General features: G+C 62.8%; 108 protein-coding genes and 1 other RNA gene (2 of these 109 only partly in view). 63 read left to right on the forward strand and 46 right to left on the reverse strand.

Going from position 1 to position 112,463, the window contains the following annotated elements; all coding sequences use genetic code 11:
* From G533_RS21885 to serA, 4 genes are all read right to left on the reverse strand, one after another.
* Positions 1–99: the start of a TonB-dependent receptor gene (locus G533_RS21885; RefSeq protein WP_051230283.1), read on the reverse strand. It extends 2,874 nt beyond the left edge of the window; the window shows 99 of its 2,973 coding nt (coding positions 1–99); it begins with the start codon at positions 97–99; its stop codon lies off the left edge, out of view.
* 96 nt (positions 100–195) lie between these two features.
* A complete protein-coding gene (locus G533_RS23565; RefSeq protein ID WP_027950218.1) occupies positions 196–1,185 on the reverse strand; it encodes a FecR family protein in 990 nt (329 codons plus the stop codon).
* Positions 1,186–1,312: 127 nt separating this feature from the next.
* Complete coding sequence (locus G533_RS0112375; RefSeq protein WP_240472432.1) at positions 1,313–1,825, reverse strand: RNA polymerase sigma factor; 513 nt, start codon at positions 1,823–1,825, stop codon at positions 1,313–1,315.
* A gap of 84 nt (positions 1,826–1,909) precedes the next feature.
* Positions 1,910–3,139 (reverse strand): phosphoglycerate dehydrogenase, encoded by a 1,230-nt coding sequence (gene serA, locus G533_RS0112380; RefSeq protein ID WP_027950220.1) that lies wholly within the window; start codon positions 3,137–3,139, stop codon positions 1,910–1,912.
* A 111-nt stretch (positions 3,140–3,250) separates the two neighbouring features.
* Here serA and G533_RS0112385 point away from each other — a divergent pair, with 111 nt between their 5' ends.
* Positions 3,251–4,651, forward strand: a complete 1,401-nt coding sequence (locus G533_RS0112385) for an FAD-binding oxidoreductase (RefSeq protein WP_027950221.1) — start codon at positions 3,251–3,253, stop codon at positions 4,649–4,651.
* Between the two features lie 8 nt (positions 4,652–4,659).
* Here the strand turns inward: G533_RS0112385 and rpiA are convergent, their stop codons facing one another.
* Positions 4,660–5,334, reverse strand: a complete 675-nt coding sequence (gene rpiA / locus G533_RS0112390) for a ribose-5-phosphate isomerase RpiA (protein ID WP_027950222.1) — start codon at positions 5,332–5,334, stop codon at positions 4,660–4,662.
* Positions 5,335–5,490: 156 nt separating this feature from the next.
* Between rpiA and ilvA the strand changes: the two genes are divergently transcribed.
* A complete protein-coding gene (gene ilvA / locus G533_RS0112395; protein WP_027950223.1) occupies positions 5,491–7,023 on the forward strand; it encodes a threonine ammonia-lyase, biosynthetic in 1,533 nt (510 codons plus the stop codon).
* A 293-nt stretch (positions 7,024–7,316) separates the two neighbouring features.
* A complete protein-coding gene (locus G533_RS24825; protein ID WP_158413418.1) occupies positions 7,317–7,463 on the forward strand; it encodes a hypothetical protein in 147 nt (48 codons plus the stop codon).
* Here the strand turns inward: G533_RS24825 and G533_RS0112405 are convergent.
* The 4 genes from G533_RS0112405 to G533_RS0112415 form a co-directional block, all read right to left on the reverse strand.
* The gene (locus G533_RS0112405; RefSeq protein WP_027950224.1) at positions 7,450–8,055 is read right to left on the reverse strand and encodes a 5-formyltetrahydrofolate cyclo-ligase; all 606 of its coding nucleotides are present in this window, start codon (positions 8,053–8,055) and stop codon (positions 7,450–7,452) included. The genes G533_RS24825 and G533_RS0112405 overlap by 14 nt on opposite strands.
* An 8-nt stretch (positions 8,056–8,063) precedes the next feature.
* Positions 8,064–8,243: non-coding RNA, 6S RNA (gene ssrS / locus G533_RS24000), on the reverse strand.
* Positions 8,244–8,284: 41 nt separating this feature from the next.
* Complete coding sequence (locus G533_RS0112410) at positions 8,285–8,608, reverse strand: cell division protein ZapA (protein ID WP_027950225.1); 324 nt, start codon at positions 8,606–8,608, stop codon at positions 8,285–8,287.
* Positions 8,605–8,814, reverse strand: coding sequence for a TIGR02449 family protein (locus G533_RS0112415; RefSeq protein WP_027950226.1), 210 nt, complete (start codon positions 8,812–8,814; stop codon positions 8,605–8,607). Before G533_RS0112415 ends, G533_RS0112410 begins: the two co-directional genes overlap by 4 nt.
* Before the next feature lie 172 nt (positions 8,815–8,986).
* Here G533_RS0112415 and G533_RS21895 point away from each other — a divergent pair, with 172 nt between their 5' ends.
* The 6 genes from G533_RS21895 to G533_RS0112445 all read left to right on the forward strand — a co-directional run bounded on the left by G533_RS21895 (position 8,987) and on the right by G533_RS0112445 (position 15,121).
* Positions 8,987–9,598 (forward strand): UPF0149 family protein, encoded by a 612-nt coding sequence (locus tag G533_RS21895; RefSeq protein ID WP_084638971.1) that lies wholly within the window; start codon positions 8,987–8,989, stop codon positions 9,596–9,598.
* 36 nt (positions 9,599–9,634) lie between these two features.
* On the forward strand, positions 9,635–10,957 hold the full coding sequence (gene pepP / locus G533_RS0112425; RefSeq protein ID WP_027950227.1) for a Xaa-Pro aminopeptidase: 1,323 nt from the start codon (positions 9,635–9,637) through the stop codon (positions 10,955–10,957).
* Positions 10,954–12,195, forward strand: a complete 1,242-nt coding sequence (ubiH, locus tag G533_RS0112430; protein ID WP_027950228.1) for a 2-octaprenyl-6-methoxyphenyl hydroxylase — start codon at positions 10,954–10,956, stop codon at positions 12,193–12,195. Before pepP ends, ubiH begins: the two co-directional genes overlap by 4 nt.
* On the forward strand, positions 12,188–13,423 hold the full coding sequence (locus G533_RS0112435; RefSeq protein ID WP_027950229.1) for a UbiH/UbiF/VisC/COQ6 family ubiquinone biosynthesis hydroxylase: 1,236 nt from the start codon (positions 12,188–12,190) through the stop codon (positions 13,421–13,423). Before ubiH ends, G533_RS0112435 begins: the two co-directional genes overlap by 8 nt.
* 112 nt (positions 13,424–13,535) lie before the next feature.
* Positions 13,536–13,925 (forward strand): glycine cleavage system protein GcvH, encoded by a 390-nt coding sequence (gene gcvH, locus G533_RS0112440; RefSeq protein WP_027950230.1) that lies wholly within the window; start codon positions 13,536–13,538, stop codon positions 13,923–13,925.
* Entirely contained in the window at positions 13,922–15,121 is a 1,200-nt protein-coding gene (locus tag G533_RS0112445; RefSeq protein WP_027950231.1) for a class I SAM-dependent rRNA methyltransferase, read from the forward strand. Before gcvH ends, G533_RS0112445 begins: the two co-directional genes overlap by 4 nt.
* On the opposite strand, the gene G533_RS0112450 is transcribed toward G533_RS0112445, so the two are convergent.
* Positions 15,102–15,758 carry a histidinol-phosphatase gene (locus G533_RS0112450; RefSeq protein WP_027950232.1) on the reverse strand — a complete coding sequence of 219 codons (657 nt, stop codon included), beginning with the start codon at positions 15,756–15,758 and terminating at the stop codon, positions 15,102–15,104. The genes G533_RS0112445 and G533_RS0112450 overlap by 20 nt on opposite strands.
* Before the next feature lie 109 nt (positions 15,759–15,867).
* Between G533_RS0112450 and G533_RS0112455 the strand changes: the two genes are divergently transcribed.
* Together G533_RS0112455 and ptsP are read left to right on the forward strand one after the other, a co-directional pair.
* Positions 15,868–16,362 carry an RNA pyrophosphohydrolase gene (locus G533_RS0112455; protein ID WP_027950233.1) on the forward strand — a complete coding sequence of 165 codons (495 nt, stop codon included), beginning with the start codon at positions 15,868–15,870 and terminating at the stop codon, positions 16,360–16,362.
* Positions 16,363–16,373: 11 nt separating this feature from the next.
* A complete protein-coding gene (gene ptsP / locus G533_RS0112460) occupies positions 16,374–18,644 on the forward strand; it encodes a phosphoenolpyruvate--protein phosphotransferase (RefSeq protein WP_027950234.1) in 2,271 nt (756 codons plus the stop codon).
* On the opposite strand, the gene G533_RS0112465 is transcribed toward ptsP, so the two are convergent.
* A complete protein-coding gene (locus tag G533_RS0112465) occupies positions 18,622–19,428 on the reverse strand; it encodes an NRDE family protein (protein WP_027950235.1) in 807 nt (268 codons plus the stop codon). The genes ptsP and G533_RS0112465 overlap by 23 nt on opposite strands.
* Positions 19,429–19,578: 150 nt before the next feature.
* Between G533_RS0112465 and lgt the strand changes: the two genes are divergently transcribed.
* The 10 genes from lgt (at position 19,579) to G533_RS0112515 (ending at position 27,519) form a co-directional block, all read left to right on the forward strand.
* A complete protein-coding gene (lgt, locus tag G533_RS0112470) occupies positions 19,579–20,391 on the forward strand; it encodes a prolipoprotein diacylglyceryl transferase (protein WP_027950236.1) in 813 nt (270 codons plus the stop codon).
* The gene (locus G533_RS0112475; protein WP_027950237.1) at positions 20,388–21,221 is read left to right on the forward strand and encodes a thymidylate synthase; all 834 of its coding nucleotides are present in this window, start codon (positions 20,388–20,390) and stop codon (positions 21,219–21,221) included. The genes lgt and G533_RS0112475 overlap by 4 nt, the downstream gene beginning before the upstream one ends.
* A gap of 2 nt (positions 21,222–21,223) precedes the next feature.
* Positions 21,224–21,751, forward strand: coding sequence for a dihydrofolate reductase (locus G533_RS0112480; protein ID WP_027950238.1), 528 nt, complete (start codon positions 21,224–21,226; stop codon positions 21,749–21,751).
* 249 nt (positions 21,752–22,000) lie between these two features.
* Positions 22,001–22,789 carry a DUF3450 domain-containing protein gene (locus tag G533_RS0112485; RefSeq protein WP_027950239.1) on the forward strand — a complete coding sequence of 263 codons (789 nt, stop codon included), beginning with the start codon at positions 22,001–22,003 and terminating at the stop codon, positions 22,787–22,789.
* Positions 22,786–24,177, forward strand: coding sequence for a MotA/TolQ/ExbB proton channel family protein (locus tag G533_RS0112490; protein WP_027950240.1), 1,392 nt, complete (start codon positions 22,786–22,788; stop codon positions 24,175–24,177). Before G533_RS0112485 ends, G533_RS0112490 begins: the two co-directional genes overlap by 4 nt.
* Positions 24,178–24,191: 14 nt before the next feature.
* Positions 24,192–24,713, forward strand: coding sequence for a MotA/TolQ/ExbB proton channel family protein (locus tag G533_RS0112495; protein WP_027950241.1), 522 nt, complete (start codon positions 24,192–24,194; stop codon positions 24,711–24,713).
* 25 nt (positions 24,714–24,738) lie between these two features.
* Positions 24,739–25,143 carry an ExbD/TolR family protein gene (locus G533_RS0112500; protein WP_027950242.1) on the forward strand — a complete coding sequence of 135 codons (405 nt, stop codon included), beginning with the start codon at positions 24,739–24,741 and terminating at the stop codon, positions 25,141–25,143.
* A 5-nt stretch (positions 25,144–25,148) separates the two neighbouring features.
* The gene (locus G533_RS0112505; RefSeq protein WP_027950243.1) at positions 25,149–25,565 is read left to right on the forward strand and encodes an ExbD/TolR family protein; all 417 of its coding nucleotides are present in this window, start codon (positions 25,149–25,151) and stop codon (positions 25,563–25,565) included.
* A 5-nt stretch (positions 25,566–25,570) separates the two neighbouring features.
* Positions 25,571–26,176, forward strand: a complete 606-nt coding sequence (locus G533_RS0112510; RefSeq protein WP_027950244.1) for an energy transducer TonB — start codon at positions 25,571–25,573, stop codon at positions 26,174–26,176.
* 5 nt (positions 26,177–26,181) lie between these two features.
* Positions 26,182–27,519 carry a tetratricopeptide repeat protein gene (locus G533_RS0112515; RefSeq protein WP_027950245.1) on the forward strand — a complete coding sequence of 446 codons (1,338 nt, stop codon included), beginning with the start codon at positions 26,182–26,184 and terminating at the stop codon, positions 27,517–27,519.
* 74 nt (positions 27,520–27,593) lie between these two features.
* Here the strand turns inward: G533_RS0112515 and G533_RS0112520 are convergent, their stop codons facing one another.
* The 5 genes from G533_RS0112520 to G533_RS0112540 all read right to left on the reverse strand — a co-directional run bounded on the left by G533_RS0112520 (position 27,594) and on the right by G533_RS0112540 (position 32,947).
* Positions 27,594–27,800: a cold-shock protein gene (locus tag G533_RS0112520; RefSeq protein WP_027950246.1), complete on the reverse strand. Its 207-nt coding sequence runs from the start codon at positions 27,798–27,800 to the stop codon at positions 27,594–27,596.
* Positions 27,801–28,010: 210 nt separating this feature from the next.
* Positions 28,011–28,985: a glucokinase gene (locus G533_RS0112525; RefSeq protein ID WP_027950247.1), complete on the reverse strand. Its 975-nt coding sequence runs from the start codon at positions 28,983–28,985 to the stop codon at positions 28,011–28,013.
* Positions 28,982–30,430: a pyruvate kinase gene (gene pyk, locus G533_RS0112530; protein WP_027950248.1), complete on the reverse strand. Its 1,449-nt coding sequence runs from the start codon at positions 30,428–30,430 to the stop codon at positions 28,982–28,984. The genes G533_RS0112525 and pyk overlap by 4 nt, the downstream gene beginning before the upstream one ends.
* Positions 30,427–31,473 carry a glycerophosphodiester phosphodiesterase gene (gene glpQ, locus G533_RS0112535; RefSeq protein WP_240472433.1) on the reverse strand — a complete coding sequence of 349 codons (1,047 nt, stop codon included), beginning with the start codon at positions 31,471–31,473 and terminating at the stop codon, positions 30,427–30,429. Before glpQ ends, pyk begins: the two co-directional genes overlap by 4 nt.
* Before the next feature lie 13 nt (positions 31,474–31,486).
* Entirely contained in the window at positions 31,487–32,947 is a 1,461-nt protein-coding gene (locus G533_RS0112540; RefSeq protein WP_027950250.1) for a coniferyl aldehyde dehydrogenase, read from the reverse strand.
* A gap of 223 nt (positions 32,948–33,170) precedes the next feature.
* On the opposite strand from G533_RS0112540, the gene G533_RS0112545 reads away from it, so the two are divergent.
* Positions 33,171–33,560 (forward strand): hypothetical protein, encoded by a 390-nt coding sequence (locus G533_RS0112545; protein WP_027950251.1) that lies wholly within the window; start codon positions 33,171–33,173, stop codon positions 33,558–33,560.
* Between the two features lie 6 nt (positions 33,561–33,566).
* Here the strand turns inward: G533_RS0112545 and G533_RS0112550 are convergent, their stop codons facing one another.
* Together G533_RS0112550 and G533_RS0112555 are read right to left on the reverse strand one after the other, a co-directional pair.
* Entirely contained in the window at positions 33,567–34,628 is a 1,062-nt protein-coding gene (locus G533_RS0112550; RefSeq protein ID WP_027950252.1) for a mechanosensitive ion channel family protein, read from the reverse strand.
* Positions 34,629–34,679: 51 nt separating this feature from the next.
* Positions 34,680–35,342: a TetR/AcrR family transcriptional regulator gene (locus G533_RS0112555; RefSeq protein WP_035527983.1), complete on the reverse strand. Its 663-nt coding sequence runs from the start codon at positions 35,340–35,342 to the stop codon at positions 34,680–34,682.
* A 126-nt stretch (positions 35,343–35,468) separates the two neighbouring features.
* Here G533_RS0112555 and G533_RS21900 point away from each other — a divergent pair, with 126 nt between their 5' ends.
* The 8 genes from G533_RS21900 (at position 35,469) to G533_RS0112595 (ending at position 45,190) form a co-directional block, all read left to right on the forward strand.
* On the forward strand, positions 35,469–36,917 hold the full coding sequence (locus G533_RS21900; protein ID WP_035527986.1) for a sodium:solute symporter family protein: 1,449 nt from the start codon (positions 35,469–35,471) through the stop codon (positions 36,915–36,917).
* Between the two features lie 123 nt (positions 36,918–37,040).
* A complete protein-coding gene (locus tag G533_RS0112565; RefSeq protein ID WP_027950254.1) occupies positions 37,041–39,290 on the forward strand; it encodes a TonB-dependent receptor in 2,250 nt (749 codons plus the stop codon).
* Positions 39,291–39,351: 61 nt separating this feature from the next.
* A complete protein-coding gene (locus G533_RS0112570; protein WP_027950255.1) occupies positions 39,352–40,905 on the forward strand; it encodes a class I adenylate-forming enzyme family protein in 1,554 nt (517 codons plus the stop codon).
* Between the two features lie 4 nt (positions 40,906–40,909).
* On the forward strand, positions 40,910–41,776 hold the full coding sequence (locus tag G533_RS0112575; protein ID WP_027950256.1) for an alpha/beta fold hydrolase: 867 nt from the start codon (positions 40,910–40,912) through the stop codon (positions 41,774–41,776).
* Between the two features lie 69 nt (positions 41,777–41,845).
* On the forward strand, positions 41,846–42,229 hold the full coding sequence (locus G533_RS0112580) for a nuclear transport factor 2 family protein (RefSeq protein ID WP_035527991.1): 384 nt from the start codon (positions 41,846–41,848) through the stop codon (positions 42,227–42,229).
* Entirely contained in the window at positions 42,226–42,675 is a 450-nt protein-coding gene (locus G533_RS21905) for a YbaY family lipoprotein (protein ID WP_084638973.1), read from the forward strand. The genes G533_RS0112580 and G533_RS21905 overlap by 4 nt, the downstream gene beginning before the upstream one ends.
* 83 nt (positions 42,676–42,758) lie before the next feature.
* Positions 42,759–43,058: a hypothetical protein gene (locus G533_RS0112590; protein ID WP_144079872.1), complete on the forward strand. Its 300-nt coding sequence runs from the start codon at positions 42,759–42,761 to the stop codon at positions 43,056–43,058.
* Between the two features lie 35 nt (positions 43,059–43,093).
* Complete coding sequence (locus G533_RS0112595; RefSeq protein WP_027950259.1) at positions 43,094–45,190, forward strand: TonB-dependent receptor; 2,097 nt, start codon at positions 43,094–43,096, stop codon at positions 45,188–45,190.
* Here the strand turns inward: G533_RS0112595 and G533_RS0112600 are convergent.
* The gene (locus tag G533_RS0112600) at positions 45,187–45,693 is read right to left on the reverse strand and encodes a GNAT family N-acetyltransferase (protein WP_035527995.1); all 507 of its coding nucleotides are present in this window, start codon (positions 45,691–45,693) and stop codon (positions 45,187–45,189) included. The genes G533_RS0112595 and G533_RS0112600 overlap by 4 nt on opposite strands.
* Positions 45,694–45,821: 128 nt before the next feature.
* On the opposite strand from G533_RS0112600, the gene G533_RS0112605 reads away from it, so the two are divergent.
* The 3 genes from G533_RS0112605 to G533_RS0112615 are packed head-to-tail and all read left to right on the forward strand — an operon-like array spanning position 45,822 to position 48,388.
* On the forward strand, positions 45,822–46,385 hold the full coding sequence (locus G533_RS0112605) for a UbiX family flavin prenyltransferase (RefSeq protein WP_027950261.1): 564 nt from the start codon (positions 45,822–45,824) through the stop codon (positions 46,383–46,385).
* A gap of 43 nt (positions 46,386–46,428) precedes the next feature.
* Entirely contained in the window at positions 46,429–47,643 is a 1,215-nt protein-coding gene (locus G533_RS21910; protein ID WP_084638974.1) for an MFS transporter, read from the forward strand.
* Complete coding sequence (locus G533_RS0112615) at positions 47,624–48,388, forward strand: SDR family oxidoreductase (RefSeq protein WP_027950262.1); 765 nt, start codon at positions 47,624–47,626, stop codon at positions 48,386–48,388. The genes G533_RS21910 and G533_RS0112615 overlap by 20 nt, the downstream gene beginning before the upstream one ends.
* Positions 48,389–48,394: 6 nt before the next feature.
* On the opposite strand, the gene G533_RS0112620 is transcribed toward G533_RS0112615, so the two are convergent.
* Positions 48,395–49,141, reverse strand: a complete 747-nt coding sequence (locus G533_RS0112620; protein ID WP_240472434.1) for a cupin domain-containing protein — start codon at positions 49,139–49,141, stop codon at positions 48,395–48,397.
* 120 nt (positions 49,142–49,261) lie between these two features.
* On the opposite strand from G533_RS0112620, the gene G533_RS0112625 reads away from it, so the two are divergent.
* On the forward strand, positions 49,262–50,236 hold the full coding sequence (locus G533_RS0112625; RefSeq protein WP_027950264.1) for a 2-hydroxyacid dehydrogenase: 975 nt from the start codon (positions 49,262–49,264) through the stop codon (positions 50,234–50,236).
* An 11-nt stretch (positions 50,237–50,247) separates the two neighbouring features.
* On the opposite strand, the gene G533_RS0112630 is transcribed toward G533_RS0112625, so the two are convergent.
* Genes G533_RS0112630 through gor form a run of 5 tightly spaced genes read right to left on the reverse strand, consistent with a single transcriptional unit; the run spans position 50,248 to position 57,154 of the window.
* A complete protein-coding gene (locus G533_RS0112630; protein ID WP_027950265.1) occupies positions 50,248–51,129 on the reverse strand; it encodes an AraC family transcriptional regulator in 882 nt (293 codons plus the stop codon).
* The gene (locus G533_RS0112635; protein ID WP_027950266.1) at positions 51,126–52,010 is read right to left on the reverse strand and encodes a DUF4340 domain-containing protein; all 885 of its coding nucleotides are present in this window, start codon (positions 52,008–52,010) and stop codon (positions 51,126–51,128) included. The genes G533_RS0112630 and G533_RS0112635 overlap by 4 nt, the downstream gene beginning before the upstream one ends.
* Positions 52,007–54,841 carry a Gldg family protein gene (locus G533_RS0112640; RefSeq protein ID WP_027950267.1) on the reverse strand — a complete coding sequence of 945 codons (2,835 nt, stop codon included), beginning with the start codon at positions 54,839–54,841 and terminating at the stop codon, positions 52,007–52,009. Before G533_RS0112640 ends, G533_RS0112635 begins: the two co-directional genes overlap by 4 nt.
* Entirely contained in the window at positions 54,838–55,776 is a 939-nt protein-coding gene (locus tag G533_RS0112645) for an ABC transporter ATP-binding protein (protein WP_027950268.1), read from the reverse strand. The genes G533_RS0112640 and G533_RS0112645 overlap by 4 nt, the downstream gene beginning before the upstream one ends.
* A gap of 19 nt (positions 55,777–55,795) precedes the next feature.
* Positions 55,796–57,154: a glutathione-disulfide reductase gene (gor, locus tag G533_RS0112650; protein WP_027950269.1), complete on the reverse strand. Its 1,359-nt coding sequence runs from the start codon at positions 57,152–57,154 to the stop codon at positions 55,796–55,798.
* A 112-nt stretch (positions 57,155–57,266) separates the two neighbouring features.
* Here gor and G533_RS0112655 point away from each other — a divergent pair, with 112 nt between their 5' ends.
* A complete protein-coding gene (locus tag G533_RS0112655; protein WP_027950270.1) occupies positions 57,267–58,298 on the forward strand; it encodes a DUF481 domain-containing protein in 1,032 nt (343 codons plus the stop codon).
* A 1-nt stretch (position 58,299) separates the two neighbouring features.
* On the opposite strand, the gene G533_RS0112660 is transcribed toward G533_RS0112655, so the two are convergent.
* From G533_RS0112660 to G533_RS0112670, 3 genes are all read right to left on the reverse strand, one after another.
* The gene (locus G533_RS0112660; protein ID WP_027950271.1) at positions 58,300–59,376 is read right to left on the reverse strand and encodes a 3-deoxy-7-phosphoheptulonate synthase; all 1,077 of its coding nucleotides are present in this window, start codon (positions 59,374–59,376) and stop codon (positions 58,300–58,302) included.
* Positions 59,377–59,455: 79 nt separating this feature from the next.
* On the reverse strand, positions 59,456–60,889 hold the full coding sequence (locus G533_RS0112665) for an MFS transporter (protein WP_027950272.1): 1,434 nt from the start codon (positions 60,887–60,889) through the stop codon (positions 59,456–59,458).
* Between the two features lie 35 nt (positions 60,890–60,924).
* Entirely contained in the window at positions 60,925–61,320 is a 396-nt protein-coding gene (locus tag G533_RS0112670; protein WP_027950273.1) for a TFIIB-type zinc ribbon-containing protein, read from the reverse strand.
* Between the two features lie 197 nt (positions 61,321–61,517).
* On the opposite strand from G533_RS0112670, the gene G533_RS0112675 reads away from it, so the two are divergent.
* A complete protein-coding gene (locus G533_RS0112675; RefSeq protein ID WP_027950274.1) occupies positions 61,518–62,147 on the forward strand; it encodes a c-type cytochrome in 630 nt (209 codons plus the stop codon).
* A gap of 146 nt (positions 62,148–62,293) precedes the next feature.
* Complete coding sequence (locus G533_RS24830; RefSeq protein ID WP_027950275.1) at positions 62,294–62,905, forward strand: hypothetical protein; 612 nt, start codon at positions 62,294–62,296, stop codon at positions 62,903–62,905.
* Positions 62,906–62,956: 51 nt separating this feature from the next.
* On the opposite strand, the gene G533_RS0112685 is transcribed toward G533_RS24830, so the two are convergent.
* On the reverse strand, positions 62,957–64,057 hold the full coding sequence (locus tag G533_RS0112685) for a PQQ-dependent sugar dehydrogenase (RefSeq protein ID WP_027950276.1): 1,101 nt from the start codon (positions 64,055–64,057) through the stop codon (positions 62,957–62,959).
* A 63-nt stretch (positions 64,058–64,120) separates the two neighbouring features.
* Between G533_RS0112685 and G533_RS0112690 the strand changes: the two genes are divergently transcribed.
* Positions 64,121–64,564 (forward strand): hypothetical protein, encoded by a 444-nt coding sequence (locus G533_RS0112690; protein ID WP_051230286.1) that lies wholly within the window; start codon positions 64,121–64,123, stop codon positions 64,562–64,564.
* Between the two features lie 19 nt (positions 64,565–64,583).
* Here G533_RS0112690 and hemN read toward each other — a convergent pair whose 3' ends face one another.
* Both hemN and G533_RS0112700 read right to left on the reverse strand, forming a co-directional pair.
* The gene (gene hemN, locus G533_RS0112695; protein WP_051230287.1) at positions 64,584–66,002 is read right to left on the reverse strand and encodes an oxygen-independent coproporphyrinogen III oxidase; all 1,419 of its coding nucleotides are present in this window, start codon (positions 66,000–66,002) and stop codon (positions 64,584–64,586) included.
* Between the two features lie 85 nt (positions 66,003–66,087).
* Complete coding sequence (locus G533_RS0112700) at positions 66,088–68,949, reverse strand: S8 family serine peptidase (RefSeq protein WP_051230288.1); 2,862 nt, start codon at positions 68,947–68,949, stop codon at positions 66,088–66,090.
* Positions 68,950–69,182: 233 nt separating this feature from the next.
* Here G533_RS0112700 and G533_RS0112705 point away from each other — a divergent pair, with 233 nt between their 5' ends.
* Genes G533_RS0112705 through G533_RS25280 form a run of 5 tightly spaced genes read left to right on the forward strand, consistent with a single transcriptional unit; the run spans position 69,183 to position 73,084 of the window.
* Entirely contained in the window at positions 69,183–70,415 is a 1,233-nt protein-coding gene (locus G533_RS0112705) for an amidohydrolase family protein (RefSeq protein ID WP_027950280.1), read from the forward strand.
* Positions 70,412–71,377, forward strand: a complete 966-nt coding sequence (locus G533_RS0112710) for a Rieske 2Fe-2S domain-containing protein (RefSeq protein ID WP_027950281.1) — start codon at positions 70,412–70,414, stop codon at positions 71,375–71,377. Before G533_RS0112705 ends, G533_RS0112710 begins: the two co-directional genes overlap by 4 nt.
* A gap of 1 nt (position 71,378) precedes the next feature.
* On the forward strand, positions 71,379–72,260 hold the full coding sequence (locus G533_RS0112715) for an SDR family NAD(P)-dependent oxidoreductase (RefSeq protein ID WP_027950282.1): 882 nt from the start codon (positions 71,379–71,381) through the stop codon (positions 72,258–72,260).
* 43 nt (positions 72,261–72,303) lie between these two features.
* The gene (locus G533_RS25275) at positions 72,304–72,738 is read left to right on the forward strand and encodes an acetoacetate decarboxylase family protein (protein ID WP_338035402.1); all 435 of its coding nucleotides are present in this window, start codon (positions 72,304–72,306) and stop codon (positions 72,736–72,738) included.
* Positions 72,647–73,084 carry an acetoacetate decarboxylase family protein gene (locus G533_RS25280; protein WP_338035405.1) on the forward strand — a complete coding sequence of 146 codons (438 nt, stop codon included), beginning with the start codon at positions 72,647–72,649 and terminating at the stop codon, positions 73,082–73,084. Before G533_RS25275 ends, G533_RS25280 begins: the two co-directional genes overlap by 92 nt.
* Positions 73,085–73,151: 67 nt before the next feature.
* On the opposite strand, the gene katG is transcribed toward G533_RS25280, so the two are convergent.
* Positions 73,152–75,368 carry a catalase/peroxidase HPI gene (gene katG, locus G533_RS0112725; RefSeq protein WP_027950283.1) on the reverse strand — a complete coding sequence of 739 codons (2,217 nt, stop codon included), beginning with the start codon at positions 75,366–75,368 and terminating at the stop codon, positions 73,152–73,154.
* A gap of 272 nt (positions 75,369–75,640) precedes the next feature.
* Between katG and G533_RS23570 the strand changes: the two genes are divergently transcribed.
* Positions 75,641–76,828, forward strand: coding sequence for a GGDEF domain-containing protein (locus tag G533_RS23570; protein WP_144079874.1), 1,188 nt, complete (start codon positions 75,641–75,643; stop codon positions 76,826–76,828).
* A 66-nt stretch (positions 76,829–76,894) separates the two neighbouring features.
* Positions 76,895–78,094 carry an iron-containing alcohol dehydrogenase gene (locus tag G533_RS0112735; protein WP_035528000.1) on the forward strand — a complete coding sequence of 400 codons (1,200 nt, stop codon included), beginning with the start codon at positions 76,895–76,897 and terminating at the stop codon, positions 78,092–78,094.
* A gap of 63 nt (positions 78,095–78,157) precedes the next feature.
* Here G533_RS0112735 and G533_RS21925 read toward each other — a convergent pair whose 3' ends face one another.
* A complete protein-coding gene (locus tag G533_RS21925) occupies positions 78,158–79,051 on the reverse strand; it encodes an alpha/beta hydrolase (RefSeq protein ID WP_035528003.1) in 894 nt (297 codons plus the stop codon).
* A gap of 24 nt (positions 79,052–79,075) precedes the next feature.
* Positions 79,076–80,275: an MBL fold metallo-hydrolase gene (locus G533_RS0112745; RefSeq protein ID WP_338035403.1), complete on the reverse strand. Its 1,200-nt coding sequence runs from the start codon at positions 80,273–80,275 to the stop codon at positions 79,076–79,078.
* A gap of 46 nt (positions 80,276–80,321) precedes the next feature.
* On the opposite strand from G533_RS0112745, the gene G533_RS0112750 reads away from it, so the two are divergent.
* Positions 80,322–81,206 carry a DMT family transporter gene (locus tag G533_RS0112750; RefSeq protein WP_027950286.1) on the forward strand — a complete coding sequence of 295 codons (885 nt, stop codon included), beginning with the start codon at positions 80,322–80,324 and terminating at the stop codon, positions 81,204–81,206.
* 15 nt (positions 81,207–81,221) lie between these two features.
* Here G533_RS0112750 and G533_RS0112755 read toward each other — a convergent pair whose 3' ends face one another.
* From G533_RS0112755 to G533_RS0112765, 3 genes are all read right to left on the reverse strand, one after another.
* Positions 81,222–82,802 (reverse strand): AMP-binding protein, encoded by a 1,581-nt coding sequence (locus G533_RS0112755; RefSeq protein WP_027950287.1) that lies wholly within the window; start codon positions 82,800–82,802, stop codon positions 81,222–81,224.
* Positions 82,803–82,820: 18 nt separating this feature from the next.
* Positions 82,821–83,780: an alpha/beta hydrolase gene (locus G533_RS0112760; protein ID WP_027950288.1), complete on the reverse strand. Its 960-nt coding sequence runs from the start codon at positions 83,778–83,780 to the stop codon at positions 82,821–82,823.
* 151 nt (positions 83,781–83,931) lie between these two features.
* Entirely contained in the window at positions 83,932–84,966 is a 1,035-nt protein-coding gene (locus G533_RS0112765; protein ID WP_035528008.1) for a medium chain dehydrogenase/reductase family protein, read from the reverse strand.
* A 187-nt stretch (positions 84,967–85,153) separates the two neighbouring features.
* Between G533_RS0112765 and G533_RS0112770 the strand changes: the two genes are divergently transcribed.
* The 4 genes from G533_RS0112770 to G533_RS0112785 all read left to right on the forward strand — a co-directional run bounded on the left by G533_RS0112770 (position 85,154) and on the right by G533_RS0112785 (position 88,672).
* Entirely contained in the window at positions 85,154–86,767 is a 1,614-nt protein-coding gene (locus G533_RS0112770; protein ID WP_027950290.1) for a glycerol-3-phosphate dehydrogenase/oxidase, read from the forward strand.
* Positions 86,768–86,817: 50 nt separating this feature from the next.
* Positions 86,818–87,201 (forward strand): DUF805 domain-containing protein, encoded by a 384-nt coding sequence (locus G533_RS0112775; RefSeq protein WP_027950291.1) that lies wholly within the window; start codon positions 86,818–86,820, stop codon positions 87,199–87,201.
* 100 nt (positions 87,202–87,301) lie between these two features.
* On the forward strand, positions 87,302–88,141 hold the full coding sequence (locus G533_RS0112780) for a putative RNA methyltransferase (protein ID WP_027950292.1): 840 nt from the start codon (positions 87,302–87,304) through the stop codon (positions 88,139–88,141).
* A gap of 132 nt (positions 88,142–88,273) precedes the next feature.
* On the forward strand, positions 88,274–88,672 hold the full coding sequence (locus G533_RS0112785; protein ID WP_027950293.1) for a DUF6165 family protein: 399 nt from the start codon (positions 88,274–88,276) through the stop codon (positions 88,670–88,672).
* Positions 88,673–88,740: 68 nt separating this feature from the next.
* Here the strand turns inward: G533_RS0112785 and G533_RS0112790 are convergent, their stop codons facing one another.
* Positions 88,741–89,796 (reverse strand): glycosyltransferase family 9 protein, encoded by a 1,056-nt coding sequence (locus G533_RS0112790; protein ID WP_027950294.1) that lies wholly within the window; start codon positions 89,794–89,796, stop codon positions 88,741–88,743.
* Positions 89,797–89,927: 131 nt separating this feature from the next.
* Between G533_RS0112790 and G533_RS21930 the strand changes: the two genes are divergently transcribed.
* Positions 89,928–90,644, forward strand: coding sequence for a 3-deoxy-D-manno-octulosonic acid kinase (locus G533_RS21930; protein WP_035528011.1), 717 nt, complete (start codon positions 89,928–89,930; stop codon positions 90,642–90,644).
* A gap of 22 nt (positions 90,645–90,666) precedes the next feature.
* Positions 90,667–91,689, forward strand: coding sequence for an NAD-dependent epimerase (locus tag G533_RS0112800; RefSeq protein WP_027950295.1), 1,023 nt, complete (start codon positions 90,667–90,669; stop codon positions 91,687–91,689).
* Here the strand turns inward: G533_RS0112800 and G533_RS0112805 are convergent.
* The gene (locus tag G533_RS0112805) at positions 91,662–92,753 is read right to left on the reverse strand and encodes a glycosyltransferase family 4 protein (RefSeq protein ID WP_027950296.1); all 1,092 of its coding nucleotides are present in this window, start codon (positions 92,751–92,753) and stop codon (positions 91,662–91,664) included. The two genes, G533_RS0112800 and G533_RS0112805, sit on opposite strands and share 28 nt — an antisense overlap.
* Before the next feature lie 125 nt (positions 92,754–92,878).
* Between G533_RS0112805 and G533_RS21935 the strand changes: the two genes are divergently transcribed.
* The gene (locus G533_RS21935; RefSeq protein ID WP_051230291.1) at positions 92,879–94,894 is read left to right on the forward strand and encodes a glycosyltransferase; all 2,016 of its coding nucleotides are present in this window, start codon (positions 92,879–92,881) and stop codon (positions 94,892–94,894) included.
* Here G533_RS21935 and G533_RS0112815 read toward each other — a convergent pair.
* Genes G533_RS0112815 through lpxL form a run of 3 tightly spaced genes read right to left on the reverse strand, consistent with a single transcriptional unit; the run spans position 94,879 to position 97,911 of the window.
* Positions 94,879–95,955 (reverse strand): CDP-glycerol--glycerophosphate glycerophosphotransferase, encoded by a 1,077-nt coding sequence (locus G533_RS0112815; protein ID WP_027950298.1) that lies wholly within the window; start codon positions 95,953–95,955, stop codon positions 94,879–94,881. The genes G533_RS21935 and G533_RS0112815 overlap by 16 nt on opposite strands.
* Positions 95,956–96,003: 48 nt before the next feature.
* Positions 96,004–96,903: a lysophospholipid acyltransferase family protein gene (locus G533_RS0112820; protein ID WP_027950299.1), complete on the reverse strand. Its 900-nt coding sequence runs from the start codon at positions 96,901–96,903 to the stop codon at positions 96,004–96,006.
* 60 nt (positions 96,904–96,963) lie between these two features.
* The gene (lpxL, locus tag G533_RS0112825) at positions 96,964–97,911 is read right to left on the reverse strand and encodes an LpxL/LpxP family Kdo(2)-lipid IV(A) lauroyl/palmitoleoyl acyltransferase (protein ID WP_084638979.1); all 948 of its coding nucleotides are present in this window, start codon (positions 97,909–97,911) and stop codon (positions 96,964–96,966) included.
* A 129-nt stretch (positions 97,912–98,040) separates the two neighbouring features.
* Between lpxL and waaA the strand changes: the two genes are divergently transcribed.
* Complete coding sequence (waaA, locus tag G533_RS0112830; RefSeq protein ID WP_027950301.1) at positions 98,041–99,321, forward strand: lipid IV(A) 3-deoxy-D-manno-octulosonic acid transferase; 1,281 nt, start codon at positions 98,041–98,043, stop codon at positions 99,319–99,321.
* A 5-nt stretch (positions 99,322–99,326) separates the two neighbouring features.
* On the opposite strand, the gene G533_RS0112835 is transcribed toward waaA, so the two are convergent.
* From G533_RS0112835 to G533_RS21940, 3 genes are all read right to left on the reverse strand, one after another.
* On the reverse strand, positions 99,327–99,860 hold the full coding sequence (locus G533_RS0112835) for a chalcone isomerase family protein (protein WP_051230292.1): 534 nt from the start codon (positions 99,858–99,860) through the stop codon (positions 99,327–99,329).
* Between the two features lie 7 nt (positions 99,861–99,867).
* The gene (locus G533_RS0112840; RefSeq protein ID WP_051230293.1) at positions 99,868–100,419 is read right to left on the reverse strand and encodes a DUF2878 domain-containing protein; all 552 of its coding nucleotides are present in this window, start codon (positions 100,417–100,419) and stop codon (positions 99,868–99,870) included.
* A 64-nt stretch (positions 100,420–100,483) separates the two neighbouring features.
* Positions 100,484–101,068 carry a nuclear transport factor 2 family protein gene (locus tag G533_RS21940; protein ID WP_051230294.1) on the reverse strand — a complete coding sequence of 195 codons (585 nt, stop codon included), beginning with the start codon at positions 101,066–101,068 and terminating at the stop codon, positions 100,484–100,486.
* Positions 101,069–101,255: 187 nt separating this feature from the next.
* Between G533_RS21940 and G533_RS23575 the strand changes: the two genes are divergently transcribed.
* The 5 genes from G533_RS23575 (at position 101,256) to G533_RS0112870 (ending at position 106,514) form a co-directional block, all read left to right on the forward strand.
* Entirely contained in the window at positions 101,256–101,960 is a 705-nt protein-coding gene (locus G533_RS23575) for a TetR/AcrR family transcriptional regulator (protein WP_051230295.1), read from the forward strand.
* 142 nt (positions 101,961–102,102) lie between these two features.
* Entirely contained in the window at positions 102,103–103,128 is a 1,026-nt protein-coding gene (locus tag G533_RS0112855; RefSeq protein ID WP_051230296.1) for a zinc-dependent alcohol dehydrogenase, read from the forward strand.
* Between the two features lie 37 nt (positions 103,129–103,165).
* Entirely contained in the window at positions 103,166–104,464 is a 1,299-nt protein-coding gene (locus tag G533_RS21950; protein ID WP_084638981.1) for an alkyl sulfatase dimerization domain-containing protein, read from the forward strand.
* A gap of 33 nt (positions 104,465–104,497) precedes the next feature.
* Positions 104,498–105,757, forward strand: a complete 1,260-nt coding sequence (locus G533_RS0112865) for a sulfotransferase family protein (protein WP_035528089.1) — start codon at positions 104,498–104,500, stop codon at positions 105,755–105,757.
* A gap of 4 nt (positions 105,758–105,761) precedes the next feature.
* On the forward strand, positions 105,762–106,514 hold the full coding sequence (locus G533_RS0112870; RefSeq protein WP_027950306.1) for an SDR family NAD(P)-dependent oxidoreductase: 753 nt from the start codon (positions 105,762–105,764) through the stop codon (positions 106,512–106,514).
* A 75-nt stretch (positions 106,515–106,589) separates the two neighbouring features.
* On the opposite strand, the gene G533_RS0112875 is transcribed toward G533_RS0112870, so the two are convergent.
* Complete coding sequence (locus G533_RS0112875; RefSeq protein WP_027950307.1) at positions 106,590–107,951, reverse strand: aminotransferase; 1,362 nt, start codon at positions 107,949–107,951, stop codon at positions 106,590–106,592.
* A 207-nt stretch (positions 107,952–108,158) separates the two neighbouring features.
* Between G533_RS0112875 and G533_RS0112880 the strand changes: the two genes are divergently transcribed.
* The 4 genes from G533_RS0112880 to G533_RS0112895 all read left to right on the forward strand — a co-directional run.
* A complete protein-coding gene (locus G533_RS0112880) occupies positions 108,159–109,508 on the forward strand; it encodes a glutamine synthetase family protein (RefSeq protein WP_027950308.1) in 1,350 nt (449 codons plus the stop codon).
* Positions 109,509–109,615: 107 nt separating this feature from the next.
* Positions 109,616–110,326: a carbonic anhydrase family protein gene (locus tag G533_RS0112885; RefSeq protein ID WP_027950309.1), complete on the forward strand. Its 711-nt coding sequence runs from the start codon at positions 109,616–109,618 to the stop codon at positions 110,324–110,326.
* 100 nt (positions 110,327–110,426) lie between these two features.
* A complete protein-coding gene (locus G533_RS0112890) occupies positions 110,427–111,611 on the forward strand; it encodes an acyl-CoA dehydrogenase (RefSeq protein WP_027950310.1) in 1,185 nt (394 codons plus the stop codon).
* A gap of 12 nt (positions 111,612–111,623) precedes the next feature.
* Positions 111,624–112,463 carry the 5' portion of an alpha/beta hydrolase family protein gene (locus G533_RS0112895; RefSeq protein ID WP_240472435.1) on the forward strand. 384 nt of this gene lie beyond the right edge of the window, so only the first 840 of its 1,224 coding nucleotides appear in the window; the start codon lies at positions 111,624–111,626; its stop codon lies off the right edge, out of view.

Below are 112,463 nucleotides of genomic sequence, written 5' to 3' on the forward strand. Positions count from 1 at the left end.
CGCCGCGTGCTGCGTCCAGCCGAACGCAATGGAGATCGCCAGCCATGCCGAAACGATACCCTGCGCGATAAAACCTGTCGCCCGGGACGCGGCAAGCATTTTCCCACCCTGCCAGATTTCTGGTTGCAACGCACTGATAATTCGAGAGAAATTATGTTGACCGGAGACAACGGTCAGGCAAGGGTTCGTTATATCCTACTGCGGGGATTTCAGCAACTGCACTGAGCCGTTGCCGAGCGGTACGACGCGCAGCCCGAGACTGCGTTCCAGGGCCTGAACAACAGTATCCGGGTGGTCCAGGCTGAACACGCCGGACACGGTGAGCTCGGCCACCTCGCGTTCGCTGATGAGCAGACGTGTGTCCGAATAGCGCGCCATTTCATCCGCCAATTCGGCCAGCGTGAGGGCTTCGGCGATAATCTCTCCCCGCTGCCACGCCAGGTAGCGAGCTGTATCCACACTGCGGCCCGTTCCGAGGGCGCCATTGCGGCCGGTTTCCAGGTGTTCGTCGGCTTCCAGCAGCACGCTTCGCGGCGCGGTACCACCCGCGGCGAGGTTGCTTATGCGCACCACCCCTTCGCTGACAGTGATGGCGGTTGATTCGGGGCGACGGTAGACGTTGAAGGCGGTGCCCACAGCGGTGACCGTGGTGTCACCTGCGCTGACCGCGAAGGGGCGCTCGGGGTCGTGCGCGACATTGAAGAACGCTTCACCCTTTACCAGAGTCAGCGCGCGGGTATCCCCGGTGAAGGCCACGTCGAGTCGGCTGTCAGTGTTCAGGGTGACCTGTGAGGCATCGCTGAGCGTGAAGGTGGCTCGCTCGCCGTGGGCCGTGCGCAGGGACTCGGTGCCGCCCGGTTCGCGGTTCAGGGGTAGCAGCACAAAGGCCATGGCCAGGCCCGCTGCCAGGGCGACGGCCCCGGTCAGCCATTGGCGCCGGGTGGGTTGCGCGCGTGCGGGGGCTGTGGCCGGCTGATCTGCTTCCAGCGGGAGGTGGCGCACACTGCCGAGGTCGTCCCAGAGTTCCAGCATCAGGTCCATGGCCTGGCGATGGCCCGCGTCAGCGGCCAGCCAGAGGGCAAAATCGCGGTGATCCTGATCGTTGGCCTCGCCACGGAATCGCGCAATCCACGCCAGGGCGGCGTCGCAATGCTGCTCGAATTCCTCTGTAAACGTCTGGTTCATCGCTTCCCCAACGCCCGCCGGTTGTTGTATCCCGGGGTGCGCGCACCCACGCGGGGGTGCTGCCTTATGTTGTGACCTGTTAGTGTAACGAGGAACCCGAAAGTTCCCTCAAGTAAATATGTCCCATTCATCCGTTTTCGCCCGGTGGATACAGCGCAGCCAGGCGTTTGCGGCAATGTTGCAGCGCCTGCAGGATGTATTTCTCCACGCTGGAGACGGAAACCTGCATGGCATTGGCGATCTCGCCGTAAGACAGGCCGTTGCGCCGATGCAGCAAAAACGCCTGGCGCACGTTCAGAGGCAACTCTTCCACGGCCGCCATGATCAGGCTGAGTTTTTCGCGCGCACCAAGAATATGTTCGGGTGAGGCCGCACTGCCGTTGATATCCGGCGCTTCCCCCTCATCGGCTTGCTGGCGTTCGCCGTGCATGAACTGCAGGTGCAATTTGCGCCGCCGCAACTGATCCACGGCCAGGTTGGTGGCGACTTGGAAAAGAAAGGCCCGGGCGTTGTCGAGAGTCTCCGGGGATTGCAGTCGGTGCAGGCGCAAAAAGGCTTCCTGAGCGACTTCCGCGGCGTCTTCCGGGCTGTCCAGTTTGCGCGCCAGATAGCGTTCCAGCGCGCTGCCGTGGTCATTCACCAGGCGCGCGAGAAAGGCATTCTTGCTGTTAGCGACGACCGTGATGGTGAAACCCTCGTAGTAGCGCGGCGTGCCGGGCGGTCGCTAGAATAGTACGCGACTGCGGATCGTACCGTCTATGCTGGCCAGTTTGGCCAGGGCCACGTCCGAATACTCGGCGTCCACGTCAATCACCACATAACCCACGGCTTCATTGGTCTGCAGAAACTGCGCCGAGACGTTGATATCGTATTCGGAGAAGACGCGGTTGATGGCGCTCATGACGCCGGGCACATTGTGGTGAATGTGCAGCAGGCGATGGCTGCCTTCGTGTTCGGGCAGTGACACCTCGGGGAAATTGACCGACGATGTGGTGGCGCCGGTATCGCTGTAGCGTGACAGCTTCTCTGCGACCTCGACACCGATATTGGCCTGTGCCTCTACCGTGCTGCCGCCAATATGCGGCGTAAGGATGGCGTTGTCGAAGGCCCGCAGTGGCGATACGAATTCTTCATCGTTGGAGCGCGGTTCCACCGGGAACACATCGATTGCCGTACCCCCGAGGTGGCCGGATTCCAGACTCGCCGCCAGCGCGTCGATATCCACGACGGTCCCCCGCGATGCATTGAGCAGGATGCTGCCCCTGGGCATCTGGTTCAGCTGCGTGGCCCCGATCATGTTCCGTGTGCTGCGGGTTTCCGGTACGTGCAGGCTGACGACATCCGACTGGGCCAGCAGCTGGTCCAGCGACGGCAGCTGGCGGGCGTTGCCCAGCGGCAGCTTGCTGACCACATCGCAGAACTGCACCTGCATGCCCAGGCCCTCGGCGATCACGCCCAGCTGCATGCCGATATTGCCGTAACCGACGATGCCGAGCCGCTTGCCCCGTATTTCATAGGCATTGGTTGCGCTTTTCTGCCATTCGCCGCGGTGCGCGGCTGCATTGCGGGCGGCGACACCGCGCAGCAGCAGAATGGCCTCTGCGATCACCAGCTCCGCCACGCTGCGCGTGTTGCTGAAGGGGGCGTTGAACACCGCGATACCGCGGCGTGTGGCGGCCGCGAGGTCCACCTGGTTGGTGCCGATGCAGAAGCAACCGATGGCGACCAGCTTGCGCGCCTCTTCCAGCACATCCTCAGTGAGCTGTGTGCGGGAACGAATGCCGACGAAATGGGCTTTGGCGATGGCCTTCTTCAGGTCATCAGGCGCCAGCGCCTTCTGGTGCAGTTCAATGTTGTCATAGCCGGCGTTGCGCAGGGTATCCACCGCTGATGGGTGAACGCCTTCCAGCAGCAGGAAGCGGATTTTGCTTTTTTCTAGCGACTTGGGCGCCATACGCGGTCGTGCTCCCTGGATGGTGTGGAGTGGGCGGGAATAAGCGGGCGCGTATGCTACCATACTGCGCCCTGTTTGCGCCCCCAACCCATTCGACTGCGGAGTACCCCTGTGTCCAATATCAGCCCGGAAATACTGCAGGCGTTACAGGCCTGTGTTGGCGAGTCGCGCGTGCTGACAGACCCTGACTCCCTGGCGCTGTACGGGCGGGATTGGACCCGGGCCCATGCCCCGGCACCCTCAGCGGTGGTACTGCCCGGCAGCATCGCCGAGGTGCAGGCAGTGGTGGAGCTGGCCAGGGCGCGGCAGCTGGCTCTGGTGCCCTCCGGCGGCCGCACCGGACTCAGCGGAGGCGCCATGGCCTGCCAGGGGGAGATTGTCGTCGCGCTGGACCGCTTGAACCGTATCGAGGATTTCAACCCGGTCGACCGCACCGTGCGCTGCGGGGCGGGCGTTGTCACGGCGCAACTGCAGGCCTTTGCGGAGGAGCAGGGCCTTTTTTACCCAGTCGATTTCGCTTCCAGTGGTTCCAGCCAGATCGGCGGCAATATCTCCACCAATGCCGGGGGCATCAAGGTCATCCGCCACGGCATGACCCGCGACTGGGTGGCGGGCCTGAAGCTGGTCACCGGCAGCGGCGAGCTGCTGGATCTCAATCGCGGGCTGGTGAAAAACAATGCCGGTTATGACCTGCGCCAGCTGGTCATCGGTGCTGAGGGCACGCTGGGTATTGTGGTCGAGGCCACCATGCAGTTGGCGCGGCCCCCGCAGAACCTCACGGTGATGGTGCTGGGCGTGCCGGATATGGCCGCCGTGATGCAGGTGCTGGAAACCTGGCAGGGGGCCATGGACCTGCAGGCCTTTGAATTCTTTTCCGAGCTGGCCCTGCAGAAGGTGGTGGCGCACCAGGGCCTGCAGCGCCCCTTCGAGACCCCTGCCGCCTTTTATGCCCTGCTCGAGTTCGAACAGCACACCGAGGCGGATCTCGATCAGGCCATGGCGCTGTTCGAGCACTGTGTGGAGCAGGGGTGGGTTGTGGACGGTGTGGTCAGCCAGAGCGTGGCTCAGGCGCAGGCACTGTGGCGCCTGCGCGAGGATATCTCCGAGACGATTTCCCGCTGGACGCCTTACAAGAACGATATCTCTACCACGATTGTGCGCGTGCCGGACTTTCTTGCCGAGGTGGAAGCGGTGGTGGCGCGGGCCTATCCCGACTTCGAGATCGTGTGGTTCGGGCACATCGGTGACGGCAATGTGCACCTCAATGTGCTCAAGCCCGACGAGCTGCCCATGGCTGAATTCCAGCAGCGTTGCGGGGAAGTGAGCCGCTGGGTCTTCGAAATTGTGCAGCGCCATGAGGGCAGTGTTTCAGCGGAGCACGGTGTGGGCCTGCTGAAGAAAGACTACCTGCACTACAGCCGCAGTGCGGCGGAAATCGCCATTATGAAGCAGATCAAGCAGGTCTTTGATCCGCAGGGCATCATGAACCCGGGCAAGATCTTCGACCTCTAACAGCAGCCTCAGGAAGCGCGCAGGGTTTCTACGCCTTCTGCTGTGCCCAGCAGCAGCACATCCGCAGGCCGCAGGGCGAACAGCCCATTGGTGACCACGCCGGTGATGTTGTTGATCTTTGCCTCCATGGCGAGCGGTTGCGGAATGGAAAAGTTGTGCACATCGAGGATGACGTTGCCGTTGTCGGTCACCACACCTTCGCGGTAGATCGGGTCGCCGCCCAGCTTGACCAGCTCCCGGGCCACGTGGCTGCGTGCCATCGGAATCACCTCGACCGGCAGGGGGAACTGCCCCAGCGTATGCACACGCTTGCTCTCGTCTGCAATGCAGATAAAGGTGCGCGCGACCGCGGCAACAATTTTCTCGCGCGTGAGGGCCGCACCACCGCCCTTGATCAGTTGCAGTGCGGCATTGGCTTCATCGGCGCCGTCGATATAGAAGTCGACCTGCGGCACGCTGTTCAAGTCGCTCACATGAATGCCGTGCTGGCGCAGCCGTTCGGCAGACGCCTCGGAGCTGGCGACGGTGGTGTTGATTTCGCCGCGCAGACTGGCGAGCAGGGCGATGAAGAGGTTTGCCGTGGAGCCGGTGCCGATGCCGAGCACCGTGTCGCGTTCCAGCTGTGGCCTGATGTGATCCAGTGCGGCCTGTGCAACCGCCTGCTTGAGCGCGTCCTGTGTCATTCTCGCCTGCCTGTCAGCCCGTGAAGCAGAGAGTATAGAGCATAAGCGGTGGCGTCTGGCCGATATCGAAAAAACGCTCGCTCCTCGGCGATCAATGCTGAAAATCCTCACCAGCTCCATTACCATGTCGGGCTGGCTTTTTACTGGATCACGCTTATGCCCACGTCGTATATCAAGCGCATTCTCGACGCTCGCGTGTACGATGTTGCGCGCGAAACACCTGTCGATGAAGCCATGCTCATGTCGCGGCGCCTGGGGAATCGGGTGTTGTTCAAGCGTGAGGATCTGCAGCCTGTGTTCTCTTTCAAGCTGCGCGGCGCCTACAACAAGATGCAGAAGCTCTCGGCCGAGCAGCGCGCCTGTGGCGTGGTCGCCGCCTCGGCCGGCAATCACGCCCAGGGGCTGGCCATGGCGGCGCAGCACATGGGCGTCAAGGCCACGATCGTGATGCCGCGCACCACGCCGCAAATCAAGGTCGATGCGGTGCGCAACCGGGGCGCCAAAGTGGTGCTGCATGGCGATACCTTCGACGAGGCATCGGTGTACGCGCAGAAGCTGGTCACGGAAAAGTCCATGGTGTACGTGCATCCGTTCGACGACCCGGACGTGATTGCCGGGCAGGGCACGGTGGGTATGGAAATCGTGCGCCAGCTGCAACGTCCGCTGGACGCCATCTTTGTGCCGGTGGGTGGCGGGGGGCTGCTCGCCGGTGTCGCCGCGTACATCAAGTACGTGTGGCCTGAGACGCGCCTGATTGGTGTCGAGCCGGAGGATGCTGCCTGCCTGCAGCTGGCACTGCGCAAGGGCCGGCGCGCCGTGTTGCCGGAAGTAGGCCTGTTTGCAGATGGCTGCGCCGTGGCGCAGATCGGCAAGGAGACCTTCCGCGTCATCCGCAGCACGGTGGATGAGGTGATCACCGCCAGCACGGATGAAATCTGCGCCGCGATCAAAGATATCTTTGAAGATACCCGCGGCATTGCCGAGCCCGCGGGAGCACTGGCGCTGGCGGGCTTGAAGAAATATGTGGAAACCACCGGTGTGCGCGATCAGGACCTGCTGGCCATTGTCAGCGGTGCCAACACGAATTTCGACCGCCTGCGCTATATCTCCGAGCGTACGGAAATTGGCGAACACCGTGAAGCGGTAATCAGTGTAACGATACCCGAACGCCCCGGCAGCTTCCGCACCTTCTGCAGCGCGCTTGGGCGACGCAATATCACGGAGTTCAACTATCGGTATTCCGATGCGGGAGCGGCGCTGGTATTCCTCGGCCTGTCGGTGATTCCGGGTGGCAACGACCTCAGCGATTTGCTGCAGGACCTTGCGGCACAGGGCTACGCAACGGAAGACATGACCAACAACGAAATGGCCAAGCTGCATATCAGGCATATGGTGGGTGGCAGGGCGCCCGCCGATCTGGCGGACGAGGTGGTGTTTCGCGTCGAGTTTCCCGAGCGCCCCGGGGCGTTGCTGAAATTTCTCTCCGGTCTCGGCCAGCGCTGGAATATCTCCCTGTTCCACTATCGCAACCACGGCGCTGCTTACGGACGCATTCTGCTCGGGGTGCAGGTGCCGCGAGCCGAGCGCAAGGCGTTTCGTGACGTGTTGCAGGGTGTTGGCTACCCCTGGTGGGACGAAACCGACAATAGGGCCTATCAGCTGTACCTCGGGCAGCCCCAAAAGGGGTAGTGGGTGGGTGCTGATCAGGAAAATCTCGATATTTCAAGGGTTTCGGGGTTCTCTTTCGAGAAATGCTGAGCTACACTCCTGAATGTTTGTGAAATAGTGCCAAAAAAGGTCTTGATAAAGGCCGAAAAGAGCCGAAAAGGCCGCAAGTTTTGGCGCACGTATTTGGCAAGCAGATAACAGTGATGGCCGCCTGGGTTGTTCGGGCGCATCATCGGGGGTGCGGTGCAGTTTGTCGCCTGGTGCGAAACAAGGCATTGCCGTGGGTTGCGAGAATTGTGTGAAAGAGTGTTGCTGTGAAGAATAAGCCGGATTTATTCCTCGTGATCGCCGCCGCCTTCGGGTTCGGCGTGTTGATCACCATGTTGTTGCCACTATCCGCCAGTGACTCCGTTGCGTCCCCCGCATCCGAGCTGCAGGCGGGCGTTATTATCGAGAAGTGAGTCGCTCACGGGGTTGTTGCGAGCACGGCACGAGGCCGTTCTCGGTCAGCACCCACTGCAGGGCCACATCCCAGTGTTGCATCGCCAGGCCTCTGATTTCCTGGCAGGCGTAAGCAAGCCCCACCCGTAGCGGCCCCCCGGCATCGGCGAGGGTGCGATCGTAGAAGCCGCCCCCCATGCCCAGGCGATAGCCATCGCGCTGCCAGCCCACCAGTGGCATTACCACAACGTCCAGTTCGGCAACGGCAATCGCGTCGGCTTGTGCCGTGGGTTCCGGGATGCCGTAGCGGTTGTTTTGCAGGGACGAGTTTTCTCGCCACTCGCGGAAGGTCAGCGTGCGGTGTTGCGTCAACACCGGCAGGTAAACCCGCTTGCCCTCGTTACGGCAGGCATCGGCCAGCGGTCGGGTGTCGAGTTCACCGTCGTTGGGCCAGTACAGGCCGATGTGATATGCAGCGCTCCAATGCGGCAGCCCGCTGATATGCTCTGCGGCGGCTAGCGCTGCGGCAGTGCGCCGCACGGGTTCGATGGTATTGCGTTGGCCGCGAAGCTGGCGCCGCAGCGCGCTGCGGGCGTCTGAATCAGTGGGCATGTGAAAGGTGGATTCCCGGCATGGCGTTGACAGAGTTGCCCTGAACCCGACGGTTCAAGGAGGAGGGTCCTGCACTGTATCAGGCTTTCCGGTCAGTGCCGGACATGCACACCAACAGCAACGAGGAACCTCCGGGTATAGACTTATCGGCTCGAGGACTGTCTGCCTGGCGCCTATGCCAGGGATCCAGCGAACAGTATACACGACTTGCAGGCCGGCCTGGGGGCAGTCAGCTGATTTCCAGCTGCCGCAACTGGTACAGCGCCTCGTCAACCTTGCGTTGCAGGCTGGCAACCGCGGTGTTGTCCACGTCCTCGCTGACCGCGGGCGCTGCACCCTGGCCGGAGGCCTTGAGCAGTTCATGGCTGATGTTGAGTGCCGCCATCACTGCAATACGCTCCAGGCCAATCACCTTGCCGGTGTCGCGGATGGCGCGCATCTGCTTGTCGAGGTAGCGCGCGGAGATAATCAGCTCGGCCTGCTGGTCCTCGGGGCAGGCCACCTGGTATTCCTTGTCCAGAATATGCACCGAAACGGTGTTGACCGTACTCACTGGCGTTGCTCCATAGACCGCAGGCGCGCGATCATCGCTTCGACTTTATTGCGCGCCAGATCGTTCTTGCTGATGAGGTCCTGACGCTCCAGGCGCCAGCCATCATTTTCGCGTTTCAGGCGCTGGTTTTCGCGGTTGAGATCCCGGCACAGGGCGATCAACTCGTCAATTCTGGTCTCCAGAGTCTGGAGTTGGGTATCTGCCATGACGTGCTACTTGGGCTGTCTGGATATAGGGCTTACTATAGAGCTGGCTGTGAGACAGGTCAACGCAGCAAAAGTTTTTAGATTTCAATGGCCTGCCGACCCTTTCGCAGTATCCGGTAGAGGTGCAGGGCTGGTTTTTGCCAAAAAGTGGCCGCAACAGGGAGTAACTTGGATGTTCGACAGGCTGCCCGGTGACACCGGGCTGTTTGACTTCGATGACGTTGCCGACCAGCTTCTGGAGCAGGGTGTCAGCCTGTCCCCGGCGGAAGTGCACGGTTGTCTGGTGGGCCTGCTGGCGGCCGGTCACGACCCCGAGCCGGGCGCTGGGCTCAACGCCCTCAACCAGGCGCTGGACCTGGACCTGCACGGCGCTCTGGCAGATGAAGTGATGCAGCTTTACGCGCACTGCAATGCCGCGCTGGTGGACGACGTATTTGATTTTTCCCCCCTGTTGCCTGACGAAAGCCACGAGCTGGCGGTGCGCACGTCATCGCTCGCCGACTGGTGTCGAGGTTTCCTCACCGGCTTTGCGCGCACGGTGGCTGCCAGTGGCACCGGAGGCGAAACCCTGCCGGGCGACAGTACGGAGATTCTGCGCGACTTCGCGGCCATGGCCCAGGCCAGTGCCGACGAGCATGATGAGGACGACGACGAGGCGGAAGAGGCCTATTTCGCGCTGGTGGAGTACCTGCGCGTGGCTGCGGTGAATGTTTTTCTCGACACGCGCGGGCGGCAGGACGACCGCGAGCGCTCGCTCAAGGGCAAGCCGGATGCGTTACATTAAACGCCCGAGTGTGGGTAAACGGCGAGGGCGGTTGACGTGAAGATCAGCCGACAGGAGTTCGCGCGCCGCCGCCAGCGCCTGATGGCGTTGATGGAGCCGAACAGCATTGCCATCATTCCCGCGGCCCGCGAGCAGTTGCGCAGCCGCGATACGGAATACCCCTTCCGCCAGGACAGCGATTTCCACTACCTCTGTGGTTTCCCGGAACCGGACGCCGTGCTGGTGTTGATTCCCGGTCGCGGGCACGGTGAATACGTGCTGTTCTGCCGTGAGCGGGACCCGGCGCTGGAGCTGTGGCACGGTTACCGCGCCGGCCCCGAGGGCGCCTGCAGTGACTACGGCGCGGACGACGCGTTCCCGATCGGTGATATCGACGACATCCTGCCCGGGCTGATCGAGGGGCGCGACCGCGTCTATTACTCCATGGGGCGCAGTGCAGACTTCGACCGCCGCATCATGGCCTGGGTCAATCTCATTCGCAGCAAGGAAGCCAGCGGTTCGGTGCCCCCCGGCGAATTTACCGACCTCGACCATATGCTGCACGACCTGCGCCTGAAAAAAAGCGCCGCGGAACTGCGCCTGCTCGCGCACGCCGGCGAAATCACCGCCCGGGCACACAGTCGCGCCATGCGCAGCGCCGCACCCGGTGTTTTCGAATACCAGCTGGAGGCGGAACTGCTGCATGAATTCGCCCAGGGTGGCGCGCGCTTTCCCGCCTACCCCTCCATTGTGGGTAGCGGCCCCAACAGCTGCATATTGCACTACACCCAGAATGCGCGCGCCATGCGCAAAGGGGAGCTGGTGCTGATTGACGCGGGCTGTGAATACCAGGGCTACGCGGCGGATGTCACCCGCACGTTCCCGGTGGATGGGCAGTTTTCACGTCAGCAACGGGCGATCTACAGTATCGTGCTGGAGGCCCAGCAGGCGGCCATCGCTGCGGTGCGCCCCGGCAATCACTGGAATGCCCCCCACGAGGCCACGGTGGAGGTGATTACCCGCGGCCTGCGTGACCTGGGCTTGCTCAGCGGTGAGGTGGCCGACCTGGTTGCCGAGGGGGCCTATCGTCCGTTCTATATGCACCGCGCCGGGCACTGGTTGGGCCTGGATGTGCACGATGTCGGCGATTATCGCGTGGCGGGCACCTGGCGCCAGCTGGAGCCGGGCATGGTGCTGACAGTGGAGCCGGGCATCTACATCGCGCCCGACAACACCGATGTTGCGCCGCGCTGGCGCGGAATTGGCATACGCATCGAAGACGATGTTGTGGTCACCGAGGAGGGTTGCGAGGTGCTGACCGCGCAGGTGCCGCGGGACCCGGATGAGATCGAGGCCCTGATGGCGGTGGCGCGCGGATGAGCGAGCGCGATGTGGTCATCGCCGGTGGCGGTATGGTCGGTATCAGCCTGGCACTTGCTCTGGCGCGTCGGCTACCCGAGCAGGTTCGGATTACTCTGGTAGAGGGGTTCACACTGCCCCCTGCCGCGGCAGCGGCCCCCGATTATCACCCCGCATTCGACGCGCGCTCCACAGCGCTGAGCTACAGTTCCGAGCAGATCTACCGGGCGCTCGGGCTGTGGCCACTGCTGCAGCGCTGGCTGTGCCCGATTGAAACCATCCACGTCTCCAGTCGCGGCCATTTTGGCAGCAGCGTCCTGCGTGCGGTGGATTACGACTGGGACGCTCTGGGCCATGTGGTGGAAAATGCCTGGCTGGGGCAGGCGCTGTTGCATGCCCTGCGGGCCGAGAATCGCGTAGAGCTGCTCAATCCCGCACGGGTGGTAGACGCCAAACCCGGCCGGGAGGGGGTAACCCTGTCTCTGGATGGCGACGGCCCCGCGGCGTTGACCACGGCGTTGCTGGTGGTTGCCGATGGCGCGGATTCGGGCCTGCGTCAGCGACTTGGCGTTGCCGCGACAGAAAAGCCCTATCGCCAGCACGCACTCATTTGCAATGTGGCCACCGCCGAGCCCCACGCCGGCTGTGCGTTCGAGCGCTTTACCGACGAAGGGCCACTGGCATTGCTGCCGCTGTTGCCGGCCGCCGGTGCCCGGCACCGCAGCGCGTTGGTATGGACCTTGCCGCCGCAGCGCGCTGCGCAGCTGCTGGAGTGCCCGCAGGAGGACTTTCTGGCTGCCCTGCAGCAGCGCTTCGGCTACCGGCTCGGGCGCCTGCAGCAGGTGGGAGCTCGCCACGCCTACCCGCTTGCCCTGCGCCACTGCGACGAGCAGGTGCGTGCGGGCATTGCGGTGATGGGCAATGCGGCGCACGCGCTGCACCCGGTGGCCGGGCAGGGCTTCAATCTGGCTTTGCGCGATATCTGGGCCCTGTGTGAGGTGCTTGCGGAAGGCCTGGCTCAGGGTCATGCCCCTGGGTCGCTCGCGGTTTTACAGCGCTACCGGGCGCGGCAGCAGGGCGACCAGCGCCGCACCATGGCATTCAGCGACCGGCTGCCCGCACTGTTCATGCACAGCGATCCGCTGCTGGCGCTGGCGCGTGATCTCGCCCTGTCAGGGCTCGACTGGGTGGCCCCATTGAAGCGTGCTTTCGTTGCGCAAGCCGCGGGCATGCAGGCACTGGAGGCCGTTCATGACTGAGTTGCCACCCTGTGATGTGGCGATCGTCGGCGCGGGGATCGCGGGCACTGCGCTGGCGCTGGCGCTGTCTGGCCACGGGCTGCGCATCGTGCTGATTGAGGCGCAGGGCACCGAGCGCACCGCGCTGCCGGCGGCACTCTCCCTGGAGAGCTTCGATCCGCGCGTGGTCGCGCTCAACCCGCGCTCGCGGGGTGTGCTGCAGGGGCTGGATGCCTGGCAGGCGGTTGCCGACTACCGGCTGTGTGCGTACCGGCACATGACGGTGTGGGATGCCGAAGGCACCGGCGCCATTGATTTCGACAGCGCGGACGTGAATGTGGAGGCGCTCGGTTATATTGTGGAAAACCGGGCGCTGGTCGCGGCACTGCTGCAGCGGCTGGCGGCCTGTGCCGATGTTCGGGTGCTGGCGCCGGAGTCCCTGGCGGGCTGTGAGCGCGGCGCGGAGGGCAGCATGGCGCTCACGCTCGCCTCCGGCGCGCGCCTGCGCTGTGGGCTGGTGGCAGCCGCGGATGGTGCGCTCTCCCGGGTGCGCGAGTTGCTCGCCTTCCGTACGCGGGAATGGGACTATGGGCATCACGCCATTGTTGCCACAGTGCAAGTGGAGCACCCTCACCAGGCAACGGCCTGGCAGCGCTTTCTGCCCAGCGGTCCGCTGGCGTTTCTGCCCTTGCCGTCGAGTGCGTCCGCGCACTATTGTTCGATTGTCTGGTCGTTGCAGTCCGCGCGTGTCGAGGGCGTGCAGGCGCTGGACGAGGCCGCATTCTGTGCCGCGCTGGAGCGGGCCTTTGAAGGTCGCCTGGGGCGGGTCCAGGCCTGTTCCCGGCGCTACGCTTTTCCGCTGCGTCAGCGCCATGCAGTCGATTACATACAGCCGGGCGCGGTGCTGGTTGCCGATGCCGCGCACACCATCCATCCGCTGGCGGGACAGGGCATCAACCTGGGTCTGCAGGACGTTGCGGTGCTGGCGGAAGAGCTGCTGCGCGCGGCGGAGCGGGGCGAGTCGCTGGGCAGCGTGGAGGTACTGCGCCGCTATCAGCGCCGGCGCAAGGGCGAAAACCTGGCCATGATGGCGGCCATGGATGGCTTCAAGCGACTGTTCGAGCAACCCGCACTGCCGCTGCGCTGGCTGCGCAATGCCGGCCTGCGCGGCGTTGATCGCGCCGGCCCGCTGAAGCACCAGCTGATGCGCCAGGCGATGGGTCTCGGCACCGCCAAAGCGGTGCAATAGCCCCGCGCCGCGCATCCCGTGCGCAGCGCAACACATTGTTTTTCGGAAGCCTCCCGGTAGAATGCGCGTTTCCCCGTCGGCCGTCGCCGATCACTGTACGAGAGGATGCACCATGAGCATGACCCCGAGTGAACTGAAGTACGCGAGCAGCCATGAGTGGGCGCGCCTGGAAGAAGATGGCACCGTCACCATCGGTATCAGTGACCACGCACAGGAAGCGCTGGGCGATGTAGTGTTTGTCGAGGTGCCAGGCGTTGGCGATCGCCTTGCCGCTGGCGATGAAGCCGGTGTGGTGGAGTCAGTCAAGGCCGCGTCCGACATTTATGCGCCGATCAGTGGCGAAGTCATCGCCGTCAATGAAGCCCTGGAAGATGAGCCGGAAACGGTGAATGCCGACCCCTACAACGACGGCTGGTTTTTCCGCCTGCAACCGGACGACACCAGCGAGTTGGAGAAGTTGCTGAGCGCCGAGGACTACGCCAACCACTGTGCCGACGAGTGAGCGCTGACCTGTTCCTGCGGGCGGGCGCTGACCGGCGCCTGGCTGCGGGACACCTCTGGGTATTCTCCAACGAAGTCGACGTACAGCGCAGCCCGCTGCAATCCTTTGCTGCCGGCGATGTGGTTCAGGTGCGCCGGGCAGATGGTGCCCTGCTCGGTTCCGCCTACATGGAGCCGCAGTCGCTGATTTGTGCTCGCGTGTATGCGCACGGCCTGGAGCAGAGCCTTTCGGCCGACTGGCTTGCGCCGCTGGTGGCGAGAGCCCTGGCCAGCCGCGAGGCGCTGTTGCCGGGGCAATGCTATCGACTGGTTTACGGTGATAGCGATGGCATTCCCGGCCTTGTGGTTGACCGTTTTGGCGCATACCTGGTCATGCAGTTCCACAATGCGGGCATTGAGCAACACGAGTCTGCCGTGATCGAGGCTTTGCGGCGTGTGCTGAACCCCGCCGGTATTCTGTTGCGGGCGGACAGCCGCAGCCGCCGCGAGCAGGGGCTGGTCGAACGGGTGGAGGTGGTGTTCGGCGAGGTGCCGGAGGTGGTGAGCCTGCAGGAGAATGGCGTGGCGTTCGCGGCGCCGGTATTGCAGGGGCAGAAAACGGGCTGGTTCTATGACCATCGTATGGCCCGTGCGCGGCTGCGTGACTACGCACCGGGCCAGCGTGTGCTGGATGTGTACAGCTATATCGGCGGCTGGGGTATTCAGGCGGCTGCCAGTGGCGCCAGCGCGGTGCTCTGTGTGGACAGTTCGGCAACGGCGCTGGCAGGGGTTGCCGCCAATGCGCGCCTGAACGGGCTGGAGGAACAGGTTGCGGTACGTCAGGGGCAGGCGGCGGAGGTGTTGCAGGCCTTGCGCAGCGAAGGGCAGCAGTTTGACCTGGTGATTGTCGACCCACCGGCCTTCATCCAGCGTCGCAAGGACATCAAGAAAGGCATCAAGGCCTACCAACGCATCAACGAACTCGGCCTGGCGCTGCTCAGCCCCGGTGGGGTGCTGGTTTCCGCGTCCTGTTCCATGCATCTTTCACGCGCGGATCTGGTGCTTGCCGTGCAGGGCGCGGCTCGTCGCAGCGGCTGTGAATTGCGCGTGCTGGAACAGGGCGGGCAGGGGCCGGATCACCCGGTTCACCCACTCATCCCCGAAACCGATTACTTGAAATCGGTATTTTCCCGGCGGCTTACGCCCGCAGGGAAATAACCGGCCAACCCTCCGCCACCGCTCGCGCCCGCAGCGTGGCGTCGGGGTCCACGGCCACCGCGAAATCGACACATTCCAGCAGCGGCAGGTCGTTGTGGGAGTCGCTGTAGAACCAGCTCCCGGCCAGGTCCAGTTGTTTGCTTTGCAGCCAGCTCTGCAGTCGCAGCACTTTGCCATGATGGTATGACGGAATGCCGACGGGTTCGCCGGTATAGTGGCCATCCACCAGCTCCGCGTCGCAGGCGAGCAGGTCGTCGATACCCAGGGCATCGACGATAGGTCGCGTGATGAAATGGTTGGTTGCCGTGATCACCAGCAGGTGGTGGCCCTGCTGCCGGTGGTTGGCGATGAGGTCGCGGGCCCGGGGCAGCATGATCGGTTCGATCTTTTCGCGCATGAATTGCCGGTGCAGCGGTGCCAGTTCTTCCGGTGAGCGTCCGGCGAGCGGGCCGAGTGCGAAGCGCAGGTAAGCGTCGATATCCAGCGTGCCTGCCTGGTAGTCCCGGTAAAAACGCTCGTTTTCTCGGGCAAAACTGTCGCTGTCCACCAGCCCCTGTTCGCACACGAATTGGCCCCACAAGTGGTCGCTGTCGCCGCTGATCAGGGTGTTGTCGAGGTCAAATATGGCAAGTGTCATGCTGTGCTCCAGGCTGGCGCGAGGATAGCGTGGCCGGCCCGCAGAGTAAATTTCTCAGACACCGGAAAGTGTGGAACAATAGTCGGTCGCATAATAAGGATGGTATCCGGTGATCGATTCAGAGGGATTCAGGCCCAACGTTGGGATCATACTGGCCAACGATGCAGGCCAGCTCCTGTGGGCGCGCCGCATTGGTGGCCGTGACGCCTGGCAGTTTCCGCAGGGCGGCATCAACCGGGGTGAAACCCCGGAGGAAGCCCTGTACCGGGAGCTGCACGAAGAGGTTGGTCTTGCCCCCGAGGCGGTGAACGTGGTGGCCGCCACCCGTGGTTGGCTGCGCTACCGCCTGCCGCGGCGTTTCGTGCGCAAAGACCAGAACCCGCTGTGTATCGGCCAGAAGCAGAAATGGTTTCTGCTGCATCTGCGCGCGGCAGACGATGCCGTGTGCCTGAACGCCAACCAGAAGCCCGAGTTCGATCACTGGCAGTGGGTGAGTTACTGGTACCCGTTGAATCAGGTGGTGGCCTTCAAACGCGAGGTCTACCGGCGTGCCCTCAAGGAGTTGGCGCCGCCGCTGGCGCGACTCACGGATGTGCCTGGCTGATGGCGGCCATGATGCTGGAAACCCTGCGCAATATCGTGCAGGAGGTGAATGCAGCCGAAGGATTCAATGATGCGCTGCAGATCATCGTCAAGCGCGTCCGCGATGCCATGGGCACCGAGGTCTGCAGCGTGTACATGCGCGACGAAGCCAGCGGGCGTTTCGTGTTTCGCGCTACCGAGGGCCTGAACGCGCTGCAGGTGGGTGCGGCGAGCCTGGCGCCGGGTGAAGGCCTGGTCGGCCTGGTGGCCCAGCGCGAGGAGCCGGTCAACCTCGAGGACGCCGAGAGCCACCCCAGCTTCCAGTTGCTGGAAGGCCTGGGCGAGGAACCCTTCCACGCCTTCCTCGGCGTACCCATCATTCACCAGCGCGATGTGCTCGGCGTGTTGGTGATTCAGCAAACCAAGCGGCGCCGCTTCGACGAAAGCGAGGAAGCCTTTCTGGTCACGATGTCCGCGCAGCTGGCGGCCGTGATCGCACACGCCCGGGTCACGGGCGCGGTGCAGGAAGAGCTGCTGGGCGGGGCTGCAGCCCCGGCGCGGATCAACGGTATTCCCGGCGCGCCGGGGGTGGCGATTGGCACGGCGGTGGTGGTTTCGCCGGTGGCCGACCTCTACGCCGTACCGCGCAAGGGCGCCAGCAACCGGCGCCAGGAGCTGCGTGCGTTCAAGGCGGCACTGGCCAGTGTGCGCGCGGATATTCAGGGCGTATCCGACAACCTGCGCGGGGAAATGAGTGCCGAGGATCACGCGCTGTTCGACGTGTACCTGGGTATTCTCGACGACTCCGCCATCGGTGGTGAGGTGGCGGGCCTGATCAAGGCCGGGCAGTGGGCCCAGGGGGCCTTGAGCGAGGTGATGATTCGTCATATTCGTCATTTTGAACGCATGGAGCACAGCTACCTGCGCGAGCGTGCGGTGGACGTCAAGGATCTCGGTACGCGAGTACTCGCTTACCTGCAGGACGCAGCCCGCAATGAGCAGACCGCCTACCCCGCGCACACCATCCTGGTGGGAGAAGAGCTGACAGCGTCCTCTCTCGGCGAGGTACCCCGGGAGCAGTTGGCCGGGCTGATTTCCGTGCGCGGTTCGGGCAATTCGCACGTGGCGATTCTGGCCCGCGCGATGGGTGTGCCCACCGTCATGGGCGCGGTCGATCTGCCCTATACCCGCCTGCAGGACCGGGAACTGGTGGTCGACGGTTACAACGGCATTGTGCACCTGAACCCGCTGCCGGACGTTCGGGCGCGTTTTCAGGACGTGGTCGACCAGGATCAGGCCATGTCACGCGACCTCGAGTCCCTGCGCGAGTTGCCCTGCGAAACCGTGGATGGTCACCGCCTGCCGCTCTGGGTCAACACCGGCCTGATGGCCGATGTCACGCGCTCGCTCGAGCAGGGGGCGGAGGGCGTCGGCCTGTACCGGACGGAAGTGCCGTTTCTTCTGCGTGACCGTTTCCCCAGTGAGGAAGAGCAGCGGCTGATCTACCGCGAGCAGCTCGCGGCCTTCGCGCCGCGCCCGGTGACCATGCGCACACTGGATATCGGCGGCGACAAGGCCCTGCCGTACTTTCCGATAGCCGAAGACAACCCCTTCCTGGGCTGGCGCGGCATTCGTGTGACGCTGGATCACCCGGAGATTTTCCTGGCCCAGGTGCGCGCCATGCTCAAGGCCAACGCAGGTTATGGGAACCTGCGCATCATGTTGCCCATGATCAGTAACATCTCGGAATTCGAAGAGGCGCTGGAGCTGATTCATCGCGGGCACCGGGAAATCGTGCAGGAAGGCACGGAGGTCGCGCTGCCCCCCATCGGTGTCATGGTCGAGGTGCCCTCGGCGGTTTACCAGGCGCGTGCCCTGGCGCGACGCGCCGACTTCCTCTCGGTCGGCAGCAATGACCTCACGCAATACCTGCTGGCGGTGGATCGCAACAATGCGCGGGTTGCCGGCCTCTATCACGCCTATCATCCGGCGGTGTTACAGGCGCTCTGCATGGTGGCGGAAGCCGGCGCGGCGGAGGGCAAGCCCGTGAGCATCTGCGGTGAACTTGCCGGTGACCCCCTGGCCGCCGTACTGTTGATGGCCATGGGTTACGGCGTTTTGTCGATGAATGCCACTGCGCTGCCGCGGGTGAAGAAGTCCCTGCGCAGCCTGACGCACGCGGAGGCCCGTGAGTTGTTGGCCGAAGTGATGCTGCTGGAACACGCCGAAGCGGTGCAGTCGCGGCTACAGACCTTCATGGCGGCACACGGCCTGCAGCAGTTTATTCACGCCCCGCTCGGCTGAGCGTGACCGGGAACCGGTAGGCGTTGCACGCCGCCTGTTTTCCGGCAGGGTCGAACTGGCATTCACGCCAATCAAGTATGGCGCCATCCTCATGATCCGGCCGTTGTAGCCACAAGGTGGTACATGCCCGCGTGCCGTATTCCGGGGTCACGATGAACTGTGCGGACAGACGGCGATCCATGCGCGCCGCCTGCTCCGAGGGATGCAGCGCGTGCTCCTGCGCCAGTTCCCGGTCAGACACCGTGGCCTGAAGTGTGTCGTGGTCGAGGTTGCCGCGATCGACCACCGCCGCCAATCGGGAGCGTGCCCGCAGCAGCTTGGGCCAGGGCGTATCCAGGCGCTCGTTGCTCAGGCCGTAAATGCCGGGCGACAGCGGCTTCGCGGGCTCCCCCGCGAGTCGGTTGCTGTAGTACCAGAGCTCCTCACTGTCGCCGACCAGCAGGTTAAATCCCGCGTAGTCTTCCGCGGCCAGCGCCACCTGGTGCAGGTAGCCTTCGGCGGACAGGTCCGCCGTGAGAAACTTAACCGCCAATTCTCCCCGGGAGCGCGCTGCGGGCGCTGTTTGCGCGGGGTCGCGGAAGTTGGTGACGGCGGCAAAGCGCCCGGCCTCTGTCACACCCATCCAGGTGCCGCCGGCTTCCAGGTCGCGTCCCGCCAACAGTGTGGGGTGGTCGCTCCAGAATCCGGCAGCTGCCGTGGGGCGGCGATGGAATTCATCGCGGTTGGCCGCGAGCAGCAGCGGCGTGGCGGTGAGCACTTTCCAGCCGAAGACAATGAGGCACATGGTCACGTTTCCTTTGACAGCAGCGCTCATCCTGCCACTGGCAGTGAGAATTGTGAATCGCGCGCTGGTGCCGGATAATGCCCGCTCGCTGTGCGGACGGTGGCCAGAGCCGGCGCCGCACGATGCGCCCTCGAGCAAGGATCGAATGCCATGTTGCCCTATCCCGATATCGACCCCGTCGCCGTTTCTCTGGGCCCGATCCAGGTGCACTGGTATGGCCTGGCCTATCTGGCCGGCCTCGCCTTTGCCTGGTGGTTGGGCGTGCGGCGTAGCCGGCGCCCGGATGTACCGCTGTCGCGCGAGCAGGTGGATGACCTCATTTTTTTCAGCGCTCTCGGCGTTGTTCTCGGTGGACGCATCGGCTACGCCCTGTTTTATGGCGGTGAGCGCCTGCTGCAGGACCCACTGTGGTTGTTGCAGGTCTGGCAGGGCGGTATGTCGTTCCACGGCGGCATGCTCGGTGTCATCATCGCGGTTGCCTGGTTTGCGCGCAGCCGCAATGTCGCGTTCGGCGCGGTGCTGGACCTGGCGGCGCTGCTGACTCCCATGGGGCTGGCCCTGGGTCGCCTGGGCAACTTTATCGGCCAGGAACTGTGGGGCCGACCCACGGATGTGCCCTGGGCCATGGTGTTCCCGGCGGACCCGCTGCAACTGGCGCGGCACCCGTCGCAGCTCTACCAGTTCGCGCTCGAGGGGGTGCTGCTGTTTGTAGTACTGCTCCTGTTCAGCGCTCGTCCGCGTCCCATGTGGGCGACTTCCGGTTTGTTCGCCCTGGGTTACGGATGCCTGCGGTTTATAGCGGAGTTCTTTCGCCAGCCGGACGCGCACATCGGTTTTCAGGCCTTTGGCTGGCTGACGCGCGGGCAACTGTTGTGCCTGCCGATGATTGCGCTGGGGCTGTTCTTGTTGTGGTGGGCCTACCACCGGCAGGCGCCGGTGGGCGGCGGGAGGAAAATGGCATGAAGCAGTATCAGCAACTGCTGCAGGATATTCTTGAGAACGGCGTCGCCAAGGGTGATCGGACGGGCACCGGCACACTGTCGGTGTTCGGGCGTCAGCTCCGGCACGATCTGGCGGCGGGCTTTCCGCTGCTGACGACCAAGAAGCTGCACCTGAAGAGCATCGTCAATGAGCTGTTGTGGTTTTTGCGCGGCGATACCAACACCGGCTGGCTGAAAGCCAATGGTGTCAGCATCTGGGATGAGTGGGCCACGGAGAGTGGCGACCTCGGACCCATCTACGGTGCCCAGTGGACGGCCTGGCCCACCCGCGATGGCGGCACGATCAACCAGATCGACTACGTACTGCATTGCCTGCGGCACAACCCGGACAGCCGGCGCATCCTGTTTCACGGCTGGAACGTGGAGTTCCTGCCGGATGAAACCATGAGCCCCCAGGACAACGCGCGTGCCGGGCGCATGGCGCTGCCGCCCTGCCACCTGCTGTACCAGTTCTACGTGGCCGAGGGGCGCCTGTCCGCCCAGCTGTACATCCGCTCCAGCGATTCATTTCTCGGCTTGCCCTACAACATGGCCAGTCTCGCCCTGCTGACTATGATGCTGGCACAGCAATCCGACCTGGTGCCGGGGGAAATCATCATCGCCACCGGCGACTCCCACCTTTACAGCAATCACCTGCAGCAGGTGGCGGAGCAACTGGCGCGTGAGCCGCGTGCGCTGCCGCGGCTGGAGATCCTGCGCCGCCCGCCCACCATCTACGACTATTGTTTCGAGGATTTTCGTCTCGACGGCTATGACCCCCATCCGCACATCGCCGCGCCGGTGGCGGTGTAGCCATGTCTGTGCGCATTGCCTTGATGGTCGCTGTGGCCGCGAACGGTGTCATTGGCCGCGACAACGCTCTGCCCTGGCACCTGCCGGACGACCTGCAGTATTTCCGCCGTACCACGATGGGCAAGCCGGTGGTGATGGGCCGGAAAACCTATGAGTCGATCGGGCGCCCGCTGCCCCGCAGGCCGAATATCGTCGTGACAGCGACCCCGGGCTGGCACGCCGCGGGTGTGGCGGTGACAGATACGGTGCCCGCTGCGCTCGCGCTCGGGCGCGAGCTGGCCCTGGCCGAGGGTGTGGAGGAGCTGGTGGTGATCGGCGGCGCCATGATCTATGCCGCGGCCCTGCCACTTGCCCAGCGCCTTTATATTACGGAAGTGCACGCGGATATCGACGGAGACACCTGGTTTGCGCCGGTTGACGCCGGGGAGTGGCGGGAAATCGGCCGCGAGGAGCGTCCAGCTACGGAAGACAATCCATACCCTTACGCGTTTGTCTGTTTTGAGCGCCGCGGGTCCGATTGTGACACTTAGTTGACGCGAACAAACGTTACTTTGAGCTTTTTCTGCTGTTAAGTTTGTCACCTATCTACACGTTTAAGAGAAATGGCCGCAGGACCGCAGTGGATTGATTGAAAATACCGGGGTATTGGGTTTAAATTCTTCACCTCGGTTTACCGTTACTTATTTTTTCACTATAAACGTAGCAGCAACGTGGATAGCACAGCAGTACGCTATCTCGGCACTGAATCACTCTAGTTGGAAATAGGAAGCACAATTCCCATGACTATGCATCGATTGAAGAACGTATTGATCGCTGCGCTTGTCGCAACGGGCACCCTCGCGGGTAGCGCAGCGGCAGTGCAAGCCAATACCCTCGACTCCGTTCTGGAGGTGGGGGAAGCCCGCAACGAGGCGGCGCGCAAGTCGCAGCAGAAAATCGACCGCCTGGCCGATGAGACGCGTGACCTCCTGTCCGACTACAAGTCGGTCATGAAGCAGGTCGATGGCCTCAAGGTCTACAACGCGCGCCTGCAGCGCCAGATCGACAACCAGATGGCCCGCATCGCGGACATCGAGGAGTCGATCAACGAAGTCACCGTGATTCAGCGCCAGATGACCCCGCTGGTCATTCGCATGATCGACGGCCTGGAGCAGTTCATCGAACTGGATGTGCCGTTCAACCTCGAAGAGCGCCGCGAGCGCATTGCCTTCCTGCGCAGCAACGTGGATCGCTCCGACCTGACGGTTGCCGAGAAATTCCGCCAGGTGCTGGAAGCCTACAATATCGAGTTGCAGTACGGCCGTGGCTTTGACAGCTACAGTGCTGCTATCGACATCAACGGCACGACGCGCGATGTCGATTTCCTGCGCATTGGTCGCCTGGCGCTGGTTTACCAGACCACTGACGGCACCGAGAGCGGCGTCTGGAACAAGGAAACCAACAGCTGGGAGCCGCTGGATTCCGGTGACTACGCCAACGCCATTCGCAAGGGTGTGCGCATTGCCAAGCGTCAGGCCACTATCGAACTTCTCAACATGCCCGTTGCTGCACCGGAGGCTGAACAATGAAAGCGCTTAACACGATTTTTTCCGCCCTGGTACTGGGCGGAGCGCTGGCCGTATCCGGCGTAAGCATGGCCCAGGAAGAGCCTGCGCGCGACGCCGCCAGTCTGAGTGAGCTGCTCGGCCTCGTGAAGCAGGGCCAGGCGCAGGAAGCGCGTGAAAACGCCGAGCGTGAGCGCCGTTTCAGTGCTGACAAGGCCAACCAGGCCAAGGCGCTGGAGCAGGCCAGGGCCGAGCGCGCGCGCCAGGAGCAGTTGTCCACCACGCTGGAAGCCAAGTTCGAAGAGAACGAGCTGCTGGTCGCTGCCAAGCAGGAGCAGCTGAAGGAGCGCCTGGGTTCACTGACCGAGCTGTTCGGTCATTTGACCGCTGCAGCGGGTGACCTGTCTTCCAACATTGAAGTGTCTCTGGTGTCGGCGCAGTACCCCGATCGGGAGCTGTTCCTGAAAGAGCTGATTGCCAAGATGAGCGGCTCCGACAAACTGCCGCGTATCGAGGAAATTGAGCGCGTCTGGTACGAAATGCTGCGTGAAATCACCGAGACCGGCAATGTTGTGCGCTTCAATACCGAGGTTGCCACCGCGACCGGCGAGCGTACCGACCGCGAAGTGGTCCGTGTGGGTGCCTTCAACGTCATCGATACCGATGGCAACTACCTGGCCTTCAACAACGGTAACCTCAGCGTCTTGCCGCGCCAGCCTTCTGGTCGCTACAACGCCTGGGCGGAAGAATTGGCCAATGCCGACAGCGGCATTCACCAGTTTGGTATCGACCCCACCGGTCCTACCGGCGGTTCCTTCCTCGCGGCGATCATCGACAGCCCGACGCTGGAAGAGCGCTGGCACCAGGGCGGCTATGTGGGTTATGCAATTACCGCAGTGGGTGTGTTTGCCTTCATCCTCGCGCTGTTCCGCCTGATCGTTTTGTCAGCCGTGGGCGCCAAGGTCAGCAGCCAGCTGAAAAGCAAGACGGCCAACACCAACAACCCGCTGGGCCGCGTGCTGAAAATCCACGAGGACAACCCGTCTATGGACGCGGAAACGCTGGAACTCAAGATGTCCGAGGGTGTCATGCGTGAAACGCCCAAGCTGGAGTCCGGCCTCACCCTGCTGAAGATCATCGCCGCGGTAGCGCCGCTGATGGGTCTGCTGGGTACGGTGACTGGTATGATCATCACCTTCCAGGCCATCACCATCTTCGGCGCTGGCGATCCCAAGGCCATGGCTGGCGGTATCTCCTCCGCACTGGTTACCACCGTACTGGGTCTGCTGGTTGCTATCCCCACGGTTCTGCTGCACACCATCGTGAATGGCCGCGCTCAGCGCATCATCCACGTGCTGAACGAGCAGGCGACCGGGATTGTAGCCGAGCACTCTGAATCCAGCGGCAAATAAGCAGAGGTTCGACCATGTCGGGAGGAATTTTTGACAGCACCCTCGCCTTTATGGACAAAGGCGGGGATGTGCTCTGGCTCATCGCCATCCTGGTGTTCGTGATGTGGACGTTGATCTTTGAGCGGCTTTGGTACTTTACCTTTGCCTGGCGCAAGGAGGCTTTTGCCATCATCAACACCTGGGAGGCGCGCAGCGAACGCAAGTCGTGGAATGCGAAGCAGATTCGCGCCCGGCTGCTGTCCCGGAGTCGCGAGGCCATCAACGCCAACCTCCCGGTCATCACCACCATGGTCGCCCTGTGCCCGCTTCTTGGCCTACTGGGTACGGTGACAGGCATGATCGAGGTGTTTAACGTGATGGCCGTGACCGGTGGCGGTGACGCCAAGTCCATGGCGGGTGGTGTAGAGCGATCTACCATTCCCACCATGGCGGGCATGGTGGCCGCCCTGTCCGGGCTCTTCGCGAACACCTACCTGAACCGTGTCGCGACGCGGGAACAGGAATTCCTACAGGATAATTTAACGTCCGATCACTGATCGGACGCTGACAGGTAGCAATCAGATGCGCAGACTTGCAAAACAGCAGGAAGACGAAGGAGCAGAAATCGACCTGACGCCGATGCTGGACGTCGTGTTCATCATGCTGATCTTCTTCATCGTTGTCGCCTCGTTCATCAAGGAGGCCGGTATAGAGGTCAGCCGGCCAGACAGCGCCAAGTCGGACCCCAGTGATGCCACCAGCATTCTGGTGAACATCCGTAGTGACAACCAGATCTGGATGGAAAACCGGCGTGTCGACGCCAGGGCTGTCCGGGCGAACATTCAGCGTCTGCTCGCCAATGATCCGGAACAAGCGGTGACGATCAAGGTCGAAAAAGGTGCCAAGGCCGGTGCGGTCGTGGACGTGGCGGACGCGGCGCGTGAGGCCGGGGCTGGCGCGGTCAACTGGGCCAGCGAAGGGAAATAGGATCCATGAGCATTCGAGATAACGCAGCCAGAAAGGCCGCGGCGGACGAGGGCAATATCGACCTGACGCCCATGTTGGACGTCGTGTTCATTATGCTCATTTTCTTTATCGTCACGTCCTCCTTCGTCAAGGAGCCTGGCGTAGAGCTGCTCAAGCCACAGGCAACGACCACCGAAGCCTGCGAGCGGGGCACCATTATTTTCGCCGTGGATGACCGCGGGGAAATCTTTTACGACAAGAATCGCGTGTCTCTGGATCGCGCGGCCCGCCTGGCAGAGGGTGCCAAGAAAGAAGCGCCACAGGCGAATATTGTAGTACAGGTAGATCGCGATACGCCCGCGTTTGCAGTCGAGCAGCTGGTTGACGAAATCCGTCCGCTGCTCACGGCTCCGCCCTGTATTTCAACGGATGACGAGGTGTAAACGGAATGGGCAGCAGCTTTGTTAGGGTACTGGTGGGTGCACTGGTAGCGATCCCTGTAGCGATCGGCCTGTTTTTCGTAATGCAGAGCCTGATCAGTCGCGAGTACCAGCAGGAAGATGTCGAGAGCCGTAAAATTGCGGACATCGTTGTCCCCGAGACCGAGATCGAGGTCAACGTGGCGCAGAAGAAGCCAGAGAAGGTCGAGGATCCCGAGGAGCCGCCACCGGAACTGGATACGCCGGATATGGACATGGATATGGACATGAATGTGGTCAACACTGCACCGCGTGCGAGCGTGGATGTGTCGATCAGCTCATCCGGCATGTCCAGTGGCGACGGCGAGTATCTGCCCATCGTCAAGGTGGCACCAGTCTACCCCCGGCGGGCTCAGACGCGTGGCATCAGCGGTTATTGCATTGTCGAGTACACGGTGACCCGCAACGGATCGATACGTGACCCACGCGCAGTGGATTGCCAGCCGTCGGGCGTGTTCGAGTCCGCTTCGGTGAAGGCCGCAGAGAAGTTCAAGTACAAGCCGCGGGTGGTCGATGGCGAGCCGATTGAGGTTGCCGGCGTCCAAAACAAATTCACCTACGAGCTGGAACAGTGAGCGTTATGAAATTGTACGATCCCACACGCTGGTTACGTTCGGCGCTGCTGGCACTGCCTCTCGCCGCCACGCCCGTGGTGCTCGACCAGGCCGGCGCGGAGTTTGGCTTCGCACCTTTGGCGGCGGCGGTTGCCCAGGAAGGCGGTGGAGACCAGCGCGAGACACGTCGCACGCCGGCGCTGCGCAACGCGGTCTATGAAAAACTGTCCGAAGCACAGGCCGCCGCAGAAGCACAGGATCTGGCCGGCGCATCGCGCGTGCTGGACGAAATGCTCGGTGCGGGTGGCAAGAACGAGCTGAACAGCTACGAATTGGCCAACGTCTACAACCTCTACGCGTTCATTCACTACTCGCGCGAGGATTACAACAAGGCCCTTCAAGCCTACGAAAACGTGGTGCGTCAGCCCGATATCCCGCTGGCGATGGAAATCAATACCCGCTATACCATTGCGCAGCTGTATTTTGTGCAGGAGCAGTGGCAGCAGGGTGTCAACGCGCTGTTGTCCTGGTTCGCCATGACCGACAACCCGCCAGAGGACGCCTACGTGCTGCTGGCCCAGGGTTACTATCAGCTCAACGACTACCCCAAGGCCCTGAACAATGTTGAGAAAGCAATCAGCATGTACAAGGAAAAGGCCAAGGTGCCGAAGGAGCAGTGGTACAACCTGGCGCGTTTCCTGTACTTCGACAAGAACGACGTCACCAATGCGGTGCGTGTGCTTGAAGAGCTGCTGACCCACTATCCTGACAAGCAGTACTGGGTGCAGCTGTCGCACATGTACGGCGAGCAGAAGCGCGACAGCGAACAACTCGCCGCCATGGAAGCGGCCTACGTGCAGGACATGCTGGACAAGGGCTCAGAGCAGGTCACCATGGCCTATCTGTACCTGAATGCCGAAGTGCCCTATAAGGCGGCCAAGGTGATGGACAAGGGCCTGGGTAACAAGTCGGTCGAGGCCACCTCGCGCAATTACGAGATCCTCGGCAACGCCTACCGTCAGGCGCAGGAAATCGACAAGGCTATTCCGGCGATGGAAGAAGCCGCGGCGCGCTCCGAAGACGGTGAGCTGTACACGCGGCTGGGTAACATCTATCTGGACGGCGATGAGTTCAAGAAGGCGATTGATGCCATCACCAAGGGCCTCGCACGCGGCGGTGTGAAGCGTCCGGATACGGCGCGCCTGGTGCTGGGCATGGCCTACTTCAACGACAAGCAGTACGAGAAGGCCCGTGAGGCATTCAAGGCTGCCGGCCGTGACGAGCGTTCAGCCAAGTTCTCCAGACAGTGGATTCAATACATGGATTCCGAGCTCGACCGTCAGCGCCAGCTGCAGGAAGGCTGAACCGGGTCAGGTGGCCTCGAAAAAAAAGGAGCACTGAGGTGCTCCTTTTTTTTGGGGTCGAAAAACGCTCAGGCTTAGACCGGTGTGACGTTCTCTGCCTGTGGGCCTTTCTGACCGTTGGTGACGGTGAACTGCACTTTCTGGCCATCAGTGAGGGTCTTGAAGCCATCGCCCTTGATTGCGCTGAAGTGTACGAACACGTCGGGGCCATTTTCGCGCTCGATGAAGCCGAATCCCTTGGTCTCGTTAAACCACTTAACGGTGCCGGTTTCTGTAGACATATGTGTTACCTGTATAACTTGGGAAAGCCCGGTTCGGGGCTCCAGGGGTTAGTCACTATTTATGTTCAACGTACCGAGGAACTTAAGGGAACTTCGACCACGCGCATAAATACCACTGATTACTCAGCTGCAAAGAGTTTAGCACCGGGTTTTGCAGCGGGTATCTGCTGTTCGGCAAATATTTTGGGCAATATTACGCGTTTGCGAACGCTAACAGACCGCGCCTGCCAGTGGCGCGCGGCCTGCCCCCACGAGCCCGGGGTAGGGGTGGGTGATGACCGCGACCGACGTGCGTTGCAGGGCGGATTGCAGTGGGCCGCGATCGTGAAAGCAGGCCAGAAAAGCGCTGTGCTGCAGGAAGGGCACCATTCTCGGCACGATACCCCCCGCCAGATACAGTGCGTCATACGTCCCGTTCGCCAGCACGAAGTTGGCGCTGGCTGCGCCAAGGAAGGCGCAGAACTGCTCTAGCGTTGCGACACACAGTGGGTCGCTGCCGGCGACGCCGCGGGCGCTGATGGCTGCGGGGTCAAGATCCTCGGTCACTTTGCCCTCAGCCTCGCCCAGCGCGAGGTACAGTCGTCGCAAGCCGGCGCCGGAGAGCAGGAGCTCCGCGTAAATCCGCGGGTGGTGCCGTTGCAGCACGGGCCACAGCGCCATCTGCGCCGCTCCCAACGGTGCGAGGTCCATCTGTCCGGGCTCACAGGCGACAGCAACGGCGCCGTCGGTCCGCATGTCGAGTACGGCGCCACCAAGGCCTGTACCGGGGCCCAGCACAGCCAGCCGGGCGGGCTTTTTTGCCCGCCCGGCCTGCAGCGTCGCATAGTCCTGCGGACGCAGCCAGGGCAGGGCACACGCGTTGGCCTCGAAGTCGTTCATCAGGCCCAGTTGGCGTATGCCGAAACGCTGCGCCAGCTCCGCGCCTCGCAGCTCCCAATCGATGTTGATCATGCGGGCGTTATTGCCGCTGGGCGGTGCCGCTACCGCAATGCAGGCTTCCCGGGGTGCGTCTGCGTCCACCTCCCGGAACCAGCTCTCCAGTACAGCGCCGAAATCGGCATGGCTGGCGTTCTGGTAAACACGCAGGGCCTGCAGGCTGCCGTCGCGGGGGTCGAAAAGCGCCACCCGGCTGTTGGTGCCGCCGACGTCGGCAACCAGTCGCAGCTCAGTGCTCGCGCCTGTCATGGCACCGAAAGAATTTTCAGGATGTTGGTGGAGCCGGGCCGGCCCATCACGGAGCCCTTGGTCAGCAGCACGGCGTCATCTTTGTGCAGTTGACCCTCATCACAGAGGAACTCGATCGCGCTGGATTCGATGGTTTCCGGGTCAAACACGCTGGCGTCGAAAAACAGGGGCACCACGCCGCGGCACAGGCACAGGCGCTGGAGGGTTTCGCTGCGGTGACTGAGGGCGAAGATCGGCAAACCGGATGACAACCGCGACATCTGCAGCGGCGTGCTGCCAGACTCGGTCAAACAGGCGATACCGCGTACGGCGTCGTAGTGATTGGCCGCATAAATGGCCGACATGGCGATGGCTTCCTGCGCGCTGGAAAACTGCTTGTCCAGACGGTAGCGCGAGGTGCGGGCGACGGGATGTCGTTCTGCACCGAGGGCGGCATCGGCCATCGCACTGACCACTTCCACCGGGTAGCTGCCAACCGCGGTTTCGGCTGAGAGCATGACGGCGTCGGTGCCATCGAGTACCGCATTGGCAACATCAAACACCTCCGCGCGGGTGGGCATGGCGCTATTGATCATTGACTCCATCATCTGTGTCGCCGTGATCACCACCCGGTCCATTTTGCGCGCCCGGGAAATGAGGGTTTTCTGCAGGCCGATGAGTTCGGCATCCCCGACCTCCACACCGAGGTCACCGCGTGCGACCATGATGCCGAAGGACGCATCGATGATGCCATTGAGGGTCTCGTCGTCATAGACCACTTCGGCGCGCTCGATCTTGGCGATAATCGCGGGGGTCAATTGATGTGCGGCCAGTAGCTCCCGGGTCTGGAAGATATCCAGGGCGCTGGAGACGAAGGACACGGCGACGAAATCAGGTCGCACCTCCGCCAGGCTGTCGATGTCCGCAATGTCCTTGGCGGTGAGGGCCGGCGCCGCCAGTCCGCCTCCCAGGCGGTTGATGCCCTTGCGCGAGCCCAGTGTGCCGCCCACCAGCACGGTGCACTCAACCGCGCCGTCCACAACCTCGTCCACGCGCAACCGCAGCCGTCCGTCATCGAGCAGCAGGGTGTCACCGTGAAATACGCTGCTGGTCAGCTCCCGGTAGTCGAGCCCGACGCCGGAGGCATCACCCTCGCCCTCACCCAGGGCGAGATCGAGGCGAAAGCGGTCTCCATTCTCCAGCTTGACGGAACCGTTGCGGAAGGTGCTGATGCGAATTTTGGGGCCCTGCAGGTCGGCGAGAATGCCCACATAGCGCCCTGCAACCGCGGCCTGTTTGCGAATGCGTTCAGCAACCAGAGCATGCTGCGCCGCCGAGCCGTGACTGAAATTCAAGCGGAATACGTTCACGCCTGCGTTGATCAGGCGCCCGATCATGTCTTCCGACTCACTGCCCGGGCCGATGGTGGCAACGATCTTGGTGCGGCGATTCACTTTGGGTGTCACTGTGGGGTCCTGTGCTGGCGGTGGTCTTGCAGGAAAGTGCGGGCGAGGTCGGGAAAGTCGGTGAACACCCCGTCCACACCCAGTTCGAGGAAAAAGAGCTGTAACAGCGCGTCGAAGCTGTCGATGCCCGCTGGCAGCGCATCGGCGCGGAATGTGTACGGGTGCACCTGCAGGCCGCGCGCATGTGCCAGTGCGACCAGATTGCTGAGCACCGGTTTTCCCTGTGCGTCTTGCCCCAGGTAGATCTGCTCCAGCCAGGGGCCAATACCATCGGCGTAGCCCGCTACGGCGTCGAGCCCGCCGGCTGTTTGCAGGAATGCGTAGTCAACGGCGCTGTCCTCGCCCCAGCCGGGGTCGGCAATCAACTGAATCAGTGGCAGCGGCGTTTTCAGTTCGTGGCGCAGGTAGCGCAGGGTTTCATCGTCGAAACACTGCAGGAATACCTGCTCACTGCGCTGGTCGTACCCTTTCTCGCGCAGCACATCCAGCACCCTTTGGGCGATGTCGTGGCCTTCGCGGCGGTGAAAGCGGGGCGACTTGAACTCGATGTAGAGCCCGGTGCGGCGCTGCCGGCTGCGATCGAGGCCGCTGATCAAGTCGATCTCCTCGGCCAGTGTGGGTACGCGGAAATCACCGGTATGCGCGGGAAAACGCCCCGGGTATACCGCTTGCCCGTCGCTGTCCAACCGCTCCTGCGCGCGCAGGCTGCGGATTTCAGCCAGCGTGAAGTCAATGGCGTAGTAGCGTCCGTCTGGCCGGGCGCGGTCGGGGAAGCGCAGCGCGACATCTGTGGTCGACTCCAGGTGAATGTCGTGCAGCACGATTGGCACACCGTCGCGGGTCAGAACAACGTCCTGTTCGATGAAGTCGGCGCCCATGGCATGCGCCATGGCCTTCGCGGCCAGGGTGTGTTCGGGCAGGTAGCCGCTGGCCCCGCGGTGGGCGATCACGATAGGAGAAGAGGCAGCGGCTGTCATAGCCGCCCATGGTAGCAGGATAGCGCCGATCAGCGCGAGATGACGCAGCCACTGCAGGCGCGTCACCTCGCCGGTCCGCCTACTTCTTGACCTGCATACGGATGGTTTTCTCAGTCGCCTTGCCATAGGGTGGCAGCATTCCCCCGAGCTTGCCGACATTGACCCCGGCCTGGCGATAAATGGATTTCGCATGGCTGAAGGTACGGAACCCTTTTTCACCGTGGTAAGCGCCCATGCCGCTGGGACCGACGCCGCCAAAGGGCAGCTCTTCCTGCATGATGTGCATGATGACATCGTTAATACAGGCGCCGCCTGAGGTGGTCCGTGTCAATACGGCGCGTTCTTCATCCTTGTCCTGCCCGAAGTAGTAGGCTGCCAGAGGTCGCGGATTCGCGTTGACGTAGTCAATGGTTTCGTTGAAATCCTTGTAGGTGCGAATGGGCAGAAGAGGCCCGAACAGTTCCTCCTGCATGACCTTGAGATCCTCCGCCGGCTGTGCGATCAGCGTTGGGGGAATCTTGCGGCTGCCTTCGCGAGCCTGAAAATCCTCGCCGGCGGGGTTGATGGGAATGGTCCGGGCACCGCGTTCCTCGGCTTCCTTGAGGTAGCCGGTCAGCCGCTCATAGTGGCGCTGGTTGACGACGGCGGTGTACTCCGGATTGTCGAGGATGCTGGGATACATTGCAGTCACGGCTTTCTGGGCAGCAGCGATCACGGCATCCAGTTTTTCCTCAGGAACCATCAGGTAGTCGGGCGCCAGGCAGATCTGGCCCGCATTCAGGGTTTTACCCAACATGATGCGCTCGAGGCTCTTCTCGATATCGGCGCTGCGGGACACAATAACCGGGGACTTGCCGCCGAGTTCCAGCGTCACGGGCACCAGGTTGCGTGCCGCGGCTGCCATGATGTGCCGTGCGACCGAGGTGGCGCCGGTGAACAGGAGGTGATCAAAGGCCAGCCCCGAGAACGCCTGGCCGACTTCCGGCCCGCCAGTAAACAGGGCAACTTCTTTTTCGTCCCAGGCTTCGGCCACCATTTCAGCCATCACTTCGCTGGTTGCAGGGGTAAACTCCGAGGGCTTGATCAGGGCGCGGTTCCCCGCGGCGAGGATGCCGGCCAGGGGGCCGAAGGTCAGGTTGACCGGAAAATTCCAGGGTGAGATGACCCCCACCACGCCAAGTGGCTGGTACTCGATGCGCGAGCGTCCGCCGAGCAGGTTGAGCGGGAACATCGTGGGCCGCCGCTCTGGTTTCATCCATTTGCGCAGATGCTTGCGTGCGTGCTTGAGGGGGGTGACCGAAGCGGCGACGTCCGTCAGCAGGCTGACTTCGCGCGCGCGGCAGCTGAAATCGCTGTCCAGCGCAGCCACCATCCTGTCCTGATATTTCAATAGTACGTCTATACCGCGATCTATGCGGTCGATACGCGTCTCGGCGGACACCTCGCCCTCGCGCAGGTAGTCCTGGCGTTGTGCCTCCAGCACCTGTTGCATACGCTGCTCAATGTCTTCGATGGATCCTATGGTCTGCGGTGCGTTCATGGTTCTTATCCTCTGGTGCGCCCGTGCCTGAACCTCGAGTATAGAAGGCTGCAGGGGCAATGATAACCACAAGCGCGGGTTTATTCTGGCCACAGCGGAGGGCGTAGACAGGCCGTCCAGGCCCGGCCAGGCAGCGCGCCCTGGGTTGCCTGTTTCGGACTGAGTGCCCCGGACTACGCGTCCCGGACTTGGCAAATTGCGGGGCGCCTGTTAAAACACGCGCATGAGCAGAGACACCGACAACCACCCCATCGCCGCAGCGCCTGCTACAACCGGGCCAGGCCTTGATGACCCGCGCACCCCCTCGCCGCCCTATGGCTATTCCCGCGAGTGCCACTACGGGCGCGAGCAGCAGGTGCATATTGTGGCCGAGTTTCACGCGCACAAGATCCGCCCCAGCCGCATCGCCTACCGCGTGGGTATCGACATTGCCTTAATCGAGGCATTGATTGCGGGAGAGCTGGAGCCAGAGCGCTTTCCGCGCCTGGTAGCCCACTACCGCCGGCAGCGCTTCCAGCAGCGCATGCACGACAGTGTACGCCTGAACGGTGTTTCCCGGTTTGAGCAGCAGCAGCGCATCGAGCGCGACTTCCAGCGCGAAGTGGACCTGTAGCCGGGGTCAGGGCGCCTTGTCTTTCGGCGCTTCTTCCTCTTCTATCCTGGCCTTGAGCCAGACGTCGCGCTGCTCCAGCTGGCGTATTTCCTGCTCCAGTGCCGGCGTCTGTTCTTCCTCTGTGGCATCCCGCCGGTCCATGGCCGCCGCCAGGGCTTCCTGGGTGGCACTGCGCTCCTCTTTCAGCTCCTCCAGCGTCGCGGCCTCCTCGGCCTTGTCGAATATGCGTTCCTCGGGGGCCGCGGCTTCGCTGGCCACGGTACCGGACTGCAGGACCGGCACCGCGGGCATTACGCGGGTAGCGGGGTCCTGCCGGCGCTGGTTGACGAAGCTGGGGGAGACAATTTCGACACCGTGCCCGTGCAGTTGCTCGAGCATTTTCTTGCGCAGGTTCGAGCGCGCGGTGAGCGGCGTCTTGCTTTCGGTCAGAAACCCGCACACCCGGTACAGCACGGCGTGGTCCAGCAGTTCCAGCAGCAGAACGAAGGGGTCGCTGAGGCCTGACGTTTCGGCAGCCTGCAGCAGCAGCTCCTGCACCTCGGTATAGGGCGTGTCATAGCCCAGCGATACCTCCGCGGAAATTATCGTGCCGTCCCGGTGCATCACGGTGATCGGGGTTGCTACCAGCAGCATGTTGGGCAGGGTGGTGATATCGCGCATTTCAGTCTGCAGTTGCGTATTGATCAGCGAGCGTCGGGTGACCCGGCCGAACTGCTCGCCCACGCGCAGGTAATCGCCCGCGCGAAACGGTCGTGTTGTCTGCAGCATTACGCCGGCCATGGCATTGGCGACAAAGGTGGTCGATGACAATGCAATCACCGCGGTGAGCAGAACACCCAGCAGGCCCAGTATCTGGCCCTGGGTTTCATCGCTGATCGGCAAAACGACCACACAGGCGATGATGCCGGCGGAACCAAGCAGCCACACGCCGAGCTGGAAGAGCAGGGTTTCGGTGCCCCGGTCTTTGCGCTGGGCCAACCAGTAGCCGGCCGCGATCAGTGCGGCTGTCAGGGCGACCACCATACCGGCGGGGAAAAGGTCTATGACGGCGTCAAGCCACTCAGTCATGGCGGGTTACCCTCCTGTTGCCCTGGTAGCATGCGGGCCTCCGGCGCGGAGTTAGGCCCGTTTTTTTCCGCTGCGGCCGCACACTTCACGAAAGCCGGCGGCGACAAAGGGAATCATGTGATCGTAGGCTGCTTCAAAGTCTGCTGATAGGCACTTGCCCCCCGACAGCTTGTCGATGCGCCCGGTTTGCGCCAGAGTCAGGGTGAGTGCGCCAGACAGGTTGTGGTAGCACCAGTAGATGTCTTCATCGCGGGCACCGGGCAGGGCTTTGCGCAACGCGGCGATGAATGCGCTGACGAGGCCGTCGAACAGCTTGGACATCATGCGTGGACCCCAGTAGGGCGAGTTGTTGATATAGGCGATCAGTGCCAGATAGTTCTGCCAGCCCGGGTCTCCGGTTTCCTGGGCCAGTTCCAGCGGGCGCAGAAAGGCCTCGATAATCTGCTCGACAGTTGGCCCCGCTGCATCGGCTGATGCCTGGCAGGCCTCCAGGGCATCCAGTCGCGCGCTATTCAGGTGGGCGGCGCGGCGTTCGAAGACCGCATTGAACAGATCCAGCTTCTTGCCGAAGTGGTAGCTGGCGAGGGCGACATCGACCCCGGCGTTGTTGGCGATCTGCCGCAGGGTGACGCCATCGTAGCCGCGCAGGGCGAACAGCTCCTCGGCGACATCCAGAATGCGCTCTCGTTTTGGTGCTTGCCGGGTCTTTGTCATGCCAGAAATACGCCCTCAATGGCGGGGACAATAGCATAGTTTATTTTTCAACGCTTGTTGAAATAGAGCGTGGCTTTCGTCAGAATCGAGCGTCTGCCAATAACAATATGCGATGAGAATGCGACCATGACCCCTGATCTGTTCAAGTACGCCATGTCCCTTGCCTACGTGATTCTGGTGTTCTGGCTCTCCTGGGTGGGTATGCGCAGAACGCGTGATATCCGTGGCTTTTCCATCGGCAACAAGGACATGAACCCCTACCTGATCGGCATCACCCTGGCGGCTTCCATCGCTTCGACGGCGACTTTTGTCATCAACCCGGGGTTTGTGTACAGCCACGGCCTGAGCGCCTACCTGCACTACGGGCTCGCCGGATCCCTGGGTATTCTCAGTGCCTTCCTGCTGCTGACGCGGGGGTTTTTGCGCCTCGGTGAAAGCAATAATGCGCTGACTATTCCGCAGTGGATCTTCTACCGCTACAACCACCGTGGCTTCAGCCTGTTCTTTGCGTTTATCAACCTGCTCTCGATTACCTTCGTGGTGCTTATCCTGGTGGGCTGCAGCCTGCTCTTGACCGGCCTGTTTCCGGTGGAGCAGAAAACGGCGCTGGTGCTCGTGCTGCTGTTCGTGTTTGCCTATGTGTTGATGGGGGGCACCTACGCGCATGCGTACACCAACACCCTGCAGGGCGTGATGATGCTGGCCATTACGGTGATTCTGGTGGCGCAGGGCTGGAAGTATCTCGGTGCTGATCCAATGGCCGCGCTGCGCGCTGTCGAAAGTGGTTACGCCGATGCGTTCAACGCGGGCAGTGACCTCTATTCGGATTTCTTCTCGGTGTTTGTCAGCGGTTTTGTGGTGACCTTCGCCCTGATGCTGCAACCCCATATTCTCACCAAAGTGCTTTATTTGCGCAGCGAGCGGGACATCGGCAAATTCATCGCCACCACGGTGGTGGTCGGCAGTGTCTTCACCCTGATGCTGATGATTGGCTTCTACGCGCGCCTGGCGGGCCTCGACATTCCTGAGCAGGACACGGTCGTGCGTGAATACCTCCTGTTCGAATTCGGTAGCTCGCCCTGGGGCGAGTATGTGCTCGTATTTATTTTCCTCACCCTGTTGGCGGCGGGCATGAGCACACTGGACGGCATCCTGGTGTCGCTGTCGGCGATGGTGGTGAACGATATCGTGCAGCCCCTGTACGGCGAGCGCTACAACGCACTTGCGCTCTCGCGCTACGTACTGGTCGGAGTGGGCATACTGGCCGTCGTGCTGGCCTGGAATCCGCCGCCGCTGATTGGCCTATTTGCGCAAAAGGGGGTGTATGGGCTTGCGGCCGCGTCGCTGGTGCCGGTTCTCTTCGGTGTGCTGGTGCGCCGCCATATCCCGCTCTGGGTGGTGGTGGGTGCGGCGCTGATCGGTCTCGTCGGGCATTTGGTGCTGAACCTGTCGGGTGCCGTGCGCAACCCCGCCGTGTCCGCCAGTTACGCCATTCTGTTCTCACTCGGCTACGGGCTGCTGGGGCTATGGTGGACCCGTGTGCCCGCGAATGATGCGCTTCCCGGCAAGAGCTGAGACCGGTGCGCTTGACATTTCAACAAACGTTGAATATGTTTGGCGACGTAATTCAACAAGTGTTGAGCCGGCTTTCAGGGTCGGCTCAAGATAAACGATAAAATAACGATCAAGGTGGATATCATGAAAGCACTTGCTCCGCGCTCCGCTATCGCGCTCGCCGTTTCCCTGGCTTCCGCACTGCCCTTCTCGACCGTCCAGGCCCAGGACGGCCCGGCGCTGGCGCTGGAAGAGGTGGTAGTGACTGCCCGTCGGCGGGCAGAAAACCTGCAGGATGTGCCCATTGCCGTTACCGCGCTGTCGGGCGATGCACTGCGCCTGCGCGGTGCCTCTGACATCAGCGAGCTGGCGCAGATCATTCCCAGTGTCACGCTGGAGCCATCACGCGCCACCAGCACGACATTGACCGCATTTATTCGCGGCGTTGGCCAGCAGGACCCCTTGGCGGGCTTCGAGCAGGGCGTAGCGCTGTACCTGGACGATGTCTACATCGCCCGGCCCCAGGGTGCCCTGCTGGACATTTACGATGTTGAGCGGGTGGAAGTATTGCGCGGGCCACAGGGCACGCTTTACGGGCGCAACGCCGTGGGCGGTGCCATCAAGTATGTCACGCGGCGTCTGAGCGATGAGACCGATGTGCGCCTGAAGGCCTCCTACGGCAGCTACGGTCAGCTCGACCTGGTGGGTACGGCATCGGCACCCGTCACGGATACCTTCCGCGTGGGGGCAACCGTGGCCTCACTGACCCGCGACGGTTACGGTGAGAACCTGACCACGGGTGACGAGCACTACGACAAGGATCTCTTTGCCTGGCGCGCCAGCGCCGAATGGCTGCCCAGCGAGAACTGGCTGGTGCGCCTGGCCTACGACAAGCTGAACGACAAGACCAACCCGGTCGCCGGCTACCGTCCCTTCCCCGGCGCCGTAAGTGGTGTGCCGGTGCTGTCTGATCGTTACGACACGACCGCCGGTGCGCAGGATTCCGTTGCCACCGCGGGCATCAACGGTAACAACGAAATCGACGCTGAGGGCGCCATGCTGTCGGTGGACTGGAAGGTCAGCGACACCACCACGCTGCGCTCTATCAGCGCCTGGCGCGAGGACTACACTGAGTCCGTGATTGATTTCGACGGTCTCGAGGTCATCGATTTTGACGCGCCGGTCATCTACGACAACGAGCAGTTCAGTCAGGAATTCCAGTTGCTCTACAACACCGAGCGCTGGAACGCCGTGGCGGGCTTCTATTACCTCGACGCCACGGCCGCCAACGACTTTGATGTTGTGCTGGGGCAGATCGGCCCGGTGACCGCCTATACCGGTGGTACGGTCGATACCGAGGCCTGGTCCGTGTTCGCCGACGTGACCTATCGCCTGACTGACGCATTTTCACTGTCTGTTGGTGGCCGCTACACCGAAGATACGCGCACGGCAGACATTTTCCGCGGCACTTACCTGGGCTTCGGCTCACCGTTTTTCGACAACGACAGTGCTTTGTTGCTCGCGACCACCAGCGACTATGAAGCGGAAAAAACCTACACCGACTTCTCGCCGCGGGTGAACCTGAGTTACACCCTCAACGATGATGTGACCCTTTACGCCAGCTACAGCCAGGGCTGGAAGGCCGGGAGCTTCGACCCCCGCGGTGCCAACTTCGCCAGCCCGGAAGTGGAAGACGGCTTCGACCCGGAAACACTCGACTCCTGGGAGTTGGGCCTTAAAAGCACCTGGCTGGACGGCCGTGCGCTGACCAACATTGCGGTGTTCTACAGTGACTATCAGGACATGCAGATTCCCGGTTCCGTTGGCGTGGACAGTGACGGCGACGGCGTCAACGACGGCTTCGTCGGCACGGTGACCAATGCCGGCCAGGCGGAAATCTCTGGCATCGAAGTGGAAGGCAACGTGCTGCTGACTGAGCATTTCAGCGTGCAGCTGGCGATGAGCCTGCTTGATGCGGAAATCAAGGAGTGGCTGCTCAATGGGGTCAACGTGGCGGATCAGCGCGCGGTGCAGAACACGCCCGAGGAAATGCTCTATCTCGGGCTCACCTACACCACGGATTTCGCGGCCGGTGACCTCACCGCCAAGCTGAACTGGTCTTACAAAGGTGATATTACCCAGTTCGAAGCGCCCGTGCCGGTGATCGACCAGGAAGCCTACGACGTGATCAACGCCAGCCTGGTCTGGATGAGCAGTGACGAACAGTGGCTGGTGGGTCTGCACGGCAAGAACCTCGGCGACGAGGAGATCAAGACGGCGGGCTACTGTTTTGGCGAAGGTGGTTGTCCGTCGTCTCTGGGCATCGAAAACAACACCACCGTTTTTTACGCCCCGCCCCGTACGCTGACGGCCACAGTGGAATATCGATTCTGAGGCCGGCCTGTTGCCCCGGCCTCCGGTCGGGGTGTTTGTCAGCATACGAAAGGTAAAAGCTGTGACTGGATTCGAGGCACCGGTGCCCTTGTTGCCGGAAATTCTTGCGCTGCATGGTCGTTGGCGAGCGCCCCGACCTGCGGTCATCTGCGGTGATACCACACTCGACTGGCGGGCATTTACGGCCGCCAACCACCGCTTCGCGCACGGCCTGCTGGCCCGTGGAGTGGCTCCGGGAGACCGGGTAGGTGTGGTCATGTGTAACGGCCTGCCTATGGTGCAGGCGCTGTTCGGCACCCTGGCAGCGGGCGCCGTGTCGGTGCCCATTAACCTGTCGGTGAGCGACGCGGCGCTGGTCGCCATGCTGGTGGACGCCGGTATCAGTGCGCTGGTGGTGTCGCCGGACCAGCAGGTGCGGTTGACGCCACTGCTGGCGCAGTTGCCCGATACCCTCCAGCTCACGCTGACCAGTGGCGCTGGAGACAAGCACTGGACGTCGCTGGAAGCGCACTGTGCGGGGCAGGCGGAGACGCTGCCCGACGCTGTTCGCACGCTCTGTCCGGATGCTCCGTTGAACATCATCTACAGCTCCGGCACGACCGGACTGCCCAAAGGCATTCTGCACAGTCACCGCACGCGGCGGGACTGGGCCTACGATCTGGCCATCGCCCTGCGCTACCACGGCGCTGCGCGCACCCTGCTGACCATTGGCCTGTATTCGAATATCTCCTGGGTTGCGATGCTCTGCACGGTGTTGGCCGGCGGTACCCTGGTGCTACACGAGCGCTTTGACCCCGCGGCGTTCGTCGCCACCGCGGCGCGCGAGCGCATTACCCACACCGCCATGGTGCCCATCCAGTTCCAGCGGGTGGTGGAGCAGCTGCAGGCCGAAGGTGGCGATGTCAGCAGCCTGCAGGCCATGATGAGTTGCGGCTCGCCGCTGCGCGAGGGGCTCAAGCGCGACATCTTCGCTTATTTTCCCTGTGGCATTATCGAACTGTATGGTCTGACCGAGGGCATTATCACCACGCTGGAACCGGAGGATGCCGAGGGGCGCTGGGCATCGGTGGGACGCCCGCTGATTGGCACGGACCTGCGTATTCTGGATGAGGATAGCCGGGAGTTACCCCACGGCGTGGCCGGGGAGATTGTCTCTCGCGGTCGTATCAGCATGCCGGGTTACTGGCGCCGTGACGATGCAAACGCCGAGGCGGAGTACATCGACGCCGCCGGGCTTCAGTGGCTGCGTTCCGGGGATATCGGCTATGTGGACGAAGAGGGTTTTCTGTATATCGTCGACCGCAAGAAGGACATGATTCTGTCCGGCGGCCAGAATGTGTACCCTCAGGATATCGAAGCCGTCCTGGTGCAGCATGCGCAGGTGAGCGATGTGGCTGTTATCGGCATACCCAGTGCGCGCTGGGGTGAGTCCCCGCTCGCACTGGTGGTGACGACAGCCGGTGCGACAACAGCAGAGGGTGAGCTGCTGGCCTGGGCCAATGCCCGCCTGGGTAAACAGCAGCGCCTTGCCGAGCTGAAGTTCGTCGATGACCTGCCGCGCAACCCCAACGGCAAGATCCTGAAGCGGGAACTGCGGATGCAGTTCGGGGAGTAAGCACATGAGTGGATTTACCGACCTCTGGTATCGCAGCAGCGATGGCTTGAGGTTATACGCCCGCGATTACGCCGGGCCGGATGTCGATGCGCCGGTCGCCCTGTGCATGCACGGCCTGACGCGCAACTCAGCCGACTTTGCCGGCCTGGCGCCGCACCTGACGCAGCGCTATCGCGTACTGGTTGCCGACCAGCGAGGCCGCGGCCGCTCCGCCTGCGACCCGGAGCCCGCGAACTACAAGCCCCTGACCTATGTACAGGACATGTTCCGTCTGCTGGACGAGCAGGATGTACAGCAGGTGGTGCTGGTCGGCACTTCCATGGGCGGTCTGATGGCGATGATGATGGCGGCGATGCAGCCGGCCCGGGTCAGCGCCATTGTGCTCAATGATATCGGCCCCGAGGTTGACCCGGCGGGACTGGCGCGCATCAAGGCCTATGTGGGGAAAGCTGAGCCGGTCGCCGACTGGGCGGCCGCCGTGGCGCAAACCCGGGCAATCAACGGCGATGCGTTCCCCACCTTCACAGCCGATGACTGGCTGCACTTCGCCCGGGCGCTCTATCGGCCGCAGGCGCAAGGCGACGGCCTGGAGCTGGCCTACGACCCTGCCATTGCCACGCCGCTGGCTGCGGCTGAAGATACCGCCGTCCCGCCGGATCTCTGGCCGGTATTCGACGCCATTGCAACACTGCCGATACTGGTGTTGCGCGGCGCGCACTCTGACATTCTTTCCAGCGCGGGGCTGCAGGCCATGCAGCAGCGCAAGCCCGACCTGTCGGTGGCCGTCGTCAGTGACCGCGGCCACGCACCCACCCTGGATGAACCTGATGCCCGCGCGGCAATCGATGCCTTTCTGAAGCTGGCCGCCTGATCACGGTCATGGACAGCGCGCCTGCCGGGTGGCATCGTTGTCGCAAAGGGTGAGGATGAAAGGTTGGGCATGCAGGTACTGGCGCATTGGCACGAGATCGTACGCAGTGGAAACCCGGGTGGACTGGACGCCATTCTGGCCGAGGATTGCGTCTTCTGGTCTCCCGTGGTGCACCGCCCACAGGCAGGTCGAGACCTCACACGGCTTTACCTGACCGGCGCTCTCGCGGTATTCAATGACAGTTTCCACTACGTCAAGGAGGTTGTGGCAGCGCCTCATGCCGTGCTCGAGTTCAGTTGTGAAATCGATGGCATTACGATCAACGGGGTCGATATCATCACCGTGAATGATGATGGCCTGATCATTGAGTTCAAGGTCATGGTGCGCCCGCTCAAGGGCGTTAACCTGCTGCATGCCAAAATGGCGGCAATGCTGGAGCAACTATCGGTATGAGGAAGAGCGCGATGTGGGGCGAACCGTCGGCGAAATGTCTGGCAGCGCTTGTGCTCGCTGCTGTGCTCAGCGCCTGCGGGGAGAAGGCGGAGGATACGGCAATGGAGCAACAGGCGGGCGTGATTGAAGGTACGGTCCTGTATCGGGAGCGCATGATGTTGCCGCCGGATGCACAGCTCGACATTCAGCTCGAGGATGTCTCGCGGGCGGATGCGCCAGCCACGGTGCTGGCTACCGTGACACAGCCCACGGCGACGGCACCGCCGTGGCCTTTCCGCATCACCTACGACCCGGAAGAGCTGGGTTCCCGGCACCGCTACGGATTGCGTGCCACGGTCAGCCACAATGGCCGCCTGTTATTCACCTCCGATACGTTTGTCGACGCCTTTGCAGAGCAGGCACCGGAAATTGTGCTGGTCCGAGTGCCTGGCAAGCCGGACCCGTAGCCGGCTTGGCAGCCGTGCAGTAAAGATGGCCTGCATCCGCAGCTGCGTTTATACTCGCGCCTCCTGTGGTATGTAATGTCGCCATGTCGTCTCAGTTAACACTGACAGCAAGAGCTCGTCGCGCCGCCCGTCTGGTAGCGGTGCTCGCGCTGTTGTGCGTCAGTGGTCTGCAGGTTCTCGAGGCCAGTCACACCCACGGGTTGTCCGATGCGCAGGCCGAATGCCTGCTGTGCAAGTCGTCGGCCCCTGCAGCACTGTCTGCGGTGCCCGCGCTGGCGCTGTTCCCGCTGCTGGTGGCGTGCTTTATTGCCGCGCCACGTGCCGCGCAGGTCTCTCCGCGTTACCTCCCACTACAGGCCCGAGGCCCCCCGCGTTACTTCTGATTAAAGAACCCCATTGTCTTTTTCAGGAGTAGATCATGAAACGTTTCATGCCTATTGCGCTGGCTGTGGCCAGTGCAAACGCGGCGGCGCAGTCGCTGCCAATCGAACACGTGCTGGTGACGGCACCCTTGAGCAAGCAGGAAGCTGAAACCGCCTTGCCGGTGACCGTATTGACGGGCGATGACTTGCGCCGCAGCGCGCGGTCGACGATTGGCGATACCCTCGGTGACATGCCCGGGTTGGCCAATGCATCTTTTGGCCCCGGTGTCGGCCAGCCCGTGATTCGTGGGCAGCAGGGACCGCGGGTGACCGTGTTGCAGAATGGCACCAGCAGTGCCGATGCCTCGGCTGTGAGTGCCGACCACGCGGTGTCTGTCGAGCCCCTGCTGGCGGACAGTATTGAGGTACTGCGGGGCCCCGCGACCCTGTTGTATGGCGCCGGCGCCATCGGCGGCGTCGTCAATGTGATCGACAACCGTGTGCCGCGCACCCGTATTGACGGCGTGGAAGGCGGTGTGGAGCTGCGCCATGACGGCGCCTCCGACATGGACACGTCAGTGCTGCGCCTGGACGGCGGCAGCGGCGATTTCGCCTTCCACCTGGACGCCTTGTACCGCGATTGGAACGATCTGAGCATTCCCGGCCTCGCGGCGCGGGAAGGCGATCACGACCATGACGACGAACACGACGGCGAAGAGCACGGCGAGGAGGAGACAACCGACGGTTACGTTGGCAATACGGGCGGTCGCACACGCAATGTGAGTGCCGGCGCCAGCTACCACTTCGACCGCGGCCTGGTTGGGCTGGCAGTGGCCCGGCTGGAGAACCGCTACGGTATTCCGGCCGGCGCCCACGAGCACCATGAGGACGAGCACGGCGAGGAGGATCACGAAGAGCACGAAGAGCACGAAGAGCATGAGGAAGAAGAGGGCGGCATAACCCTGGACGTGGAGCAGACGCGGTACGATCTCGTGCTGGAACTCGCGGAGCCGCTGCCCGGCTTTGAATCGCTGCGCGGCACGGTCACCTACACCGATTACCAGCATGCGGAAATCGAAGGCAATGGCGAAGTAGGCACGCTGTACAGCAATGAAACCTGGGAGACCCGGGTCGAGATGGTGCACGGCGAGATTGGTGGCCTGCGCGGCGCACTGGGATTACAGGCACGCAGTGGAGAGTTCAGCGCTCTCGGCGAAGAGGCCTTTATCCCGGTAACCGACAGCACCGACGTCGGCGTTTTTCTGGTGGAGGATTATCGCGCCGGTGACTGGTTGTTCGAGGCTGGCCTGCGCGTAGACCGGGATGAACGTGACCCCGCGGCGCAATCCTCCGGTGCGCGCGATTTCACCGCATTCAGCGCCTCGGGTTCGGCGATATTCAATGCCTCCCCGGACTGGCAATTGCGCTTGTACCTCGCCCGTTCCGAGCGCGCGCCCTCCATTGAAGAGCTGTTCTCCAATGTCGATGGCACCGGGCCAGAGAACTGGGTTGCGCATGCGGCCACAGCCGCCATCGAGTTGGGTGATCCGGACCTCGACACGGAAGTTTCGAACAACGTGGATCTCTCCCTGCACTGGCACAACGGCAACAAGGACCTTGAGTTTACCGTGTTCCACAACGACTTCAGCGACTACATCACCCTGATGAACACCGGTGCCGAGGTGGATGAACTGCCGGTGCTGGCTTACGTGCAGGAGGACGCCACGTTCTATGGCGTGGAAGTGAACGCGCAGTTCGGTCTGGGGACCTTTGTCGGCGGCGAGGTGGGGTTGGCCGTGTTTGGCGACATGATTCGCGGCGAACTGGACAATGGTGACGATGTGCCTCGCCTGCCACCGCACCGCATTGGCGGCCGCCTGAGCTGGTCGACGGATGTGTTGGAGGTGTGGACACGGGTGCAGGACGCCGCCAGCCAGAATCGCCCCGGTGCCAATGAGGAAGCCACGGCAGGCTACACCCGCTGGGATCTGGGTGCCGACTACCGGCTGGCGCTGGGTGACTCCGAGCTGACGCTGTTCCTGGCTGCGCGCAATCTGGGCGACGAGGAAATCCGCCTGAGCACATCGTTCCTGCGTGATGTGTCGCCAGAGGCGGGGCGCTCGGTGGAAGCGGGTGTGCGTTACAGCTTCTAAGCGCCCTCCCATCCATAGAGGCACAGGGCCTCGGCGTCGGGTGTGAGCTGAATCATCGACTCATACGCGAAGCCGAGGTGATCCAGCAGGCTGCGCGAGGCGCGGTTCGCCGGCGTGACAATGGCGACCAGCCGTTGCAGGCCAAGGGGCCCCCTGGCGTAGTCCAGCACCGCCTGTGCCGCTTCCAGTGCCAGTCCGCGGCCACGGGCTGCGGGTAGAAATCCGTAGCCGATATCCACATCGCTGAGCGTGGGGCGTTGCACCAGGCCGCAGATCCCCAGCGGTTCGCCTCCCTCACGCGGCCTTACCGCCCACAGTCCGAAGCCGTTCTCCCGGTAGCTCGCCAGCGGGCCGTCCCGCAGGTACTGGCGTGCCTGATCCAGCGTGCGCACACCGCGATCGGCGATGTGTTCGATGAAATCGCGATCGTTCAGCAGTGCCAGCATGAACGGCGCATCGTCCTCGGTAAGGGGGTCGATCAGCAAGCGTGGGGTTTGCAGCATTGCGTGGTTATCCGTGGAAGGCAGATACGACAAGGGTACTACAGCGGCCTTGCTGGCACTGCCTCGACAGTGAAATCACTGCGTGGTGCTGGTAAAGTGCGGGGTCTTTTGGCGCGGCAGGGCAGAGCATGGCACAGCGGATCATCGTCGGCATCAGCGGCGCCTCGGGGATCGTCTACGGCGTGCGTGCACTGGAGTTGCTGCGCGAGTGCGGGGTGGAGACCCACCTGGTCATCACCAAATCGGCAGAGCTTACGCTGCATCACGAGCTGGACATGCCGCTGGATGCGCTCAAGGCGCTGGCAACCGAGGTACACCCCATACGCAATGTCGGCGCATCCATCGCCAGCGGCTCCTTTCGCACGGCGGGTATGCTGGTCGCGCCCTGCTCGGTGCGGACCATGGCAGAAATTGCCACCGGTGTGACGTCCAGCCTGCTCACCCGGGCGGCGGATGTGGTGCTCAAGGAGCGCCGGCGGCTCGTGTTGATGGTGCGCGAAACGCCCTTGCACACGGGGCATTTACGTACGCTGACCCAACTCTCGGAGATGGGTGCGGTGATCGCGCCACCCGTGCCCGCGTTTTACGCCCAGCCGGAATCCCTTGATGCCATGGTTACCCAGACCGTGGGCCGGCTGCTGGATCTGTTTGCTATCGATTCAGGACAGGTCAGGCGCTGGCAGGGCGGGTGAGGGCCATGCGCGCCTCCATTGTGCCCCGGGTAAAGGCGGCCTGATGCCGATTCTGTTTGGTGTGGTACTGCTGGACCTGATCGGCTTCGGTATCGTCATCCCCATCCTGCCGTTTCTATCGCCACAGCTCGGCGCATCGAAAATCGACATTGCCCTGATCATTGTCAGCTATGCCGTGTGCGCCGGTATCTCCGGTCCCTTCTGGGGGCGCCTCTCGGACCGTCGCGGGCGCAAGCCGGTGATCATGATCTGCCTCGCCGGGGCTGCCGTCTCCTACGTCATGCTGGCGCTGGCAACTGAGCTCTGGATGATTTTTGCGGCGCGCGCCTTCGCCGGCATCATGGCGGGCAACCTGGGCGTTGCCTCGGCCATGATGAGCGACATCACGACACCGGAAAAACGCGCGAAAGGCATGGGGCTGATTGGTGCCGCGTTTGGCCTGGGGCTGGTGCTCGGGCCACTGCTCGGCGGGCTGCTGGCGGGCGACAGCGGCAGTTTCATGCTGCCTTGCCTGGTGGCCGGCTGCATGTCGATGCTGGCCATTGTGGCGGCGGGGCTGTTTTTGCCGGAGTCGGTGACGGCCCAGCGCCGCGCCGCCCACCGTCAGGCGCATCGCGATGGTTCGCGCCAGTCCACGCTGGCCATGCTGCGTGCCACCGGCAATCGCCTGCTGGTGCTGCAGTATGTGCTGCACGCTGCCTCCATCAGCTCGGTGACCTACCTGGTGCCCCTGTGGCTGGGGGATGTGCTTGGCTGGGGCGCACGCGAGGTGGGGCTGGTGTTTGGCGTACAGGGGGCGATCATGGTGGTGCTGCAGGGCGGCCTGCTCGGTGCGCTGGTGCGCTGGCTGGGTGAGTGGCGCCTGTTGCGCCTGTCGGTTGCGGCCTTCATGGCCGGCCTGTGCCTGGCCGTGGTGGCGGCTGGCATGCCACTGATGCTGGCCGCGGTGTACATTGCCATGTCCGGCTCTACGCTGTGCATGCCGTTGCTGAATACCATCACCAGCCACCGTACCCCCGCGGACCTGCGCGGCCAGATGCTTGGCACCACGGCTTCGGCCGCCTCCTGGGGCCGGGTTTTCGGCCCTTTGCTGGCGGGCGCCAATCTCTCGCTGTTCGGCTATACCGGTGCCTGGTTGGGCTGTATCGTTGTGGTCAGCGTTTACTTGGCCTGGGCGCTGGGGCCGCATCCGGCATCGGCCGCGTCACAGGATTCATCACTGGAGGAGAGCCCCCCGCATGACTACCCAACTGTTTGACCTGAGCGGGCGCATTGCCCTGGTGAGCGGCGCCAGCCGCGGCATTGGCGAGGCAATCGCCCGCCTGCTGGCGGAGCAGGGAGCGCACGTTATCGTCTCCAGCCGCAAGCTGGAGGGTTGCCAGCCGGTGGCAGACTCGATCTGCGCCGCCGGTGGCAGCGCCGAAGCCCACGCCTGTAACGTCGGGAGTATGGATGACATCCAGGCCCTGTTCGCGCATATCCGCACGGCGCACGGACGACTCGATATCTGCATCAACAATGGTGCCACCAACCCGTATTTCGGCCATGTGCTGGACACGGACCTGGGTGCTTTCCAGAAAACGGTCGACGTGAATATTCGTGGCTATTTTTTCATGTCTATCGAAGCGGGCAAGTTGATGCGCGAGCAGGGAAAGGGTGCCATCGTCAACACGGCCTCGGTCAATGCCCTGCAGCCGGGGCCAATGCAGGGGATTTACTCGATTACCAAGGCGGCGGTGGTTAACATGACACAGGTGTTCGCTAAGGAGTGTGGCCCCCTGGGTATCCGCTGCAATGCGCTATTGCCGGGTTTGACGAAAACGAAGTTCGCCGGCGCCCTGTTCAGCAACGACGATATATACCAGGCTGCGATCGAGAACATACCCCTGCAGCGTCACGCGGAGCCGGAAGAGATGGCCGGTGCCGTGCTGTACCTGGTGTCGGATGCCGCCAGCTACACCAACGGCGAGTGCATCGTGGTGGACGGCGGGCTGACCATCTAGCCCGCCTCAGGCGCTGCGCAGGTAGGTGAAACCGCCTTCCTTGATGTACAACTCGCAGTAGTCGTCACTGATCGGGTTGACCGTGCCACCTGCGGGAATACGCAGCCAGCAATGCGTGCCGTAGTGCCCGTGTTCATCGGCGAAGCTGCCGCGCAACACCAGAACCTCGGCACCCTGGGGGAAGTTGATCTGGCCGATCGCAGACGGCTCGTCCCAGCTCTCCAGGCGCATGAAGTCGGTGTAGGGTTCCTGGGCGTAGAGTTTCTTCCAGCTGGTGTTCTTGCGTATCGACGGCTGCCAGGGCTTGTTGTGGGTTGCTATGGCAACGTGTTCACGGTCGGGCCCGGGATACTGCCGCAGTTTCACGAACAGCAGGCAGCCCTCGCGTGAGAAGGGTGCGTGCTGGAATCCTTCAGGATTCAGCAGGTAGCTGCCGGCGGGCCAGTCGCCGTGTTCATCGGAGAAAACACCCTCCAGCACCAGAATTTCCTCACCCTGGGGATGATCGTGAGCGGGGAAGGTGGCCCCTGGCTCATAGCGCACCAGCGAGGTCACCTGCCCCGATTCCGACTGCCCCACGCGGTGCAGGCGTTTGCGCAGCACGTGGCCGCCGGGACTGGGTGTCCAGTCCATGGTTTGCGGGTCCACTACGGTGCGCAGGGAGAGGTCGCCGTTGAGGGCAACGCGGTTGTCGGCCATGTTGAGTCCTGTGAGAAAGTGAGGGATGTGCGCCGGCAGGATTTTGGACTGCATTGGAAGGGCGTTGTTCCTGTATGGATTATCATAATCGGATTGGCGGCGGACACAAACTCTGTTTATACGGGGAGCCTGGTGCGCTGTTTTCTGTCATGGTCTTTGCGGTATGCTCGGCGCATGGAGAAAAAGGTATTCGTGACACATGAGCTGCCCGGCGAGGTTATTCACCAGCTGTCGGGGCTCTGCGACGTCAACGTCTGGTTGGGGCCGGGATTGTTGCCGGCGGAAGGGCTGCGCGAGGAGCTGGCGGGCTGTGAGGGTGTAGTTTGCCTGCTCACCGATCACATGGATCACGCACTGATTGAGTCGCTCCCGGATCTGCGTTTTGTGTCCTCAATGTCAGTGGGTGTGGACCATGTTGACGTGGCGGCGCTGACGGCGCGAGGCATACCGCTCGGTCACACGCCGGGCGTGCTGGTGGAGACCACCGCTGACACCGCCTTTGCCCTGCTGCTGGCTGCGGCGCGGCGTGTGTCGGAAGCCGACCGCTTTGTCCGTCAGGGTGAGTGGCGCCGCGAGAATCGCTGGTCGCCGGATTTTTTCACCGGCAAGGACGTTGCCGGGGCAACCCTGGGGCTGATTGGCCTCGGTGCAATCGCCCAAGCGGTTGCCCGCCGCGCACAGGCCTTTGGCATGCGCGTGGTGGCCTGGAATCGTACAGCGCGTGAGGTTCCCGGCGTCAGCAACCTGCCCCTGGAAGCGGTGTTGGCAGAGAGCGATTTTCTCTCGGTCCACCTGGCGCTGACCGCGGAGACCCGCGGACTACTCAACGCCGCGCGCATCGGCAGCATGAAACCCGGTGCAGTGCTGGTCAACACGTCCCGTGGGGGCATTGTCGATGAGGGGGCGCTGGCTGCTGCGCTGTCCAGCGGGCGCCTGTACGCGGCGGGCATCGACGTATTCGCTGAAGAGCCGGTGCCGGTCGACAATCCCCTGCTATATTTGCCCAATGTGGTGCTGACACCGCACATTGGCAGCGCGACTGCCCTCACCCGGGCGCGCATGGCGGATATTGCCGCGAACAACGCCATCGCGGCGCTGCAGGGAAAACCCATGCCCCATTGTGTGAACCCCGAGGTGTACGCGCGCTGACTGGCGCTGGGTTATTTGCGTACTGAACTGCGGTAGGCCCGCGGCGAGAGGCCCACGGTCTGTTTGAACAGTCGTGAAAAGTACAGCGCGTCCTCGTAGCCCACAGCGGCAGCAATGGCCTTTACCCGCATTTCCGTGCTGTCCAGTAGCTGGCAGGCATACTCGATCTTCATGTGCAGAAAATGCTTGATCGGGGAGTACCCGGTCAGGGCCTTGTAGCGGCTGGCAAAATGGTATTTCGACAGGTGAGCGATGCTGGCCAGCTCCTCCAGCTCCAGGCTGGTGTGAATACTCTCCTGCATGGTCTGCTGGATGGCCTCGAGGTCCAGTCCGGCGGGGTGGCTGGCGCGCTGGCGCGCCGCCTCAAGTACGATCTGGGTAAACAGGTGGCGACACTGGTTGGCGGCATTGACGAACGCCGAGCTGCTGTAACCGGTGCGATTGACCGCCAGCAGGTTGTGGAAAGCGGCGATCAGGCTGGGCGCGATGCCCGCCTTGATCACGGGATGCCCCTCGCGATAGCCGAGGTATTCCATGAACAATCCGCTGCTGATGCCCTGAAAGTGTATCCAGTAGATGCTCCAGGGGTGGTCGCGGCTGGCGCTGTAACTGTGTGCCAGACCCTGGGGTAGAAGAATCAGGTCTCCTGCACCAATCGTGTGGCGCTGGTCCTCCAGGCGCAAGCTGCCGTTGCCGTCCACACAGTAGAGCAGCAGGTTGTCGTCGTGACGCAGGCGGCGCATGCGGTGGCCCCGAGCGTGCGGATAGTAGCCCATGGCCGTGGGGTAGCAGTCGCGCGTCAGGGGGTGCCGGTGGAGCTTTTCCAGCATGAAGGCGGGGGTGAGAAAACGCACCCCTTCCGAGGGCAGAGGCCACTTGGAGGTGCTGCTCATGGGCCGCCGTTGAGGCGTTGTGTATCCAGCGTGCGCAGCCGGTCGAAGTCGTAGGCGCTTATGCTGAAAAACCGTTCAAAGCGGGCGTCACGCACGAAATGCTGGTCGCCCAGGGCGTAAAACGTCAGTTCGCGACCCGCCTCCGGTTGCTGTGCAACCAGGGTGAAGTCGGGTGATCGGGCGACAAGCTGCGGGCGCTCGCGCTCACCGGCAATGCCATCGACCTGCAGGTTGGCCAGCCCCGACAGCAGCGCTTCCAGTTCGCGCGGCTCCGGTTGCTCCCCTGTTGCCGTCTCCCAGCCAGTGCCCCGGCGTATCAGCTCGAACCCCGCGCCGGTAATACGTTGCGGGGCAGGCACTTGCAGCAGGGTGGCGTCCAGCCAGCCTGCTGCCGAGGCCGGTGCATCAAAACTGCTGAACGGCAGGCTGTAAATGGCGTCGTCGCCAGCGCGTCGGGCATGAACCTGCCGATACGCCGGCGCTGTACCGAGAAACACGGTGCTCTCTGCGTTGTTTACGGTGGTCATATGGATACGGCGCTGAAAGCGGTAATCCGCCACCTCGAAACGCTGCCGGGCGGGAACAGTCGTGGCCACGGGAAAGCCGTGACGCGCCGCGGTCAGTGCCACCAGCAGTTTCTCGACGCGGGCCGTATCAGCAGGCAGACCGTCCAGCGCCGGCAGCTGCCAGCTTCCGCCCTCTCGACGCAACGTCTCCTGCATACCCTCAGCGTCGCCGATGGTTATCGTCGCGATCTGCTCTGGTTTGAAGGCGACCAGGACCGCCCCCGTGTGTTCTGGCGCAAACGTTTCCTGCGGCCAATAGACGGCGGCGGTAATGGCGCACTGAATCAGCAGAATCAACGCCAGCGTGCGGATCACAGCCCCAGCCTCCGCCGATAGGCGCGGCGTCGCAGCAGGGTGCGCAGCCGGTGCACAGCGGCCAGCGTCAGCAACCACGCCACGGCGCAGGCGTAATTCAGGTATTCGATCCACTGCTGCGCCTCGCGGCTCATCGGGGGCAGTGTGCGGTTGAAGTGTGCCCGGTTGCGGATAGCCAGCAGTGATGCATCCTGCAGCGACCACTCCAGAGTGTTCATGAACAGCGCCAGCGGGCTCAGGTACTGGGTGCCCGCCGCCGCGACCATCGCATTGAGCATTTGGTCATCCATGAAGTCGTTGGAACTGAACACCACCAGGCGCGCGGACTCCGCCGATTGCTTGATCAGGCCCCTGGCCCCGGGTTCGTTGTCCGTCTCCAGTGGCGGTGCCCCCCGCGCAGCGAAGGCGGAAGTGAAGCGGCCCTCCAGTACGGCGCCGAGAACGAAGCTGTCGCGCACGCCTTCCACGGGGAACTGTGGGCCGCCCTGGCCGTCCTGTTGCGGCAGTATGTCGCGGTTGGCAGAGGCCCAGGCCTGCCCGGTGCTGCGCAACAGGGTCGTGCTGCGCAGGCCCGCTACCGGTTGAACCTCCATCGGCACAGCCCAGCCGAAGGTCAGCTGCGGCAAATTGGCGGTAATCGGGTGGCCGGGGTTCAGGGCGGGCGGCCTGATGTCGAGAAAGTACGGGTAGTCGATCATCTGTACATCGCGAAACTCGTAGTCACCAACCCGGCGCAGCACGGGTGCGGGGAATGGCGCATTCCGCTCATCCAGCACCAGCCTGGGCGCGAGGTGTATGCCGTGTGTCGCCAGCCAGGTGTCCAGCCCGCTCGGGTAGTCCAGCAAGCGCATGTCACCGTTACTGAGCTCGACACTGAACGGCGAAGTCGCCAGCACTACGGTGCCGCCGCGCATCAGGAACTGGTCGATGGCGAACAGACTGGCGGTATCCAGCTCCAGCGGCGCGACCACTGCGAGTATGTCTGCATCGGGGTCGACACTGCCATCCCCGAGTTGTTCGGCACGAATGCTGTAGTCCCGCGTGATGGCCTGTTCCAGATTGGCGAAGGTGGGTGCACCGAGGTGAAAGCGCGCCATCTGCTCGTTCAGTTCCGGCGCGGCCAGCGCGACTGTTCGGGTCAGGCCGCCGGCGAAGCGGCGCAGTCCCGCTTCCAGTACGGTAACAAAGTCATCCGCCTCGAAGGCATCGGTGGGCAGCTGCACCACCTGCCGCTCATCTTCCAGGGTCAGGTAGAACCAGAAGCGCTGCTCGTCTCCCAGCCCGGCAATCATGGGCTGGAACCCCCAGGTGTCGGCGAGGTGTCGTGCCAGTGCACCGTCGTTTGCCTCGGGCTCCTCGAAGCGATAGCTGAACTTGCCCGCGGATTTTTCCACCTGTGCATCGAGCTGCACCTGAATGGCATCGCGATAGTGGCGCAGTCGCTCGGGCAGCAGCGCATGGGGTGAGACATAGGCAACCAGCTCGATCGGCTGGTCGATCGTGCGGAACAGGTCGTCGCCGAGCTGGTAATTCTGCAGCACATCACGAATTGCCCGGGTCAGGTCAAACTCGGGATTGCGCAGGCGGACCTCGGCTTCGGTATTGCCCGCTGTGCGCACATCGATGAGGTCGGTAAATCCGAGGGTGGTGAACTCGTCGCCGTATTGCACCAGGACGTGAAACCAGGCATTGACCAGGGTCGACTGATAGCGGTCTGCCACCTGCAGCGAAGTGGCGCTCATCTCGTAGCGATCCCGGGCCTCGCGTTCCAGTTCGGGGTGTCTGGCCGGGTCGATGAACTCCACTCGCACCCCGCCGTCACTGGCGCTGGCGTACTCCGCCATCAGGTCGCGCAGCTGCGGGACCAGCGGTGCCAGCAGAGGGTGTGTGCGCTCACTGAAATAGCCGCGTATCAACAGGGGTTCGTCCAGCCGCGCAAGAAGCTCCTTGGTGGTGCTGGAAAGTGAGTACAGCTTGCCTTCGGTGACATCCAGGCGCAGGCCAGACAGCGGCTGCAGCCACACATTGGCCAGCAGGAGGTTGATCAGGAGCAGAACCATGGCAGCCGCGGCACGGCGCTGTTTCGGGCTGCGTGCATCCGGGGCGCGGCGCTCACGCTCCAGACTGAAGGCGTTGAGGGCGAGAAAGCCGATGACAAGGCTCAGGCCCCAGGCCAGGTCGCGCACGTCGAGCACGCCGCGGGTGACGTTGTCGAAGCGCGCACCACTGCCCAGCAGGCGTAGCCACTGTGCAGCGCTGTCGGTGGCGAGGCCGGTGAGGGTGCTGCTGCCAATCAGGTACAGCAGGCCGCACACCAGGCTGCTGCCAATCAGGCTGACGATGGGATTATCGGTGCGCGCCGACACAAACAGCCCGATGCTGATATACACCGCCCCCAGCAGAAGCGAGGCCAGATACCCGGCAACCACCGGCCCCCAGTCCAGGTCGGCCATCAGCGCCGCGCTAACTGGCAGAGGCAGGGTGGCCAGTAGCGCCAGCAGCAGCAGGCCGCTACAGGCAAAAAACTTGCCCAGCACGAATCGCCAGATACCCACGGGCTGCACCAGCACATGCTCCAGTGTGCCGGTGCGGCGTTCCTCGCTCCACATGCGCATGGTCAGTGCCGCGCTGAGTGGAATCAGCAGCAGCGGCATCCAGTCAAACAGCGGGCGCACATCGGCGATATTGCGGGCAAACCAGGATTCCACCCAGAAGAAGATAAACAGGGTGAGCCCGGCAAACGCGGCGAGAAACAGCCAGGCCACCGGCGAACCGAAAAACAGCCGCACTTCCTTCTGTGCGACGCGACGGATGACGCTGTTTGTCGTCACGGTCCCGGCTTCCCCGACGTTGCTTCCCGGAAAATGCTGTCGAGATCGCGCAGCTGTGGCTGCAGCTGAAACAGGCTGGCGCCCGCTCGCACCACACATTGCGCGATGTTGTTTGCCGCGGTGTCCGGGTCTGCATTCTCGCGCAGCGTGAGCACCCAGCTTTCACCCTCGGCGATGTCTGCGCGTGGATGTACCGCGGCAATTTGCGGCAGTCGGCGCAGCCAGCGCTCCAGTTCGGGCTCTTCGGTGCCCGCGCGCAGCACCAGCGTGCGGCTCTCGCGCAGGGTGGCGAGGGGCGCATCCAGTACCAGGCGCCCGGCGGCAATGACCAGCACCCGGTCGCACACCGCCTCAACCTCCTGCATGATGTGAGTGGACAGTATCACGGTGGCGCGTCGCGCCAGACGCCGCAGCAAGTCGCGCATTTGCGCCGTTTGCCCGGGGTCCAGGCCGTTGGTGGGCTCGTCGAGTATCAGCAGCTGCGGCTGGCCGAGAATGGCCTGCGCCACACCCACCCGCTGGCGCAGGCCGCGGGAGAGCTGGCTGATCGGGTCCAACGCGCGTTCCCCCAGAGAGGTCGCGGCAATGGCCTCCTGCAGCGCGAGCGGGCGCTCACGCCGTGGAATACGTTTCAGGGTTGCGACGTAGTCGAGGTAGTCCGCTACCAGCATTTCCGGATAAACGGGCAGGTGTTCTGGCAGGTAGCCCAGGGAGGCCTGTACCTGTCGGGCATTGCTTGCCATATTGATGCCGGCAATCGTGACAGTGCCGGCAGACGGTTCCAGGTAACCGCTGAGCATACGCATGATGGTGGTCTTGCCGGCGCCGTTGTGGCCCAGTAGCCCAACGACTTCGTTGGTGCCTATCGCAAACGACACGTTGTCCACGGCCTGCGTGCTGCCGTAGCGGCGGGACAACGATTCGACGGCGATCATGCGGGAACCGCTGACTCGTTCAATCTTCGTGCCAGGGCTCGCGCATGGTGACGAACTCTTCGGCGGCGGTGGGGTGAATGCCAATCGTGGTGTCGAACAGGGCCTTGGTCGCGCCGGCGCGCAGGGCGATGGCCATTCCTTGCACAATTTCCCCGGCATCCGGTCCCATCATGTGCAGCCCCACCACGCGGTCGCTGGCCTTGTCGACGATGAGCTTCATGAACGTGTGTTCGTCGCGGCCGCTGATGGTGTGTTTCATGGGGCGGAATGTGGCCTTGAACAGGCGAATATGACCGAATTTGGCGCGTGCCTGTTCTTCAGTGAAACCGACAGTGCCGATGTTGGGCTGGCAGAACACGGCGGTGGGGATGAAGTCGTAGTCGACCTGTTGGCCGGCCTCGCCAAACTGGCGGCGTGCGAACGCCATGCCCTCCGCCAGCGCCACGGGGGTAAGTTCCATACCGCCGGTCACATCACCCAGCGCGAATATGCCGGGCTCGTCGGTCTGGAAGTGCTCGTCCACGGCGATGGTGCCGAACTCAGTCAGCTTGACGCCGACCTGTTCCAGGCCCAGGCCATCCAGGTGCGGTTTGCGCCCGGTCGCGTACAGCACGGCATCGGCGGTGAGTCGCGTGCCGTCCGTGAGTTCCAGTTCCAGGCCATCCGCGCCGCGGGTAATGGACTCCACATTGACTTCAAAACGCAGGTCGACGCCGGTCTTGGCAATCTCCCGCGCCGCGTGGGCGCGAATGTCTGCATCGAATCCGCGCAGGAACAGTGGCCCGCGATACAGCTGCGTGACGCGGGAGCCCAGCCCGTTGAAGATGCCGGCAAACTCCACGGCAATATAGCCGCCGCCCACGATGACCAGACGCTCGGGGAAATGCTCCAGATCGAACACTTCATTCGAGGTAATGGCCAGCTCGCTGCCCGGGAACTCCGGAATATGCGGCCAGCCGCCGGTGGCGATGAGAATCTTGCCGGCGCTGTACTCGCGCTCGCCAACAGCCACCGTGTTGGCATTCACAATGCGGGCCCGACCGTCGATGACGTCGGCACTGGCCCCCTTGAGCATCTTGCGGTAGATCGCGTTCAGTCGGGAGATTTCGGTCTTTTTGTTGTCGCGCAGCGTCGCCCAGTCGAAGGCGGGTTTGCTGCTGTCCCAACCGAACCCCTGTGCGTCTTCAAAGGCCTTGCCGAACTCGGAGGCGTAGACGTAGAGCTTCTTCGGTACGCAGCCAACGTTGACGCAGGTGCCGCCCATGTAGCGGTCTTCGGCGATCGCCACACGCGCGCCGAAACTTGCTGCGATGCGCGCCGCGCGCACGCCGCCGGACCCCGCGCCGATAACAAAAAGGTCGTAGTCTTTTTCGCTCACGATTCTCTCTCCCGGTTAGAGCGGCCAGTTTATCAGCCCTTGAGCATACAGATAAGGTAAAGCAAATCCTGTATTATAGGCTGTTCACTTCGAATTCAAGGAAATGGGGAACATGAAGCGGATTTTTCACTCTTTGCGCCCGGCCGCACTTGTCGTTGCGGGCGTGCTCGCGGGCAGCGCACTCGCAGCTGACGAAATCGTGTTGAAGAACGGTTCACGCATTCTCGGCACCGTGACTGGCGTGCGCGACGGCGTGGTGACGGTGGACACCGAATTCGCCGGTACGCTCAAGGTGCAGCAGGACCAGGTTGAGAGCTTGAGCAGCAGTGAGCCTATTGTGCTCAAGCTTGCCGACGGTACGGTTGTCGAAGAGTCCTCGCTGCGCGTAGAGGAAGAAACACTGCTGCTGGCATCGGACAATGCCCCGGTCGCCACCTACCCGCTGGCTGAGCTCGCTATCAGTAACCCGCAGCCCTGGGAGCTTGGCCAGGGCTATCGCTGGAAGGGCCAGGTCAGCCTCGCGCTGGAGATGCAGCGTGGCAACACCGATACCGACGAGCTGGACTACGGTATTGAGAGCATCTGGCGCAGCCTGGAGGATCGCTACACCCTGCGCTTTGACGGCGAAGAAGACGAAGCGAATGGCATCAAGAACGCGGAGAACTGGACAGCGCTGGGCAAGTACGACCGCTTCCTTGAGGGGCCGCTCTACTGGGGTGTGAACGCATCCGCGGAACACGACAAGTTCTCCGACCTCGATCTGCGCTACTACGTGGGTCCCTACATCGGCCGCCAGTTCCACGAAAGGCCGCTGCTGACACTCTCTGCTGAAGTGGGTGGTGTGTTTGTCGATGAGGACTACATCGTTGCTGAAGACCAGGATTACCTGGGTATGAACTGGTCGGTGGATGCCACCAGTAACTACATCAGTGAGGATTCCCAGCTGTACCTGAAGCACACCGGCATCTGGAACCTCGACCAGACCGAGGATGTGATTCTCGACCTGACCCTGGGCCTGTCATTCCCGCTGCTGTTCAACATCGACGGGGCGGCCGAAATCCTGCTCGAGTACGACTCCGGCTTGCCCCCCGAGGTGGAGAGCCTGGACCAGACCTACCGTTTCCGCGTGGGTTACAGCTGGTAGATCAGCCGGGCTGGCTGCGGCGCACGGCTGCCGCCAGCTGTTCCAGCAGGGGTACGGTGTGCTCCAGTGCCAGGCAGGCATCGGTGATGCTCTGGCCGTAAGTGAGTTGCTCGCGAGCGGCGATAGGCTGGTTGCCCGCCACCAGGTGACTTTCCAGCATCACGCCGCGAATCGCCCGTTGCCCCTGTTCCATCTGGTCGCAGAGTGATGACACCACCACCGCCTGGCGCGCTGGGTCCTTGTCGCTGTTGCCGTGACTGCAATCCACAATCAGTGATGCGGGCAGCTCGTGCTGGGCCAGCGCAGTCGCTGCGGCGTGTACTGCCTCGGCATGGTAGTTGGCGCCGGTGGCACTGCCACCGCGCAGGATGAGGTATCCGTGCGGATTCCCGGTGGAATGGAGAATCGCCGGCGTGCCTTCCTTGGTCAACGATGGAAACCAGTGGCTGTGGCGGGCGGAGCGAATGGCGTCGATGGCGACATCGATGTTGCCGTTGGTGCCATTCTTGAACCCCACGGGCATGGACAGGCCCGAGGCCAGTTCACGGTGTATCTGGCTTTCCACGGTGCGTGCGCCAATGGCGCCGAAGCTCACCAGGTCGGCGTAGTACTGGCCGAAAGTGGTATCGAGGAATTCGCTGGCCGCGGGCAGGCCGAGTGCGGCCACATCCAACAGTACGCGCCGGGCCTGCCGCAGGCCCTTGTTGATACGGAAGCTGCCATCCAGATCCGGGTCGTTGATCAGGCCCTTCCAGCCCACGACCGTACGTGGCTTTTCAAAATACACCCGCAGTACCGGCAGGATGGCGTCACTGAGCGGGGCGCAGGCGGTTTGCAGCTGGCTGGCAAATTCCAGCAGGGCCGCGGGGTCGTGTACCGAGCAGGGGCCCACGATCGCCAGCATCCGGCGATCTTCGCCGGCGAGAACGCTCTCGATGGCTCGCCGTGCACCCGCGATCTCGTGGCGCTGCGCGGAGGGCAATGGCAACTCCTCGGCCAGCACCCAGGGCGTGATCAGCGGTTGTGCGCCGTGGATGCGAACGTCGTCGGTGAGATCTGCCGCGCTGTGGTCTTTCATGGGAGTGCCGTTCGGGGAAAGTAGCGGTGCATTGTCACCCACAGTCGCAGGCCCGACAAGGTGAAGCGGGTGGGGCGGCTCAGCTCTCGGCTGCCTGCTCGCGTCGCGCCGTGATTTTTGCCTGTACGGCTTCCACGTGCGCCTGGCTGCTGTGCACCCGGGAAATGATCCACAGGGCGACCAGCAGGGGCGGTATAACACCGAGGCCGAGCGCGTAGACCAGGCCGTGCTGTGTGGCGAGCGGCACATCCCCCGGGCGCATGCCGGTTTCCAGCCCGATGATATCCAGTGCCAGCCCGCCGTAGAGTGGCCCGGCGACCGTCGACAGCTTGCTGACAAAGTTGATGACCGAGAAGAATCCGGCTTCCTGGCGCACGCCATGGTCCAGCTCGTGCTCGTCGGTCAGGTCAGCCACAATCGATGTGCTGTTGACCAGCCGCACCATGAACAGATACATGAACAGCAGCATGAAGACAAAGTTCAGCGTGAACACCAGATTACCGCTGTCGGCGGGCAACCAGCCGAAAAGCTGCAAGGGATAGAGCCACAGGCAGTTGAGAATCAGGCCGGTGAGAGACAGCTGTACCAGGCGCTGTTTGGAAAACCGCCGGCCCAGCGGGCCCATGGTGAGTATCGCCAGTGCCACGCCCAGGAGTGTGGGCAGGGAGAGGATGATGGAGATCTCGGCGGCGGAAAAAGCCCAGAAGAACGTCCAAACCAGAATATTCAGTGTGCTGATGACACCGTAGGCGGTGGTGGCGGCAATATCGTAGCCAATGAGCAGGCGGAAATTGCGGTTGCCCAGCGTGCGGCGCAGATCTGAAAACAGCGTCCACAGCGTTGTGTGGTCAGCCGCGCCGGGTTGTGCCACTTCCGGTTGTATGTGGTGGCGCGTGCCGAGCGTGCTGAGGGTGGCCATAACCCACACGACCGCGCAGGAAAGCATGCCGTAGAGCGGATAGCGTTCTGGATTGAAGCGGCCATCGACACCGCCCTGCTCCGGAAAAATCAACGTCAGCGCCAGTGCCGGCAGTAGTACGGCACTGAGAAACATGAATCCCATACGCGCCCCCAGCACCTGGCTGCGCTCGTGATAATCACGGGTGATCTCGGCGGACAGTGCAAGGTGGGGTATGGCGAAGGTGGTGACGAAGGTGCGCACCCACAGCGACCAGAAGAGCAGCCAGCCTGCGAGCCACGCGCTGTTGTCGACGACGGCCTGTGGCGGAGCGAACAGGCCGACAAAACCCAGCCCCAGCGGCAGTATGCTGAGGGCCATGAACGGATGACGGCGCCCATGGCGGCTGCGCAGGCGGTCAGAAAGTGAACCCACCAGCGGGTCGGAGATGCCGTCCCATACCAGGCTCACGGCGATAATCAGGCCGGTAACTGTCCCGCTCAGGCCCAACACCTGAGTGTAGAACAGCAAGATGAACATGGTGTACGCGGCTTCCTTGACCGCGCCCACGGCGCCACCGGCACCGTACCAGACACGTGTGCGCATTGATGTCATGCAAGCGCTCTCGCTGTGCTCGTTGCCGCCCGACCCTAGCGCGGCCCCTTGATCATGCTGCGAAAGCGGTCCATCAGTGTTTCGTGTTTGTAGTCGGTGAACTCGCCCGCATCCATGAACAGACCGTGCTCACCGCAGGTTTCATACCAGATGTGGGGCTGTTTCGGGTCGGAGGCTTTCTCCATATCCCGGTGGCAGCGGGGGCAGGCGATGTCTTCCACAGAATCCCACTTGCGTCCTTCATCGGCGAAGCCCGTATCCACGGTATCGCCCATCCAGCGGGCTTTCAGCTGGTCAGCCTCGCCCGTGTCGAACCACAGTCCCAGGCAGTGGCTACAGCGATCGACCGTGATGTCGCCGTAACTGACCTCGCTCATGCCATGGCCGCACTTGGGGCACTTGAGGCTGTGTTGGTCCGGGTTGTATTCCATAGCTGTCCCTGCTCGGTGCTGTAGACGCGTGTGCGCGGCGGCGATGACCGCGTGGCCGAGTCTAGCGCAGCGTTTTCCATTTGTCCCCCCTCCGCTGGTCCGCCTTTTGTCGCGTCGCGGATGCCCGGCGCCGGATACTCGTGCGCAGGAAAAACTGGTAGATTCTCGGCTTTCACAGTGTTGATCAGGTAGCCCGCATGTATTCTTTCATCCCGCCGCTGTTAGGCCTTTTTCTGGCAACCATGGCCTGTGTAGCGCGCGCTGATGAAGCTGACGGCGCCGCGCTGTACGCGCCTTGCGCCGCCTGCCACGGCGCCGCGGCCGAGGGCAACGTTGCACTGCAGGCACCGCGTCTCAATCACCTGCGACCGGTCTATATCCTTACCCAGTTGGACAAGTTCCAGCGCGGCCTGCGCGGTGGCGACGCGGCGAGCGTGGCGGCACAGCAGATGGCAGAGTCGAGTGCCTTGTTGCCTCCGGAGGAGCGTTTGCCCGAGCTTGCCTTCTACATCAGCGAATTGACCAGCCCGGCGTCGTCGTCCACGTTGCAGGGCGGCGACCCGGTTGCGGGGGGCAGGACATTCATGCGCCTGTGTGGCGCCTGTCACGGCGCCGATGCGGGGGGCAACGTGGCGCTGAATGCGCCGCGCCTGGCGGGTGCTGATGATTGGTACTTGCTGGCGCAATTGCACGCCTTCCGCGAAGGCCAGCGCGGCCGGCACCGCGAAGACCGCACGGGCCGGCAAATGCGCAACATGGCCGCGATGCTGGCTGACAAGCAAGCCATGCAGGATGTCATCGCCTATATTCGCAGCCAGCAGGAATGAGCTTTGCGGTTGGGTTTCTGAGTCAGTGACAGGTGGTGATGTTCAGCTCAACGCCTGAGACAGATCAATAAATAGGCATTGCTTACAGGATAATTACGCCTACACTGAAGGTGTGGTACCCGTTTATCCATTAGAGTGAATTGCCCATGCTGGAAAAAGAAATGTCTCAAGCCGTGAAAATGGCTGAGCAGGCGAATAAGAAGGTCGAGCAGCTGCAAAAGAAACTGCTTTCCGAAACGGAGAAGGCGCACGCCAAGGTCAAATCCGATCTCACAGCGGCACGCAAGAAGCACACTGCTGCCAACACGCGGCTGAAAAAGGCGCGCAGTTCACTGCGTGGCAAATCGAGCACGGCCAATCAGAAGCGCGTGGAAGAGCTGGTCAAGCAAGTGCAGGACCTGGCGGAATCGGTAGCTAAAATGGCCAAAGCCGCCTACGCCTCTTTTGAAAAGCTTGTGCCCATCCAGGCCGATCTCGCCCTCGAGTCGCGCCGTGCCCAGGCTGCCGATAAAGCAGCGTCCATGGTGGAAAAGGCGGCGGCGCGGCGCAAGTCTGCGAGCAAGCCGGCAGCGAAAAAGAAGAAAGCTGCCAGCAGCAAAGCCAAAGCGCCAACCAAGCGCAAGACTGCGGCGAAGAAAACAGCTGTGAAAAAGGCGCCCGCCAGGAAAAAGGCGGTGGCGAAGAAAGCGCCTGCGAAGAAGGCGGCGCCCAAGAAAACCAGAGCGAAACGCGCCCCGAAGAAAGCCAGCGCCAGCTGAGTCGCGCAAGGCACTCCGCGCCTCTGTGCCAAGGTAGAGAGGTGCGGGTTATCAGCGTTCCGGTGTCACCCTAATCAGGGCGCCGTCCTCCGCGTCGGTGAGCAGATACACAAAGCCGTCGGAGCCTTCCTTTACATCCCTGATTCGCTCGCCCAGCTCCGCGAACAACGGTGCCTCATCCACAATGGCTCCACCCTCCAGGCTGAGCAGGCGCACTTCTTTGTCTACCAGCGCACCCACCAGCAGCTTGCCCTGCCAGGTCGGGAACTTGTCACCGCCATACCAGGCGAAACCCGACGGCGCGATGCTCGGTACCCAGTAGTGCAGGGGCGGTGCCATGCCGGGTAGTTGTGTGAAAGGCGACACATAGGCGCCACTGTAGTCCACACCATGGGTAGCCGCAGGCCAGCCATAATTGCTGGCGGCCTGAAGCACATTCACTTCGTCACCACCTTTCGGGCCGTGTTCATGCAAGTACACGGTGCCGGTGCTGCGATCCAGCGTGAGGCCTTGCGGGTTGCGGTGACCGAGCGTCCAGACACGCTCGCTGCCGGTAGTGTGAAACGGATTGTCTGCGGGCACGCTGCCATCATCGAGGATACGCAATACCTTGCCCAGCTCGTTGCTGCCGTTCTGCGCCTGCTCGCGGAAATCAAAGCCGTCGCCCGTGGCCAGTAGCAGGCTGTTGTCGGGCAGGAACAACAGTCGCCCACCGTAGTGCTGTGCCGTGTTCTTCTTGTCGTTTACCCAGAGGATATCCGCACCCGCGACGAGCGTGTCGCCTTCCAGCCGGGCGCGGTAGATGGCTGTGCCATTCGCCGCGCTGTCGCCCTTGGCGTAGCTGAGATACACCAGCTGATTGGTGGCAAACTGCGGGTGTAGCAGGATGTCGAAAAAGCCGCCCTGGCCTGCGACAAACGTTTGCGGCACGCCGCCAATGACCGTTCGCTCGCTGCCGTCGGCGCTGATATGCAGAAGCGTGCCCCCGCGCTCAGTGACCAGAAAGCTGGCGTCGGGCAATTGCGCAACGGACCAGGGGTGCTGCAGACCCTCTGCGAGAGGCTCAAGCTCATAGTCTGCGGCGGTGGCGCGCAGGCTCAGCCAAAGTGCGGCAAGAGCGAGAAAGCGAAAGGTGACAGAGAAAACAGGCATGGGCTTTTCCTTTGCGGGGAGCCGGGTCATTATAAACACTCCCTGCACTACCGGTAGTCGCTCATGATTCGTGTCCTGAAAGCTTTTTTCCCCGCAGTGTTGCTCGCTTACGTAACCGCCAGCCTGCTCGCCACGCAGACAGTGCTCGCCAATCTCGGCGATATGGGGGTGGTCGTGCCCTTGGCGGTGCGGCTGGAGGCCAGCCTGCACGACCTGCTCGGCATGACCGCCTATCTGCTTCTTATCCTGCTTGCCTTCGTGCTGGCGATGCCCGTGGCGGCGGGCCTGGTGCGGGCGCACCGAGTGCCGGGGCCGAGGGTTTTCTGGTTTGCCCTCGCCGGGTTTGTCGGCGTGCTGATGCTGCATCTGATCATGCGGGAGGTGCTGGGCATCTGGGTTATCGCTGCGGCGCGGGAGTGGCCCGGCCTGCTGTTGCAGTGCAGTGCGGGCGCGCTGGGAGGGTGGCTGTTCAGCATCATGAGCAAAGCGCAACCAGCGCAAGCCTGAGCCCGGGGCGTGCGCTGCCCTAGATGATGCGCGAGAACCGGCTCCCGGCGAGCTGTGTGTGGTCGATATAGGCGTCAAACTCCATGCACAGGCGGCGCACCAGCAGCCGCCCGGCGGGTAGTACGCGAATACCATTCGGGTGCAGTTCGATCAGGCCGTCGCGCGCCAGTGCCGGCAGTCGTCCCAGCTCTTGTGCAAAATAGTCGCGAAAACATATGCCGAACTGTTCTTCGATGACGGCGTAGTCCAAGGCAAAGTTGCAGATGAGCTCATTGATCACTGCCTTGCGCAGCAGGTCGTCGTCGGTGAGGGTGATACGCTTCGCCAGTGGCAGCTGGCCCGCCTCGATCGCGCGGGTATAGGATGCCACATCCTTGTGGTTCTGGAAGTGGTTGTTGCCGAGCGCATTGATGGCAGACACGCCAAAGGCCAGCAGATCGCAGTCCTTGTGTGTGGAGTAACCCTGGAAGTTGCGGTGCAGCGTGCCCTGCATCTGGGCGAGGGCCAGTTCGTCTCCGGGGAGCGCGAAATGGTCCATGCCGATGTATTCGTAGCCGGCTGCCAACAACTGCTCGATGCTCTGGTGCAGGATGGCCATTTTCACGGCCGGCTCGGGGAGCTGCCGTTCGTCAATCTGGCGCTGCGTTTTGAACATCTGCGGCATATGCGCATAGTTGAACAACGAGAGACGGTCCGGCCGCAGGAGGATGACCTGTTCAAGCGTGCGGGCAAAGGAGTTTTCGCTCTGGCGCGGCAGCCCGTAAATCAGGTCCATGCTCAGCGACTTGAAGTGCTCGGCGCGAATTGCGGCCACCAGCGCTGTGACTTCATCCACACTATTGAAGCGATTGACGGCCTGCTGCACGTCCGCATCAAAATCCTGTACGCCCATGCTCACGCGGTTGAAACCCAGACGGCGCAGGTGCGCGATACGGGGGGTAGCCATACCACCCGGGTGGATTTCGATGGAAAATTCGCCGCTGTCGTCATCTGCCAAATGGAAGTGGCGCCGGGTCTGTGCCATCAGTTCCTGCATCTCGGCATCCGAGATATAGGTGGGGGTGCCGCCGCCCCAGTGCAGCTGGCGCACCGTGCGACCCGGGTTCACATGCTCCGCCTGCAGCGCGATTTCGCGGTACAGCACCTGCAGGTAGTCGGTTGCCCGTTGCCGGTTCGCAGTGATGATCTTGTTGCAGGCGCAGTAGTAGCAGACGGTGTTGCAGAACGGGATGTGAAAATACAGCGACAGCGGTGCACTCGACACGTTGCTGGCCTTTATCGCTTCGCGCCACAGTGAGTCGCTGACATCTTCCTGAAACTGGGCGGCGGTCGGATACGAGGTATAGCGCGGCCCCGCGAGGTTGTAGCGCGCGATCAGCGCGGGGTCCCACAGGGAGTCGCCGGTCAATTGGGGTTGAGCCACGTGTAGCGCGGTCATGGTACCTGGCCTGTTGCAGAATCAGCGCGCAGTGTAATGCGGGCGTGCCCGCAACCTGTTGACCTGCATCAAACCATCGCGTGGCTCAACGCTCCCTGGGCACGCCCCGAGACTCGGAGGCCACGTTGGCGTTGACATCAGGGCCACTCGGCAAGCGGATGAAATGTTCAATCGGAAAGTCGAGCGCATCGCGGTCGCGATCGAGCACGATCAACCCGGGCTCGTCGGTGGTCAGCCAGGCGCCACAGGCCTCGCCCGCATCGCAAATGAACAGGTCGTTGTCGGCATCAGTGCCGGCAAATACCTGGTAGGTGCCGTCCGGCAGGTCCTGGAAGCGGAAAGCATAGCGGCCCGCCTCCGCGCGCGCCACGCTTTGTGCAATCGCGGCGTCCGTGGCGGGGTCGTAGACGATAACGTAGAGCACTCCGACGTCCGCCACTGCGGCATCGCCCACGGAGAGCAGCGCGCGAACCTGCAGGCTGTTGGCACTGGAGCGCGCGCTCACCGTGGCGGAATAAAGACCGTCAGCCAGGCCACTGCGGTCAACCTGCAGCCGGTAGCGGCCCAGGCCAGCGGCATCGACCTCCAGCGCGCTGACGCTGAGCCAGCTGGCGTCGCTGTCGAAACCCAGCACCTGCAGGTCGCCACTGCCGCCGTTGCTGAGGGTGATGTCCAGTTGCTCCCTGGCACCGCCAAAGTTGAGCGACTGGCTGGACGCGCGCAAGGTGGCGGGCGGCGTGAACGTCTCGCCGATACTGGCCAGCGCGGCTTCCACCGCCTTGCGCGCGTTCACCAGTCCGTGGCCGTAAAGGTCGTCGCGGCCAGCGCTGCCAAGGTCGTCGGTCAGGCTGCCGCTCTGCAGCAGGGATTCCAGCTGCGGCCCATCCAGCTGCGGATTGATACTCTTCATGAGCGCGATAACGCCTGACACGTGCGGTGCGGCCATCGAGGTGCCGTTGAGAAAGGTGTAGGCGAATTCCACGCCGCCGGCGTCGGCGGAGCCGCCGGTGCTGAGGATGCCGTCCGGATAGCCATCGCCGTTGAAATCGGTACTGCCATCACCGCCGGGCGCGCTAATGTCGATGGAGGTGCCGCGGTTGCTGTAGCTGGCAATCTCGCGCTGTGCGTCTACCGCAGCGACGGAAATAACCCCGTCGTATGCCGCCGGATAGGCCGGTGCACGGGTGGCCTCGTTGCCGGCCGAGGCCACCACGATGGTGCCGCGCTCGCGCAACTCGCGGTACAGGGCCTGATTCATCTGGCTGAAACCCTCACCGCTCAGGCTCAGGTTGATGATAGCTGCCGCGGCGGCGGGGAAGGTACCGGAGTCGTTGGCGAGGCCGGCGGCGAAGCGCACGGCTTGTGCCACGTCGTAGGACGTGCCGCCCCCGTCATCAAGTGCCCGCAGGGGCATCACGCGGGCGCCCCAGGCGACGCCGCTGACGCCAATGCCGTTGTTGCCCCGCGCCGCCACGGTGCCTGCAACGTGAGTGCCGTGAAAGCGGCTATTGCCCGGGTTGGCGCGGTTACCTGGGTCCTCGGGGTCGGGGTCTATACCGTCGCCATCGGCTGCGGGGTCGCGCACGAAGTCGTAGCCTGCCACCAACTGGCCCGCCAGATCCGGGTGATTGGACAGGATGCCGGTATCAATGACCGCGACGATGACGCCCGGATCGCCAATGGTCACATCCCACGCTGCGGGAAGACCAATCAGCGGGTAGTGCCATTGCAGATCGTAGGCGCTGTCGTTCGGCTCCAGCGCGGTGTGCAGACGGTAATTGGGTTCGACGTGGCGCACGTCAGGCTGTCGGCGCAGTTGCTTTACGCTGATGAGCGTCTCCCAGCGCTCGCGGCGGGCGCTGTTCTGGAAGTCGTTTTTGCGACGCGCAGCCGTGCCCAGCCGCTGTCGTTCCGCCTGGCCGGCCAGAATTTCGAGCAGACGCGCGCGGCCGGGGCCGCCAGCACGTTCCTGCATACCCATCTGGTAGGCCAGGTCGGCGTGAAAGAAGCCCGGCGCGAGGATCTCGCTTTCCGCGAATTCCACGATGATTTCGCCGGGTACCAGCTCGGCATCCGTGCGCGGTGCGCTGTCGAGTGCCGGGCTGCCAACCGCCAGGATATAGTTGGTTGCACCGAGAAATGCCGTCACATTCACCAGGTAAGTGCCGTTTTCCGGCGCTGTAACCGTTTCGATTTCGCCGGTCTCTACCGAGAAGTCGATCACTTCTCCCGCCTCGTTGTAGAGATACAGGTCCGCATCCGCGTCTTCAAAGTCCGCTACCAGCAGGGTCACCGACTGGGCCGCCAGTAGCTCCAGGCGGAAGTAGTCGTCGATGTCACCCCTGAGTTGCGAGCGTCCCTCGGCCCCTGTTCCCGGTTGGTTGATATAGCCGCCCAGGGTTACCGGGTTGGCCAGCGCTTGTGCGCTGCCCGGCATATCGTTTGGCGTGTAGAGGCTGGCGGTGTCGTTGGTGTCGCCGTCCACTGCCTGGTTGCTGGAGGCGAGCACGGTGCCGCTCAGGTTCCAGCGGCCGACTGCCTCCCCTATGACCGTAATACGGGTGGATGCACTGGCGCTCGCCCCCTGGTTGTCGGTCACGCTCAGCGAGAAAACAAGGACGGTGTCGGCGCCCACGGCGGGCGCTGTGAAGCGGGCGGTGGCCGTTTCCCCGCCGACAATGGCCACGTTCGGGCCTTGTGTCTGGCGCCATTGATAGCGGCTGATACTTCCATCGGTGTCACGCGAGCCGCTGCCTTCGAGCGTAACCTCACTGCCACCTGTCACGGAAGAGGGGCCCGTTACCTGTGCAATGGGCGGTTGATTTGCGGCTGGCCGGGTTTCACCGCCGCCCCCACCGCCGCCGCAAGCCGCGAGCAATGCGGTCAGCCAGAGCCCGCAGAAGAGCCTGGTGCTCACGTGGCTGACGCTGTCGTTGTACTGTGGCATGTTGAGGCTTCCTGCGAGTGTACACGGCAGTATAGCGACAAATTCCGGCCTGCAACCCTGCGGGTTGGCATGTCTCTTTCGCCGTCTGATTCCGTCCAGCCACTGCCCAGGAAAAGCCGTGGATTTGTTGCTTTTGGAAAGGCATTGCTCTAATTTGTACACACGTGTGCAATTTTTGTGCAGCGCTCATTCATCAACAATAATGCAATGGTTATTTGCAGAGAGAGAAGGTCATGTCCGATAAATTGATAGTGGTATCGTCCGACTGCCACGCCGGCCTCCATATCGCCGACTACAAGCCCTATGTTGAGTCCAAGTATCACGACATCATGGACACCGCCGTGCCGGTGCAGATCGAGATCACGGACAAGGCGGAACAAAGTTTCCTGATCAAGGAAATCAACGATGCCTGGCGCGAGCCCATCAAGAAGCAGCTCACCGGCGCATGGGACTACGACGAGCGTATTGCCATGCTGGAGCAGGATGGCATTGCGGCTGAGGTAATTTTCCCCGACGGCATCACCGAGATGAACACGCCACCTTTTGGTGCGGGGCTGGGGCTTTCGCCGCGCAATGCCGTGCCGGAACTGCAGTGGGCGGGCGCGATGGCCCACAACCGCTGGTTGGCCGAGTTTTGTGCCAACGACCCGGCTCGCCATATTGGTGTCGCCTCCATTCCCCTGCTGTGGGATGTCCAGCAGGCGGTGGACGCCGTGCGCTGGTGCGTCGACAACGGCCTGAAGTCCGTGATGATCCCGACGCTCTGGGGTGACAATGACCCCTACCACCATGTGAAGTACGACCCGTTCTGGGAAGTGTGTCAGGAGCTCGGTGTGATTGTTCACTTTCACTCGGGCCCGGCACCGCAGCCCGAGTACTTTGGCGAGCAGTGGCCAATGGAAGACCTGAGCGACAAGCTGCCGGGTGCCATGGGCATTTACGTGTCCGAAGTCATGTGGTGGTTGTATCGCCCGCTCACCTTCATGATCTGGGGCGGCGTTTTCGAGCGTTTCCCGCGGTTGAAGGTGGTGCTCACCGAGGGGGGCACGGTGTTCATGCTGCCACCCTGGCTGCGCTTGCTGGACCACAACTACTTTGATGTACAGTTCTCGGCCAAGCTGGGCGACTTCCGCAGCCATCTGTCGATGTCCCCGGGCGAGTACTTCCAGCGCAACGTCGCCGTCGGCGCCTCCTGTGTGCCGCGCGCAGATATTGAGCTGCGCAATATCATCGGCATCGACAAGATGATGTGGGGCAGCGACTATCCGCACCCCGAAGGGACCTGGCCGCACACGCAGGAGTATTACCTCAATACATTTGCCGGCGTTCCTGAGGCGGACGGACGCAAGATCCTCGGCGAAAACGCGATTGCCTGGTACGGGCTTGATCGCGCTCGCTTGCAGGCAGTGGCCGACAGAATCGGTCCCAGCAGTGCCATTTTCCACGCCACGGGAGAAGCCGCATGACCAAGATAGTCGAAGCCTGCGAGGCAAAAACCAACACCACGCCGGAGTTTCCAATGGGTTGGTATTCCGTGGCGCGCAGCCACGAGCTGCAAGTGGGGGAAGTGAAGCGTGTGCACGCCTTCGATCGCGAGTTTGCGCTGTATCGCACGCGTTCGGGCCAGGCCGTGTTGCAGGATGCGTTCTGCCCGCACCTCGGCGCCCACCTCGGCGTGGAGGGGCGTGTCGTCGGTGAATCCCTGCGCTGCCCCTTCCACGGCTGGCGTTTCGATACGCAGGGCCAGTGCGTGGAAATCCCTTACTGTGACGAGATTCCGGAGCGTGCGCGTGTTCGCACCTGGCACACGGAAGAGGGCAACGGCGAGGTCTACATCTGGTTTCACCCACAAAACCTGGCGCCCAAGTGGCCCCTGCCGCAGTTGGTGGAACTTGGCGATGAACACTGGACCGCACCGCGCTACGCGGAGTTCGAGGTTCCCGCCCATATCCAGGATATTGCGGAAAACTCCTGTGACCCGGTGCATTTTCGTTACGTGCACAAGCAGCCCGATGTGCCGCCCTCGGAAGTCACCATTGATGAAGACGGACGCACGCTGCACCTGCGTTCGGATTCCAGCCAGTCGCAATTCCCCAACCAGCTGCACGCCATGGTGCTGAACCCGGGCCTGGCGGTGGTGCGCACCAGCTATGGGCCCAACGCCGAAATGGTGGTGTACAACAGTGCGCAGCCTATCGATCGGCACACCACGCTGCTGCGCTGGACCCTGACTGTGCGCCGGGAGATTGAAGACCTGGCAGGCGATGATGTGATGAAGGGCATTATTGCCGGCATCCAGGACGACTACCCGATCTGGGCCAACAAGGTGCACAAACACAAGCCGGTGTTCTGCCGGGAAGACAAAACGCTGGTGATGTACCGCAAGTGGGTGCGCCAGTTCTATATCAACGCTGAGGATGTAAGCTGATATGCGCGATTTTACAGGCAAGGTGGCCGTGATAACCGGTGGTGCGAGCGGGGTGGGCCGCTCACTGGCCTTTGCCCTCGGTCGTCGAGGGGCCCGCATAGTGGTGGGCGACGTCGATGAAACGGCCATGGCCGACATCGATCAGGCACTGGCTGCGGAGGGTATCGAGGCACGGGTGGCGCATTGTGATGTCACCAGCGCGGCCAGCCTCGAGAGCCTTGCCAACGTGGCCACTGAGCACTTCGGCGGCATACAGCTGGTGTTTGCCAACGCCGGCATTGGTGCGGGGGAGTCCGGCGCCATGTGGGACTACTCCGAGAAGGACTGGCAGTGGTGCTTCAACGTCAACATCTGGGGTGTTATCAACTCGATCCGCGTGTTCATGCCGCGCCTGATTGCTGCCAATGAGCCCGCTCATTTCGTGGTCACCGGTTCCGGTAACGGCGCGCTGTTGGTGTTCCCGGATGCCCCTATCTACACTGCGAGCAAGGCTGCGGTGCACGCCATTACCGAAAACCTGCACTATCAGGTGCAGGCGGCACAGAGCCCGGTGAAGGTGAGTGCCCTGTTCCCCGGCCCGCACGTGGTGGAGACGGGCCTCTTCAACTCTGGCCGCGTGCGCCCGGAGGCCTTGAAGAAAGAGGTCGAAGGCAATGCATCCGGTATCAGTTCCGTCGATGACATGAAGCGTATGGCGGCGGAGTACGGTATCGAATTGCAGACCACGCATCCCGATGAGGTGGCGGCAATGGCCGTGGCGGGGCTGGAGGAGGACGCGTTCTGGCTGCTGGCTACAACCCCGGAGACTGACGAAAAAATTCGCGCCCGGGCGGACATGATCCTCAATCGCACAACGCCGGCGCCCAATATGGTGGGCGGCTGAACGCTGCCCCCGATCTTCATAACGAGAATAAGGAAGAAAGCCAATGACCTCAGCAGAAGGAGCCCCCCAGGGCAATACGGGCGATATCGCCAACTGGCCGATGCTCAAGATTGTGTATCGCACTGACCCCGAAGCAATCGCTGCGGTGTTGCCACCGGGTATTACCCCGGGGGCCGACCCACACGTCAACCTCACCATTTACAACGTGCCGGTGCCGGACGAGCCAGAATACGGCATTTTGCAAACCGTGAATGCGGACTACAACGGCGTCGCAGGCGAGTACGCGCTCGGCTACGGTATTGACCAGGAGTCGGCCATCTTCATCAGCCGCGACCACAATGGCCAACCCAAATATCCCTGCCAGACAGATTATTACCGGTTAGGGTCTGCAGTGCGCGCGCTGCACACACCAGGGCTACACGTTTGTCGAGTTTCGCGGTACCGCGAGTGGCGAAAACGAACCACAGGCGGAGTTTGATCTGAACGAGTGGTGGGTGAAATTCTCTCTCGCAGTGGGCGCCATGCCCGATGCTGCCAACGGCTATGATTTTCCGCCCCATGTGGTGCATGTATTGAGCCGCTATGGCTGTGCCTGGAAAGAGCGGGTCGATGGCGAGCTGGTGCTGCACGACAGCCCCTGGGACCCGCTGGCGAGCCGCTTGCCCCTGCGTGAGCAGATCTCGGCGCACCTCTGGTGGCCCACCTTTTTGGGGCGCGATATCAAGCTAGCCGGCAAGCTGGACCCGGAGGCGTTCAAGCCCTTTACAGATACCATTTCCGGCTCACGCTGGAAGGGAAGCCAGGGCGGTCCTCTGCGTAGCTGAAGGGAGCGCCAAAAAAACGGCCTGCCCCTTGTGAGGGGCAGGCCGCTGTATGCGGTGGGCGTGAGCCCTAGCGCAGATCGAAGCGGTCCAGGGTCATCACTTTGGCCCAGGCTGCAACGAAGTCATTCACGAACTTCTCCTGTGCATCGTTGGCGGCATAGACTTCGGCGATGGCACGCAGCTCCGAGCTGGAACCGAACACCAGGTCGACTGGTGTTGCCGTCCACTTGAGCTCGCCACTGGCGCGGTCACGGCCCTCGTACACCCCTGCCGTGTCATCCGACTTGGACCACACGGTGCCCATGTCCAGGAGGTTGACGAAGAAGTCGTTGCTCAGTGTGCCCGGGCGACTGGTGAAGACACCGTGGTCAGCATCACCCGTGTTGGCATCCAGAGCCCGCAGACCGCCCACCAGCACCGTCATTTCCGGTACGGACAGCGTCAACAGGTTGGCCCGGTCGACCAGCTGGTCGGTGGGCGAACGCAGGGCGTCGGCGCTGTAGTAGTTGCGGAAGCCATCGGCTTTCGGTTCAAGTGGCGCGAAGGAGGGTGCATCGGTCATCTCCGCGGTCGCATCGGCACGACCGGGCACGAAGGGCACTTCTACTTTCACGCCCGCTTCCTTGGCCGCCTGCTCAATGGCAGCTGCACCGCCGAGGACGATCACATCAGCCAGCGACACCTGCTTCTTGCCGCGTCGTTGTGCATCGTTGAACTCGGTTTGTACGGACTCCAGTGTGCTCAGCACCTTGGCGAGTTCCTCGGGGTTGTTCACCGCCCAGTCTTTCTGCGGTGCAAGACGAACCCGTGCGCCGTTGGCGCCACCGCGCATATCGGAGCCGCGGTACGACGAGGCCGAAGCCCAGGCGGTGCGGATCAGTTCAGGCCCGGTGAGGTCGGTGTCGAGAATCGCTTCCTTGAGTTTGCGGATGTCCTTGGCATCCACCAGCTCGTAGCTCACCTCGGGTATCGGGTCCTGCCAGATCAGGGCTTCCTCTGGTACATCGTCGCCCAGATAGCGGGCGCGCGGTCCCATGTCGCGGTGAGTCAGCTTGAACCAGGCGCGGGCAAAGGCGTCTTCAAAGGCCTTGGGGTTCTCCAGGAAGTTCTGGGAGATCTTGCGGTAAGCCGGGTCAAACTTCAGTGACAGGTCGGTGGTGAACATGATGGGCTGGTGTGCCTTGCCGGCTACGTGCGCGTCCGGCACGGTGTTGGCGGCCTGGCCATCCTTCGGCACCCATTGGACGGCTCCTGCGGGGCTGCGGGTCTGCTCCCATTCAAAGGCGAACAGGTTGCTCAGGTACATCATGCTCCACTGCGTGGGGGCCGCCGTCCAGGCACCTTCCAGGCCGCTGGTCACGGTGTCTTCGGCGTTACCCTTGCCACAGGAGTTCTTCCAGCCCAGGCCCTGTTCTTCCAGGCCTGCAGCGGCGGGCTCGGGACCGACACAGTCGTCCGGTTTGTGTGCGCCGTGTGCCTTGCCGAAGGTATGGCCACCGGCGATCAATGCCACGGTCTCCTCATCGTTCATGGCCATGCGGCCAAAGGTGTCGCGGATGTCCTTTGCGGCCAGCAGCGGGTCAGGGTTGCCGTTGGGGCCCTCGGGGTTCACATAGATCAAACCCATCTGCACCGCAGCCAGCGGGTTGGCGAGCTTGCGATCACCGCTGTAGCGTTCGTCGGCGAGGAATTCATCCTCCGGTCCCCAGTACACCAGGTCGGGCTCCCAGTCATCTTCGCGACCACCAGCAAAGCCGAAGGTCTTGAAGCCCATGGACTCCATGGCCACGTTGCCGGTAAGGGTCATCAGGTCTGCCCAGGAAATGCTGCGGCCGTATTTCTGTTTGATTGGCCACAACAGGCGGCGGGCCTTGTCCAGGCTCACGTTATCAGGCCAGCTGTTCAGCGGTTCGAAACGCTGCTGGCCACCGCCCGCACCGCCGCGTCCATCCGCGATACGGTAGGTGCCCGCCGCGTGCCACGCCATGCGAATGAAGAATGGGCCGTAATTGCCGTAGTCTGCGGGCCACCAGTCCTGCGAAGTGGTCAGGACGGCTTCGATGTCCTCCTTCACGGCATCCAGGTCGAGCTCGTTGAAGGCTGCCGCGTAGTCGAATTCCTCGCCCATCGGGTTGGATTCCGCAGCGTGCTGGCGCAGCGGCGCAAGGTTGAGTTTCTCTGGCCACCAGAACTGGTTGGACATGGGCGCTTGCTGGGCGCTGGCGATGCTGGATGACACGGCAAGTGCCACCGCTGCCAGCAAAGGCAGTTTCTTAGTATGCATTGCAACCTCCTGGGTAGTTACGCAAGTCAAAACACGGCGAATGCCGCGGGTAGCAACATTCGAGGCTGCACCATAACGCGCTTGCGGCTCATTGGCATACTAAAAAAAAACGCAAGAAGCGATCGATATTTCCGATTCACCACTGCGTTTACGCGTTGCAGCGCGGTAAACCGAAGGCCGCGTGGTGATCTGCCTTCGCTTCGGAAGCGGCTTGCGCCCTGTACGCGTACAGGTAATTATGCGGTTTTGTTTTGGGGCGGGGAGCTATCAGTTTGGTCTTGAGTGCTGTGCAGGCGCTGCAATTGACTCTGGTCGTGGTGAGCCTGGTGTTTGCCGGAGCGTGTTTCCTCGGGTGGCGTCTGTTTGAGCGCCCGCGACACGCGTTGATCTGGAGTGGCGCGTTTCTGCTCGCCGCAATGCAGTACGGCTTGAATCTCATGCGCGATGCGGCGCCGTCCTACGAGTGGTGGTGGGTCACCGTCAATGTAGTGTCGTGCCTGTTGGTGCTGGGTGCCGTCCTCGGTCACAGGGTGAGGCTGGGCCTCGCGTCGCCCGCCTGGGTGCTGGCTGCGATTGTATTGGCAGTTGCTGTCATACAAGTGGTATTCACGCTGCTACTGCCGCGTGATGATGTGCGCGTTGCCCTCGGCCCCGGGTTTGCCTGCGTCGCCTTCCTGCACGTCGCCTGGGTGCTGCATCGGCACGGTCCGGAGCCGCGGCTTGCCCAATACGTGGCCGCCGCTGTGCAGCTGTTGTTTGGCCTGGCCCAGGGGCTGGCGGCAATCGTCGCCCTGCAGTTCGGGCCGGAGTCAACGGCGCAACAGCGGGATGCCTATAATCTGGTCAACTTCGCGTTTATGCCCACCTTCTTTGTGGCAATGGGAGTGACCGTGATTTTCCTGCTTGCCACCGATCTGTCCAACCGGCTGCGCCTGCAGGCCATCACTGACCAGTTGACCCAGGTTGGCAACCGGCGCGGTTTCCTGATTGCGGCGGACCTGCTGATGTCCGGCGCGCGTCGCCACCAGCGGCCCCTGGCCGCTGTCCTGGCAGACATCGACCATTTCAAGCGTATCAACGACCGTTACGGGCATGCAGTAGGCGACAGAACGCTGGCGCATTTCTCGCAGATATTGCGCGACTGTGTGCGCAGCGAGGATGCCATCGGCCGCGTGGGGGGCGAGGAATTCGCTATCATGATGGGCGACTCCAGTACCGAGGACGCCGGTCGCATGGTTGCCCGTGTGCAGCAGATGCTGCTGGAAAGGCCGCTGCTGGAGAGTGGGCAGGTGATTGCGCTGACCGCGAGCTTCGGCATTGCCGAGCTGCATGGCGACGACGACAAAGAGGACCTGCTGCTGCGAGCAGACCAGGCCCTGTACGAAGCCAAGGCATCGGGCCGCGACGCCGTGCGTGTGGCCGGCAATCGGCATCTCGTGGGTATGGTATCTCATGGCTGAGTTGACCATACTGGCCGGCGCAATCCTGTTCGTATAACCATAAAGCTCAATTACCCGGAGTCCATAATGTCCCTGCGCAAAGCCAAACATGCCCTCACCCTGTTCTTGATGAAGACCCTTGCGGGGCTCGCTCCCTCGCCGGCGTATATGGTGTATCTCGGCTCTGGCAGTGCCGCCCAGCTCTGTCGGCATATTGTGCGCAGCGGGGCCGGCAAGCTGCTGGTAGTGACCGACAAACCCCTGCGTGAGCTCGGTATCGTCGATCAGGCGACGGCAGCCCTGGCTGATGCCGCCCTGTCCGTGGTGGTGTATGACGGCGTGGAGCCCAATCCGACCTATGCCCAGGTGGCCGCTGGCCGAGCGCTGATGCTTGAACACGGCTGCGATGCGGTGCTGGCGATTGGCGGTGGCTCCTCTATTGATGCCGCCAAGATCATTGCCGCCTCCGCCACCAGCGAGGAGGATCCGAAAACCTGGGTGGGGTTTGGCAAGGTCAAACACGAGGTGCCGGCTTTGTACGCCATTCCCACCACCTCCGGCACCGGCTCCGAAGCGACCATGGGTGCGGTGATTTCGGACTCCGTCAGCCATGAAAAGGGTGTGATATCCGGAGCCCCTCTGCTGCCGGCAGCGGTTGCCCTTGATTCTGATCTCATGCTCGGCATGCCGGCGCCGATTACCGCGGCAACTGGCATGGATGCACTGACGCACGCGATTGAAGCGTTTATCTGCGTGTGGGACCGGGGCACGCGCAAGGCCCATGCGAGCATGGCGGTGCGGTTGATCTTCGCCCACCTGCGAGACGCTGTGGCCGATGGCAGTAACCGCGAAGCGCGGGATGCCATGGCGCTTGCCGCCTATTACGCGGGTATCGCCATCAATCAGGTGAACGTGGGCAATGTGCACGCGATCGCACATCAGATCGGCGGCAAGTATGGTATTCCCCACGGTCTCGCCAATTCCCTGGTGCTGCCGCACGTATTGAATTTCTGCCGCACAGAATCCGAGCAGGAGCTGGCGGAGCTCGCTGTGCTCGCCGGTGTTGGTGAAGCCGGTCAGGATACCGCGCGACTGGCAGGTCAGTTTATTGATGCGGTCGTGCAGTTGCGCGCCGACGTGGGTATGCCAGAAACCTCGGACCGTATCCGCCCGCAGGACTACGGCTACCTCACCGACCTGGCGCTGAAGGAGTGTGAGAGCTATCCGGTGCCCAAGCTGCTGGAGCGCGACCCTACCCTGGCGATTCTGCGCGCAATTACGGCCTGACCCTCAAGGGCCCGCCCTGTGCGGTGCCCTCCGGGCCCCGCCGAGCACGGTGTGCTGGCAGGCTTAATGGCGTCCCTTCGGGTTCAGCGTACTCAACCACTCCCGCGTCAGCGCCATAAAGTGCTCAAAATCTCTGCCAGGCCCCTGTGAACAGGCGAAACCGTGCTCTGCGTCCGGATAGTGCTGCATCGTCAGCGGTACACCCGCATTCTCCAGCGCGGACCCCAGCGCCCGGCCTTCGTCACGCAAGGGGTCGCGCTCGGCGGTGACCAGCAGGCAGTTTGGCAGGGTATGCAGGTCCTCGCGCCCGGCCAGCAGGGCACCGGCGGCCGCTGCATCTTCGGCTTCCTGCCCCGCCAGCCAGGTATCCCAGAACCAGCGCATGATGCCACTGGTAAGGGTCTGTCCACGCGCCCGTTCGATATACGACGGATAGGGGTGGCTGTAGTGGTCTACGACAGGGTAGATCAGCAATGCCCCTGCCAGCCGGGCCCGCACTTCGGGCGCGAGGGCCAGCGCGGTGCATGCGGCGAGGTGGCCGCCCGCGCTGTCGCCGGCGAGCACGAAGCTGCCATCACTGGGGCCAAGGCTCTCGGCATGGTGGAGCAGCCAGTGGGTAGCCGCCAGGCAGTCCTGCAGGGCGGCAGGGCAGGGGTGCTCCGGTGCCAGCCGGTAATCCACGGCGACCACGGTGCAGCCGGTGTGTTCACGTAGTTGCTGACAGAAGGGGTGGTGGCTGATGAGGTCGCCAATGACCCAGCCACCGCCATGGAAATAGATGATCAGGGGTTTGCTGGCGCCGACCTTGCTGCTGTACATCCGCGCCTGCAGTTGCCCGTGCGGCCCGGGCAGCTGCAGGGTGCTGTAGGCGGTGTCGGTGAACTTCCCGTGCCAGGCCTGCGCGTTGGTGTGCCGGTAGTAGCGGCGCGTGGCCCAGACTCTCAGTGCTTGCAACATGGTGCGAAGGCGCGCTCCTGCGGATCAGTCGAAGGCGATGGATTCAGGGAGCTGGAAGTACCAGCGCACACCCGCGTCGTCGGTGTTGAAATCGATCTGGCGCCGGCGCCGCAGGCAGTTCAGGTGGGCGATGGTTTCCCCCGTGGCCAGGCTCAGGTGATGCTCGGTGATCTCGCGTTTGAACAGGGCGGGAAAGCAATCGACGACCCGCTTCGGCTCGGACAGGTGATCGTAGAGCTGGTTGAGCTCCTTCTTGTGCGTTTCTATCAGCTGGGTCAGGCGCACATGCAGGCCGTAAAAAGGTGCTTCGTGAGCGGGCAGGACCAGCAGGTCTTCAGGCAGCAATTCTCGAATGCGGGCGCAGGACTGCAACCACTCCTGTAGCGGGTCACTGTCCGGCTCAGTCGGGAATACGCTGACGTTCGGCGTGATCCGCGGCAGCACCTGGTCGCCTGAAATCAGCAGTTTCAGCGCCGGGCAATACAGGCAGGCGTGCTCCGGTGAGTGCCCGCTGCCCACAATCACCTGCCAGTAGCGCCCGCCAATGGTCAGCGTTTCGCGATCCTTGAGGCGGTGGAAGCTGTCGGGCAGGCGATACACTGCGCGACCGAAGCCGCCAAACGCGCGACGATAGTTGTCGATCTGTTCCTCGCTATAGCCCGCGGCCTTGAAATAGCGAATCGCCACCTCGGGAGCTGGCTTGCCGGTGTCACTCACCAGGGAGCGACACATCAGATACTCTTCCCGTGTCATCAGCAATTGGCAATCGAAGCGCTCTGTCAGCCAGCCGGCCAGACCCACGTGATCGGGGTGCATGTGCGTGCAGATCACTCGTGTGATGCGCTTGCCGCTGAGGAAGCCGCTGAACAGGGTCTCCCAGATTTCCCGTGAGCGCGGCAGGTCGAGGCAGGTGTCGACCACAACCCAGCCATCGCCATCCTCGAGCAGCCAGATGTTGATGTGATCCAGGCCCATGGGCATAGGGAAGCGCACCCAGTAGACGCCCTCGGCAACCTGCTGCGGCACACCCTGTTCCGGATTGATGGCGCGCGTCCAGGGGTAGGTCAGGCCGGCGTAGTTTTCGGGGTTGGCTACGAGCATCAAGAGTTCCAGGCTGAAAGTGGCGAGTCGGCTATGTTCGGCGTTGGTGGCGGGAAAGTCCAGCGTGCGGCGTTGGGGCAGCGCGGCATACAAACGCGCAAGGTGCGACAGCGTGCTTTTCATCCCCGCACTTCTACCGTATTCTGCGCGTTTTTCCGGCGGACCTGTCATGTCAACCACCGACACGCTGCGCCTGCTGTTGCTCTCCTCGCTGTGGGGCTTTTCTTTTATTTTCATGCGTGTGGCGGTGCCCGAATTCGGTGCCCTGCCGCTGATTCTGGTACGCATGCTGCTGGGCACGCTGTTGCTGCTGCCACTGCTGTGGCGTCGCGATTATCTGCGGCTTGTGCGCGCCCATGCATGGCCCTTGTTTCTGGTGGGGCTGACTAACGCGGCACTGCCGTATTCCTTCCTCGCCCTGGCCACGCTGCGCCTAGAGGCCGGTGTCACCTCCCTGATCAATGCGGCCACGCCCATCTGCACCGCGTTGTTGGGCGCGGCGTTTTTCGCCACGCCCATTGTGCGCAGGCAAGTACTTGGGCTGGCACTGGCCTTTGCCGGCGTCGCCGTGTTGTCTGCCGGACGGCTGGATTTCAGTGCCGGCGGCGAAGGCTGGTTTATTGTGTCTGCCCTGGCGGCAACGCTTTGCTACGGATTCGCGGGCAATTATTCGCGCACACGGCTGGCGCACCTCCCCACCCGGGTGCTGGCGGCGGGCAGCAGCGCTGCAAGCGGCGTGATTCTGTTGGTGCCCGGGGTACTGCTATGGCCTGCGGAGCCCGTGAGCGGCATGGCCTGGGGTGCCGCCGTGGGCCTCGGTGCCGTGAGTACCGCGGCAGCGCTGTTGCTTTATTTCGCCCTGCTCTCAAGTGCGGGCGCCACGGCCACTTCCACCGTTACCATGCTGGTGCCGGTAAGCGCGTTGCTGTGGGGTTTTGTGCTGCTGCAGGAGCCGATTACCCTGCAGGTATTGACCGGCATGGCGATCACCCTGCTGGGTACCGGTATTGCCACCGGTGTGCTCCGGTCATGGCGACACACCCCCCCGACGTGAACGCGCCCTGGAGTGTTAGCAGACGCTGCGTTGCTGATCGCTCCAGTAGCGGGCGCGCACGGCTTTCTTGTCCGGTTTGCCCACCGGGGTCAGTGGAATCGCATCCAGGTAGTCCACACTCTTGGGTGCCTGTACCGATCCCTTCGCGTCCTTTACCAGCTGTTTCAGCTCGGCAGTCAGCGCGTCGTCAGCGGTAATGCCCGGCTTCAGCACCACCACTGCCTTGACCGACTCACCCCACTGCGCATCGGGTACGCCAATGACCGCTACCTGTTGCACCGCCGAGTGGCGACTGAGCACATCCTCCACCTCTCTGGGGTAGACGTTGAAGCCGCCGGTGACAATCATGTCCTTGGTGCGGTCGACGATGTGCAGGAAGCCATCCTCGTCCAGGCGCCCGACATCTCCGGTGTGCAGCCAGCCGCCGGCAAAGGCCTGAGCGGTGGCCTCGGGCATGTCCTTGTAGCCAGTCATGACCAGCGGGCCGCGCACACAGATCTCACCGGGCTCGCCGTTTGCCACGGGGTTGCCTTCGGTATCCAGCAGGGCCAGCGGCACCCACGGGGACGGTCGACCACAGGCACCAAGACGCTCGGGTTTATTCAGGTCGTGCTCCTGGCGGCGCATATTGGCCACTACCATCGGTGCCTCCGACTGGCCGAAGAACTGGTAGAACACCTGCCCCCACAGCTCGATGGCCTGGCGCAGGCGCGCGGGGCTCATCGGCGAGGCGCCATAGAAGATGGACTGCATGCTGGACATGTCGGCGCTCTGAGCGCGGGGTGAGTCGAGCAGAAAGTACAGCATCACCGGCACCAGCATGGTGGCGGTGATGCGATGCTGTTCCACCATGTCAAAAAATGCATCCGGGCTGAACCCCTGCATGACATAGAACGCGCCGCCCTTTTGCAGCACGGGAATGAAGAATGCTGCAGCCGCGTGGGAGAGCGGGGTCGCAATCAGCATGCGCAGGTCGTCCGGGAACTCCCATTCGGCCAGTTGTATCTGGGTCATGTAACTGGTGACGCGAAAGCTGCTCATCACGCCCTTGGGCCGCCCCGTGGTGCCCCCGGTGAAATTGATGGAAGAGATATCCTCCGGGCTGACGTCCGGGGCCACCAGGGGTTGTGGCGCGAAACTGTCGGCCAGCGCCAGGTAGTCGGTGCCCTGCGCGCTGGGGCCAAACGCCAGCAGGTGTTTTACCCCCGGTACCCGCTGTTGCAGTGCGCTGGCGTGCTCTTCGAATGTGGTGGGGTCGTAGATCAGTGCGTCAATCTCCGCGGCCTCGAGCACAAAGGCGTGGTCATCCAGTGATCCCAGCGGGTGCAGCGGCGTGCCGATACAGCCATTGAGCTGCATCGCCGCGATATTGGCCAGTACCTCCGGGCGGTTGCCGGAAATAACGGCGACGCGGCTGCCTTTACCCAGGCCGGTGGCCTGCAGTGCTTGCACCAGCTGGCTGGTGCGTTCACGCACTTCGCGGTAGGTCGCCACTTTGTCGCCAAGAAACAGGCAGGGCTGGTCGTGATAGCGGTTCAGGCCCTCTATCAGCAGCTGCGGCATCAGTGGGGGCTGGTAGAGTTTCTTATTATCCATGGCTGACCCCCGAGCTTGCTAGTGTTGTGAATCGACGCAGAGCCCGCGGGCCAGTGCGGTGAACATGTCTGCTACGCCCCGCTTGCTGAGAGCGGCATCGACCACCATGCTGGAGCCGTGGAAAGTGCCCGGATAACAATGGATCTCGGTGGACACGCCCGCCGCCAGCAGGCGCTGGCCATAGACCAGCGCTTCATCGCGTAGAGGATCAAATTCCATGACGGTGATGCAGGCCGGGGGCAGGCCCGCCAGATTTCCTGCGCGCGCCGGGGCGGCCAGTGCGGGAACATCGTCCGCGCCACGCCGCAGTGCATCGCCCAGGTAGTAATCCCAGCTTTGCTCGGCGTTGGGTCGGTGCCAGATAGGTGTGTCGGTAAAGGCCTGCATGCTGGGGGTGTCCAGCCTATCGTCCAGGACCGGTATGGAAAGGAACTGGTAGCACAGCGCCGGCCCGTTCTCGTCGCGCGCACGCAGGGCGCAGGCAGCCGCCAGGCAACCACCGGCACTCTGCCCGATGATCCCGAGGCGCTTGACGTCGATGCCGAGTGTGTCCGCATTGGCTCGCGTCCAGGTCAGTGCCGCGTAGCAGTCATCAAGCGGCCCGGGGAAGGCGGTCTCGGGAGACAGCCGGTAGTCAACCGAGACGACCACAATACGCAGGTTCTGGCTTATGGCGAGACAGGTGGCATGCTCGCTTTCCAGGTTGCCGAACACGAAGCCGCCACCGTGCAGGTACAGCAGCCCCGGCAGGGCGCCATCGACGCCTTCCGGGCGATAAACCCGCACCGTAACATCGGGGGCGCCGTTCTCACCGGGTACGGGGTGGTCGTTGATACTCATGCCGCTGGTGTCCAGCGCCTCGTTGGCAGGCCCCACTATAGCGTCCATGGTGGCGCGCATCGTGGCCGGGTCTTTCAGGTCGAAGGGTGGCAGTAGTTCCAGAATCGGGCGCAGCTCGGGATCGATATTGTATTTCATGGTGTTTGGTTCTCTCATTTTATAGTGGGGTTATTGTGTGACGTGCAGCCAGTGCTGTCACCTGCCTGGCGGCGTCTCGAGTGCAAGTATGGAAACCCCTGTGCAGCTTTCTTGCATCGCACAGTGCCCATCCGGGTTGCCGTTCGGGCACTCACCCCTGGCAGTCCAGCACAATCTTGCCGGCTACCGCGCCGGCATCGATCAGCCGGTGCACTTCTGCGGCGTCACGCAACGGGCGGACTTCAGCAACGGCAGGGTGCAGGCGATCATCGCCCAGCCACTGCATGAGGGTGGCGACGTCCGTGCGGAATTCATCAGGCAGTTTTTTCCGCCGGCTGAGAATATTGTAGAAGCTTGAGCTGCGGCCATCCGGCAGCAGGCGCCACAGCCCCAGTAGCTTGGCAAACCCCCACAGCAGGCTGGGTACACTTTCGTCCCCCGTGGTTACCTGCAATGCCCCGAACCCCACCAGGCGGCCGCCTTTTGCGACACAGCGGTAGGAGCGCGACCAGGACTTGCCGCCGATGGTGTCGAACACGGCCTGTACGCCTTTGCCCTGGGTGAGGCGCTGAACTTCAGCGACAAAATCCGTGTTGCGATAATCGATGGGGGTGGCACCGAAGCTGCGCACCAGGTCGTGCTTGCTCTGCGATGCCGTGCCGTACACCGTTAACTTCAGTTCGCGCGCCAGCTCCAGCAGCGCCGTGCCCACTGCGCCACCGGCGGCGTGGACCAGGATGGCATCGCCCGGTTGCAGCGTGCATTCGCGGGTGAGCATCTGCCAGGCAGTGGTGTAGGAAAGCATCATGCACACGGCCTTCACCGGGTCCAGGCCGGCGGGGCAGGGCACTACCTGGTCTGCATCCACACACAGGTACTGGGTATAGCCGCCAATGGCTGGCATATCCGCTACCGTGTCGCCCACCTGAAATGTGTTCACACCGCTGCCCAGCGCGTCGACCACACCCACCCAGTCGTAGCCCGGGGTAAAGGGCGGCTTTTCTTTCACATCCACATACTGTCCCTGGCGCACGATGGTGTCTGTAAACCCGGTACCGGCCGCCAGAACTTTCACCCGCACCTGCCCTGGGCCGGGCTCAGGGAGTGTGTGCTCCGTCACCAGGTGCAGATTTTCCGGCCCGCCAAATGCGCTGAGCTCAATGCGTTGCCACTCTGTTGCGGTCATGCCTGTTTGTCCTTGATCGAGTGAGCAAGCGAGTATGTCGCCGCAGGAGGCCTCTGTCTAATCTGCTTGCGCAGCCGATGCTTGGTCTGGTGGCCGCAGCTGACGTATGCTGGCTATGGCGGTGCTTCCGGTTCCCCCGGGGAATCTGTGTAGCACTGCCATCCCAAAGGTCCAAGGAGGTTATGGAGTGACCACTTCGCTGCGCCAGACGAACCTTGCGAAGCTCGCCGGCCAGGAGTTTGATGTGCTGGTGGTAGGCGGCGGCATCAACGGTGCTGTATCGGCCGCCGCACTGGCGGGCCGTGGTGTCAACGTGGCGCTGATTGAGCGCGAGGATTTTGCCAGCGGCGTCAGCTCGCAGTCATCCAACCTGGCCTGGGGCGGGATCAAGTATCTGGAAAGCTACGAGTTTCTGCTGGTCAACAAGCTGTGCCGCTCACGCAACGAACTCATGCGCGCGTACCCCTCCACGGTAAAGGAAATCCGTTTTTTCACCACCATCCAGAAAGGTTTCCGCTGGCCGCCGCTGGTGATTTTTCTGGGGAGTCTCCTGTACTGGGTAATGGGGCGTTTCAAGACGGCACCACCACGCTATGTGAGCGCTCGCAAGCTGGAGGCAACTGAGCCCGTTATCAACACCCGGCAAGCTGCCGGTGGCCTGGAATACTCCGATTGCTACCTCTACGACAATGATGCCCGCTTTGTATTCGGCTTTGTGCGCAAGGCGCTGGACTATGGTTGTGTGGCGGCCAACTACGTTGCGGCGACGTCGCTGCGGCGCGAGCAGGGTCGTTGGCTGGTGGAGGCGCGGGATACCGTGAGCGGCGAGGTCTTCACGATTGCCGCCAAGGCGCTGGTGAACGCGGCGGGCCCCTGGCTCGACACCTTCAATCAAGCTGCGGACATCCAGACCAGGCACCACCATGTGTTCTCCAAGGGCATCCACCTGATTGTCGACAGGGTCACCGACAACAAACGGGTGCTGACTTTCTTTGCCAGTGATGGCCGCCTGTTCTTTCTCATTCCAATGGGCTCCCGTACCTGCGTGGGCACCACCGATACGCGGGTTGACTCGCCGGAAGTGGGTGTCACCGATGAGGACCGCGATTTCGTTCTCTCGAATATCAACGCCTTGCTGGACATGAATCCACCCCTGACCCGTGACAGCATTATTTCAGAGCGCTGCGGTGTGCGCCCGCTCGCCGTGGGCGGTGACGATGGCAGCGCCGACTGGGTGCAGCTTTCTCGCAAGCATGTGCTGGAAGTGAACCGGGAGCGGCAGCACATCAGTATTCTTGGCGGCAAGCTCACAGATTGCCTGAACGTGGGCAATGAAGTCGTTGCCGAACTCGTCAAGCTGGGTATCAGCGTGCCGGACCCTGAAGCCAGCTGGTACGGCGAGCCCCCTGCCGAGGTGCACGAAGAATACTTGCGCCAGGCACGGCTGATGCAGCTGGATACACTTACCGCTCCCACATCGTCGGAACCCTTGAGCGAACGCTTCTGGCGCCGCTATGGCCAGGCGGCCTTCCACCTGCTGGAGCGTATCCGCGCGGATCGCAGCTGTGCCCGGCTGTTGATAGGCCGTGCCGAATACACCCGTTGTGAAATGGAGATGACGGCACAGCGCGAGATGGTGGTGAAGCTCGAAGACTTCATGCGTCGGCGTTCCAAGATCGAACTGGTACTGCGGCGAGACGAGATTGTCGAGGCACCGGGTTTGCGTCGCGCAGCAGAAATCCTGTTCGGGGAAGAGGCCGAGCAGCGCCTGGCGGAATACGTTGCCGGCGATTTGGACTAAACTGAGCGGCGAGTAACGATACGCATCACGATGATAAGAAGGGGAAGGGAATGGATTGGTATCTCGACATACTGAAAAACAAGTACGCGATGTTCGGCGGGCGTGCGCGGCGCAAGGAATACTGGTACTTCGTGCTGTTCAACCTGTTGGCGAGTATCGCGCTGGGCGTCATTGACGGCATCACCGGTACCTACAGTGATGATGCCGGTATCGGGCTCCTCGGTGGTATCTATGCGTTGGCGGTGTTCATTCCCACAATCGCGGTGGCTATGCGCCGCCTGCACGATACGGGCCGCTCGGGATGGTGGCTGTTGCTGGCCTTGATTCCTGTGCTGGGCTCCCTTGTGCTGCTGGTGTTCTTCGTCTTCGACAGTGAGCCGGGTGACAACCAGTACGGTCCGAATCCGAAAGTCGCTCAAGGCTTGCCAGTTTAAGTACAGGCTGGAGAGCTCTCCGGGGCATTTCGTAACACAGCAGACCTCGCATCTGACGATTTATCAATTGTGGGACGCCACGCAGCAGAGATTGACCCCCGTGATCACGCCTTTCAATGATCTGATATGCCCGCTGGACAGCTTGCCGCTCACCGCCAGCCACGCGAGCTGGCGCTGCCCCAGCGGGCACAGCTTCGATATTGCCCGGCGCGGCTACGTCAACCTGCTCGCCGTGCAGAACAAGCGCTCCCGCGACCCGGGTGACAGTCAGGCAATGGTCGCGGCGCGCTCGCGTTTCCTCAACGCGGGACATTATCAGCCGCTGGCTGCTGCAGTTGCGCATCAGGTACTGGAATCCGCGTCCACTACCGCGCCTCTGAGCTGCATTGATGCCGGTTGCGGTGAGGGCTACTACCTGCGTGAGCTGGCCCGGGCTGCCGGTAGGGCGCAGCCGTTGACACTGGGTGGCGTGGATATTTCCAAGTGGGCCGTGCAGGAGGCTGCACGGCAGGACAAGCGCATGGCATGGATGGTGGCCAGTAACGCCGGCCTGCCCGTCGCGACCAGCAGTGTGGACAGGCTGCTTTGTTTGTTCGGGTTTCCCGTTTATGCGGAATTTGCACGTGTGCTCAAGCCAGGGGGTGAGCTGGTCATTGCGGAGGCCGGCCCGGCCCACCTGTACGCACTGCGCGAAGTCATTTACCCCGCCTTGAAGCCATCGCCTGTGGCGAGGCGGGTGATTCCCGAGGGTTTTTCCCTGCAGGCTGAGGAAACGGTGCAGTTCGATGTGGCGCTGGAGGGCGGCGAGGCGATAGCGGATTTGCTGGCCATGACGCCACACATGCATCGCGCGTCTCCGGAGGGACGAGCCGCCGCCCTGGCCTTGACTGCACTGCGGCTGCGTGTGGATGTGCACTTGCTCCGGTTGGTGCGCGAATAATCAGCCCACGGGGCTTCAGGACGGTGCAAACGGCGCCAGGGCGGCTATGGTCTGGCTCCCGCTTGGCATAGAATACCGGCATCAGACATCGCGAAGAGCGGTGCGCCTGTTCTCTGCCAAGCGAGTGAGTATATGACTGATGTAATTACTGTTCCCGTCTCCTTCGGTGAAGTGCTGGACAAGATCACCATTCTGGAAATCAAGTCCGAGCGCATCAGCGACCCCGCCAAGAACGCCAACGTCGTCACCGAGCTGGAGGCCCTGAACGGTATCTGGTTGGCCGCTGTGGCGGATGAGTCGCACATTGCTGAACTGCGGGCACAACTGAAGGCGGTCAACGAGTCGCTCTGGGTGATTGAGGACGATATCCGCGACTGTGAACGTGCACAGGATTTCGGTGCCACGTTCATCGAGCTGGCGCGCTCGGTTTACTTTACCAATGACAAACGTGCGGCTCTGAAAAAGTCTATCAACCTGGCGTTGGGTTCACGCTTTGTGGAAGAGAAGTCCTATCAGGATTATACGCAGTAGCGCAGGCAATCGAGTGGTAGGCGCGCAGCTGCCAGCGGTGCTCCGGCGCGCAACCTGATAGCAAACCCCTAGACCGCTGGCGTGGAATGGGCCTGCACCCATTGGTCCAGTTTCGCCGTCGCATCCGCGACAGTCACCAGTTCCATCGCTCCGGCCACTTCCACTTTGGTGCCCCAGCGGGTCTCATCAACACGGCTGCTGCGGAATTGTCGCAGTGCTTCGGGATAGCGGTTTACACACCAGTGCAGGGAGTTGTAGGGGCCTGAGCGCAGCGGGTTGCTGGCGGCGAACAGGCCCAGCACGTCGGTCCCCATGCTACTGGCAATATGTGCGGGGCCAGTATCGGGCGCCACCAGCAGGTCGGCTCCCGCCAGCAGGGCAGTGAGCTGTTTCAGTGTGTCCTGGCCACAGATGTTGTGTGCGGTGTTGCGCATGGCGGCGGCAATAGCGGCACAGGTTTCGCGCTCGAAGGGTGCGGGGCTGCCTACCAGAATCACGTGCATGCCGTGCGTGTCCATGGCGTGATCGGCGAGTGCGGCGTAATGTGCCACCGGCCAGTTGCGCAATGGGTGACTCGAGCAGGGGCTGATGACCAGGTTGCGCCGGTCCTGTGCCAGGTGCTGTTGGGCAAATACGCGGTCTTGCTCGCTCAGCGGAATCTCCCAGCGCGGCGCCGCTGGCTGCAAGCCCAGGGGTTGCAGAAAACTCGCCAGACAGTCGCGCACGTGTTGGCTGCGCGCGGGCGGGATGCGCCGGTTGATGCACAGGCCGTGGCCATCCTTGCTGCGCGCGCGGTCGTAGCCAACCCGCAGGCGGGCCCTCACCAACAGGGACACGAGATTGGCGCGCGCTGCCACCTGCATGTGCAGCAGCGCATCGAAGCGCCGGCCGCGCAGGCTGCGCCAGAGCTCGCGGTAACCGCGCCAGCCGGCACGCTTGTCGAACACGATGAACTCCACGCCGGGCAGGTCGCCCAACAAACGCGCCTCGAGTTTGCCGATGACCCAGGTCAGGCGCACGCCCGGCAGCTGCTGTTGCAGGCTCAGCACAACGGGCACCACGTGGGTGACATCGCCCAGCGCCGACAGGCGCAGCAAACAAATGGATTGTGGTTTTGGCGACATGGCGGAATCCAGACGCAGTAGAGCTCTGTGCGTCATCATTGCTACACTGCGCGCATTCTATCCGAGTCGCCCGCCGCGGTCTGCACCACTGCCGTTGGCTGCGGTGGCTGGTACCGAGGACGTTGACGGCCGTGAGCGGCGTGACAGAGCACATTGTTTCCGGGGATGGCTCCCTGCTGCTGTGCAATCCGGCGATCGACGGCGTACAGGTGGCCTGGCTGGACCCGCAGTTCTGGGGTGAGCGTGCGCGTCCGGTAGCGGTCGGTGGGCGTGGTGGTGCCAGTTTTGTGGAGGCCGATATTGGTGAACTGGTGTTGCGACAGTATCTGCGTGGTGGGTTCATGGCGCGTATAGCGCACCGCAGCTACGTGTTTACCGGTTTCAGTCGCTGTCGCTCGCTGCGGGAATTCCGGTTGCTGCAGCGCCTGCGTGAGCTGGGGTTGCCGGTGCCCGAACCGGTGGCAGCGCTGGCGGAGCGCAGCGGCCTGTTCACCTGCCGCGCGGCCATTTTGCTGCGCCGCATCCCCGGGGCATTGCCGTTGCCGGCATCTCCGGCTCTGCATGAGCCGCAGCTCTGGCAGCGCGTGGGCGCGCAACTGGCAGCGTTTCATGCGGCGGGCCTGGATCATGTTGACCTGAACTGTGACAACGTGCTGCACGCCCCGGATGGCATCTGGCTGATAGATTTCGATCGTTGCCGGCTGCGGCCCCCGGCGCGCCGTTGGCAGCGGGCCAATCTGGAGCGTTTGCAGCGTTCGGTTGTGAAGCGTTGTGGAGAGTTATCAGCGCAACAGCGGGAGTCACTCTGGGCACAGCTCTTGCGCGGGTATCAGGCGGCCTGCGAGTGATGAAAAGGCGTCAGGAGAGACGATGAAAGTATTGGTGACCGGCGCCGCCGGGTTCATTGGGTGTGAAACGGCACTGCAGTTGTTGGCACAGGGCCACGAAGTGGCCGGCATCGACAATCTCAATGATTACTACGATGTCACGCTGAAACAGGCTCGCCTCGCGCGCTTGCGCAGTCAGCCCGGTTTCAGCGAAGCGCTGTTTTGCCTTTCTGATGCAACGCGCCTCCGGGAATGGTTCAGCCACTTTCGCCCGGATGCCGTGATTCACCTGGCGGCACAGGCCGGGGTGCGCTATTCGCTGTCACACCCACAGGCCTACCTGACCTCTAACCTGGTGGCCTTTGGCAACATGCTGGAATGTTGCCGGCACTTTCCGGTCGAACACCTGGTTTACGCCAGCAGCAGCTCGGTCTATGGCAGCAATACCCGCCAGCCCTTCAGCGTCAGCCACAGCGTGGATCATCCGGTGTCGCTCTACGCCGCAACCAAGAAAGCGAACGAGTTGATGGCCCACTCCTACAGCCATCTGTACCAGCTGCCGACAACCGGTTTGCGTTTTTTTACTGTCTACGGGCCCTGGGGCAGGCCGGATATGGCACCGATGATTTTTTGCCGCAAGATTCTGGCCGGGGAGCCACTGGACGTATTCAACCACGGGCAGCACCGCCGTGACTTCACCTTTATCGACGACATCGTCGACGGAATTCTCGGCGTGCTGGCCAGGCCCCCCGAGCCGAATCCGGCGTGGGATGCCATGGCGGCTGATCCTGCAACGTCCAGCGCACCCTACCGTATCTTCAATATCGGCTGTGAGAGTCCGGTGCACTTACTGGAGTTTATTGAGCTGCTTGAGCAGCGTCTGGGGCGCAGCGCAGAGAAGAACATGCTGCCGATGCAGCCGGGGGATGTGGCGGAGACGTATGCCGATGTCAGTGCCCTGCGTGAGCTTACCGGCTACGCTCCGCGTACCGGCGTTGCCGACGGCGTAGCGCGGTTTGTCGACTGGTATCTGGATTATTACGGGGCTGCAGCCAGCCGCTCCTGATACCAGGCATAGGTGTTTACCGCCGTCTGCTCGGCGTTGAATTCGCGTTCGATGCGCCGGCGCGCGTTGTCAGCGCGCTGCGCCGCAGCCGCGGAATCTTCCAGCGCGTTGCGCATAGCGGTTGCGAGTGCGGGGGCGTTGCGTTGCGGCACCAGCAAACCGGTTTCTCCATCTGCGACCAGCTCCCGGGTGCCACCGGCGTCGGTGGCGACGACGGGCGTTCCCACGGCCATGGCTTCAATGACGACCCGCGGCAGGCCTTCACCACTTTCCGAGGCCGATACCAGCAGGTCGGCGGCGCTGAGGATCCGGGTGACGTCATTGCGGTAGCCGGTGAAGTGTATGCGCTCGGGGTGCTGGCAGCGTGCGGCACGCTCGCGAACCGCGGCATTGCTGTCTACGGAGCCAATCAGCAACAGATGGCTGTGCAGCGCGGATGGCAGGGCGTCAAACGCCTCCAGCAGCGTGAGTGCCCCTTTTTTGGCGCTGTTGCGGCTGATGCAGCACAGTGTTTTTGCTCCCTGCGGTATACCCAGGTCAGCCAGCACCGCCGGCTCCACGTTGTACCAGGCAAGCTCGTGTCCCTTGTGGATTGCCTTGAGTTTCTCGGGAGGCAGTCGCAGCCAGAGGAAACGCACGTCAAGCAGTGCGTCGCGAATGGCGTGAGCAACACACATGATGCCGTCAAGGCGCGGGTTGAGGAAGGTCATCCAGGCTTCCGGCTTGCCATACCCGACACCGGTTGTGACGCCGCGATAGGCGAGCAGGCGCGCACGATGGCGACGCGCAGCTCGCAGCATGCAGGTCACGGCGCGCGAGTTGAACGCCTGCACGATATCGTAGTCGCCCTGGTAGACCGTCTCGCGGATCAGCGCGGTTGCCTCGCGGTCGAAGCGACCGCTGATTTTGAGGGGAATCACCTCCAGCCCCGCGTCGAGGAGCAGGCCGTGGTAGCGCCCCGCCGGGTTACTCATGACCGCGAACTGCTCCATGCGCTGGGCGAGGCGAATGAACAACTCCGTTTCCGGGCGATCGGCACAATCGGTAATGCAAAGTGCTTTCATGGGCCGGGTCCTGTGTCGGCGTTGGAATCCGCGGGAGCACCTGCGCTATAGTAACGGCGCGGTTGGCGGCCCCGGTGGGTCGGCGTTTACCACAATGGCCACGCAGATCGACGAGAGTATACACAATGATTTCATCGGCACGAGGCCAACAGCTGCTGGCGGGCCTGGCGGTCGCCGGGCTTGCCGGGTCCCTGCTCTACTCCAGCCTGTTGTCCGCCGCCGTTTTTCTGCTCGCACTGGCCGCTGCACTGCCTGCGCTGCGCCGACGGCTCCACGCCAGCGGGTGGGAGCGCCCGCGGGAACTGCGCCTGCTGCATTTCGCCTGCTGGTTTCCCGTAGCGGTTTTTCTGTGCTTCTGGCTCGCCAGCGGTTTTGATTACCGCGCGCTGAAGGAGCTCGATGGGCCGGCCCGCCTGTTGCTGTTCTGGCCCCTGGTGCTGACGCTGTGCTGGTCGACTCTGGGGGCCCGTCACCTGTTTGCGGGCTTTGCGCTGATGGCCCTGGGTGCGACTGTGCATGCCGCGGTGAGCATGTGGCTCGGAGGGCCGCCTTCGCCGGGTGAGCCGTTGCGGGCGGGCCTCTGGTTGAACCCCATTACGCTCGGCAACCTCTCGCTGCTCGCAGCCGCCGTGTTGTTGTCCGCCGCGCTGTACTGGCAGCGTTTGCAGCAGCCACGCTATACCGGTCTGGCGCTCGCGTTGGCGGCAGCCGCACTGGTCGCCGCGCTGCTCACCCAAACCCGCAGCAACCTGCTGGCACTGCCCCTGCTGCTGGCCGTGTTACTGCCGTTGATGGGCGCGCGTCAGCGCGTGCTTGCCGTACTCGCGGGGCTGGCCTTCCTGGCGCTGACCGTCGCCGGCAATGACCGCTTTCTGGAAACCGTTACCAGCCTGCAGGCGGGTGAATTCGATGTGCAGACCGCCTCGCGGCTGGCGATCTGGCAGATTGCCTGGGGTGAGTTTGTCGGCCACCCGTGGCTCGGTGGAGGGCTCAATGCTTACCACGATGCGGTACAGGCGGCGGCTGTGGCGGGCACGTTGCCGCAACCCGATTTCGTGCTGGACTGCTGCACCAGTCATGCGCACAACGATCTGCTGCAAAGTCTTGCCACCCGCGGTCTGCTCGGGGGATTGAGCTGGTTGCTGTTGCTGGTGATACCGGCAACGGTATTTGCACGCCATCTGCGCGCACCGGAGCCGGCGGTCGCCTTTGTGGCCTCAGTGGGCGTGTTGCTGCCGGTTGGCTACGCAGCGTTTGGCCTGACCGAGGCTGTGTTTTCCCGCAGCCTGTTTATCACGTTCTATCTGCTGACGCTGGCTGCCTGTGGTGCGGCGCTGGTGACAGAACTGCGCCGGGCCTGTCAGCGGCAGCGCAGCGTGCGCGTGTCGGTGATCGTTATCACCAAGAATGAGGAAGAACATATCGGCGCCTGCCTCGCATCGGTGGGGGGTGTGGCGGATGAGATTATCGTGGTCGATAGTGGCAGCGGCGACGCCACCGTGGCCATTGCGCGTGAGCATACAAGCCACGTTATCGAGACCGACTGGCCCGGCTTCGGCATACAGAAACAACGTGCGCTGGAGCGTGCCAGCGGCGACTGGGTGTTGTCGATTGATGCTGACGAGCGCCTGACCCCAGGGCTGGTGGCCGAAATCAATCACGTGCTGGCGGCGCCAACTGTTGATGCCTACTGCCTGCCCTGGGCGGTGACCATCTACGGTACCCGGCTGGATTTCGGCCGCAGTGGTCGCGCGCCGCTGCGGCTGTTCCGGCGCGCAGGGGTACGCTTTTCCGACGCCCTGGTGCACGAGAAGATCCTGCTGCCGGAGGGTCGCCGTGTGCGCACCCTGCGTGGACGGCTGTTGCACTTTACACACCGGGATTTCGGTCACGCCCTGCAGAAGGGTGCGCAGTACGCCTGGCTAGGGGCGCAGGAGAAACACCGTCAGGGCAAGCGCGTGCGGTCCCTGCTGTACCCATCGGCTCGGGGCGTACTGACCTTTGTCCACGTGTATCTGTTGCGGCTGGGCTTTCTCGATGGGCAGGTGGGCTTTCTGTCGGCGGTGCTCTACGCCCAGGTGAGCTTTAACAAATATGCCGGTCTCTGGACGCGGGATCGCCCGCGCTACGGCGCTGACTGAGCGGTCACCGCCAGGGCTTTGCGCAAGCGACGCCGCATCTTCAATTTCCGCCACAGGTTGAGGGGTTTCGCTCTGGGGGTGGGCCCGGTGGCGAGTACTTCGTCCACGGCGTCCAGCACCCGCGCGCTGGAGTGTCCGTCGCGGAAGGGGTGTAGTTCCTCGCACAGAGCACGAGCAGATTCCAGTAGTGCAGGCGGCCTTTCCAGCGCCTGTGCCAGCGCCGGTTCCACCGCTTCCACGTCCTGTACATCCAACAGGTAGGGCCCCGCCATGCGGCTGCGGTAGGTGACCACAGGCCGGTCGAGGAACATGAACTCGAACATGATGGAAGAGGTGTCGCAGAGCATGACGTCGGCCTCGGGCAGCAGCGGCAGCAGATCTGCATTGCTTTCCACGAAGCGCAGGTTGGGCCCGCTCATGGCGCGGTAGCGTTGGACGATCTCTGCGTTCATTTTCGGGTGCAGGGTGACGATGAAGCGCCATTTGCCGGTTGCCGCCAACCTTCCGATAACCCCCGCCAGTGCCGGTGCGGAGGTGATATTGCGACTGAAAGTGGAGGCGAAGAACACCACCGGGGGCTCATCCGTGGCGCGCAGGCGCGGTCCGGCGGGTGCGCCCGCGCTGAACAGGGGGTCCAGCTTGGGCCAGCCGGTGCGGTTCACACGGAAGTGACCGTGCTCGGCGGCCAGCGCGGAAAACTTCGCGGTGTCGGTGGCGGCGTGGGTGCAGTAGAGGTCAAACCAGCCGCGGATCGTGTAGTGATCGCTGGTGTCTTCCGTGGCGTGCCCACGCTTGTTGCGCGCCAGGCCGTGAAAAACCTCCACCTTGATGCCGGGGAGAAAGTGCGGCACCCAGTCGCCCGGCACAAAGGTGGCCACCGCAGGATAGGCACGCGCCTCATCGACTGTGCACAGCAGGTGTTCATCGGGTTGCAGCGGCGCGCTACTGCACCCGGCAACGAACCAGGCAACCCGGCCTCCGCGGCGGCGGATTTCGGCTTGCAGCGGGCGCAGGATGGAATAGGCGTAGGGTTGGTTGACGAAGAACAGGTAGTGGCGCATGCGGCCCCGGGGCTCCGGCTGGTGGAGCGGGCAGTTTAGCACAGGGCCTCAGGGGGCTTGGCGATACGGGTCCGGCTGGCCGGGCGGGCGGTGGCGAAAGCGTTTGTATTCCCACTGGTATTGGGCGGGTGCCTCGCGGACACAGGCCTCCACGGAGCGGTTGAGCGCCGCGGTCGCTACAACGGGGTCCGGATCGGCAATGCCGTCCTCACAGCGTCGCACCACCAGCCGGAAACCGCGGCTGCCAGGCAGACGTTGGCACCAGGTCATCAGGGGCACTGCAGCAGACTTCTGCAGCAGCTTGCTCACCAGCGTCATGGTGCGCACGTCCATGCCGAAGAAGGGAGCATAGGCACTGCCGGCAGCGCGCGGGCTCTGGTCGGGCAGAATGCCCGAGACCTCTCCCTCGCGCAGCAGGCTGATCAGGCGCGCCAGGCCGCGGCGGTCTCCCGGTACCAGCTCCGAGCCGTGTCGGCTGCGACTCGCTGTCATGTAGGCTTCAAATCCCGGCAGTGACGGGGGACTATAGAGCGCAGCCATCCGGTAGCGCGAAGAAAAATACAGGCCGCAAAGCTCCCAGTTGCCCAGGTGCGGCGCGAGCAGGAGTAAGCCCTTGCCGCTCGCTCGTGCCTCTGTGAGCAGCTCTTCGCCCTCGATTTCCTGCACCAGGCCCAGGCAACGCTCTACCGGCCACTCCCAGATCAGCGGAATTTCCATCGCTACGCGGCCCGTGTGTTCCAGGCTTTCACGCACCAGCAGTTTGCGCTCGCGTTCGCCAAGCTCCGGGTAGGCAATGGCCAGATTGATTTGCGTCACGCGGTTGGAACGATTGGGGATGCGCCCCATCAGGCCACCCAACAGGGCGCCGATACGCTGTGCCGTGGCCAGGTTCAGTTTGCCCACCAGCCGGATCAGGCCAATCAGTAGATGTGCGCGTGTCAATGCCATGTGTCGAGTGCCCAAACGGTGCCTGCGGAGGTAAACGCTATCACCCTGGGCGCAGGCATGCTATGCATCCTTGCGGTAGAGGTCGGGGTCCTGTGGGCCGGGGCGGGTCTTGAAGCGCCGGTGCATCCACAGGTATTGTTCGGGGTGGCGGCGCACCTCCTGTTCGATCGTGGCATTGATCAGCGCAGCATCGGCGATGTCATCCCCCGTGGGAAAGTTCTCCAGTGGTGGGTGAAAGTAGATATCGTAGCCGACGGTATCCGTGCGACGAAAGTGACTGAAGGGCAGCACCGCACAGCCGCTGCGCTCCACGATACGCGAGGTCGCCGTGATCGATGCCGCTTCAACGCCGAAGAAGGGCGCAAATACGATGCCCTTGCGGCCGTAGTCCTGATCAGTGGCATACCAGATCGTGCGATTCTCGCGCAGCCGGCGAAGCAGGCCGCGCAGGTCCTTTGCCGAAAGGGCAACACCATAGTGCCGCTCGCGCGCCCGCGTCATCACCGCATTGAGCAGTGCATTGTTGTGGTCGCGCTGCATGACATCGGCCTGGACAAACCGGGTGGCCAGCGTGCCGCACAAATCCAGCGAACTGTAGTGCCCGCCAAGCGCCAGGATACCCTTCCCCTTCTCCAACGCACGGGTCACATGCTCAAGGCCGTGCACACGCGTGACAGGCAGGAAAGCGGCAGGGTTGCGGAACCAGGCGAGGCCGATTTCCAGAATGCCGATGCCGTTGGAATGGAACGCGCGGCGCGCAAGACTCACCTGCTCTGCGCGGCTGAGCTCGGGAAAACACAGCGCAATGTTGACTTCGGCAATATGGCGGCGCCGGGGCAGCGTGCGGTAGGCCAACTCGCCGACGCCTTTCCCTAGCCACCATTGCACGCGCAGGGGAAAGCGCGCCAGCAGCCACATCAGGCCAATCAGCAGCCAGGTTGGCCACCACTTCAGGTGCAGATAACTGCGATACTGCGTATCACGGGTGCGGTGCCGTGTCGTGCTCACGTGGCGACATACTCTGTACGAAATCGGGGCTCAAGTTTAGCAGCCCTGCGGGGACAGGCGGGAATAGTTCCACAGCAGGTGACCCGGGCTTTGGGTAGAATGTGCGCTCAGCCTGTTTTTGGAATCGCCATGCTGCGTGCGTTGTACTCCTTCGTGTTCCGCCTCGCACTGCCCTTCGTGCTGTTGCAGCTGTGGTGGAGTGGTCGAGGCAGTGCCGGGCTTCATGGCAACTGGCGCGAGCGCCTCGGGTGGGTGTCGCCAGCTCCGGTGCCTGTGGTCTGGGTGCACGCAGTGTCGGTGGGTGAAACCATCGCCGCGGCGCCGTTGGTGAACGCGCTGCTGCAGCGTCACCCCGGCTGCCGGATTCTGATGACGGCGATGACCGCCACCGGTTCCGCGCGCGCGCGCGCCCTGTTTGGCGACCGCGTGCAGTACGCCTACTCCCCCTACGATACACCTGGTGCCGTGTCGCGCTTCCTGGACCGGGTGCGTCCTGCGGCATTGGTGATCATGGAAACGGAGCTGTGGCCGAACATGGTCGGGCTCACCGAAGAGCGCGGTATTCCGGTGGTGCTGGTGAATGCGAGGCTGTCGGAGCGCTCGGCGCGGGGCTACCGGCGTATCGCCGGGCTGGTGCACCCGATGGTGGCGCAGCTGGCCTGGATTGCCGCACAGGGCGCTGATGATGCGCGCCGTTTCCGCGCCATTGGCGCCTCGCCCGAGCGTGTATCGGTCACCGGCAGTATCAAGTTTGATGTTGTTGTCGACCAGCGTTTGCGAGCAGCGGCACTGCGTTTGCGCGCGCAGCTGGGAGAGTCGCGGCCGGTGTGGATTGCCGCGAGCACTCACGATGGAGAAGACGAACAGATTCTTGTCGCCCATCGCCAGGTGTTACAGCACCAGCCGGACGCGCTGTTGATGCTGGTGCCGCGTCATCCGGAGCGTTTCGATGCTGTGGCGCAGCGCGTGCAATCGCAGGGTTTTACCCTCACGCGCCGGTCTGCCGGCTCGATAGCCGCCGCTCAGGTGTACCTAGGCGACACCATGGGGGAGCTGCTTCTACTCTACGGCGCCGCAGACATCGCCTTCGTGGCCGGCTCACTGATTCAGCGCGGCGGACACAACCCGCTGGAGCCGGCGGCCTGGGGGCTGCCGGTGCTGGCGGGCCCGCATGTTTTCAATTTCGAGGCAATTTACGCGGCATTGGACGAAGCCGGGGGACTGGTGGCGGTGCAGGGGGCCGAAAGCCTCGCCAGTGCGGTGCTTGCGCTGTTTGCCAACGCGGAGCAGCGGCGGCTAACGGGTGCATGTGCATCGGCCTTGATCGAGGCGAACCGTGGGCCGTTGCAAGCGGTGCTGGAAGGTTTGGCGCAACATCTGCCCGTGCTCAGTGACAACCCCAGAACCTGAGGAGGCTAGAGGCTGCCGAGCAGCGCTTCGCGCAGGGCGGGGCGGCTGGTGTCCGGTGAGAGCCAGATGGCGACGAAATGCTCACCAAAATCAGCATCGTCGATAACGCCCAGTTTCTCGCCGTTGAAGTAGAAGGTGCTGCGGTTGGCGGTGTCGATTTCCAGGGCAATCACGTCATTTTTGCCCACGTCTGGCCACAGGGTGGTGAGCTGCTCCAGCCACTGGTCGCGGCGTTCATGGGACAGCTGCAAGTGGTCCCATTCCTCACCGGTCTGCTCTACCAGCGCCTGTGCGGCGAAATCCCGCAGGTACTGGATCTCCAGCCGCAACGGACGCTGGGCGTTCTCGTAGCGCCCGTTTTCGGTATATAGCCGTGAATCGTACACCGACCAGAACATCACGTTGAGACGCGCCTCGCCGACCAGTTGCAGGTTTTCTGCCGGCGGCGTCGCGGTTGCCACAGGCGTATTGCTGGCGGCAGTCGACACGGCGAGCGTGCAGGCGAGGCTGAGTAAGAGGCTCGTAGACAGGCGTTGCATGTTGCAGTTACTCCTTGGCCTGAAAGAGACGTTGCTGCAGGTAGTATAGCGTGGGCAGTGTGAGCGACCAGATGGCAGCCATGAGCAACAGGCTCTGCCAGAGCGGCCAGCCAAACTCCACCGCACCCAGGCGGCTGCCGGCATAGTAGTTGAATGGGAGCACCAGCGCACCGGCGGCGGCTGTGAGCCAAGGGCGCGTGGCGAAAAACACCAGGCTGCGCCCCAGGGTTGTGGCAAACGCCAGCCACAGGCAGCAAAGCCACACAGGTAGGAAGGACCCACCGGGGAACTGGAACACACCTAGGGCGCTGAGGCCGGCATCGACGGCCATGCCAATGCCTCCCAGCAGGCCCAGTTGCCCGAGCTCGCGCAGACGCTGTGGTACAAGCGCAAAATGCAGGCCGATCAGCCCGAGGGTGACGGCCAGCAGCGCATCCTGACCCAGCACAGCGCAGAACCAGGTGGTCTGGAACCAGACGGCATTGAACCACGCCTTTTCCGTCAATTGGCGGGCAAAAGGCAGCGGAATGGGCGGGTTGTCGGCGAGGGGGTTGCTCATGGCGCGATCCCACGTGATCGGTGTGTTGTTACGCCGCCTCCTGGCCGCCGGATCAGTCTGTCGGTCAGTGGCCCGGTTTGGTGCCGTGCACGCCCAGATAGTGCGAACTCAGGGTAGGTGCGGCGTCCAGCGGCTCATTGATCTCGTAGAGACGCTCGTAGCGGGTCTCACGAATGAGCCAGCGACCATCTTCTTTCACGTAGCGGTCCCAATAGAGTGCCGTGCCGGTGGTGAGCGACTTGTAGTCCAGCTGCCACATGTGGTCCGCCAGGTACCAGATGCCGGTGGCTTCGGTGGCGCTGAGAATCTGGATTTCCGGCTGGTGGCCGTTGTGGTGGCCAATGGTGCCGGAGTTGAAGGCGCCGCCGATGTTGGCCAGGTAGTCATCACGACCATTCACCTGCCATTCGTACGTACCGCCCTTGAAATGCACCTCAACATCGCGGTGGAACAACGGCGCCAGTTCTTCCAGATTGGCGGTGTCGATGCAGCGAAAATAGGTGTGCTTGAGCTGCTTGATGGCTTCGAGGTCCATCAACTGCTGAATGTTGCGGCGCAGCCCTTCCAGGTCGGTACCGGTGGCTTCCAGAGGCAAGCCTTCCTTGATGCCCATGGTGGTCTTGTTCAGCTTCTGGCGTTCTGTGCTCATGTTACCCTCCCCGGGTTTATTGTCGTCACGCCGCAGTCTAAGCGGCGCACCGGCAGGGGTCACCACGGCGGAGGCTGAATAGTTGAGCCCTGCGCAGGGTTGTCGTGAACTTGGCATCCAAACGGGTTCAGGCAGCGGCGTATATCCCCGGAAGGCGAGACTTGTCGCCGGCGGCCTCGTTATACTGATGGCCACGGTCGATCCGAAGCAGCGGTATGACGACACCCCGATGACAGCAAGCGCCGGCAACAAACAGCACAAGCGATCCTCGCAGACCCGCGACACACTGATTGCCACGGCGGAATTGCTCTATGCCAGCCGGGGGATTGATAGCGTGTCACTGAACGAGATCCTGGCCGCCTCCGGGCACAAGAACCGCAGCGCCATGCAGTACCACTTTGGCAACCGCGAGGGGTTGCTGCAGGCGATCATTGATCGGCACTCGCAGCAGGTGTACGCACTGCGCGCCGCCTTCATGGACAGCGTCGACACCACGGCCTGTTCCGGCCCGGCACTCGCCGCCCGCGTGTTTGTACAACCCATCGCCGATTACATGGATGCCGAAACAGCCGGCATTCACTACGTCAAGATCCTGTCGCAAATGACCGTTCAGAACACCGCATTGATCTATGGTCTGGAAAAGGCACCCATTACGTTGACCATGGACCCCAGGCATCGTCGCATTGCCGCCGATGCGCTCTCTCACCTGGGAAAAACGGAAGCGAACCGCCGCACATTTCTGTCTGTGGGCATGGTGTTTCACTCTCTGGCGGATATCTATCGTTTGAAGGACATTGCCAATAAACCCGACGAACTGTCTGACCGTCGCCGGATGGTCGAACAGGTCGTCTGTGCCTTGCAAGCCTACTATGCGGCCCCTGCCTGGCAGTAGGCGGGAGTAGCGCAGTCCCCGGTGGGCGGTTCAACAATACACGATACCACCGAGCTATATTAATGCGTCCGCATTAAAAGTTGCATGGCGGGACGGTTGAGCGATACTGTTTTCTCACTGTGAAGAATCAGGTGAAGCCGCCATGCCAACCATTCCACTGGCACGTATACACGCCCCCAACGACGTCAGGCTCGATACGGTCGATATGCCGCGACCGGGGCCCGACGATGTCCTCATCCGGGTGGAACGCTGCGGTATCTGCGGCTCCGACCTCACCTATGCAAAGCTGGGTGGCATTCCGGGCACGGTCAGCCCGTTTGCGCTGGGCCATGAATTTGCCGGGGAGATCGTTGAGACCGGGGCGAATGTAGCGCATCTGGCGGTGGGTGACCGGGTGGTGGTCAACCCCGAGGCCGCGGCAAACCGTATCGGCAGCTCCGGCCTGCGGGGTGCATTCTCGCCCTATATCGTGTTTGAAAATGCCGCCGCCGACCGGCAAGGCATTCTGCCCCTGCCGGCAGGCCTGGACTACGACCTCGGGGCGCTGGTGGAGCCATTGTCAGTGGGCATGCATGGCGCCAACCAGGGCAAGGTGACGCGTGGCGACAAGGTCGTGATCTTCGGCGCTGGACCGGTGGGGCTGGCGGCCGGTGTGGCGGCTAAATACTTCGGCGCCGAGAGCGTGGTGATCGCCGACCTCTCCGAGCGCCGCCTGGCGGTGGCGCGCGAGTTGGGGCTGCAGACCTTCAGTGCGGGCAGCGAGTCCCTGACTGCGTTTCTACGCCGGACGCATGGCACGGTGACCAACGACCCCCTGCTCGGCGAACAACCGGCCACCGATGTGTTTATCGAGGCAACGGGGGTTGGCGCGGTCTTCACTGAACTCTGTGAGAGCGCGCGCAAAGGCGCCCGTATCGTCGTGGTAGGTGTGCATTTCCAGTCGGTTGAGCTGAACATGATCAATCTGTTGATGAAGGAGCTGGTGATCACGGCGGCCACGCAATATCCGGTCGAGTTCCCTCAGGTACTGGACATGCTCCAGTCGGGCGCCGTGGATGTGCGCCCGATGATCAGCCATCACTTCCCGCTGTCGCAGTTTGTCAGCGCCTTTTCCCAGGCGCAGAAACCGGGTGAAGCGGTCAAGGTTATTGTGGACTGCCAGAAATAACGACAAGCAGGGTTAGCTGCCCGACGAGGTCACCAGCATGCGTACACCCATCTACAAAACACGCCGCGTAGCGCCTGCCGCGGCAGAATTCGACCAGAACCACCGGCGGGTCAATGACTTTATCGTCATGTCCGAAGGGGCGTCCAACGTTTACCTGATTGAAACCGCCGAAGGTGCCATTCTGATCAACAGCGGTATGGGCTTCGAGGCGCCCGTACACCTGCACAACCTGCAGTCGCTTTCGAACTTCACCGACGTGAAATACCTGATAACAACCCAGGGCCACGTGGACCATGTGGGGGGCGTGCAGTTCTTTCGCGACCGCCATCCCGGATTGAAGTACATCGCGCAAGCGGGCAACGAGGAGCACCAGCAATATGACCAGCGGCTGGGCGCGTTCCGCAATGCGCGTTCTGCGTTCCGCTTTCAGGATGACTTCATGGGCGTTTTCCAACGCTATGCGCAGGCCGGCTACACCGATATCAATGCCCAGGATCGCCCAACGCCGGATCTGGTGTTCGAGAGCCGCCACGCCTTCTCCCTTGGCGGCCTGGAGGTCGAGTTGATAGCGGCGAAAGGTGCGGAGACCAATGATTCCCTTGTGGTATGGCTCCCGCAGCACGGTATCGTGTTGACCGGCAACCTGTTCGGCTGCCCATTCGGTCATTTTCCCAACCTGGTGACTATCCGCGGCGATCGCTACCGGGATGCACTGACCTGCGCTGCGGCCGCACAGACTGTTCTCGACCTCAATGCCAGTTTGCTGCTCTACGGCCACCACGAACCCGTTGTGGGCGCACAGGTCATTCGCGAGGAAATCGAGGCCTACCGAAACGCGTTGGTCTACGTGCACGACCGGGTTGTTGAGGGCATGAACGCGGGCAAGGACCTGCACACGCTGCAAGCGGAAATCGAACTGCCCGCGGAATACGAAGTAGGGCAGGGCTATGGCACGGTGTGCTGGAGTGTGCGCGCTATCTGGGAAAACTATGCGGGCTGGTTCAAGCATGACTCCACCACCGAGTTGTATGCCGTGCCGCAGAAACGTATCCACAGTGACCTGGTGGAGCTGGCGGGCGCGGACGCCCTGTTGCAGCGCGCCCGGGACAAGCATGCACAGGGCGAACCCGAGGCAGCACTGCACCTTCTCGATATCCTGCTTAACCATGACGCCGCCAATGAAGATGCGCGCACACTGGCGGTAGCGGTACACGAGGGCTTGTTGGCAGACGCCAGGCAGTTTGCCCATACCGGGAACTTCTGGCTCGAGGGCTGGCTGGAAAACCGGATCAAGACCCTCAGGGGTACACACACCCCCGCGCTGCACTTCAAGTAGGCCGCGCGCTAGTCTGAAAAGGAGTCGATGCAATTGGCTGATATCACTATTGATGACCTCGCGCACCCCGTTCTCACCGCGGCACAGCGTGCAGCGTACGAACACACACGCTCCCTGCAGGTGGACCTCACCCCGGCCTCTATCATGGCGGAAGCCGAGGCCAAGACAGGATTGCAGGACTGGGGCGCGATGGACTTCCTCGAGCGCCTGCAATTGCTCTGCGATGAATGGGATAGCGATGACGGGCTGACCAATATTGGGCGCTTAAGCCTACGTGCCAAACTGCTGCAGCATGCAACGAGCCGACTGTTGATCCACGATACATTCAAGCGGCATCCAGAAATCCATGCTATCCAGATCAAAGAACCGATTATCGTCGTCGGCCTGCCGCGCTCCGGCACGACGCACCTGCTGAACCTGATGGCGGCCGATCCGCGCCTGCGCGCCCTGCCGCTTTGGGAATCCTATGAGCCGGTGCCGCTGCCGAGTGAGGCTGGCAGCACGGCCGCTGTTGATCCACGTTACCAGCGCTGTGAAGAGGCCTGGCAAAACATGCAGCTGATGACGCCTCACATCGCTGCCATGCATCCGATGAACCCCGATCATATCCACGAGGAACTGGAGCTGATGGGGCCCAATTTCGCGTCCTACAATTATGAATGGCTGAGTCTTTCCCCGCGCTGGCGCGACCATTACTACCAGGAAGACCAGACACCGCACTACGAGTACATGCGCGATGTGCTGAAGCTGCTCACCTGGCAGCAACGCGATACTGCGCGGCCGACACGCTGGGTGCTGAAATGCCCGCAGCACCTGGAACAGCTGCCCGTGTTGCGCAAGGTCTTTCCTGACGCCACCGTGGCGGTGACGCACCGGGATCCGGTGGATGTGATTCAATCCTCGATCACCATGCAGGCCTATGGGCAGCGCATGAGCCGCAAAACTGTCATGACAACGGAGTTGCTGGATTACTGGAGCGACCGGGTGGAGCATCTGCTGCGCGCCTGTGTGCGCGACCGCGCGGCCTATCCCCCGGCACAGTCCATCGATGTGCCTTTTCGCCAGCTTATCCGTGACGACGTGGGCATGGTCGAGCGCATTTACCAGAAGGCCGGGCTGGCAATGACCGATACCGCGCGCACCGCGCTTTCTACCTTTGCCACTGAGCACCAGTCCGACTATGGCCGTGTGCGTTACGACCTCAAGGGCCAGTTCGGTATCGGCCCCGATGAGCTGCGAGCGCGTTTTGATTTTTACTTTGATGCCTTTCCCTTTTTGCGCAAGGAAGACTGAGCCGATGCAAAATTCAGTGACATACAACTACGCGGGCGCTCGCGTGCTCGTGACCGGCGGCACCAGCGGCATCGGTTACGGCATCGCGCAGGCGTTTGCCCAGGCCGGTGCCACGGTTATGATTACCGGAACCCGGTCAGGCCCGCAGGACTACAAGGACATCGACCTGGCTGCCTTCGAGTACCGGCAATTGCGGCTCCAGGACACCGACGCGATACTGGCATTGGCGGCGAGCCTCGACGGTCTGGATATTCTGGTCAATAACGCCGGAGCCAGCATGCCCGCGGGCGATGAATGGACGCATGAAGGCTTCGAGGAGTCGGTGCGCGTCAACCTGCTGTCTGCCTTTCACATGGCGCGGGCCTGTCTCGATCACCTGAGCAACAGCACCCTGAGTGGCGGTGCCAGTGTTATTGGTATTGCCTCGCTGACCTCGTTCTTTGCCAACGAAATGGTGCCGGGCTATGGGGCGGCGAAGGCCGGTATCGTCCAGATGGCGAAGTCCATGGGGCTGACCTGGGCGCGCCATGGCATACGCGCCAACGCTATCGCGGCCGGGCTTACCGACACGCGCATGACGGGCTTCATGAAGGATATTCCCGAGATGAACCAGCCGATCATTGACCGCACGCCCCTGCAGCGCTGGGGGCAACCGGCGGATATCGCCGGGGCTGCGTTGTATCTGTGCAGCGAACAGGCGAGCTTCGTCACCGGACAGACCCTGATCGTCGATGGCGGCTACACCCTCGGGGTGTAGCCGCCATGGTGACGCCAGTGTGGCTGGCCGAGGTTTGGCTGGCTGCGCTAGCGGCTGGCTGAGAGGTTCAGTCCTCTACGCCACGCCGTAGTGCGCCGCGGTTTCGTCCAGCGCCTGCAGCAGCTTTGCCACCAGTGTGTCGATCTCTTCCCGGCTGCTGACCAGGGGCGGCGCCATGATCATGGCGTCACCGGTCTGGCGCACCATCAGCCCGTTGCTGTTGGCGCGGTCGCGACAGTGCACCGCAGCCTGGCTGTCGGGAGCCAGGCGAGCCCGGGTGTTCTTGTCGCGCACCAGTTCCACCGCAGCAAACATGCCCCGGCCGCGCACCTCGCCGACGATGGGGTGGTCTTGTAGGGCGTGCAGCTGGCTCTGGAAGTGGGGAGCGATCTGCTCTGCGGCAGTATGGATGATGTTGGTCTCGCGCAGCGTGTGCAGGGTGGCCAGGCCTGCGGCACAGGAGGCCGGGTGCCCGGAGTAAGTGAGCCCGTGGGTAAATTCACCGCCGTGGGCCAGCAGCACATCCGCGATCTGGTCGCTGATCATCACGCCGCCAAGGGGAATGTAGCCATTGGTGATGGCCTTGGCGAAGGTCATCAGCTGCGGGCGAATGCCGTAGGTGTCGCTGCCAAACCACTGCCCGGTGCGACCAAAACCGCAGATGACTTCGTCCGCAATGAGCAGAATATCGCGCTCGTCGCAGATCCGCTGGATCTCGGGCCAGTAGGTGTCCGGGGGCACGATCACGCCGCCGGCGCCCTGTATCGGTTCGGCGATGAAGGCGGCGACGTTGTCCTCGCCCAGCTCGTCGATCTTGGCTTCCAGCTCCCGGGCCACCTTGATGCCGAATTCGTCCGGCGACAGGTCACCCCCCTCGGCGAACCAGTGGGGCTGGTTAATATGGTGCACGTAATTCAGGCCCCACACCTGCTGGTGCATGGGGTTCATGCCGCCCAGAGAGCCGGCGGCAATAGTGGAGCCGTGGTAGGCGTTTCTGCGACTGATGAAGTGCTTTTTGTTCGGTTTGCCCAGTAGGTCGTAGTAGCGGTGTACCAGGCGGATGTTAGTGTCGTTGGCTTCCGAGCCGGAGTTGGTGAAGAAGACGTGGTTGAAGCGCTCGGGCGTGATCTCGACCAGCGCCCTGGCCAGCTCGACAGCGGGCTGGTTGGAACAGCGGAAAAAGTTGTTGTAGAAGGGCAGCTCCTGTAACTGCCTGTAAATGGCCTCGACGATCTGGTGCTGGCTGTAGCCAAGGTTGCAGCACCAGAGGCCGGACATGCCGTCGAGCAACTTGTTGCCGTCGGTATCGTAGATATAAATGTGCTCTGCGCGGTTCACGATGCGGCCGCCGCTGGCCGCGTAGTCGCGCAGATCAGTAAACGGATGGAAGTGGTGTGAGCGGTCGAGTTCTTTGAGATTGATAGCGTCGTTGTGCATGCCAGCGGTCCTGTGTTTCTGCGTGGGCCCGGTGTAGCCGCGCAGGTGCAGAGCGTAGTTTAATGTACAGTAGGCCCAGTGTGGCACAGGGCCACAGCGAATCCACCACCGCCATCAGGTGTTTTTGTCCGGGGCTGTCCGCGCCCGCGCCCCGCATGGCGCTGTAGGCGGATTGCCCGGTGAGAAGCACACAGGAAGCCAGACACAATGGAGAATGCGCAGCAGCACTTGCAGGACTTTCTGCAGGGCAATCCGGATATCGAGGTGTTCGAAGTCATGCTGCCGGATATCGGCGGTGGCCTGCGTGGTAAGTGGGTAAACCGCGACAAGATTCACAAAGTGGTAGCCGGTGAGCTGAAGCTGCCGGCGAGCTCGGTGGCCTTTGACGCCTGGGGGCGCGATATCGAGGCCTGGATAGCCACCGGTGGTGACGGCGACGGCTATTGCGAAGCGGATGCGAGTACGTTGGCACGTGTGCCATGGATGCCCCGCGCCACCGGCCAGGTGATGCTGTCCATGCGCGAGGCCGATGGCAGCCCCGGGGCGCTCGACCCGCGCTTTCTCCTGCGCAATATCCTGCAGCGCTTTGCCGAGCGCGGCCTCACCCCGGTGCTGGCAACGGAAATGGAGTTCTATTTGCTGGGTCCTGATAACGATGCACTGGGGCGCCCGCTGCACACGCAGCCAGACCGCGTGGGTGGGCAATTGCATGCCGGGCAAACCTACGGCCTGGATACGATGGCGGATATGGCGCCGCTGATGCATGACATCCGCGATGCCTGCAGCGTCCAGCGGCTGCCGGTGGATACCCTGATCAAGGAGGGCGCCCCGTCGCAGTACGAAATCAACCTGTTGCACTGTGCGGACGCCCTCAAGGCCTGCGACCAGGCGGTCATGTTGCGGCGGCTAATCCGCGGGGTGGCTCGCAAACACTCATTGCGCGCCACGTTCATGGCCAAGCCGTTTGGTGACCTCGCGGGGAACGGCATGCACGTGCATTGCAGCGTGCTGGATGCCGATGGCAACAATCTGTTTGATGATGGTACGGACACCGGCACCCCTCAACTGCGCCAGGCGATCGCCGGCTGCCTCGCCAGCATGGAGGACTGCATGCTGCTGTTTGCGCCGCATCTGAATTCCTACCGCCGCTTCCGCCGCGGCACCCATGCCCCTGAAGCCCCTTGCTGGGGCTACGAGAATCGCACGGTTTCGGTGCGGGTACCGGCGGATCAGCCCGCGGCAACGCGTCTCGAACATCGTCTGGCCGGGGCGGATGCGCACCCGCACCTGGTGGTTGCGGCCATACTGGCTGGCATGCTGCACGGCATTGAGCATCAGCTGGAGCCACCGCCGCCCGTAGCCGGTAATGCCTACGATCAGGTGGCGCGCACGCTGCCGCGATATTGGCCGGATGCGGTGGAGCGCTTTCGCAAATCCAGCTTCATCCGCGAGCATTTCGGTGCCGAATTTCAGCGCGTATTTACGCTGATGAAAGAGCAGGAAATGCATGAATTCGACCGGCAGGTGACGCCTCTGGAGTACGACACCTCCCTGTGAGCGGTTTCAGTAAGGAATAAACTGATAAAAAACTATTAAAAATCGAATAGATCGATCAAAATGCGGCCGGTAGGCTGTGCGCTCCTATCCTCAGTAAGGAGCTGATCATGAAGGCACTAAGAACATTCACCCAGGTACTGGCCATGACGGCCGCCGTCGGTGTAGCTGCCCCAATCGCCACCGCCCTCGAGGCACCGGTCACGCAAACGGCCTTGACTCAGGCGGCGCTGAGCCCGGCGGATGCAGTGGCAATGCTGAAAGCGGGTAATGAGCGCTTCGTGGAGGGCGACATGCTGCAGCGCGATTTGCCCGACCAGGTTGAGGCAACGGCGGCGGGCCAGTACCCCCACTCGATTGTGCTGGGTTGCATCGATTCGCGCGTTCCTCCAGAGCTGGTGTTTGACCAGGGGCTCGGCGACATCTTCAGCCCGCGCATTGCCGGCAACGTGGTAACGCCTGAACTGTTGGGCAGCATGGAGTTCGCCGCTGCCGTTGCAGGTTCCAGGGCCATTGTGGTGCTCGGGCATACCGCATGTGGTGCGGTGAAGGGAGCGTGTGACGGGGTGGAGATGGGGAACCTCACCAGTAACCTGGCACATATCCACGCCGCAGTGGAGGCTGTGCCCACCACCAGTGGCCCGCGCGATTCCAGCAACAGCGAATGGGTGAATGACGTTGCGGAGAAGAACGTGTCGCTCACCGTTGCCAAGATCCTGCAGGACAGCCCGGTACTCAAGGGGCTGGTCGATCAGGGCAAGCTGACAGTGGTCGGCGCCATGTACGATGTATCCACCGGTGAGGTGGACTTCCTCGACTGATTCTCTCCCCTGCGGTTGCTCCCCAACCCCTATGTACCACTTTGTCGATTCCGGCCGGGCTGCTATCGTAGGCGCCCGGTAGATCGGCAAAGGGTGTTACATGGAAGCGGGAAAGCGCTGGCAGCGGCTGAACTGGGAAGATCCCTTCCTGCTTGAGCAGCAGTTGTCGGATGAACAGCGCATGGTGCGTGACAGCGCGCGCCAGTACGCACAGGAAAAGCTGCTACCACGCGTGCGCGAGGCCTTTCGTCAGGAAGATACTGATCTGGCGATTTTTCGTGAGATGGGTGACCTCGGGTTGCTGGGTAGCACCATCGACGGTTACGGTTGCCCGGGCGTCGATTACATCAGCTACGGGCTGATTGCCCGGGAAGTCGAACGCGTGGACTCTGGCTACCGCTCCATGATGAGCGTGCAGTCGTCGCTGGTGATGTATCCCATCCATGCCTATGGCAACGAAGCACAGCGCGAGCAGTATCTGCCACGCCTTGCCACTGGCGAGTGGATAGGCTGCTTCGGCCTCACCGAACCCGATCACGGCTCCGACCCCGGCGGCATGATTACCCGTGCGCGCAGTGTGGCGGGCGGTTATCGGCTCAGCGGCACCAAGATGTGGATAACCAACAGCCCGGTGGCCGATGTTTTTGTCGTATGGGCGAAGACCGACGACGGCAAGATTCGCGGGTTCATCCTGGAGCGCGGCATGGAGGGCCTGAGCACACCCGCAATAGCGGGCAAGCTGGCACTGCGAGCGTCAGTCACCGGGCAAATCGTGCTGGATGACGTGTTCGTGAGTGAGGCCCAGTTGTTACCCGGCGTGGAGGGTCTGAAAGGTCCGTTCGGCTGCCTCAACAACGCCCGCTACGGTATTGCCTGGGGCGCTTTGGGTGCCGCGGAAACCTGCTGGTTCGCGGCGCGGGAGTACACCCTGGAGCGCAGCCAGTTCGGGCGCCCGCTGGCCGCCACGCAATTGGTGCAGCTGAAGCTGGCGGATATGCAGACCGAGATCAGCCTCGGTCTGCAAGGCTGCTACCGCGCCGGGCAGCTGCTCGATGCCGGACAGATCGCCCCGGAACTCCTTTCCCTGATCAAGCGCAATTCCTGTGGCAAGGCGCTGCATATCGCGCGTCAGGCGCGGGACATGCTGGGGGGCAATGGCATTTCCGACGAGTATCCCGTTATGCGCCACATGGTCAACCTCGAGGTGGTGAACACCTATGAGGGTACGCACGATGTGCACGCGCTGATACTCGGGCGCAGCCAGACCGATATACCCGCATTCTGAGCGGAGCCTGCGGTGCGCGCTGACGAAGGCGTGCCGCGTTCGTTGACACTCAAGCGCTTGCCGCACAACACAGGTATCGATACGTTCATGAAAACCCTACTGAAAGTTCTGCTGGTTCTGTTTCTTGTGGTTGGCCTGGTGCTCTGGGTGCTGGCCACGGGCAAGCAACCAGAGCCCTTTGTGCCCGGCAGCGAGAGTGCGGCGCGCGTGCAGCCCGGCCCATTGCCGGTGGTCAAGGTGGAGCGCGATTACGTGGACACCTCGCGGCCTGCGAGCGCCAACGGCGACTATCCCGGGGCCGACGAGCGGCGTTTGGAAACCACGCTGTGGTACCCGAACGACCGGCAGTCGGCGCCGTATCCGCTGCTGGTATACAGCCACGGTTTCTCATCCTCGCGACAGGAAGGGGAGTCGCTGGCGGCCTACCTGGCAAGCCATGGCTACATCGTTATTGCCCCCACCTTTCCCCTGACCCATATGCGTGCCCCCGGTGGGCCCCGGGTACAGGATGTGGTCAACCAGCCGGGTGACGTAACCTTCCTGATTGATGAGGTGCTGGCGGCTGCCGATGACCCGGGCAGTGCGCTGTACCAGCAGGTCGACCCCGAGCGCATCGGCGCGCTTGGCCTGTCCCTTGGCGGGCTCACCTCCACGCTGGCTGCGTTTCACCCACAGCTTCGCGACCCGCGCATCACGGCCGCGCTGTCTATCGCCGGCCCCACGTTCGTGTTTACCGAGGCGTTTTATCGTCATCACCCGCTGCCGTTTCTGATGCTGGCGGGCGATATCGATGCCATTGTGCCGTGGGAAGACAATGCCCAGCCGGTGCCCGAGCAGGTTCCGGGTGGTGAG

Source organism: Haliea salexigens DSM 19537 (assembly GCF_000423125.1).
GTDB lineage: Bacteria > Pseudomonadota > Gammaproteobacteria > Pseudomonadales > Halieaceae > Haliea > Haliea salexigens.

What these genes read in the sequence shown, in the direction of transcription:
- G533_RS0112450 (WP_027950232.1), bottom strand. Translation starts at nt 15,758, where the DNA reads ATGACACTTGCCATATTTGACCTCGACAACACCCTGATCAGCGGCGAC.
- G533_RS0112800 (WP_027950295.1), top strand. Translation starts at nt 90,667, where the DNA reads ATGAAAGTATTGGTGACCGGCGCCGCCGGGTTCATTGGGTGTGAAACG.
- G533_RS0112605 (WP_027950261.1), top strand. Translation starts at nt 45,822, where the DNA reads ATGGCACAGCGGATCATCGTCGGCATCAGCGGCGCCTCGGGGATCGTC.
- gcvH (WP_027950230.1), top strand. Translation starts at nt 13,536, where the DNA reads ATGAGCATGACCCCGAGTGAACTGAAGTACGCGAGCAGCCATGAGTGG.
- G533_RS0112805 (WP_027950296.1), bottom strand. Translation starts at nt 92,753, where the DNA reads ATGAAAGCACTTTGCATTACCGATTGTGCCGATCGCCCGGAAACGGAG.
- G533_RS23575 (WP_051230295.1), top strand. Translation starts at nt 101,256, where the DNA reads ATGGCCACGGTCGATCCGAAGCAGCGGTATGACGACACCCCGATGACA.
- G533_RS0112665 (WP_027950272.1), bottom strand. Translation starts at nt 60,889, where the DNA reads ATGACATCAATGCGCACACGTGTCTGGTACGGTGCCGGTGGCGCCGTG.
- G533_RS0112715 (WP_027950282.1), top strand. Translation starts at nt 71,379, where the DNA reads ATGCGCGATTTTACAGGCAAGGTGGCCGTGATAACCGGTGGTGCGAGC.
- G533_RS0112890 (WP_027950310.1), top strand. Translation starts at nt 110,427, where the DNA reads ATGGAAGCGGGAAAGCGCTGGCAGCGGCTGAACTGGGAAGATCCCTTC.
- G533_RS0112510 (WP_027950244.1), top strand. Translation starts at nt 25,571, where the DNA reads ATGGGCAGCAGCTTTGTTAGGGTACTGGTGGGTGCACTGGTAGCGATC.
- G533_RS0112870 (WP_027950306.1), top strand. Translation starts at nt 105,762, where the DNA reads ATGCAAAATTCAGTGACATACAACTACGCGGGCGCTCGCGTGCTCGTG.
- G533_RS0112755 (WP_027950287.1), bottom strand. Translation starts at nt 82,802, where the DNA reads ATGGATAATAAGAAACTCTACCAGCCCCCACTGATGCCGCAGCTGCTG.
- G533_RS0112490 (WP_027950240.1), top strand. Translation starts at nt 22,786, where the DNA reads ATGAAAGCGCTTAACACGATTTTTTCCGCCCTGGTACTGGGCGGAGCG.
- G533_RS0112820 (WP_027950299.1), bottom strand. Translation starts at nt 96,903, where the DNA reads ATGGCATTGACACGCGCACATCTACTGATTGGCCTGATCCGGCTGGTG.
- G533_RS0112595 (WP_027950259.1), top strand. Translation starts at nt 43,094, where the DNA reads ATGAAACGTTTCATGCCTATTGCGCTGGCTGTGGCCAGTGCAAACGCG.
- G533_RS23565 (WP_027950218.1), bottom strand. Translation starts at nt 1,185, where the DNA reads ATGAACCAGACGTTTACAGAGGAATTCGAGCAGCATTGCGACGCCGCC.
- G533_RS0112495 (WP_027950241.1), top strand. Translation starts at nt 24,192, where the DNA reads ATGTCGGGAGGAATTTTTGACAGCACCCTCGCCTTTATGGACAAAGGC.
- G533_RS0112875 (WP_027950307.1), bottom strand. Translation starts at nt 107,951, where the DNA reads ATGCACAACGACGCTATCAATCTCAAAGAACTCGACCGCTCACACCAC.
- G533_RS0112880 (WP_027950308.1), top strand. Translation starts at nt 108,159, where the DNA reads ATGGAGAATGCGCAGCAGCACTTGCAGGACTTTCTGCAGGGCAATCCG.
- G533_RS24830 (WP_027950275.1), top strand. Translation starts at nt 62,294, where the DNA reads ATGCTGGAAAAAGAAATGTCTCAAGCCGTGAAAATGGCTGAGCAGGCG.
- G533_RS0112600 (WP_035527995.1), bottom strand. Translation starts at nt 45,693, where the DNA reads ATGCTGCAAACCCCACGCTTGCTGATCGACCCCCTTACCGAGGACGAT.
- G533_RS0112700 (WP_051230288.1), bottom strand. Translation starts at nt 68,949, where the DNA reads ATGCCACAGTACAACGACAGCGTCAGCCACGTGAGCACCAGGCTCTTC.
- G533_RS0112670 (WP_027950273.1), bottom strand. Translation starts at nt 61,320, where the DNA reads ATGGAATACAACCCGGACCAACACAGCCTCAAGTGCCCCAAGTGCGGC.
- G533_RS0112465 (WP_027950235.1), bottom strand. Translation starts at nt 19,428, where the DNA reads ATGTGCCTCATTGTCTTCGGCTGGAAAGTGCTCACCGCCACGCCGCTG.
- G533_RS0112705 (WP_027950280.1), top strand. Translation starts at nt 69,183, where the DNA reads ATGTCCGATAAATTGATAGTGGTATCGTCCGACTGCCACGCCGGCCTC.
- G533_RS0112735 (WP_035528000.1), top strand. Translation starts at nt 76,895, where the DNA reads ATGTCCCTGCGCAAAGCCAAACATGCCCTCACCCTGTTCTTGATGAAG.
- G533_RS0112855 (WP_051230296.1), top strand. Translation starts at nt 102,103, where the DNA reads ATGCCAACCATTCCACTGGCACGTATACACGCCCCCAACGACGTCAGG.
- G533_RS0112760 (WP_027950288.1), bottom strand. Translation starts at nt 83,780, where the DNA reads ATGAAATACAATATCGATCCCGAGCTGCGCCCGATTCTGGAACTACTG.
- G533_RS21925 (WP_035528003.1), bottom strand. Translation starts at nt 79,051, where the DNA reads ATGTTGCAAGCACTGAGAGTCTGGGCCACGCGCCGCTACTACCGGCAC.
- G533_RS0112575 (WP_027950256.1), top strand. Translation starts at nt 40,910, where the DNA reads ATGAGTGGATTTACCGACCTCTGGTATCGCAGCAGCGATGGCTTGAGG.
- G533_RS0112480 (WP_027950238.1), top strand. Translation starts at nt 21,224, where the DNA reads ATGTCTGTGCGCATTGCCTTGATGGTCGCTGTGGCCGCGAACGGTGTC.
- G533_RS0112835 (WP_051230292.1), bottom strand. Translation starts at nt 99,860, where the DNA reads ATGCAACGCCTGTCTACGAGCCTCTTACTCAGCCTCGCCTGCACGCTC.
- serA (WP_027950220.1), bottom strand. Translation starts at nt 3,139, where the DNA reads ATGGCGCCCAAGTCGCTAGAAAAAAGCAAAATCCGCTTCCTGCTGCTG.
- G533_RS0112555 (WP_035527983.1), bottom strand. Translation starts at nt 35,342, where the DNA reads ATGACAAAGACCCGGCAAGCACCAAAACGAGAGCGCATTCTGGATGTC.
- G533_RS0112435 (WP_027950229.1), top strand. Translation starts at nt 12,188, where the DNA reads ATGACTGAGTTGCCACCCTGTGATGTGGCGATCGTCGGCGCGGGGATC.
- G533_RS0112840 (WP_051230293.1), bottom strand. Translation starts at nt 100,419, where the DNA reads ATGAGCAACCCCCTCGCCGACAACCCGCCCATTCCGCTGCCTTTTGCC.
- lgt (WP_027950236.1), top strand. Translation starts at nt 19,579, where the DNA reads ATGTTGCCCTATCCCGATATCGACCCCGTCGCCGTTTCTCTGGGCCCG.
- G533_RS0112590 (WP_144079872.1), top strand. Translation starts at nt 42,759, where the DNA reads ATGTCGTCTCAGTTAACACTGACAGCAAGAGCTCGTCGCGCCGCCCGT.
- G533_RS21900 (WP_035527986.1), top strand. Translation starts at nt 35,469, where the DNA reads ATGACCCCTGATCTGTTCAAGTACGCCATGTCCCTTGCCTACGTGATT.
- G533_RS21895 (WP_084638971.1), top strand. Translation starts at nt 8,987, where the DNA reads ATGTTCGACAGGCTGCCCGGTGACACCGGGCTGTTTGACTTCGATGAC.
- G533_RS0112815 (WP_027950298.1), bottom strand. Translation starts at nt 95,955, where the DNA reads ATGCGCCACTACCTGTTCTTCGTCAACCAACCCTACGCCTATTCCATC.
- G533_RS0112500 (WP_027950242.1), top strand. Translation starts at nt 24,739, where the DNA reads ATGCGCAGACTTGCAAAACAGCAGGAAGACGAAGGAGCAGAAATCGAC.
- ptsP (WP_027950234.1), top strand. Translation starts at nt 16,374, where the DNA reads ATGCTGGAAACCCTGCGCAATATCGTGCAGGAGGTGAATGCAGCCGAA.
- G533_RS25275 (WP_338035402.1), top strand. Translation starts at nt 72,304, where the DNA reads ATGACCTCAGCAGAAGGAGCCCCCCAGGGCAATACGGGCGATATCGCC.
- G533_RS21940 (WP_051230294.1), bottom strand. Translation starts at nt 101,068, where the DNA reads ATGAGCACAGAACGCCAGAAGCTGAACAAGACCACCATGGGCATCAAG.
- G533_RS0112580 (WP_035527991.1), top strand. Translation starts at nt 41,846, where the DNA reads ATGCAGGTACTGGCGCATTGGCACGAGATCGTACGCAGTGGAAACCCG.
- G533_RS0112630 (WP_027950265.1), bottom strand. Translation starts at nt 51,129, where the DNA reads ATGAGCAGCACCTCCAAGTGGCCTCTGCCCTCGGAAGGGGTGCGTTTT.
- G533_RS0112690 (WP_051230286.1), top strand. Translation starts at nt 64,121, where the DNA reads ATGATTCGTGTCCTGAAAGCTTTTTTCCCCGCAGTGTTGCTCGCTTAC.
- G533_RS21905 (WP_084638973.1), top strand. Translation starts at nt 42,226, where the DNA reads ATGAGGAAGAGCGCGATGTGGGGCGAACCGTCGGCGAAATGTCTGGCA.
- G533_RS0112520 (WP_027950246.1), bottom strand. Translation starts at nt 27,800, where the DNA reads ATGTCTACAGAAACCGGCACCGTTAAGTGGTTTAACGAGACCAAGGGA.
- G533_RS21935 (WP_051230291.1), top strand. Translation starts at nt 92,879, where the DNA reads ATGATTTCATCGGCACGAGGCCAACAGCTGCTGGCGGGCCTGGCGGTC.
- G533_RS0112505 (WP_027950243.1), top strand. Translation starts at nt 25,149, where the DNA reads ATGAGCATTCGAGATAACGCAGCCAGAAAGGCCGCGGCGGACGAGGGC.
- G533_RS21950 (WP_084638981.1), top strand. Translation starts at nt 103,166, where the DNA reads ATGCGTACACCCATCTACAAAACACGCCGCGTAGCGCCTGCCGCGGCA.
- G533_RS0112790 (WP_027950294.1), bottom strand. Translation starts at nt 89,796, where the DNA reads ATGTCGCCAAAACCACAATCCATTTGTTTGCTGCGCCTGTCGGCGCTG.
- hemN (WP_051230287.1), bottom strand. Translation starts at nt 66,002, where the DNA reads ATGACCGCGCTACACGTGGCTCAACCCCAATTGACCGGCGACTCCCTG.
- G533_RS0112485 (WP_027950239.1), top strand. Translation starts at nt 22,001, where the DNA reads ATGACTATGCATCGATTGAAGAACGTATTGATCGCTGCGCTTGTCGCA.
- G533_RS0112660 (WP_027950271.1), bottom strand. Translation starts at nt 59,376, where the DNA reads ATGAAAGACCACAGCGCGGCAGATCTCACCGACGACGTTCGCATCCAC.
- ubiH (WP_027950228.1), top strand. Translation starts at nt 10,954, where the DNA reads ATGAGCGAGCGCGATGTGGTCATCGCCGGTGGCGGTATGGTCGGTATC.
- rpiA (WP_027950222.1), bottom strand. Translation starts at nt 5,334, where the DNA reads ATGACACAGGACGCGCTCAAGCAGGCGGTTGCACAGGCCGCACTGGAT.
- G533_RS0112625 (WP_027950264.1), top strand. Translation starts at nt 49,262, where the DNA reads ATGGAGAAAAAGGTATTCGTGACACATGAGCTGCCCGGCGAGGTTATT.
- G533_RS0112475 (WP_027950237.1), top strand. Translation starts at nt 20,388, where the DNA reads ATGAAGCAGTATCAGCAACTGCTGCAGGATATTCTTGAGAACGGCGTC.
- G533_RS0112655 (WP_027950270.1), top strand. Translation starts at nt 57,267, where the DNA reads ATGAAGCGGATTTTTCACTCTTTGCGCCCGGCCGCACTTGTCGTTGCG.
- G533_RS0112550 (WP_027950252.1), bottom strand. Translation starts at nt 34,628, where the DNA reads ATGACTGAGTGGCTTGACGCCGTCATAGACCTTTTCCCCGCCGGTATG.
- G533_RS0112750 (WP_027950286.1), top strand. Translation starts at nt 80,322, where the DNA reads ATGTCAACCACCGACACGCTGCGCCTGCTGTTGCTCTCCTCGCTGTGG.
- G533_RS0112405 (WP_027950224.1), bottom strand. Translation starts at nt 8,055, where the DNA reads ATGCCCACTGATTCAGACGCCCGCAGCGCGCTGCGGCGCCAGCTTCGC.
- G533_RS21910 (WP_084638974.1), top strand. Translation starts at nt 46,429, where the DNA reads ATGCCGATTCTGTTTGGTGTGGTACTGCTGGACCTGATCGGCTTCGGT.
- G533_RS0112745 (WP_338035403.1), bottom strand. Translation starts at nt 80,275, where the DNA reads ATGAAAAGCACGCTGTCGCACCTTGCGCGTTTGTATGCCGCGCTGCCC.
- G533_RS0112540 (WP_027950250.1), bottom strand. Translation starts at nt 32,947, where the DNA reads ATGAACGCACCGCAGACCATAGGATCCATCGAAGACATTGAGCAGCGT.
- G533_RS0112515 (WP_027950245.1), top strand. Translation starts at nt 26,182, where the DNA reads ATGAAATTGTACGATCCCACACGCTGGTTACGTTCGGCGCTGCTGGCA.
- G533_RS0112545 (WP_027950251.1), top strand. Translation starts at nt 33,171, where the DNA reads ATGAGCAGAGACACCGACAACCACCCCATCGCCGCAGCGCCTGCTACA.
- G533_RS0112565 (WP_027950254.1), top strand. Translation starts at nt 37,041, where the DNA reads ATGAAAGCACTTGCTCCGCGCTCCGCTATCGCGCTCGCCGTTTCCCTG.
- G533_RS0112785 (WP_027950293.1), top strand. Translation starts at nt 88,274, where the DNA reads ATGACTGATGTAATTACTGTTCCCGTCTCCTTCGGTGAAGTGCTGGAC.
- G533_RS0112765 (WP_035528008.1), bottom strand. Translation starts at nt 84,966, where the DNA reads ATGACCGCAACAGAGTGGCAACGCATTGAGCTCAGCGCATTTGGCGGG.
- G533_RS0112620 (WP_240472434.1), bottom strand. Translation starts at nt 49,141, where the DNA reads ATGCAGTCCAAAATCCTGCCGGCGCACATCCCTCACTTTCTCACAGGA.
- G533_RS0112645 (WP_027950268.1), bottom strand. Translation starts at nt 55,776, where the DNA reads ATGATCGCCGTCGAATCGTTGTCCCGCCGCTACGGCAGCACGCAGGCC.
- ilvA (WP_027950223.1), top strand. Translation starts at nt 5,491, where the DNA reads ATGCCCACGTCGTATATCAAGCGCATTCTCGACGCTCGCGTGTACGAT.
- G533_RS0112775 (WP_027950291.1), top strand. Translation starts at nt 86,818, where the DNA reads ATGGATTGGTATCTCGACATACTGAAAAACAAGTACGCGATGTTCGGC.
- katG (WP_027950283.1), bottom strand. Translation starts at nt 75,368, where the DNA reads ATGCATACTAAGAAACTGCCTTTGCTGGCAGCGGTGGCACTTGCCGTG.
- G533_RS0112710 (WP_027950281.1), top strand. Translation starts at nt 70,412, where the DNA reads ATGACCAAGATAGTCGAAGCCTGCGAGGCAAAAACCAACACCACGCCG.
- waaA (WP_027950301.1), top strand. Translation starts at nt 98,041, where the DNA reads ATGCTGCGTGCGTTGTACTCCTTCGTGTTCCGCCTCGCACTGCCCTTC.
- G533_RS0112525 (WP_027950247.1), bottom strand. Translation starts at nt 28,985, where the DNA reads ATGACAGGCGCGAGCACTGAGCTGCGACTGGTTGCCGACGTCGGCGGC.
- G533_RS0112415 (WP_027950226.1), bottom strand. Translation starts at nt 8,814, where the DNA reads ATGGCAGATACCCAACTCCAGACTCTGGAGACCAGAATTGACGAGTTG.
- G533_RS0112885 (WP_027950309.1), top strand. Translation starts at nt 109,616, where the DNA reads ATGAAGGCACTAAGAACATTCACCCAGGTACTGGCCATGACGGCCGCC.
- G533_RS0112675 (WP_027950274.1), top strand. Translation starts at nt 61,518, where the DNA reads ATGTATTCTTTCATCCCGCCGCTGTTAGGCCTTTTTCTGGCAACCATG.
- G533_RS0112615 (WP_027950262.1), top strand. Translation starts at nt 47,624, where the DNA reads ATGACTACCCAACTGTTTGACCTGAGCGGGCGCATTGCCCTGGTGAGC.
- G533_RS0112685 (WP_027950276.1), bottom strand. Translation starts at nt 64,057, where the DNA reads ATGCCTGTTTTCTCTGTCACCTTTCGCTTTCTCGCTCTTGCCGCACTT.